This is a genomic window from Niallia taxi, assembly GCF_004005475.1.
Taxonomy (GTDB): domain Bacteria; phylum Bacillota; class Bacilli; order Bacillales; family Cytobacillaceae; genus Niallia; species Niallia taxi.
Window position 1 is genome coordinate 807401 of the sequence record NZ_RZTZ01000001.1, and the last position, 115343, is coordinate 922743.

The 115343-nt window shown below is 37.2% G+C and carries 128 protein-coding genes and 2 pseudogenes (2 of these 130 running past the window's edge); 44 read left to right on the top strand and 86 right to left on the bottom strand.

From position 1 onward, the window contains the following. From EM808_RS03900 to hemE, 4 genes are all read right to left on the bottom strand, one after another. Window positions 1–1639: the 5' portion of a YhgE/Pip domain-containing protein gene (locus EM808_RS03900; protein ID WP_127736722.1), read on the bottom strand. 569 nt of this gene lie to the left of the window's left edge; the window shows 1639 of its 2208 coding nt (coding positions 1–1639); it begins with the start codon at window positions 1637–1639; its stop codon lies off the left edge, out of view. 64 nt (window positions 1640–1703) lie between these two features. Continuing rightward, window positions 1704–2279: a TetR/AcrR family transcriptional regulator gene (locus EM808_RS03905; protein ID WP_127736115.1), complete on the bottom strand. Its 576-nt coding sequence runs from the start codon at window positions 2277–2279 to the stop codon at window positions 1704–1706. A gap of 189 nt (window positions 2280–2468) precedes the next feature. Further along, a complete protein-coding gene (gene hemH, locus EM808_RS03910; protein WP_127736118.1) occupies window positions 2469–3410 on the bottom strand; it encodes a ferrochelatase in 942 nt (313 codons plus the stop codon). 26 nt (window positions 3411–3436) lie between these two features. Then, on the bottom strand, window positions 3437–4489 hold the full coding sequence (hemE, locus tag EM808_RS03915) for a uroporphyrinogen decarboxylase (protein WP_127736121.1): 1053 nt from the start codon (window positions 4487–4489) through the stop codon (window positions 3437–3439). Between the two features lie 392 nt (window positions 4490–4881). Between hemE and EM808_RS03920 the strand changes: the two genes are divergently transcribed. The 3 genes and pseudogenes from EM808_RS03920 to EM808_RS03930 form a co-directional block, all read left to right on the top strand. Beyond that, entirely contained in the window at window positions 4882–5505 is a 624-nt protein-coding gene (locus tag EM808_RS03920; protein WP_127736124.1) for a spore coat protein, read from the top strand. Window positions 5506–5627: 122 nt separating this feature from the next. Beyond that, window positions 5628–6134 carry an antibiotic biosynthesis monooxygenase family protein gene (locus EM808_RS03925; RefSeq protein ID WP_127736127.1) on the top strand — a complete coding sequence of 169 codons (507 nt, stop codon included), beginning with the start codon at window positions 5628–5630 and terminating at the stop codon, window positions 6132–6134. Between the two features lie 421 nt (window positions 6135–6555). Next, window positions 6556–7011, top strand: a pseudogene (locus EM808_RS03930) (hypothetical protein); the annotation flags it as partial. 113 nt (window positions 7012–7124) lie between these two features. Here EM808_RS03930 and EM808_RS03935 read toward each other — a convergent pair. From EM808_RS03935 to EM808_RS03950, 4 genes are read right to left on the bottom strand one after another with little or no spacing between them, the layout of a single operon-like run. Beyond that, window positions 7125–7373, bottom strand: coding sequence for a hypothetical protein (locus tag EM808_RS03935; protein ID WP_127736130.1), 249 nt, complete (start codon window positions 7371–7373; stop codon window positions 7125–7127). Window positions 7374–7398: 25 nt separating this feature from the next. After that, window positions 7399–7827 (bottom strand): hypothetical protein, encoded by a 429-nt coding sequence (locus EM808_RS03940; RefSeq protein WP_205685834.1) that lies wholly within the window; start codon window positions 7825–7827, stop codon window positions 7399–7401. Between the two features lie 12 nt (window positions 7828–7839). Then, a complete protein-coding gene (locus EM808_RS03945; protein ID WP_235856553.1) occupies window positions 7840–8433 on the bottom strand; it encodes a replication-relaxation family protein in 594 nt (197 codons plus the stop codon). Continuing rightward, window positions 8369–9700: an FtsK/SpoIIIE domain-containing protein gene (locus EM808_RS03950; protein ID WP_127736133.1), complete on the bottom strand. Its 1332-nt coding sequence runs from the start codon at window positions 9698–9700 to the stop codon at window positions 8369–8371. Before EM808_RS03950 ends, EM808_RS03945 begins: the two co-directional genes overlap by 65 nt. 277 nt (window positions 9701–9977) lie before the next feature. Between EM808_RS03950 and EM808_RS03955 the strand changes: the two genes are divergently transcribed. Both EM808_RS03955 and EM808_RS03960 read left to right on the top strand, forming a co-directional pair. Next, entirely contained in the window at window positions 9978–10190 is a 213-nt protein-coding gene (locus EM808_RS03955) for a helix-turn-helix domain-containing protein (protein WP_127736136.1), read from the top strand. 3 nt (window positions 10191–10193) lie between these two features. Beyond that, entirely contained in the window at window positions 10194–10553 is a 360-nt protein-coding gene (locus tag EM808_RS03960) for a DUF4064 domain-containing protein (RefSeq protein WP_127736139.1), read from the top strand. Window positions 10554–10583: 30 nt separating this feature from the next. On the opposite strand, the gene EM808_RS03965 is transcribed toward EM808_RS03960, so the two are convergent. Continuing rightward, a complete protein-coding gene (locus tag EM808_RS03965; protein ID WP_235856554.1) occupies window positions 10584–10847 on the bottom strand; it encodes a YolD-like family protein in 264 nt (87 codons plus the stop codon). Continuing rightward, window positions 10847–11065, bottom strand: coding sequence for a hypothetical protein (locus EM808_RS03970; RefSeq protein WP_127736142.1), 219 nt, complete (start codon window positions 11063–11065; stop codon window positions 10847–10849). The genes EM808_RS03965 and EM808_RS03970 overlap by 1 nt, the downstream gene beginning before the upstream one ends. Window positions 11066–11168: 103 nt before the next feature. Between EM808_RS03970 and EM808_RS03975 the strand changes: the two genes are divergently transcribed. The 4 genes from EM808_RS03975 to EM808_RS03990 all read left to right on the top strand — a co-directional run bounded on the left by EM808_RS03975 (window position 11169) and on the right by EM808_RS03990 (window position 13016). Continuing rightward, window positions 11169–11507, top strand: coding sequence for a YolD-like family protein (locus EM808_RS03975; RefSeq protein ID WP_235856555.1), 339 nt, complete (start codon window positions 11169–11171; stop codon window positions 11505–11507). 4 nt (window positions 11508–11511) lie between these two features. Then, window positions 11512–11868 carry a hypothetical protein gene (locus EM808_RS03980; protein ID WP_127736148.1) on the top strand — a complete coding sequence of 119 codons (357 nt, stop codon included), beginning with the start codon at window positions 11512–11514 and terminating at the stop codon, window positions 11866–11868. 121 nt (window positions 11869–11989) lie between these two features. Then, complete coding sequence (locus tag EM808_RS03985; RefSeq protein WP_235856556.1) at window positions 11990–12463, top strand: hypothetical protein; 474 nt, start codon at window positions 11990–11992, stop codon at window positions 12461–12463. A gap of 64 nt (window positions 12464–12527) precedes the next feature. Then, the gene (locus tag EM808_RS03990) at window positions 12528–13016 is read left to right on the top strand and encodes a zinc-ribbon domain-containing protein (RefSeq protein WP_127736154.1); all 489 of its coding nucleotides are present in this window, start codon (window positions 12528–12530) and stop codon (window positions 13014–13016) included. A gap of 109 nt (window positions 13017–13125) precedes the next feature. Here EM808_RS03990 and EM808_RS03995 read toward each other — a convergent pair whose 3' ends face one another. Next, window positions 13126–13635, bottom strand: coding sequence for a hypothetical protein (locus tag EM808_RS03995; protein WP_127736157.1), 510 nt, complete (start codon window positions 13633–13635; stop codon window positions 13126–13128). A gap of 35 nt (window positions 13636–13670) precedes the next feature. Next, complete coding sequence (locus EM808_RS04000) at window positions 13671–14522, bottom strand: hypothetical protein (protein WP_127736160.1); 852 nt, start codon at window positions 14520–14522, stop codon at window positions 13671–13673. Window positions 14523–15340: 818 nt separating this feature from the next. Between EM808_RS04000 and EM808_RS04005 the strand changes: the two genes are divergently transcribed. Next, complete coding sequence (locus EM808_RS04005) at window positions 15341–15808, top strand: hypothetical protein (protein ID WP_127736163.1); 468 nt, start codon at window positions 15341–15343, stop codon at window positions 15806–15808. 244 nt (window positions 15809–16052) lie between these two features. Here the strand turns inward: EM808_RS04005 and EM808_RS29450 are convergent, their stop codons facing one another. The 25 genes from EM808_RS29450 to EM808_RS04120 form a co-directional block, all read right to left on the bottom strand. Further along, on the bottom strand, window positions 16053–16934 hold the full coding sequence (locus EM808_RS29450) for a peptidoglycan-binding protein (protein WP_127736166.1): 882 nt from the start codon (window positions 16932–16934) through the stop codon (window positions 16053–16055). Between the two features lie 134 nt (window positions 16935–17068). Then, entirely contained in the window at window positions 17069–17308 is a 240-nt protein-coding gene (locus EM808_RS04015; protein WP_127736169.1) for a phage holin, read from the bottom strand. 11 nt (window positions 17309–17319) lie between these two features. Beyond that, window positions 17320–17682: a hypothetical protein gene (locus EM808_RS04020; protein ID WP_127736171.1), complete on the bottom strand. Its 363-nt coding sequence runs from the start codon at window positions 17680–17682 to the stop codon at window positions 17320–17322. An 88-nt stretch (window positions 17683–17770) separates the two neighbouring features. Next, entirely contained in the window at window positions 17771–21535 is a 3765-nt protein-coding gene (locus EM808_RS04025) for a BppU family phage baseplate upper protein (RefSeq protein ID WP_127736174.1), read from the bottom strand. 12 nt (window positions 21536–21547) lie between these two features. Further along, complete coding sequence (locus EM808_RS04030; RefSeq protein ID WP_235856557.1) at window positions 21548–24112, bottom strand: peptidase G2 autoproteolytic cleavage domain-containing protein; 2565 nt, start codon at window positions 24110–24112, stop codon at window positions 21548–21550. Between the two features lie 14 nt (window positions 24113–24126). Next, window positions 24127–26598 (bottom strand): phage tail protein, encoded by a 2472-nt coding sequence (locus EM808_RS04035; RefSeq protein WP_127736177.1) that lies wholly within the window; start codon window positions 26596–26598, stop codon window positions 24127–24129. An 11-nt stretch (window positions 26599–26609) separates the two neighbouring features. Next, window positions 26610–27443 (bottom strand): phage tail family protein, encoded by an 834-nt coding sequence (locus EM808_RS04040; protein ID WP_164849566.1) that lies wholly within the window; start codon window positions 27441–27443, stop codon window positions 26610–26612. A gap of 2 nt (window positions 27444–27445) precedes the next feature. Further along, on the bottom strand, window positions 27446–31294 hold the full coding sequence (locus EM808_RS04045) for a phage tail tape measure protein (protein WP_127736183.1): 3849 nt from the start codon (window positions 31292–31294) through the stop codon (window positions 27446–27448). A 37-nt stretch (window positions 31295–31331) separates the two neighbouring features. Continuing rightward, window positions 31332–31478 (bottom strand): phage tail assembly chaperone GT, encoded by a 147-nt coding sequence (gene gpGT, locus EM808_RS28470; protein WP_164849567.1) that lies wholly within the window; start codon window positions 31476–31478, stop codon window positions 31332–31334. A gap of 38 nt (window positions 31479–31516) precedes the next feature. Next, window positions 31517–31867 (bottom strand): phage tail assembly chaperone G, encoded by a 351-nt coding sequence (gpG, locus tag EM808_RS04050; RefSeq protein ID WP_127736187.1) that lies wholly within the window; start codon window positions 31865–31867, stop codon window positions 31517–31519. A gap of 36 nt (window positions 31868–31903) precedes the next feature. Further along, window positions 31904–32245: a HeH/LEM domain-containing protein gene (locus EM808_RS04055; protein ID WP_127736190.1), complete on the bottom strand. Its 342-nt coding sequence runs from the start codon at window positions 32243–32245 to the stop codon at window positions 31904–31906. Between the two features lie 3 nt (window positions 32246–32248). Beyond that, entirely contained in the window at window positions 32249–32854 is a 606-nt protein-coding gene (locus tag EM808_RS04060) for a major tail protein (RefSeq protein WP_127736193.1), read from the bottom strand. Window positions 32855–32859: 5 nt separating this feature from the next. Beyond that, window positions 32860–33270 carry a hypothetical protein gene (locus tag EM808_RS04065; RefSeq protein ID WP_127736196.1) on the bottom strand — a complete coding sequence of 137 codons (411 nt, stop codon included), beginning with the start codon at window positions 33268–33270 and terminating at the stop codon, window positions 32860–32862. Further along, complete coding sequence (locus EM808_RS04070) at window positions 33270–33662, bottom strand: hypothetical protein (RefSeq protein WP_127736199.1); 393 nt, start codon at window positions 33660–33662, stop codon at window positions 33270–33272. The genes EM808_RS04065 and EM808_RS04070 overlap by 1 nt, the downstream gene beginning before the upstream one ends. Beyond that, window positions 33659–33997, bottom strand: a complete 339-nt coding sequence (locus EM808_RS04075) for a phage head closure protein (protein WP_127736202.1) — start codon at window positions 33995–33997, stop codon at window positions 33659–33661. The genes EM808_RS04070 and EM808_RS04075 overlap by 4 nt, the downstream gene beginning before the upstream one ends. After that, entirely contained in the window at window positions 33990–34274 is a 285-nt protein-coding gene (locus EM808_RS04080) for a head-tail connector protein (protein WP_127736205.1), read from the bottom strand. Before EM808_RS04080 ends, EM808_RS04075 begins: the two co-directional genes overlap by 8 nt. Continuing rightward, a complete protein-coding gene (locus EM808_RS04085) occupies window positions 34274–35482 on the bottom strand; it encodes a phage major capsid protein (RefSeq protein WP_127736208.1) in 1209 nt (402 codons plus the stop codon). Before EM808_RS04085 ends, EM808_RS04080 begins: the two co-directional genes overlap by 1 nt. After that, the gene (locus tag EM808_RS04090; RefSeq protein ID WP_127736210.1) at window positions 35479–36240 is read right to left on the bottom strand and encodes a head maturation protease, ClpP-related; all 762 of its coding nucleotides are present in this window, start codon (window positions 36238–36240) and stop codon (window positions 35479–35481) included. Before EM808_RS04090 ends, EM808_RS04085 begins: the two co-directional genes overlap by 4 nt. After that, window positions 36215–37432 (bottom strand): phage portal protein, encoded by a 1218-nt coding sequence (locus tag EM808_RS04095; protein WP_127736213.1) that lies wholly within the window; start codon window positions 37430–37432, stop codon window positions 36215–36217. Before EM808_RS04095 ends, EM808_RS04090 begins: the two co-directional genes overlap by 26 nt. 18 nt (window positions 37433–37450) lie before the next feature. Further along, entirely contained in the window at window positions 37451–39184 is a 1734-nt protein-coding gene (locus EM808_RS04100) for a terminase large subunit (protein WP_127736216.1), read from the bottom strand. Continuing rightward, a complete protein-coding gene (locus tag EM808_RS04105) occupies window positions 39165–39539 on the bottom strand; it encodes a hypothetical protein (RefSeq protein WP_127736220.1) in 375 nt (124 codons plus the stop codon). Before EM808_RS04105 ends, EM808_RS04100 begins: the two co-directional genes overlap by 20 nt. Window positions 39540–39641: 102 nt before the next feature. Continuing rightward, on the bottom strand, window positions 39642–39986 hold the full coding sequence (locus EM808_RS04110; RefSeq protein ID WP_235856558.1) for an HNH endonuclease: 345 nt from the start codon (window positions 39984–39986) through the stop codon (window positions 39642–39644). Continuing rightward, complete coding sequence (locus tag EM808_RS28475; protein ID WP_164849568.1) at window positions 39964–40122, bottom strand: hypothetical protein; 159 nt, start codon at window positions 40120–40122, stop codon at window positions 39964–39966. The genes EM808_RS04110 and EM808_RS28475 overlap by 23 nt, the downstream gene beginning before the upstream one ends. Window positions 40123–40520: 398 nt before the next feature. Continuing rightward, window positions 40521–41021 carry a hypothetical protein gene (locus tag EM808_RS04115; protein ID WP_127736226.1) on the bottom strand — a complete coding sequence of 167 codons (501 nt, stop codon included), beginning with the start codon at window positions 41019–41021 and terminating at the stop codon, window positions 40521–40523. A gap of 4 nt (window positions 41022–41025) precedes the next feature. Continuing rightward, a complete protein-coding gene (locus EM808_RS04120; RefSeq protein WP_127736229.1) occupies window positions 41026–41283 on the bottom strand; it encodes a hypothetical protein in 258 nt (85 codons plus the stop codon). A 106-nt stretch (window positions 41284–41389) separates the two neighbouring features. On the opposite strand from EM808_RS04120, the gene EM808_RS04125 reads away from it, so the two are divergent. Continuing rightward, window positions 41390–41596 (top strand): KTSC domain-containing protein, encoded by a 207-nt coding sequence (locus EM808_RS04125; RefSeq protein ID WP_127736232.1) that lies wholly within the window; start codon window positions 41390–41392, stop codon window positions 41594–41596. An 86-nt stretch (window positions 41597–41682) separates the two neighbouring features. On the opposite strand, the gene EM808_RS04130 is transcribed toward EM808_RS04125, so the two are convergent. Continuing rightward, on the bottom strand, window positions 41683–42489 hold the full coding sequence (locus EM808_RS04130; RefSeq protein ID WP_127736235.1) for a hypothetical protein: 807 nt from the start codon (window positions 42487–42489) through the stop codon (window positions 41683–41685). A 350-nt stretch (window positions 42490–42839) separates the two neighbouring features. Then, complete coding sequence (locus EM808_RS04135; RefSeq protein ID WP_127736238.1) at window positions 42840–43499, bottom strand: hypothetical protein; 660 nt, start codon at window positions 43497–43499, stop codon at window positions 42840–42842. 636 nt (window positions 43500–44135) lie between these two features. On the opposite strand from EM808_RS04135, the gene EM808_RS04140 reads away from it, so the two are divergent. Beyond that, on the top strand, window positions 44136–44399 hold the full coding sequence (locus tag EM808_RS04140; protein ID WP_127736241.1) for a hypothetical protein: 264 nt from the start codon (window positions 44136–44138) through the stop codon (window positions 44397–44399). 154 nt (window positions 44400–44553) lie between these two features. Here the strand turns inward: EM808_RS04140 and EM808_RS04145 are convergent, their stop codons facing one another. The 19 genes from EM808_RS04145 to EM808_RS04220 form a co-directional block, all read right to left on the bottom strand. Further along, window positions 44554–44826 carry a hypothetical protein gene (locus EM808_RS04145; RefSeq protein WP_127736244.1) on the bottom strand — a complete coding sequence of 91 codons (273 nt, stop codon included), beginning with the start codon at window positions 44824–44826 and terminating at the stop codon, window positions 44554–44556. Next, the gene (locus EM808_RS04150; RefSeq protein ID WP_127736247.1) at window positions 44813–45280 is read right to left on the bottom strand and encodes an ArpU family phage packaging/lysis transcriptional regulator; all 468 of its coding nucleotides are present in this window, start codon (window positions 45278–45280) and stop codon (window positions 44813–44815) included. The genes EM808_RS04145 and EM808_RS04150 overlap by 14 nt, the downstream gene beginning before the upstream one ends. Window positions 45281–45349: 69 nt before the next feature. Further along, window positions 45350–45619 (bottom strand): hypothetical protein, encoded by a 270-nt coding sequence (locus EM808_RS04155; protein ID WP_127736250.1) that lies wholly within the window; start codon window positions 45617–45619, stop codon window positions 45350–45352. A gap of 492 nt (window positions 45620–46111) precedes the next feature. Next, window positions 46112–46600: a hypothetical protein gene (locus tag EM808_RS04165; RefSeq protein WP_127736255.1), complete on the bottom strand. Its 489-nt coding sequence runs from the start codon at window positions 46598–46600 to the stop codon at window positions 46112–46114. A 1-nt stretch (window position 46601) separates the two neighbouring features. Continuing rightward, window positions 46602–47168 (bottom strand): RuvC family protein, encoded by a 567-nt coding sequence (locus tag EM808_RS04170; protein ID WP_127736257.1) that lies wholly within the window; start codon window positions 47166–47168, stop codon window positions 46602–46604. Beyond that, entirely contained in the window at window positions 47165–47482 is a 318-nt protein-coding gene (locus tag EM808_RS04175) for an IDEAL domain-containing protein (RefSeq protein ID WP_127736260.1), read from the bottom strand. The genes EM808_RS04170 and EM808_RS04175 overlap by 4 nt, the downstream gene beginning before the upstream one ends. 11 nt (window positions 47483–47493) lie before the next feature. Beyond that, window positions 47494–48798: a replicative DNA helicase gene (locus EM808_RS04180; protein WP_127736263.1), complete on the bottom strand. Its 1305-nt coding sequence runs from the start codon at window positions 48796–48798 to the stop codon at window positions 47494–47496. Further along, entirely contained in the window at window positions 48776–49618 is an 843-nt protein-coding gene (locus tag EM808_RS04185; RefSeq protein ID WP_235856559.1) for a conserved phage C-terminal domain-containing protein, read from the bottom strand. The genes EM808_RS04180 and EM808_RS04185 overlap by 23 nt, the downstream gene beginning before the upstream one ends. A 16-nt stretch (window positions 49619–49634) precedes the next feature. Then, a complete protein-coding gene (locus tag EM808_RS04190) occupies window positions 49635–49997 on the bottom strand; it encodes a hypothetical protein (RefSeq protein WP_127736266.1) in 363 nt (120 codons plus the stop codon). Further along, window positions 49998–50741 carry an MBL fold metallo-hydrolase gene (locus EM808_RS04195; protein WP_127736269.1) on the bottom strand — a complete coding sequence of 248 codons (744 nt, stop codon included), beginning with the start codon at window positions 50739–50741 and terminating at the stop codon, window positions 49998–50000. It lies immediately after the preceding gene. Between the two features lie 4 nt (window positions 50742–50745). Next, window positions 50746–51651: a RecT family recombinase gene (locus tag EM808_RS04200; protein WP_127736272.1), complete on the bottom strand. Its 906-nt coding sequence runs from the start codon at window positions 51649–51651 to the stop codon at window positions 50746–50748. Continuing rightward, complete coding sequence (locus tag EM808_RS28480; protein WP_164849569.1) at window positions 51644–51820, bottom strand: DUF6906 family protein; 177 nt, start codon at window positions 51818–51820, stop codon at window positions 51644–51646. Before EM808_RS28480 ends, EM808_RS04200 begins: the two co-directional genes overlap by 8 nt. Beyond that, on the bottom strand, window positions 51817–53334 hold the full coding sequence (locus tag EM808_RS04205; RefSeq protein ID WP_127736274.1) for an AAA family ATPase: 1518 nt from the start codon (window positions 53332–53334) through the stop codon (window positions 51817–51819). Before EM808_RS04205 ends, EM808_RS28480 begins: the two co-directional genes overlap by 4 nt. A gap of 9 nt (window positions 53335–53343) precedes the next feature. After that, window positions 53344–53535, bottom strand: a complete 192-nt coding sequence (locus EM808_RS04210; RefSeq protein ID WP_127736277.1) for a hypothetical protein — start codon at window positions 53533–53535, stop codon at window positions 53344–53346. Window positions 53536–53614: 79 nt separating this feature from the next. Beyond that, entirely contained in the window at window positions 53615–53752 is a 138-nt protein-coding gene (locus EM808_RS28485; protein ID WP_164849570.1) for a hypothetical protein, read from the bottom strand. A gap of 15 nt (window positions 53753–53767) precedes the next feature. Next, complete coding sequence (locus EM808_RS28490; protein ID WP_164849571.1) at window positions 53768–53935, bottom strand: hypothetical protein; 168 nt, start codon at window positions 53933–53935, stop codon at window positions 53768–53770. 49 nt (window positions 53936–53984) lie between these two features. After that, window positions 53985–54758, bottom strand: a complete 774-nt coding sequence (locus EM808_RS04215; protein WP_127736280.1) for a phage antirepressor KilAC domain-containing protein — start codon at window positions 54756–54758, stop codon at window positions 53985–53987. A 16-nt stretch (window positions 54759–54774) separates the two neighbouring features. After that, window positions 54775–54897: a hypothetical protein gene (locus EM808_RS29455; RefSeq protein ID WP_268926482.1), complete on the bottom strand. Its 123-nt coding sequence runs from the start codon at window positions 54895–54897 to the stop codon at window positions 54775–54777. Window positions 54898–54988: 91 nt separating this feature from the next. After that, window positions 54989–55225, bottom strand: a complete 237-nt coding sequence (locus EM808_RS04220; protein WP_127736282.1) for a helix-turn-helix transcriptional regulator — start codon at window positions 55223–55225, stop codon at window positions 54989–54991. A 164-nt stretch (window positions 55226–55389) separates the two neighbouring features. Between EM808_RS04220 and EM808_RS04225 the strand changes: the two genes are divergently transcribed. Continuing rightward, window positions 55390–55854 carry a helix-turn-helix domain-containing protein gene (locus tag EM808_RS04225; RefSeq protein ID WP_127736285.1) on the top strand — a complete coding sequence of 155 codons (465 nt, stop codon included), beginning with the start codon at window positions 55390–55392 and terminating at the stop codon, window positions 55852–55854. Window positions 55855–56040: 186 nt separating this feature from the next. Next, entirely contained in the window at window positions 56041–56163 is a 123-nt protein-coding gene (locus EM808_RS29460; protein WP_268926483.1) for a hypothetical protein, read from the top strand. Here EM808_RS29460 and EM808_RS04230 read toward each other — a convergent pair. Then, entirely contained in the window at window positions 56150–56872 is a 723-nt protein-coding gene (locus tag EM808_RS04230; protein WP_127736288.1) for a DUF6338 family protein, read from the bottom strand. The two genes, EM808_RS29460 and EM808_RS04230, sit on opposite strands and share 14 nt — an antisense overlap. Before the next feature lie 122 nt (window positions 56873–56994). Here EM808_RS04230 and EM808_RS04235 point away from each other — a divergent pair, with 122 nt between their 5' ends. The 3 genes and pseudogenes from EM808_RS04235 to EM808_RS04245 form a co-directional block, all read left to right on the top strand. After that, window positions 56995–57486 (top strand): ImmA/IrrE family metallo-endopeptidase, encoded by a 492-nt coding sequence (locus EM808_RS04235; protein WP_127736291.1) that lies wholly within the window; start codon window positions 56995–56997, stop codon window positions 57484–57486. Between the two features lie 32 nt (window positions 57487–57518). Then, on the top strand, window positions 57519–58952 hold the full coding sequence (locus EM808_RS04240) for a recombinase family protein (protein ID WP_127736294.1): 1434 nt from the start codon (window positions 57519–57521) through the stop codon (window positions 58950–58952). A gap of 9 nt (window positions 58953–58961) precedes the next feature. After that, window positions 58962–59936, top strand: a pseudogene (locus tag EM808_RS04245) (hypothetical protein); the annotation flags it as partial. A gap of 261 nt (window positions 59937–60197) precedes the next feature. Here the strand turns inward: EM808_RS04245 and EM808_RS04250 are convergent. The 4 genes from EM808_RS04250 to EM808_RS04265 all read right to left on the bottom strand — a co-directional run bounded on the left by EM808_RS04250 (window position 60198) and on the right by EM808_RS04265 (window position 63770). Continuing rightward, window positions 60198–60854, bottom strand: a complete 657-nt coding sequence (locus EM808_RS04250; protein ID WP_127736297.1) for a phosphatase PAP2 family protein — start codon at window positions 60852–60854, stop codon at window positions 60198–60200. 74 nt (window positions 60855–60928) lie between these two features. Further along, complete coding sequence (locus EM808_RS04255; RefSeq protein WP_127736300.1) at window positions 60929–61684, bottom strand: EcsC family protein; 756 nt, start codon at window positions 61682–61684, stop codon at window positions 60929–60931. Window positions 61685–61819: 135 nt separating this feature from the next. Then, window positions 61820–63037 carry an ABC transporter permease gene (locus EM808_RS04260; protein WP_127736303.1) on the bottom strand — a complete coding sequence of 406 codons (1218 nt, stop codon included), beginning with the start codon at window positions 63035–63037 and terminating at the stop codon, window positions 61820–61822. Continuing rightward, the gene (locus tag EM808_RS04265) at window positions 63030–63770 is read right to left on the bottom strand and encodes an ABC transporter ATP-binding protein (RefSeq protein WP_127736306.1); all 741 of its coding nucleotides are present in this window, start codon (window positions 63768–63770) and stop codon (window positions 63030–63032) included. Before EM808_RS04265 ends, EM808_RS04260 begins: the two co-directional genes overlap by 8 nt. A gap of 644 nt (window positions 63771–64414) precedes the next feature. On the opposite strand from EM808_RS04265, the gene EM808_RS04270 reads away from it, so the two are divergent. The 6 genes from EM808_RS04270 to EM808_RS04295 all read left to right on the top strand — a co-directional run bounded on the left by EM808_RS04270 (window position 64415) and on the right by EM808_RS04295 (window position 68799). After that, a complete protein-coding gene (locus EM808_RS04270) occupies window positions 64415–64834 on the top strand; it encodes an HIT family protein (protein WP_127736309.1) in 420 nt (139 codons plus the stop codon). A 235-nt stretch (window positions 64835–65069) separates the two neighbouring features. After that, window positions 65070–66149: a 3-phosphoserine/phosphohydroxythreonine transaminase gene (gene serC, locus EM808_RS04275; RefSeq protein WP_127736312.1), complete on the top strand. Its 1080-nt coding sequence runs from the start codon at window positions 65070–65072 to the stop codon at window positions 66147–66149. A 122-nt stretch (window positions 66150–66271) separates the two neighbouring features. Beyond that, complete coding sequence (locus EM808_RS04280; RefSeq protein ID WP_127736315.1) at window positions 66272–66631, top strand: YtxH domain-containing protein; 360 nt, start codon at window positions 66272–66274, stop codon at window positions 66629–66631. A gap of 525 nt (window positions 66632–67156) precedes the next feature. Continuing rightward, a complete protein-coding gene (locus EM808_RS04285) occupies window positions 67157–67726 on the top strand; it encodes an HTH-type transcriptional regulator Hpr (RefSeq protein WP_127736318.1) in 570 nt (189 codons plus the stop codon). 187 nt (window positions 67727–67913) lie between these two features. Continuing rightward, window positions 67914–68459, top strand: a complete 546-nt coding sequence (locus EM808_RS04290; protein ID WP_127736321.1) for a DUF3267 domain-containing protein — start codon at window positions 67914–67916, stop codon at window positions 68457–68459. Window positions 68460–68619: 160 nt separating this feature from the next. Continuing rightward, complete coding sequence (locus EM808_RS04295; protein ID WP_127736739.1) at window positions 68620–68799, top strand: hypothetical protein; 180 nt, start codon at window positions 68620–68622, stop codon at window positions 68797–68799. A 97-nt stretch (window positions 68800–68896) separates the two neighbouring features. On the opposite strand, the gene EM808_RS04300 is transcribed toward EM808_RS04295, so the two are convergent. After that, window positions 68897–68989: a YjcZ family sporulation protein gene (locus EM808_RS04300; protein ID WP_127736325.1), complete on the bottom strand. Its 93-nt coding sequence runs from the start codon at window positions 68987–68989 to the stop codon at window positions 68897–68899. Window positions 68990–69036: 47 nt separating this feature from the next. Further along, window positions 69037–69120, bottom strand: a complete 84-nt coding sequence (locus tag EM808_RS04305; protein WP_060670486.1) for a YjcZ family sporulation protein — start codon at window positions 69118–69120, stop codon at window positions 69037–69039. A 356-nt stretch (window positions 69121–69476) separates the two neighbouring features. On the opposite strand from EM808_RS04305, the gene EM808_RS04310 reads away from it, so the two are divergent. Continuing rightward, a complete protein-coding gene (locus EM808_RS04310) occupies window positions 69477–70370 on the top strand; it encodes a peptidylprolyl isomerase (RefSeq protein ID WP_127736328.1) in 894 nt (297 codons plus the stop codon). Window positions 70371–70409: 39 nt separating this feature from the next. Here EM808_RS04310 and EM808_RS04315 read toward each other — a convergent pair whose 3' ends face one another. From EM808_RS04315 to EM808_RS04360, 10 genes are all read right to left on the bottom strand, one after another. Next, window positions 70410–70610, bottom strand: coding sequence for a sporulation YhaL family protein (locus tag EM808_RS04315; RefSeq protein ID WP_127736332.1), 201 nt, complete (start codon window positions 70608–70610; stop codon window positions 70410–70412). A 453-nt stretch (window positions 70611–71063) separates the two neighbouring features. Further along, on the bottom strand, window positions 71064–72011 hold the full coding sequence (gene yhaM, locus EM808_RS04320) for a 3'-5' exoribonuclease YhaM (protein ID WP_127736335.1): 948 nt from the start codon (window positions 72009–72011) through the stop codon (window positions 71064–71066). A 58-nt stretch (window positions 72012–72069) separates the two neighbouring features. After that, entirely contained in the window at window positions 72070–75066 is a 2997-nt protein-coding gene (locus tag EM808_RS04325) for an ATP-binding protein (protein ID WP_164849572.1), read from the bottom strand. A gap of 14 nt (window positions 75067–75080) precedes the next feature. Continuing rightward, the gene (locus EM808_RS04330; RefSeq protein ID WP_127736342.1) at window positions 75081–76289 is read right to left on the bottom strand and encodes a metallophosphoesterase family protein; all 1209 of its coding nucleotides are present in this window, start codon (window positions 76287–76289) and stop codon (window positions 75081–75083) included. Between the two features lie 65 nt (window positions 76290–76354). Further along, a complete protein-coding gene (locus EM808_RS04335; RefSeq protein ID WP_127736345.1) occupies window positions 76355–77224 on the bottom strand; it encodes a S66 family peptidase in 870 nt (289 codons plus the stop codon). A 114-nt stretch (window positions 77225–77338) separates the two neighbouring features. After that, window positions 77339–78586 (bottom strand): ABC transporter permease, encoded by a 1248-nt coding sequence (locus tag EM808_RS04340; protein WP_127736348.1) that lies wholly within the window; start codon window positions 78584–78586, stop codon window positions 77339–77341. Beyond that, window positions 78579–79478, bottom strand: a complete 900-nt coding sequence (locus tag EM808_RS04345) for an ABC transporter ATP-binding protein (protein WP_127736351.1) — start codon at window positions 79476–79478, stop codon at window positions 78579–78581. Before EM808_RS04345 ends, EM808_RS04340 begins: the two co-directional genes overlap by 8 nt. A gap of 123 nt (window positions 79479–79601) precedes the next feature. Next, window positions 79602–80903 (bottom strand): NCS2 family permease, encoded by a 1302-nt coding sequence (locus EM808_RS04350; protein ID WP_127736355.1) that lies wholly within the window; start codon window positions 80901–80903, stop codon window positions 79602–79604. Between the two features lie 195 nt (window positions 80904–81098). Then, on the bottom strand, window positions 81099–82598 hold the full coding sequence (locus tag EM808_RS04355; protein ID WP_127736358.1) for a coproporphyrinogen III oxidase: 1500 nt from the start codon (window positions 82596–82598) through the stop codon (window positions 81099–81101). Window positions 82599–82760: 162 nt separating this feature from the next. Next, window positions 82761–83627, bottom strand: a complete 867-nt coding sequence (locus EM808_RS04360) for a Cof-type HAD-IIB family hydrolase (protein WP_127736361.1) — start codon at window positions 83625–83627, stop codon at window positions 82761–82763. 216 nt (window positions 83628–83843) lie between these two features. On the opposite strand from EM808_RS04360, the gene EM808_RS04365 reads away from it, so the two are divergent. Continuing rightward, entirely contained in the window at window positions 83844–84038 is a 195-nt protein-coding gene (locus EM808_RS04365; protein WP_127736364.1) for an alpha/beta-type small acid-soluble spore protein, read from the top strand. A 401-nt stretch (window positions 84039–84439) separates the two neighbouring features. Here EM808_RS04365 and EM808_RS04370 read toward each other — a convergent pair whose 3' ends face one another. Further along, entirely contained in the window at window positions 84440–84793 is a 354-nt protein-coding gene (locus EM808_RS04370) for a YlbF/YmcA family competence regulator (RefSeq protein ID WP_127736367.1), read from the bottom strand. 264 nt (window positions 84794–85057) lie between these two features. On the opposite strand from EM808_RS04370, the gene EM808_RS04375 reads away from it, so the two are divergent. From EM808_RS04375 to EM808_RS04410, 8 genes are all read left to right on the top strand, one after another. Next, window positions 85058–86455, top strand: coding sequence for a YheC/YheD family endospore coat-associated protein (locus tag EM808_RS04375; RefSeq protein WP_127736370.1), 1398 nt, complete (start codon window positions 85058–85060; stop codon window positions 86453–86455). Further along, on the top strand, window positions 86448–87542 hold the full coding sequence (locus tag EM808_RS04380) for a YheC/YheD family endospore coat-associated protein (RefSeq protein ID WP_127736373.1): 1095 nt from the start codon (window positions 86448–86450) through the stop codon (window positions 87540–87542). The genes EM808_RS04375 and EM808_RS04380 overlap by 8 nt, the downstream gene beginning before the upstream one ends. After that, window positions 87520–88884 carry a YheC/YheD family endospore coat-associated protein gene (locus tag EM808_RS04385; RefSeq protein ID WP_127736376.1) on the top strand — a complete coding sequence of 455 codons (1365 nt, stop codon included), beginning with the start codon at window positions 87520–87522 and terminating at the stop codon, window positions 88882–88884. The genes EM808_RS04380 and EM808_RS04385 overlap by 23 nt, the downstream gene beginning before the upstream one ends. Next, complete coding sequence (locus tag EM808_RS04390; protein ID WP_127736379.1) at window positions 88881–90053, top strand: YheC/YheD family endospore coat-associated protein; 1173 nt, start codon at window positions 88881–88883, stop codon at window positions 90051–90053. Before EM808_RS04385 ends, EM808_RS04390 begins: the two co-directional genes overlap by 4 nt. 52 nt (window positions 90054–90105) lie before the next feature. Next, on the top strand, window positions 90106–90285 hold the full coding sequence (locus tag EM808_RS04395) for a hypothetical protein (RefSeq protein WP_127736382.1): 180 nt from the start codon (window positions 90106–90108) through the stop codon (window positions 90283–90285). Window positions 90286–90420: 135 nt separating this feature from the next. Then, window positions 90421–91326, top strand: coding sequence for a PucR family transcriptional regulator (locus tag EM808_RS04400; RefSeq protein ID WP_164849573.1), 906 nt, complete (start codon window positions 90421–90423; stop codon window positions 91324–91326). A gap of 114 nt (window positions 91327–91440) precedes the next feature. Next, on the top strand, window positions 91441–92067 hold the full coding sequence (locus EM808_RS04405) for a metal-dependent hydrolase (RefSeq protein WP_127736388.1): 627 nt from the start codon (window positions 91441–91443) through the stop codon (window positions 92065–92067). A 160-nt stretch (window positions 92068–92227) separates the two neighbouring features. Continuing rightward, window positions 92228–93325 (top strand): ABC transporter ATP-binding protein, encoded by a 1098-nt coding sequence (locus tag EM808_RS04410; protein ID WP_127736391.1) that lies wholly within the window; start codon window positions 92228–92230, stop codon window positions 93323–93325. Between the two features lie 270 nt (window positions 93326–93595). Here the strand turns inward: EM808_RS04410 and EM808_RS04415 are convergent, their stop codons facing one another. Next, the gene (locus tag EM808_RS04415; RefSeq protein ID WP_127736394.1) at window positions 93596–93835 is read right to left on the bottom strand and encodes a hypothetical protein; all 240 of its coding nucleotides are present in this window, start codon (window positions 93833–93835) and stop codon (window positions 93596–93598) included. Window positions 93836–94098: 263 nt separating this feature from the next. On the opposite strand from EM808_RS04415, the gene EM808_RS04420 reads away from it, so the two are divergent. After that, window positions 94099–94302, top strand: coding sequence for an alpha/beta-type small acid-soluble spore protein (locus EM808_RS04420; protein ID WP_127736396.1), 204 nt, complete (start codon window positions 94099–94101; stop codon window positions 94300–94302). Window positions 94303–94373: 71 nt separating this feature from the next. Here the strand turns inward: EM808_RS04420 and EM808_RS04425 are convergent, their stop codons facing one another. Next, complete coding sequence (locus EM808_RS04425; RefSeq protein WP_127736399.1) at window positions 94374–96377, bottom strand: ABC transporter ATP-binding protein; 2004 nt, start codon at window positions 96375–96377, stop codon at window positions 94374–94376. Beyond that, window positions 96374–98140 (bottom strand): ABC transporter ATP-binding protein, encoded by a 1767-nt coding sequence (locus EM808_RS04430; protein WP_127736402.1) that lies wholly within the window; start codon window positions 98138–98140, stop codon window positions 96374–96376. Before EM808_RS04430 ends, EM808_RS04425 begins: the two co-directional genes overlap by 4 nt. A gap of 637 nt (window positions 98141–98777) precedes the next feature. Between EM808_RS04430 and EM808_RS04435 the strand changes: the two genes are divergently transcribed. Continuing rightward, window positions 98778–99062 carry a hypothetical protein gene (locus EM808_RS04435; RefSeq protein WP_127736405.1) on the top strand — a complete coding sequence of 95 codons (285 nt, stop codon included), beginning with the start codon at window positions 98778–98780 and terminating at the stop codon, window positions 99060–99062. An 85-nt stretch (window positions 99063–99147) separates the two neighbouring features. Here EM808_RS04435 and EM808_RS04440 read toward each other — a convergent pair whose 3' ends face one another. Continuing rightward, window positions 99148–99603: a helix-turn-helix transcriptional regulator gene (locus EM808_RS04440; protein ID WP_127736408.1), complete on the bottom strand. Its 456-nt coding sequence runs from the start codon at window positions 99601–99603 to the stop codon at window positions 99148–99150. Between the two features lie 152 nt (window positions 99604–99755). Continuing rightward, window positions 99756–101036, bottom strand: coding sequence for a methyl-accepting chemotaxis protein (locus EM808_RS04445; protein WP_127736411.1), 1281 nt, complete (start codon window positions 101034–101036; stop codon window positions 99756–99758). Between the two features lie 305 nt (window positions 101037–101341). Here EM808_RS04445 and EM808_RS04450 point away from each other — a divergent pair, with 305 nt between their 5' ends. From EM808_RS04450 to EM808_RS04460, 3 genes are all read left to right on the top strand, one after another. Continuing rightward, entirely contained in the window at window positions 101342–101860 is a 519-nt protein-coding gene (locus EM808_RS04450) for a GNAT family N-acetyltransferase (RefSeq protein WP_127736742.1), read from the top strand. Between the two features lie 195 nt (window positions 101861–102055). Beyond that, window positions 102056–103354, top strand: a complete 1299-nt coding sequence (locus tag EM808_RS04455; protein ID WP_127736414.1) for a hemolysin family protein — start codon at window positions 102056–102058, stop codon at window positions 103352–103354. 434 nt (window positions 103355–103788) lie between these two features. Beyond that, a complete protein-coding gene (locus EM808_RS04460) occupies window positions 103789–105165 on the top strand; it encodes a hemolysin family protein (protein WP_127736417.1) in 1377 nt (458 codons plus the stop codon). A gap of 36 nt (window positions 105166–105201) precedes the next feature. Here EM808_RS04460 and EM808_RS04465 read toward each other — a convergent pair whose 3' ends face one another. Next, entirely contained in the window at window positions 105202–105903 is a 702-nt protein-coding gene (locus EM808_RS04465; protein WP_127736420.1) for a response regulator transcription factor, read from the bottom strand. Window positions 105904–106381: 478 nt separating this feature from the next. After that, complete coding sequence (locus EM808_RS04470) at window positions 106382–107008, bottom strand: nitroreductase family protein (RefSeq protein WP_127736423.1); 627 nt, start codon at window positions 107006–107008, stop codon at window positions 106382–106384. Window positions 107009–107162: 154 nt separating this feature from the next. On the opposite strand from EM808_RS04470, the gene corA reads away from it, so the two are divergent. The 5 genes from corA (at window position 107163) to EM808_RS04495 (ending at window position 112058) form a co-directional block, all read left to right on the top strand. Beyond that, window positions 107163–108113: a magnesium/cobalt transporter CorA gene (gene corA / locus EM808_RS04475; protein WP_127736426.1), complete on the top strand. Its 951-nt coding sequence runs from the start codon at window positions 107163–107165 to the stop codon at window positions 108111–108113. A gap of 195 nt (window positions 108114–108308) precedes the next feature. Continuing rightward, window positions 108309–109211, top strand: a complete 903-nt coding sequence (locus EM808_RS04480; protein ID WP_127736429.1) for a YitT family protein — start codon at window positions 108309–108311, stop codon at window positions 109209–109211. Between the two features lie 177 nt (window positions 109212–109388). Continuing rightward, complete coding sequence (locus tag EM808_RS04485) at window positions 109389–110177, top strand: SGNH/GDSL hydrolase family protein (protein WP_225314767.1); 789 nt, start codon at window positions 109389–109391, stop codon at window positions 110175–110177. Then, window positions 110174–111085 carry an ABC transporter ATP-binding protein gene (locus EM808_RS04490; protein WP_127736432.1) on the top strand — a complete coding sequence of 304 codons (912 nt, stop codon included), beginning with the start codon at window positions 110174–110176 and terminating at the stop codon, window positions 111083–111085. Before EM808_RS04485 ends, EM808_RS04490 begins: the two co-directional genes overlap by 4 nt. After that, window positions 111078–112058: an ABC transporter permease gene (locus tag EM808_RS04495; protein ID WP_127736435.1), complete on the top strand. Its 981-nt coding sequence runs from the start codon at window positions 111078–111080 to the stop codon at window positions 112056–112058. The genes EM808_RS04490 and EM808_RS04495 overlap by 8 nt, the downstream gene beginning before the upstream one ends. A 27-nt stretch (window positions 112059–112085) precedes the next feature. Here the strand turns inward: EM808_RS04495 and EM808_RS04500 are convergent, their stop codons facing one another. Both EM808_RS04500 and EM808_RS04505 read right to left on the bottom strand, forming a co-directional pair. Further along, entirely contained in the window at window positions 112086–112415 is a 330-nt protein-coding gene (locus EM808_RS04500; RefSeq protein WP_127736439.1) for a DUF3889 domain-containing protein, read from the bottom strand. A 27-nt stretch (window positions 112416–112442) separates the two neighbouring features. Next, window positions 112443–113435 (bottom strand): M14 family zinc carboxypeptidase, encoded by a 993-nt coding sequence (locus EM808_RS04505; protein ID WP_127736442.1) that lies wholly within the window; start codon window positions 113433–113435, stop codon window positions 112443–112445. A 172-nt stretch (window positions 113436–113607) separates the two neighbouring features. On the opposite strand from EM808_RS04505, the gene EM808_RS04510 reads away from it, so the two are divergent. Next, window positions 113608–113853, top strand: coding sequence for a YhdB family protein (locus tag EM808_RS04510; RefSeq protein ID WP_127736445.1), 246 nt, complete (start codon window positions 113608–113610; stop codon window positions 113851–113853). A gap of 52 nt (window positions 113854–113905) precedes the next feature. Here the strand turns inward: EM808_RS04510 and EM808_RS04515 are convergent, their stop codons facing one another. Next, a protein-coding gene (locus tag EM808_RS04515; protein WP_127736448.1) for a bifunctional GNAT family N-acetyltransferase/carbon-nitrogen hydrolase family protein crosses the window boundary here: on the bottom strand, window positions 113906–115343 show its 3' portion. Its footprint extends 110 nt past the window's final position; 1438 of the gene's 1548 nt are visible here — the last part of the coding sequence; its start codon lies beyond the right edge, outside the window; its stop codon occupies window positions 113906–113908.

A 115343-nucleotide genomic window follows, 5' to 3' on the forward strand; every position in this document is an offset into this window, starting at 1 on the left:
GTGCTAAGCCAGTTCCATAGTTCGGCACTTCTGATACTTTCTCATCTGAAACAGTAATAGGTGCTGCCATCATATCATACGTTTTGTCATCAGAATGGATGGAGCTGGCATCATTAGCACCATCTGCAAGCTTTTCTGACAGTTCCTTGCTGCCATCTGATAATGATGACGTTCCATCCGCAAGATCCTTCGATCCAGCTTCCAGCTTACTTGTTCCGTCTGATAACGCTGCTGAACCTGTGGACAATTGATTCATACCTGATAACAGTGAATTCATTCCAGTTACAAGCTCGTTTGAACCACTTGCAGCCTTAGCAAATTCTGTTTCGTATTTACTCATACCTGCAATAAACTGCTCTTGCCCTGCAACCTGCTTCTTAGAGCCTGCCTCCAATTCGGCACTGCCATCTGCAAGCTGTTGAGCTCCTGCTTGAAGCTGCTTAGAGCCTGCACTTAAATCTGTTAAACCAGCAGATAAGCTTTGGCCACCTTGAGCCAATTGATCTGCCCCTTGTTGCAGCGCCTGTGTGTTTGCAGCAATATTGCCACTGCCATCCACCAGACTTTGAAGTGCTGCCTCTAATTCCTGCTTCTTATCATCAGGCAGTCCTTCAAGCATTGGAAGAATTGAATTAACCGTATCTTGAACTTGCTTAGCACCAGCATTCAGCTGTGATGCTCCATCAGCCAAGGCTTTAGAATTGCTGCTCCATTCTTGAAGTCCTGATGTCAGTGTAGCAGAACCAGCTTGTAATTTATCTGTTCCGTTTATCAATGCAGGGATGCTGCCCTCAAGCTTTTCCGCCCCATCTTTTGCAGAGGTAATCCCAGCTAATATGGATGAATCTCCCTCTTTCAGCTGTGATGCAGCACTGGAAAGATCCTTCTGACCATCTTGGAGCTGTCCTAATCCGCTTGAAAGACTTTCTGCACCTGTTAATACCTCTTTCGCACCAGAATTGGCAGCATTCACTCCATCTGTAAATTCAATTGATTTCCCAGCAAGTGTCTTCAAGTTTTTGTAAACTTCTTGTGAGCCTTTATTAACCTTGTCTGTTCCATCACTAAGATCCTTTGCCCCAGTACTTGCATCTTCAAGTCCTGATGCCATTTCACTTATATTTTCAAACACAGATTTCGCATATGTTTCTGTTACTTCCTTACCTACACCCTCTTTAATTTTTTCAACGGCAGAATTGCCAATTTGAGAAGAGATAAAGTTAAACCCAGGGTTAGAAACATATTTTAAATCCAATTTTTTTGGATTGTCATCAAGCAGGGTTGTCGCGTTTTCGGAGAAATCCTTAGGAATCTCAATCAGCATATAATATTTTTGATTTTCTAAATCCCTATAGCCTGCCTTCCTATCTACAAATTGGAAGTCAAACTCCTTGCTCTCTTTCAGATTGTCGACTAAGTCTTTGCCGACCTCCAACTTTTCACCATTCATTTCTGCACCACTGTCCTCATTCACGACAGCAACAGGCAGCTTTTCCAAGTGTCCATATGGATCCCAAAACGCCCAAAGGTAAATTCCTGCATATAATATCGGGATAAATATGATTGCCAGGATGGAAATGAGCTTCATCCTGTTTTTAAATATGGACGAAAGCTCTGCTTTCAATAAATTTTGTTTCATCATAACCACTCCGTTTTACTGACCATTTTGTTCATATAGTCATTTTTATTCCTAAAAAAGAGGACTATCTTATAGACAATCCCTCTAATAAGGATCTTTCAACCGTTAAGGCTATTTCCTCAGCCTGAAGAGGAGTATGATTCTTCTCCCAATCAAAAATCAATGAAATATACAGCTTAAAGATAATAAATGAAGTCAATTCAGGATCACACTGCTTTATTTCTCCTTTATTAATTGCTTCCTGCACATGCCCCTTCATATAGTTGAGTATGGCATTCTCAAGTCGGTTTATAACTTCCTTCACTTCCAATGTTCCCATTTCCTTTTGCTCTTCAAACAACTTTATTGTAAGCTGATGCTCTTTTCTGTATTCTAGCATCCTCATAATGGTGCGGTGCACATTGTCCATAAAGGTTGAATTAGGATCAAAGGAGGCATCTGCCTCTAACTTCATCTCCATAATGAGCCCTGTTATAATCTCATCAAAAAGCTGCTCCTTATTCTTAAAGAACGTATAAATTGTTCCCTTCCCAACATTTGCTATCTTAGCTACCTGATCCATTGTCGTTGCTTTATAACCAAACATGGAAAAGGATTTTGCCGCAGCCTCCAAAATAAGCTTCTTTCGATCCACAGCCAAAACTCTTCACCTCTTATCATAGGCTTTTAAAATAAGCAGATTATTAGTATTTCATCATCCAGCTAATCAAAAATGACCAAATGAGGAATTTGGTCATAAAGTTCAAATATGAATATAACATATGCACAAAACTAGTGCAATAGAAAGCAGCCAACGTTTTTATCAAACGCAGCTGCTCCCATAACTAACTTATTTAGAGTGAACGGACAAGCTGTCCAATACCACTGTTGCCAGTGCATCAATAAATTCAGGCTGAGCGTTCGGCATTTCTGGTCTGTAGTATGCTGCACCAACCTCTTTAGTGACAACAAGACATTCATAGTCATTGTCAAAAAGCACCTCTAGATGGTCTGCCACGAAACCGACAGGAGTATAGACGAATGCTTTATATCCATGCTTTTCATGAAGCTCTCTTGTCAGGTCCTGAACATCTGGTCCAAGCCATGGGTCTGGTGTGTTACCAGCACTTTGCCAGCCAATGTAGTAATTAGATACACCTGCGGCATTTGCAATTAAGTCAGCTGTTTCTTTCAATTGATCCGGATATGGATCGCCATATTGAAGGATTTTTTCTGGCAAGCTGTGTGCTGAAACGATTAAGGCTGCATTGTTTCTTTCTTCTTCTGGCATATTACGGAAAGCTTCTTGCACCTTTTTAGACCAATATGCAATAAATTTAGGCTCATTGTACCAGCTTTCAATACTATGAATGGTTAAACCGCCAAGCTCTTCTGCAGCTTGTTTCGCTCTGCCGTTGTATGATTTAATGCTGAATGTGGAGAAATGCGGTGCCAACACAATGCTGACCGCCTCTGTAATTCCGTCAGCATGCATACTTTTAACTGCATCCTCAACAAATGGCTCAATATGCTTTAAACCAATATACATTTTAAATTCAATATCCTCTTGAATAGAATTTAAATGTGCTTCAAGACTTTCTGCTTGCTGTTGCGTAATTTTTGCAAGAGGAGAAATACCTCCGATTGCTTCATAACGGCTTCGCAAATCCTCCAGCATTTCATCTGTTGGTCTTCTGCCATGTCTAATATGTGTGTAGTATCTTTCAATATCCTCTTCTTTATATGGAGTTCCGTAGGCCATAACCAATAGCCCCATTTTTTTTCTAGTCATTCCTCTTCACTCTTTTCTATATAATATTATCGTCGATTATTGATTGCTTCAGCAGAATATTCATGGATAAAGCTTGTTAATCTTTTCAGAACAGCAGGATCTACCTCTGGGAATACGCCATGGCCAAGATTGAAAATGAATCCGTCCTGTTTGATGCCCTGGTCCAATATTTCCTTCGCTCTAGCCTCAATTACATTCCATGGTGCCAAAAGTATCGCAGGATCAAGATTGCCTTGTACTGCTTTTGTAATCCCTTTTTCTCTTGCTTCCTTAATGGATAGTCTCCAATCGAGACCAACTACATCTAACGGCAGATCATTCCATTCAAGAGCAAGATGGCTTGCTCCGACCCCATGCATAATAAGCGGTGTGTTTTCTTTCTTCAATTCTGTAAAAATCTTATTCATTACAGGCTTAATGAAGTGTCGGTAATCGTCCACATTCAATGCACCGACCCATGAATCAAAAATTTGAATGGCGCTTGCACCTGCATTTATTTGGGATTTCGCATATGTAATAACCATGCTTCCCAGCTTGTCCATCAATAAAGACCAAGCCTCAGGCTGTGAATACATAAATGCTTTTGTTTTATGATAGTTTTTTGAAGGGCCTCCTTCTATCATATAGCTGGCAAGTGTAAATGGCGCCCCTGAAAATCCAATTAATGGCACATCCAGCTGCTCTTCGGTTAATAACTTAATCGTATCAAGTACATAGGCAATATCTTGTTCAGGATTTAACACACCAAGCTTCGAAACATCTTCCAATGTTTTAATTGGATTATCAATGACAGGACCTATACCTGACTTAATTTCAACATCAACCCCAATTGCAGGAAGTGGTGTCATTATATCCTTGTATAGTACTGCTGCATCGACATTGTATTGATCTACAGGCAGCTTTGTTACGTATGCACAAAGTTCTGGTTGATGGGTAATTTCAAAAAGAGAGTACTTTTCTTTTATCGCTCTGTATTCTGGTTGAGAACGTCCAGCTTGACGCATATACCAGACAGGAACAAAATCAGTTTTTTCTCCTTTTGCCGCCTTAATAAATGTATCTTTCATTTCCTTACTCATTCTTAATATGTCCACCTTTCTATTGCTTATGTTTCCATTGTAATATATAAATCATAAATTCAAAAACAAATTAACTATAATCATTATTAAATTATAATATTTATAAATAAAAAAGCAATAAAAAAGAATGCCCTTATAACAGACACTCCGTATTTCCTTTTTAAATAACAGTTCATTGCGTGTATAAACTAAATATATAACTTTTTCACTATCGTTGTATACAAAACCTACTGATTTGTCACAAAATAGACTAATTTACCTCTTTTTTTATTCCCATTTTCTAACTATAACAAACAAGAAAGAAAATCGCTGTGCATATATCCTTATCAGTTAGCCATTATAAAAAAGTATTGCATCAATACAATTCTAACGGCATAAAGGGGATCTATTAAATGAGAATTGCAGCACATGAAGCAAATGCACTAAATGAATTGACATTAAGCTGTGTCAATAGCATCACCAACATGGGATATATGATTCAGCATGTCCAAGACCCAGAGTTCAAATCCATTCTTCAAAGACACTTCCCTCTGCACATAAGGGATTATAATATGAAGGTTGAATTTTTGAACAAAAGAGAAGGTGCAACAACTGAGCTTCCATTACTCAAAGAAGAAGCAAAGCTCAATCAATTCACAGAAATGGTCGCACCTCAAGCACCTCCTGTTCAACCAAGAACAGCTGTTGAAAATATGAATGACAGGGAAATGGCTACTGCCTACTTACTGACATTAAAGCGTGCCGGCAGGGAATACGCCTGGAATGCGATGGAGATGGCTAATCCAGAAATCCGCTCTTTTTGCCAAACTGCATTTATGATGAGCTGTTCTCATGCATATGACATGTGGCAATATATGGTTAAAAAAGGCTATTATGTATTAGAGCCAGCAGATGAAATGGCTGTTCAAAAAATGGGGTCTATGTATTTGCTTGTACCAGAAGCAAATCCGCAAATGCAAGCACATATGATGAATCAAAATCCTATTGCAGGACAGAGTAACCAGCTTTATCAGTAATTTTTAAAAAGGCTGCTTGCAAAAAGGCAAGCAGTCACTTCTTTTTATTTCCTTATAACTTGCATCTATAGTATCCTTAAAAATGAAACCGCATAACACTTTACGTTTTTTAGGAGGTTGCTATGAATATCTACTTAGCAAGCGGGACATTTGATTTTTTAGTTAAGAAATATGCTAAACAAATTGATCAGCAATCCTTGATTGCCATGCAAGTTTACGGAGACGAAAACGCCGTGCTGTTACATGAAACTTCAGGTCCTTCCATTTTTGCTGCTCCAAGAAAATATGAAACTGTTTTTGACAAAGGTGATTTCAGCGACAAAAAATATGCTGTTATGAATCATATTCCCGTCACAGATGAACACAAGCCTTTGTTCGAACAAAATATCAAGCGTTCATTAGAACAAATAGACTCACAAATAAGCACATATCGTTTTATCCGTCCATTAAAAGGAGATACTTATATCATCCTGTCAGTATGGGCTGAAAGAAAAGACTTTATTATTTGGAAACAAAAAAACAGTACATTAGATTCTCCTATAACAGGAGATCCAACCAATGGCGGAATATTTCAGCATGCTATGTTTAATGGTAAAGCATATTTGCTTGAGCTTACTATTTCTTCGTAAGGAGCAGCTTGCTCCTTTTTTTATTTTAACGGGATTTTTTAATAAACAATGAAAGCCCAGCAATCGCTGCTTCAAGGGGATAAAACGACAAAAAGCTGTTTTATTTCCAAGGAAATGACACCAAGATTAACAAAAATCCGTAATATATTGACAATGGGTTCAAGGATACCACTTAGGATTTCCCAATATGACTTTATATTTAATATTCACCAAAGGACTATTCTAAAGAAACTTCCATTATTTAATGAACTTTATTTTCCAGCTAAAGTTTAAGTCCCCTTCTTTCTAATTCCATTTCCTTCCTATAAAAAAGATTATGGCACAATTATCACCCAATCCTATCCTTCTTCATAATCTGTAATAAATCCGGTCTTAGACATTTGCCTAAGCTTTATGTCGGATTAGAAGGGAGACTTCCGCAATGGGTATAGAGCTAACAGCACTTCATTGGATATACGTTTTGTTCATCCTCTTTATTATAGGCTTTATGATTATGAGAAGAGACACTACCATCGTATGTATTGTCGGGATTTTTTTGTTGGCCCTTACAGCCACAGGATCATTGAGCGGTTCTATCAGCACCATATTCAATAGTTTTATTTATGCAATAACAGAATTGCTGCCAACAATTGTAGTCATCTCCATCATTGTTGCTATGAGTAAAATCCTAACAAAAACCGGGATTAATGATGTCATGATATCCCCTTTTGCAAAATGGATTAGGTCTCCAAGTTTAGCATATTGGATCATTGGTTTATTAATGATGATCATTTCCTTTTTCTTCTGGCCATCACCAGCAGTTGCATTGATTGGTGCGGTCCTTTTGCCAGTTGCTGTCAGGGTGGGCCTTCCTGCTATTGCAGTGGCAATAGCCATCAAAAGAAACTAATCTACAGACGGAATTGAGACTGTATATTTTTGTATTTAATGTTAGCCAATTTCATTTAATGTTTTAACTTGAAATCTAAACCACTTTCCTTTTCTTATTCTTTATTGTAATGAAAAAAACTTAAACATTTCTATTGCTTCTACACAACTCAGGATTGTTATATCAGCACCAACCTCCTCGAAAAAGACATAACCATCCTTTTCGACTTTAACTATCATGCTATCTTTACCATGACTGTAATATTGCGTAACCATTAATCCTAAGGAAGGATTTACCTTACCTTGGATTGTAATGTTACGTTTTTCTTTTTTAACTTTTGAAAACACAATGATTTTTCCAGACTTTTTCATTTTACGTCCTCCTCTTGTTGAGTTATTAAACAGCATTTCCTATCTGTTTTAATACATTTAAGATTAGTGGAGAAATTTGAATTAATACATAACCTAATCCAGCATTTTGAATTGTGGACCAAGCCTTTTCACTATTCCCTAACATGAAGAAGAAACAGCCACCCACAATTATTACTGATGCAATCGGAAACGATAGCGCAACAAGAACATCGACTAATGGATCTAAGGCATGAGCTAATGCGGATATAGTCTGTTCCCCCATCCATTCTTTTGCACTGGCTGGTACTGCCTCCACATTACTCGCTGCAAAAGCTGGTTTCGCCATAACTAAAGGAATTGCAATGGAGGTTCCTATCCTTCTAACAACCTTACCTACATTTACTTTATCCTTTACTTCCTTTTTCTCCTTTTTATAACTACCTGACACGAAATCGTTAAATGCTATTGTTTGCATTCTAATCACTCCTCATTTAATGTCTTCAATCGTGTAAACAACGCAAGGTATATCCTTACACAGTTCTTTTAATTGCTTCTTTCTTAACTCTGTTGTAGTCAACCATATAAGTTTAGGGAAATATCCAAAATGCTTTTCTAAGTGGCCTGCTTTATATAAAGCAGCATAATTTTTTATTTTCACTCTGTTCTCCTTCATCTTTTGAAGAGAGTCCACTTCTAAGAAATGATACTTCCCACCAACCTTAAACCAAGTATCTGTATAAATAGTGGTGATGCCATCGCTCACTTTAACTTCGTTAGCCCATTCCGTGGGAAACTTAGCAAAGATATAGAAATCATTTCGCATGATTGTGTGATTAACAAAAGGGTTTTTCCGTCTAACCTTATTAGAATTTATATAGGCTCTACCTTCTGCATTTAAGTAATAAATCGTGGAGTATTCTTCTCTGAAGCTTTCTAAGTATGGAGACAACTCTTTTAGTATTCGGTTCGTATTCCTTACCTTTCCTAGTTTGTGGATGGTCTGTAGTTGATCCCGATTAAGAAAGTCCAGTTTTTTCAATGATAATAGGATTTGCTCTTGTCTCTTGTTCAATTGCTTCAACTGGCTTCACCTCTCTTATGTGTGGTTCTATGGTGGATTCAATAACATCTGTTTCTGTTAATGGAGTTTGAACAATAATTTTGTTATCAGCAGTTTGATATATGGCACGACCTTTTATTTGTGGCAGCTGCTCCGCACCGGGACCATCCAGGACAACATTTGAAGCTGTGGAAGACTGGACTCGGAAACACAACTTGGCATCACTGTTTTGCTTACATTGCCGTGGAATGACATCCCCTGTTGGGTATTGGGTTGCAAGTATTAAACGGAATCCTAAGCCTGCTCCTAACCTGGATATTTGGCTCATGTATTTTTGACATTCTTCTTTAATAGTCTTTTCACTTTTGTGAACGGGGACACCATTCTCTTTTATGTCTTTCTTATCAACTGCCTCTGCAGGGTTTAGCTCCCCGACTTCATCAATAATAATAAAATGCCTTTCTGGAATTCCAGCTTCCTGTACATTCTTCTTTCCAACTGCTCTTACACGTTGCTGCATTCTTCTCATTTCTTTATAAGCATTAGATAAGACTTTAAGTGCTTGCTCAGGTTCATAGGCAATGTTCACTGTTTGCTCAATGTTTTCATAATCACATAGCTCGACTCCGCCTTTTAAATCCACAAGGTGAAGTTTCACTTGCTTTGGTCGCTGCTTAATTAAAGAAACAATAATTCCATTTATTAAATTGGATTTCCCATACCTTGTTGCACCACCTAATACAAAGTGCGGAATTTTTTCAAAGTCATGTAGAACTCTTTCGTTTTTCTCTCTTGTTACACCGATTGGAACAGCCCACTTCTTACCTTCATACATGCTCACCAAAGTTGGCATGGGCTCTTCATAAACTCTAATCACTAACATGCCATCATAAGACAATTCTATTTCCTTCTTTTCAGTTAACTTTTTTTGATACAAGTTTCTTATATTGGTAGTGATTTGTTTATCTAATTTAAGTTCTTTCAAGTCGCCTAATTGTATTTTCACCTTTCGTGTGTTTAAGCCTGCTTCAATTACCTGCTGTTTATTAAGGTAGTCTTCAAAGCTCCGTCCTAAAGGAATGCGATATTTATACTCCGTTCCCCAAGAATAATTTCTTTTCTTCATCTGCTGAGCAGTTAATGTCTGAGTGCCGTCTTTTACATTTAATCCAGACAGTGCAAATATTTTATTTAATTTCTTTGAATCATTCCCTACTCCACTTTTTGAAAAGTGAGCCTGAAGCGCAAGGCTTCCCATTAATAAAGTTGTGATTGCTTCAAAAATCATAATATCCTCCTTCCACACGCCACCTCTTTATAGATTCTTAAGAATCTATCCCATCGATCTAGCATTTTAAATATAGGGGTTTAACCGTTGATGTATAGGCATCTGGCATATGCCCGGACCAGCTACTAGGGTGGCATTTCATCTGGTATAGTAAATGGTATGGAATTAGGTATAACTTTATGACAGTAATTATGAATTTTAAGTTCGCTTTTTTTGTCATTAAAGAACATAAAGGATAAAACAAGCATAGAATAGAATTACTATATCGGGTGATTATATGTTAATCTGTCATTTGGAAAGTAAAATTAAAGAAAGTGGTCTTAGGAAGAGTTTTATCGCTGATCACATAAATGTGACGGTAAGGCAGTTAAGAAAATATGAAACTATGGACAGTATAGCTCCAATAGATAAAGCCTTTATGTTGGCGGATATTTTAAACTGTAATTTTGAAGATATTTATGAATGGAAAAAGGTTAATAAGGAGGCATAATAATTGAATAGAGCTACAGAATACACATTATCGATGGTTGCAGCTATACTTTTAACTATTGCGTGGGTTATAGGAGCTATCATTGCTTTTGTTTTAGGTTTTGAACCAGTAACAGATAATACCTCCATGTTCTTTTTTTATTATTTATTTACATACTCACTACTTTCTTTACCACTGGTTATCTTAATATGGGTATCAACATTTAAAATTAAAAAGAACAGCCAAAAGTGGGGAATATTCACGCTTGTAATGGGAGTACTTTATACGTTTTCTGTATACGTTGTTCCAGGTGTACTTTTATTAATCTCAGGTATATTGATGGTAACGAAAAATAATCGTGATAAAACAACATTCCAATCATAACAAAAAGCCCTTCTCAAACGAGTTGGGCTTTTAAACTTTCTGAACATATAAAATATCCATAAATTTAACTTTAATTGTTTCAGTAAAATTTTCTATATGTATTAATTTCGTATTACCATCCATCTTAACTACTTTACCTCTTACTGGATCTTCTCTCTTCCACACAGTTAGTCTTAGTTCATTCTTTTCCTCAAATGCTTCCGTTAAGGTATTGGCGATTTCCTCTAATTCAAATTCATCTCTTGTTGGTCTTGCGGGTTTTTTAACCTTCTTAGGTTTTGTTAATGTCATCATTATGCACTTCTCCTTACTTTACGTGCTGGTCCAATTGATAAAACGCTGGTTAACTTAAAAGTGCGCTGCTGTTTACGAGTAAAGCAATATGCACTAAAGGACTCTTCATTCACTTTAATAACCTGAATCCTACGTTGACTGAATTCCCCTTTATTGTTTTGATAAATCATTTCTAAAACTTCATTACTTTCTACAGCTCTTTTAAGTAATCCATTCATCAATAAGACCTCCCTTTTGAAATACATTATATACGAACAATTGTTCTAAATCAATATTGATTACGAACAATTGTTCTGGTATGTTTTAAATATATAAAAGGAGATGGATGTTGTGATTAGGGACCGCGGGAATATTAAATGGACAGCAATAATGCTTCCAGAACATGTTGCAGCAGTAAAACAGGAAGTTCTAGATTTGGAGAAAGTAAAGCAGCCTATCTTAGATGAGGATAGGTTAACTGAAATTGAAATGCTAATACATGAAGCAATGGAGTATAACGCGCAGCTGGAGTTTAAACTATTCAAGAAAGGATACATCGAGTCCATTATCGGCCATACGCACTTTATTGATTACATAAAGAAAGAATTCAGGATTAAAGATAAGGATGAACTAATTCATAAGATTCCATTTCAAAAAATTGTAGATGTGCAGAAGGTGTAAGGCTATGAGTAAAATATTAGATGAGGACCTAAGGTTAGTTGAGCAATCCATATATTTACCCTTGGTACTTTCAGTATTGGAATACGACCGTAAGGTTACTGAAATAACGCCGTTTAAAATTAAGTTAGTATATGTGGATTTAATCGAGCACACAATGTTGAAGGTTCAAAAGGACTTGAAGAAAATCAATGATGAAATGAGAAAACTAAAGATGAAGGTTATTCGAGGAGAGAATGATGGGACTTTCACTGTATATGATATTTACTACAAGGGATATCATGAGGCACATCGTTTTTTTAATGCACATCTAAAGAATAACACACAGAAATTATTATCTTATTACTTACGTAAGGATTTTTGAATATTCTCTTCACTTTAAAAAATATATTTCTCAGCCATTAAATATAAGGTATATCCGCCGATATCAATGGAAGATAATACATAAATATATTATTTTTTATACTCAAAAGGGGATGGATGAATTGGCATTACCAAGCAACTTATCGGAATTAGACAGAATAAAAGCAGAATGTAAATCAATGGTTACAAAAAGAGCATCTGCTTCAGGTCTAGCAGCAGCTGTTCCAGTACCTGGAGTAGATATAACTGCGGATATTGGAATTATGCTTGAATTACTTCCAGCTATAAATAGAAAATTCGGCTTATCGCATGACCAAATTGATCAATTAGATGCTGAAACTAAAAAAGTATTATTAGTTTTAATTACATCAGCGGGTAGTGAATTAGTTGGAAGAGTGATAACAAAACAAGTAATCGGTAAATTACTAAAAAAGATAGGAAGCAAAATTGCTGTCAAACAAGTAGCAAAATACGTCCCATTTATAGGTACTGCTGTTTCTGCAGGCATTAGCTTTGGGGCAATGAAATATTTAGGTAATTCACATATTGATGATTGTTATAATGTTGCCAAAAGATACATAGAAAAATCCCAATAATGCGTCATAAAACTAACCATCTGAAAAATGAAGGTTAATTTCATTAATAAAAGGAGATTATGTTATGTTTTTTTGTCCCCACTGTGGAACTAAATTAATCTCAAACCCAAAATTTTGTCAAGAGTGTGGGACTAACTTAAGGTTAATGCAACCTACAGATATAAATCAATTACATAAAAAAGAGTGGTTTGTTAATGCAATAGAGTCGTTAAGTTCTCCAACCAAAGCTTTCTTACTTGCAAAGTTGGTAATATTAAAGCTGGATGACGATAATTTAGCTATCAAAAATGAAATTGAAAATGAATTATTCTTACTAAGGTCATCAAATGGGGATGAGAGATTTAACGCTCATTTAGTGTTTATTTGTAAAATAAAAGGATGGACACTTCTCTCTAACGGAACGGTATCTGGATTTGAGCATATTAATAATAAAGTTAAAAATTTAAAGTCATCAAAAAATGAATTGATTGAAAAAGCAGAGTTTCTTGTTGATATTAGCACAACTAGAGGAATTATAAAAAAAGTACTTAAATCCTTGAAAGATCCTGAATAAAAAACCTTACTCTAAAGTAAGGTCAACCACCCATTGGTGGATCATACGATAAGTCCCGGGCAAATCCGCCCGGGTCTATTTTTTATTTAACGATATAAAATTATATCTGTTATTCCTTGGGTACTAATTGTGCAATCAAAACAAATATTTTTATTGTACTTCCAATTAAACCAACAGTTCCAAAGACGGAGTATGTAAAAATAAACACTTCAAAACTCAACAAATAAAGCTCCACACTTTTACTGACAAACAATGGTACAAAATTCAGTGATATTGCAATTATTGTTGATATTGCCCAAAGCAATGTTACTAACCAAAAAGGAAATAATAATTTCTGCAGTGTTTTTCCTCTTAGTAATAAGTTTAGAATATCACCTACAGCAAGTCCAACTATAATTGCTAAACCAGCGAGAATAATCCCCATTAATGTAGCTGAAATTGAAGCAATAGTATCACTTATATACGGAAAAATATCAGCATAGGATTGTGCATCCATTTTTGAAAAGTAATAATACGAAATTACTGCTAAACATATTGATATATAAAAAATTGGGTACTTCCATGTAAGTGTACCTACTTTAGTTACACGAAGCATTTTCCAAAATGAAATATCGTCCATTCGATCACCCCGCCTAATCACATTATTCCTCCTGACTATAATAACTGCTTAATCATTTCAAGAGCAAAATCTTTTAATTTAGGTATTAATTCCTTGTCCTCACTTGTGTTCAATTTTCTCATATGGACGGAATCCTGTGAATAAAAACGTGTTCTAATTTTTTTATTCCCCTTCTTTTTATCACTTCTAGGAGCAAAGTTATGTCCATATGCTTTTACCTCACCATATGCATTAGAAACCATTTCAATTCCTTCTTCGATAAACTCTCCATCTTTATTTAACCCTTTATCATTTTCAAAAGTAGTTTTCATTCTAGTTGCATTCTCGTCTTTAATTATATCTGTTAAACCCTTGAAAGTTTTCTTTTCAATCATATTTGGAGGGATGATATCAAACTCAATCTTAGTCAATACATCTATTGAACGTATTTCCCTTAAAATTTCATTTTTCATGGGTATAAGGTTGACAATAATTTCACCGATTTTTATATTATTCCTATATATTAAATCTTGAAAAACAGGTATAAACTCTGAACGATTTATTTCTCCTTCTTCAAAGATCAATACTTCATTTTTAATTTGATAAAGGAATCTTGCCTTATTCGCAACAGGTTTTGGTATTTTATAATTTACAATCTTGTCCCCATCTACAACATCAACATTTTCATATCGAGATTTTGTCAAACGTCCATATATAAACTCGTACCCATCTGAACTAAATGTTACTACATCGGTAAATTTCCAAGTCCATGTGTTCTTTTGTAATTCTTTATTTATATATATTGCATCTGGTATAGATTTAATTAGTTCTTCCTTATTATCACTAAAAATATTTTGATTAATATTTACTTTCGCCGCTATGAATTTAGCTCTTTTTTCTCTAGGCATTTTTATTTCTCCTTAATATTTTACTATTATGTATAATATTACATTTTTTCAAGGAGACAATAAATAACTTTTTTAAACAAATAAAAATAAGCCCCACTCCAAAGAGTAAGGCAAAAACAAAAAAACGAACATGAATGATGGATAATAATGCTATCCGTTATATAAATTACTCCGAACTGTAACTTTTTATGCAAAGAACTTCAAATAAAAAAACCCTACCCAAAGGAGTAAGGCAAGTACAATTTATTAATAGATGAATGGAGATTTTAAATATATTATGTATATTTAAAATTTTTGGTACTTGGACTAGCGCCGTGCTTTATTCCCTTTAAGTTGAATAAATTATTAATGTGATGTGGAAGTCACAAACCCTCGGTCATGATACGGAGCATCCGTACTATACAAACCTCCTTATTAGTAGGGTGTACCATAAAGGTGCATCCTTTTCGTTTCAACTAAAAAGAACTCCGCTGGCATCTGCAGAGTCCAAATTTGATTCCTCATTAATTAAGGCATAACTAATTCAGAATAAAATAGTCCTTTTATTATATGCAGATTTTTTTAATTTGGAACAAAAATGACTCCACTATTGTGGAGCCACGAGGTGTTTCAAGAGTTATACCAATACCCAGTTGTATACTATTCAAATAAAAGAAATTGGTGAATATAATGAAATAGAAAAAGTCCTACTCCGAAAAGTAACGCAGTCAGCTTTTGTTTTGATTACCAGACATTCTTTTTTAGTAAAAATATTCTCTCAACATAAAATCCCACATATTGGATATCATAAGTATTACTAAAAAAAAGAAGGTTCTAATATGATTGGATTAATATCTTCCATCCTTATATTTAACTATGCTGCCATTAAATTAAATAAAAGACTGAGTAAAAACGAAGCCTTTCACATATATGTGTTTACTATAGCCTTTCAAGCTTTATTTGATACCTTTGTTGATATTAAGTACACTGGTTATTGGTATTTTACTAAAGCAGTTGATTGGGTTTCATTATTATATATGATATTTTTAGTTTCACCTGTCAATGTAATATTTATTAATTATTTCCCTGTCCATAAATCATTTTCTAAAAAAGTACTTAACTTAATTTTATGGAATTTCTTATGCTTTCTTTATGAATTAATATCCTTACTTCCCGAACCCTGGGGTTACTTTCATTATGGATGGTGGGAATGGTATTATTCTTTACTTTTAAATCCAGTACTTCTCCTCATCTTGATTACATATTATCATTTCTTTGTTAAACTTGATTTTAAAAAATCAACTTAAGCTTTTCACACTATTGTCGATAATAAATGTGTAAGTTGCGTTCAAGATTTATTTTCTTAGTAGCACCTTATCCCTGCTGCTATTGAATAATATCTTCTTTCTTTTCCAGCCTTAAAAGTCCGCGTCCAACGGTAGCTTTTAGGCTCTTTTTTGTTTCTAAATAAAAAAAAGCCCTACTCCGAAGAGTAAGGCTTTTAGTGCGAAGGAGCAATCTTCTTGATTAGATTACTCAAGTTATATTTATTTATTCAAAGAATTTAGCAAAAGTTGCAGGACCAACAACTCCATCTGCAACAAGACCATTTGCCTTCTGGAAAGCCTTCACTGCTGCTACAGTATCATTGCCGAATACTCCATCAATCCCTTGAGGATTAAAGCCATTATAGTAAAGCATTCCTTGAATAAGCCTTGTCCACTTGCTCCAAGTAGTTCCCTTTTTAACTGTTGGAGCAGCTGCCTTAGATTTCTTACCGAATACTCCATCGATTGTTACGTTAGAAAAGTACTGGAACACTCGAATAGCAGCTGTCTTTGTTTTAGGCCCTTTGTATCCATCCACAACAAGCTTAGTGAAGCTTGCTTTCTTTGTGTAACCATTTAGGAAGGTTTGCAGTTTTTTAATGTTCGCATCGCCATCAGTCTCAACTTTCACTACATCCTTTACAGCTGCAACTTCTTCCTTAATTGATTCAGTTACGGCTAAAGAAATAGTGGCACCCTTTGTTTTAAATGTGTCTGTACCATAACCTTTATAATGGAACTCCAAATGAGGCTTATCAATAAACCCTGACCAATCTCCACCCCATTTAAATCCAAGTTCCTTTGCTTTAGCGATAGCCCTTTTGATATCTGACTTACCGTATCCATCCCACAAAGTTTCTTTGCCATCCACAGGTACAAAATCCAATGCTTGGCCAACTATATGATAGGATTTTAGAGTTTGGGATTTGCCGCTTGCTAAGTATCCTTTTTGCGTTGTCAAAGTACGAATTGTTTCATGGATAAGAACGTCAATTTCATTAGCGATTAACCATGCGTACCAAGTGATTGCAGCCATCTTTGTATTGTCACCGAGTTGAGCCAAATTTTTAAGATTTCTCTCATGATAAGTTGGTATAAATGTCATTTAATCCATCTCCCTTAATATTTTTCGTTTAATAAAACGTCTTGCTCTGTTGGATCTACCTTGCTGAAAAACCATTTGATTTTCTTTAACACTGCAGTCACCTCCAAATAAAAAAGGCACCTGTGGAAGGCGCCTCATTTTGTATTTGTTAAATTGTTTGCTTTTAGAACTTCTTTTTGTCGTTTACCTTTAGCTGTCACATAGTTGTTTTTGAACCATGCAATAGCAGCAGTAGCAATGGTAAATCCATTTGTAAGGAAAATTGTCCAGTCTTCACTTGTACCTGGTATTTCATAAAGACCAAAACTCACTAAGAATTGGTTTATTAAAGCTACAAACAACACGATTGTTCTAATAATTGTTCCTTTATCCATTGGATTTCCTCCTACTTACCAGCAAAATGACTGATAATTATTTGAATGATTGTTATTAAAGCTGTACTACTACCCACGATAGCAATGACCAATTTCCAGAAGTTTTGCTTGTCCAACACTTTTAGTTCGTGTTTTCTTTCTTGGACCTTATCATTAATACCAACAAGCTTATCCATCATTTGACGATTATCTTCTCTTAGTTGTTTGTTCTCATCTGAAGAACGGATCATACCAGTTAACACTTGCTCTTTGACCTGTCCTAGCTGTTCATTAATCTTTAATCTGAATTCACTCGTATCTTTTTCCAATTGGGTTATCCTTACCTCGTGATTATCAACTCTTTCCTCCACTGTTAGTACCTCCTGTGTCGGCATTTTCCCATCCCCCTTTTTTCTCTCTATACAACTGAACTCACCTCCTTAAATGCAAAGAAAAAGAGCCCTCATAAGGGGCTCGCCAATCCTACACTTCAAGTGAAGCCATATACTTGATATAACCGTAAATCACATCGGCCATTTTTTTGTAACCAACTGTTGCTGTATGAACCATGTCCTTACATTGTTTTGTTGTAATATCTGTATTTCTCGCTGATAACGGAACAACATCGAACGGATAATCATTTTCTGGGTCCACATTGAAATAGACTGGTACCAAGAAAATGTTTTCGTTCTTTTTGTTATCAAACGTGTTAATTAAGAGTTTTGTTGCTCTTAACGCATAATCGGTATGCTGTTTGGAAGTACCTAACATACCTAATGCGCGTATAGGAGGCAACCATAACAATATCTTAACGTTAGGATTAAACGCCTTAATGCTGGCAATCATCGCATTGTAAGAATTGATGATATCCGTGTCGCTGTTATGATGATCGCGGCCAATATCGTTCGTCCCCAGGTTAATGAATACATAATCAACATTTGTATATCCTTGTTGGACCATATACCACGGGAAATCAAACGTTTGCGTATCTGGATTAAAGAATGCATTCGTAACCGGCGTTCCATATTCTCCGTTTGGCAAATTAACATATTCCCAGGCTCTCCAACCGGCTCGCCCTTCGTGTTTTCCTAATCCGCTTCCGCGTGTACCTAGCAAATTAACATGCATGACATCATCGGCAAATAATGCGGCGATTTCAGTCGGATACACGCCGGAATCTGTCAGACTGTCACCGATGAATAAAACGTCTTTTTCCGCTCCCGCTCCCGCTGTTTTATCTACAACCCTAACGGAAATATTTTTCTTTAAGTCCGACGTAATGCGGTCTTTTGTAAATAATTTAATTTCGCTTGTAGTTGTGCCGATTGCCGATTTATTAAACCTTGAAAATTTACCCGTTTCAACGTTCGCATTAGTAATATTCATTACATGCGCTTTGTCTGTATCGAAGTATCTCACGATGTTGTTAAAATGAATGTTAATTTCTTTATCTTGCGCTATGACTAATTCGATAGGCGTTAGAATTTCCACCGTGCTATTAATACCTTGCGCTGCAATCGGTTTAACGTATTCCACTTTATTTAGGTCGACAATCCCTTGTCCTAAAATGTAATTTTCTAAAATGGCATACGTGAATGCGATGCAAATTTTCGCCGGTGCTAATCCGTTCTTAGTCGGAAGTTTATCCAGGTCCAACGTGATAAAACCGTCTCCCGCCACATATGAAATTTGCGGATAAGTGTTTGTTTCGATTTCCCTAGAATAATAATTCGCGAAATATTTTTCGTCTTTATCGGCCAGCAACACCATTTGTGACGCTAATTCCGGTTTATAGGAAATCTTTAATTTCCCGGTTCCCGGGTTATCGATAACAGTGTAAAACAAGTTTTCGTTATCATTTGTCGCGATTTTAAAAGGCGTTGTATCATATCCGACTAATCGTTTACCGTGGACAATTTTATCAGATACCAACAAATTATATTTCCCGCTTAGCTTTTCGAATCCAATTCCCTGTAAACCCGTTGTATTTTCCGCTACTTTTTTCGCATACAGATAACAACTTGCTGTATCCGTTTCTAAAAAGGCAATTTCAATCGTTTCCGCTGTTGGGTATTTGCTTAATAAATAAGCTACGTTTAGAACGGCTGGATTCGTTGTGAATTGCGCGAAATTGTTGTTGCGAACCGTTTTCCCGCTCGTGTCATATAACATTACCCTTTGCGCCGACGTTACCGCTTGCGTAGCTGCTTCATTTCCCATCATTAGGAACGAATCTTTGAAATCCTTCACCTTTAATTTAACAGTGAATAAAGTTTGGCTGTATGCGTATTCCGGAAGTAATGTCGTCGTGTTATATCCTGGTATTCTAGTGTTTAACTTTACGTCATCACTTGAAGGGTCGATGAGTACATTCTTTTCAGATAATACCAGGCTGTTTCTTTTGCTTTCCTCTAACCAAGTAAATTCGTTTAGAGAAAACATGTACTCGCCCACCATGTAAAATTTATCTATGTTGCTTAAAGATACCCCAACTAGAATTTTTTGGACTTTCACATTTTGCTTTATGTGCTGACAATCTAAAATTAGTTCATTTGTTTGTGCATTGAATTTTTGGTCTTGTAGTGGCAAAACGTGAGTGTTCACCCATTGGCCAACAACTTCTGTATAAGTATTTCTATATTTAACCTTTCCGTCACTTCCAAGATACATAATAAATTGGCCAATAAACGGTTCCATTACCTTGATTGTGAGCATGCCTTTGTCTGGTACCAAAAGTTCATAATAGCCCATGTTGACATTATTATTAACTACTGGAGTAAGATCCGTATCGGAAACAGTGCCGCTCAATGCTTTTCCTCTGACAACCTTTGATGGGAAAAACAAATCAAAGGACCTCGCCAATCGATCTGGTTTCACACTAAATTGCTTGAGTTTATCTGAAGTAATAACTTCGTTTTTTATCTTCTCATACGTAACAGCCTCGTCATCGATTAAATCTGTATTAATCCTTGTTTCATCTAACCACTCGTAATCAGATAACTTTACTACCTTATGTGCATTCAAGTAAAAATTAGAGATATCTGATTTTAGATAAGAAAACATGATACTTTCACATGTTGGAAAACTCGCTTTTAAAGCAGCAATGTTAATTGTCATAAATGATGTTCCGTTTTTTGTGTACCACGTTGCAGTTTCATTAATTATTGTACTCAAAGTACGGTTATATACAACTAATCCCATTTCGTCTAGAAATAACATAAACTGACCAGTTAGACTACTTGGCAATTTGACATCTATATTACCACGAACTGGTAACTCAATTGTATAAACAAATTGGGTGGTCGATGTCACTAAAGTGGGTTGTTTTGTAGTTGTATCGTAACCCGGGATATATAACAAATCCTGTATAAGTTTTTGATTAAACATATTGAAATGGGTTGCTATATTTGTTGGGGTGACCGCATCTTTTCCAATCTCAGATGCCTGATAAACACCTCCATCTGCCCAAGCAGAACCATTCCAATAATACCAATGTCCACCTTCTATAACTAAAAATACACCTTGGGTTCCTGTTGGATAAGCCTTTTGAAGAGCCGATAAGGTTGTGTAAGTTCCTTTAGGTGCTCCACTTACAATACTAGCAAACTGTAAATCTACAAAAGCCTGATCAGCTTTCTTATCCTCGATTTCAGCGAATTTATTTCCAATAGAAATATTGTTTTCATTATACTCGGGATATCTTACGGCATTATTTTGTTTAACTAGTGAAATGACTTCTTCTGCTAATATCTGTGCTTGTTCCACGTCTTCCTGAACAGACTCAATGACTTGCATAGTCTCATCTGCCATTGAAAGGATTGATGCCTTTAATCCTTCAAAGTCGTCGATGTAATACTCTGTTAGAACAGGAATGTCCGTGTCTATTAAAGCTTGGTCAATTCTAAAACTAAACCGATGAACAGATATTTTTTGGCCATCTACATAATTAAGATACAACTCTGCTACAACCTGCCCAAAATGCTTCAATTGTTCTTGAGTTAGTTTATATTCAACAATCCCCCTTTGCTTATCTGTCAAGGTGACAGTATCCAAAAACTTGCTACTATCCGCCATCCTCATTGCAATTTTTCCTGTCACTCCATTTAAAGGTAACTCTACACCTTCCTTAAACAAAAAGAAGGTCAGCTTAGCTGAACCTCCATCTTGGGTAGAAAACCTAATTTTCGATGCTGTATATTGGCTTGCTGTAGCAGAAATATTTAATGTCAAATCCGCATTTTTATCCATAAATCCACCTTCCTACATAGGATGAACTAAACAAAGGGCCACTCCATATCCTTTGTTTGCATCATATGGAATTATCATTTCCATTACTTCATAACCTTGGTTTGGATCATCAGCTCTTGTTGCTAGCCCGCCGTTTGCAATAACATGATCTTCCTCTCCTACAGTATCATCTACTCTTATTCGAACTTGTCCTAACAGTCCAACTTTGTTCCATTCAGATCGCTCTTCTCTAGACTTATAGGATAGCTCTTCTTGATAATCAGGATTATCAATTGGCATCATTTGCATTTCTTCTCTAATGTTCCCATCATCATCTTTAATTTTTACCATTCTTTCTTCAAGAAGTACTTCTCCAAAGTCATCTCTCAAGTACCGTCCTTGCCAATGGTAAGTAGATTGTCCTAACATGATTCCGGCAGTTTTAGAAATGACACCTTTCATTCTTTCTCCCTTTTGGGCTGGTCTGATTTTCCCCTTTCCTTTTTCTAAAGTGACAATTGTTCCTGCAGGGATTGCAGTTCCATCCAATGACTCAAAGTACTCTCCAAAATCACTAAAGGATGAAGCTCCTGTTACTGGACCAGCAAACTTACCTTCACCTGTTATGGAATCTAATAACCACTTTATATTCGCTGTTGAAGGTGTCTCGCTATCGCCATACCCACCTACAACAGAGTAATTATTATCATTTTCAACGGCATTACTAGCTAAAATCCCTTTTGAGTTTTCGTCTTTCCCTTTAGTGCGTGAATTGTTAGCACCAATAACGAAATCTCGGTATCCTTCTGTTTTGGAATTTCCCGAGGCTGCTGCAACTATGCTGTTTTCTCCTGCAGCTTCAACACTAGAAGAAGCTAAAGCTACTGACTTTTCTCCAGTAGCTTTACTATCAGAAGTTGTCCCGATTAGTGCAGATGTTTCTTTAGCTGCATAACCACTTGGGCTTGCAATCCTTGTACCGCCTTTTATATTGTTAGGAACAAAATAAACATAGTCATTACCAGCAATAGAAGCAGCAAGTGCATATCCTTCTGCATGAACACCAACAATACTGTCTTGTGAATTGACACTGGATAAACCAATTTGTCCATCTTCCCCAATCATTGTTATGTTTGTAAGATTTACATGATAAATTGTTGAACCAATAGCAATACCAACCTTGGCAGATTTATAAATTTGTATATTACTAATGTTTATATTGTCAGTTTTTTGATCTCCGCCAATTAAGCGAATGTCCGCACTCGCTTTCTTAAATCCTCGAATATTGAAATTATGCATTCCAATGTTTCTAGATTTATATTGAATTGCTATAACTGGGTTATCCCCATAATCGTATGTTGGGTCACCAATAGCTGTAAATCCTGAAATATTAACATTTACATAAGCTGAAATAGCTAAGGCCCTTGGAGTTAAGCCTTCATAAAGTGAATTAAATACAGGTTCAATAGCTGTACAATTTGTTACAACTACATCATAGGCAGTAGTCGAATCTGGATCTTCCGCAGTGTGATGTCCGATATGCCTGAAATCATAACACCTTACATCTCGATAAGAAGTATGGCCGATAAGATGAACATCTTGAGCTGCTGGCCATTCCGTATGTGCCTTTACTTCTACACCTCGGATATTCCCAGTTGTGTAGTTATTGATAACCCAAATATGCTTTGAACCATCATCAATCTCAATACCATTACTGTTAGAAACGCCGTCTTCATGAGCGTCTCCGTCCGGATCACTTAAGTGATTATTGGTAATCCAAATGTATTCACTGTAATGGGTTGTAATACCGTCATCTCCATAACCTGAACCAACACAATTATCTATCCAAACGAAACGACAACCGTCTTTTGTATAATCAGTTTCTGGTAAATGGTCGTATGTTGGAGAAGTAATATCAAAGCTATGCAAGCCTGGGTTTATTCCTTCTACCTCTTTTATCCAAGCGAATTTAACTTTGGCTAAAGCTAAACAGCTTGAATGTTGTCCTCCTGTGGCGCCCACACCGCCCTGTCTTGTTTTATTCCAATCTAATGTCATCCCTTTAATAGAAATGTTTCTGTTCCCATTAACATAATCCTGGTTGGTGATTACCCATTCGCTTGCTGGTGTATCTTCATGCAATATGATAATTGTTAAACCCATTCCATCGCCCACAAGTTCAACCCAGGATGGGATTTTTAAACCTCTAACCACATATATGCCAGCAGGAACAACAACTCTTACTTTTCCAGTACCGAGCGCTTTCCTAAATGCTTCTGTGCTTTCCGTTTGACCAGTTGGGTCAGCGTCAAAATCGGTAACCCGTATTGTTTTATTAATCTTAGAAAGTAATTTGTTATATTCTTTATCTAAACGTACTTTTAATAAGGATTCAGCAACGCCTTCAGCAGTAGTTCGAGCATCAATTAGTTCTGCTAAGCTACCAGTACTCAAAATTAAATTATTGATACGAGTATTTAAATCATCGATTTTCTTAGTTGCTTCTGCATAAGCTTGTTCAATAATATCAAAGTTTTCATTTTGCTTTCTGGCAAATAAAACACCTTGAAATTTACCTATTAGTCTATTTAACTTCAAAGATTTGACCTCCTTTACTGTGTATTTTCATCAACAGGTATCATTGATGGATTTCCATTATCATCTACACTGAACCTGAATTTTGTACCATTAGGTGATGTCAGATACATATAATCCGCTGATAAATCTATGCGTTCTGTTATATCGTCAATCACTTCATCTGGAACAGAACCATATGACTTACTGAGGTCCACCCCATCTGGAGTTATAACATCAGACTCAATCCCATCTTCACCCACAACGCTTATGGATCCATTACCAATATAAACAGAACCACTTTCCTCTTCCGTTTCTTCAAAGGAATCTTCATCACCTGGAACATACTCATTAGATATTGCTGCAGCATCCCACGAAGCTAGATCATGCGCTTCAATTATGGATGTTAGCTTGCTGACGTATTCAGTATCTGTGGCATATCCAGCAGTCTTTATTGCCTGTGCTTGTGCTGTATAATCCGTTAATCCAATTACTGCAGCATACCTGCTGTTATCATGGAAAAACTGGCCATGATCTAAAAGGCTGTCTGCCCAGGAGTCGTATGCTCTAAAATAAGCTGTTACATAATAAACATTTCCATTCGAATCTTGCTCTGCTGTTCTATAAGCCTTCTTCGCACCTGTCCAATTATCGAAAGCCTTTATGCCGAATAGATTGTTGCAATCAATAGTTAGTGTGGACCTACCCCAGTTACTCTCCAATGCCCCCTGAGCAGCAGTAATACTTGGCAATATTCCATGAGTATTCCACGTTTCCATAGCACCGCTTTTAATCTTATTTAAAAAACTAGTCACATAACTCGGACTAGTACTAAGAGCGCTTATAGAGAATGTTTGAGCTGTAGTGGGTGTTGATGTTGTTGTTGTTTTGATTTTTCGTGTTGTTTTAAGCCCTTTATCAGGGTCAAATTCAATATTTCCAGAAACAGCAGCAATAGCCCTCGATGCTTCCTGCAAAGAAGGTAGGTTGCCTGATAATGTGCTATTAACGCCAGATAATTGTTTGCTTAAGTTAGAAACAGATTTTCTTAATTGGTTCTGTATTTTAAGCATGTCTTTATGAGCACTACTAAAAGTTAGCGTTTGTGGTTGCCCTGTGTATGGATGCGGTGATCTAAGACTAACTAATTTCACATCACTGGATATACCTAACGGCTCGTGTATCAGTAACCATACATCTCTTACATCCACAAGTTCTTTGCCAGTGTAAATAATGTTCAATGACATATCAGGATAGTCTTGCAATTGACTCTTAGCAAACTCTAAAAGTTCGTCCTTGTCTTTAATGGTATCGCTCGATACTGCCGGAGCCATTTTTATATCCCATTCTTTATGTGCAGGAGACAAATATGTTACAACAGCTTCATACCTGTCATCCCCCTCATTTTCAAGATAAATATTAGCCACTGGATCATTCACTTCCAAAGTGGCTGTTTCTTGTGTATACCGAGTCTTAGTTTTCCGGACAATTTTGCCTTGTTTATTTTCTTCGTTATAGGAATCTATATGTTTAATTTTCTTCGTATTAGGATTTGTAGAATCCGTACCAGTGAATTTGATATTGCATTTGTGCTTTTTATTTTCTAATCCGCGAATTGTAACAGTTAAAGTACCACTCTTTTGACTATAGGTGGTTCCGCTTTTAGAATTAGCACCATCGACATCAACATGATATTTACCACCGAATTTAGACTTAGCAAAGTAGACATCTACTCCTGTTCCCGTAAACTCGAAAGAAGCTGTACTGTCTTTTGTGGCTGTAACTCCATCTGTCCATTTGGATGAAAAGCTTACCACTGATTGTGAAATGCTTTTATCAGATTTAGTATCTTTGTTTTCTTTTTCTTTACCATACGCTTTGATAAATGTTTTTATAGGAGTAATATCCTCTACAACACTTACTTCTTTTGTGTTGTATTGATAACGGAATGTCTGTTGTACTTCTCGGTACCATTCATCTTCACTGAACAGATATAGCTTCTTATTATCGGCATAAAAAATAGCCCCGAATGTTCCGCAGGCTATGTCATTTATTAAACTTAAAGCATCGTTTGCACTAATGCTTTCAATTGTTTTCTTTTCAAAGGTTCCAATGATCTCATAGGTGAAACCTAGTTCATTTCCACCGATGGCGAGTTTCATTACATCATCCAGGCTGTATTCTGCAGAACTTTCTTTTGAGTTGTACTGGTAGTGGTCCTGCACCGTAAAACTTATATGTGCAGCCGTGATATCTTTCGTTTGTAATGAACCAACTACTTTAGGTGTACATTGTTTGATAATAAATTCCTGACCGTCATAGACAATTACTGCATCTCCAGTTAATAAGTCGAAGGAGAATTTATTATACTTTGATTGAAAAACTGTGAATGTAACCTGTCGGGAAGTATTCTTAACGTAATCATAAGAAAATCCGTTGTAATCAATATCGATTAGGATTTCTTCATAAAGACCCTCCCTATCTCTAACAAGTAAGACTCCACTTTTCACTGTTCGTCACCTCACTTATTTACATAGAGAAAAGGAAAGTCAAAGGATATTTTGCTGTTTCTCAAACCCGTCAGCTCAAACTCGTTATAAATTAAAGGAGCTAAGGTAATGATTCCGTGATTTGTATCCCTTCCACAATGTTCATCGTTTAGGAAAGGATATACTCCAGTTAAAACAAGAACATCCCCTTGCTTCATCGATTTATTGTATTGGAAAACATCATTTGTGCTTTTGTTTACCAGTTTGACTGAAGAACCTACCCCACTAATGGCAATTGATAATTCGTGTCTCAATAAAGGATTGACTGTAATGTCTGAAGCATTATACACATCGAAATTACTTTGGTTTGCAAAAGCATAATTTAAGTCTTCTGCTAAAGGTAAGTTCATACCTATTTGCCACTTTTCTTCCTCAAAAGTAAAGTCATTAAGAGTAGTGGCCCAAGACTCGCCATACCCCTTGAATACCTCAAATTCGATGGAGAAAGTAGCTGCTACAGTATTTACTCGTGTAAAGTCCATAGGTTTTGGATGGACCAGATAACGAATACCAAGCATATCCGAACTGGATATGTAATAAGCTTCCCTTGAATAAAAAAACTGCCAAACGTCACGTATTAATAACTGGTATTCTTCAAGATCAGTACCCTTTAGAAAAAAATTGGCTGTTGCTGTTTTGGGTCCATATGTCGTATATCCGTCCAATTGGCCATCAAGTCCGCTTAGTTGCTGATAGTTAGTCGATGGTTGAGGACTGGATACAACCAACTCTAAAAACCGACATCCTAATACTTCCTCCAATGACTGCCTATTGTTATTGCGATCTATATACAATTGCTTCTTCAATATCAACCACCTCCTAACTGATAATTAAGCATGCTGTATTCTGTAGCTTCATTCCGGCTTATCTGTTTGGTTAGGGCTTTATTATCTATAACCTCACTTGGTTTAAGTATCAGCCTCATGAGTAAATCGTTTTGTTTCTGTAATAAAGCTATTTGCTGGTCTTGTCTGGTAATCATTTCACTCCAATCAGTATTGCCACCGCCTGTGTTAGGCAGCTGATTAGGACGTTTGTTTCCTTGTATTTGTTTACCTGCCAAGGCTAATAGCTTCATAGCATCTGTTCTTCTGCTTGGATCCGTAGGAATAACAAATTCAGGCCAGCCACCTTCTGCAAGTTGATACATTCCAGCAGTATTGATTAAACCACCTGTCTCATATCCAACACCTCGATATGCCTTTTCTAAGCTACCATATCTTGAAACTGCATATCTAATTGAAGCGAGTATGTTCGACATAGGGTCATAAATATCTGAGTTGTATCCTGGCATTGCATAAGCTTTAAATGTAGGGTCAATAACCTGCATCAAACCTTTTGAAGGAGTTCCTCTTTTTGCGTTGATATCCCACAAGTTTATTGCTTTAGCATTACCACCTGACTCAGTTTGCATCTGATAAAGCAACCTGTCTAAATTAGTCTGGCTATATTGTTTGGTAAGCATCAAGGCTTTAGTAGCAATACCTGCCCATTGCTGGACACCAGCTCCACCACCTGAAGAACTTCCCATATCTCCAAACCAGTTATCCCAAGTATCCTTTATCCAATCCTTTGCAAAATCTGCAATCATTGATAGCGGACTTCCAGTGTGTTGATTTAACCACTCAGGAATCAAACTGTCTTTCAAACTGAATTTATCTTTTGCGAAGTCCCATACAGAACCAGCTCCATCTAGGAACAAATCAAAGTAATCTCCAATTCCATTTGCATAACCAGGAAAACCATAGCTTTTTAACATTTGTTCAGTTTGCTTATTCGGAAGAACAGAAGTACCAATTGGTAAATTCGAGTGGTATTCAGGTCCCCTTGTACCTAAAAGTGTTACTCCTTTTCCTGGAACAAAAGCCAACTCTCTTCCCTCTTCACCAACTATTGCAGGTCCACCTGGGTGTCCTGAACTTGGTGTACCGTCTGCATAGGTGGCTTCAAGTTGGGCATCTTGCCTTTGTAATTTTTGACGACCATTTTCCTTTACGGTTCCCTTTTTAGCAATAGGTTCCTTACCAAATAAATCTAATATCCAGTTCACAGCACTTAAAACACCGTTATACATACTATCCCAACCAGAAAGTATTTCACCAGTTTCCCAGTTAACTTGGTCCACATGCTCTCCAGCTTGATCTTTAGCAGCTTTAACTACTGATGTGTGTTCATCTTGTGCAGTAGCAACGGTACTATCTCTCCTGCGCTCAGCGTCTGCAATGAGTTTATCTGCTGCTTCTTTTGAAATACTACCTGTTATGTCCCGTCCATAAGTTATAGCAGCTATTTCTTCATTTGCCTTTTTATTAGCTTCCTCGACAACTTTATCCGTAGTTTCTTTAGAATCTGCTACATATTTTGCTGCCTTTTCTGCAGAAATGATACTAGCTTCATTTTTAAGGTTTTGCTGAATTGTTAAGTATTCATCTTTGGTTTTTGCTGTGTTTTCCAACATTATTTGATCATTAGTTAAGTCAATTTGCGCAATCCTCTCTCTAGCAGCTTGTCTTTCTGCCTCAGATTGACCTTGCATACCTTTGATTATTTCTAACTTCTTCGCTTCGTTATCTGTTACTTGTTGTCTTTCCTCTGAATAATGTTCATCAAAATCAGCAAGGGTTCTGGCTTTATCTTCATCACTTAATGTTTTATTTTGATTTAATTGTTCAACTAATTTTGCCCGTTCTTCTTGGTGCCTTGTATCTAACTGTTCAAGAATCAATTTTGTCATTTCTTGATACTTTGCAACCACATTAGCAATGTGTTTATCAGTTACTTCTTCATTACCAGTTGCCATTTGCCACAATAGAGAGTTTGAATCAGTTTTTAATTTGTCATATTGATTCAAAACTTTTTGAGTGGATTCTGAAATTTTACCAGCAAAGATATCACTTTTGATTATTGGCTTATCCATATCTTTATCGAGAGCTATAAACCCAGCTCCTAATCCTACTAAAGCTACGGCAGTTAAGCCTACAGGACCTGTTAACGCTCCTAAAACTCCTGTTAACCCTGCACCAGAACCAAGTAAGGGGATAAGTGGACTAACAACTTTAAATAACGCACCTACACCTGTTGTTAAACTCCCTAATACCATCAGTGTTGGTCCTGCAGCTGCACTTACTCCAGCAATGGCAAGTATTGTTTTTTGAGTTTCTGGTGACATATCCGCAAAGGCACTAGTTACTTCCCCAATTGTAGTTGCTACTTTAGGTAATACATCCTCAGCAACACCAAGAAGAACATCGCCAACAGGTTCCATATCCTCCACAAAATCACGCCAAACCTTTGTTGCACGAGTACCTAAATTATTTCGAAGGGCATCACTTGCCTTTTTGGTTGCACCCTCGACATTTTTCATACCTTTGCTCGCATCTAACATTGCATTGAAGGCTTTTTCACCTAGATCTTCGAACTGTGTTCCAAAAAGCCCTACAGATGCTGCGTTCCTATCGCCTTCATCTTTTGTTTTCTTAAGGGCTTTAATGACTTTACCGAAGGCTTTCTGGGCATCCTCGCCACCGTTATTAAATTGCTTAGTCATTTCCTTAGCATTTAATCCAAGAGCCTCATAAGCCTCTGTACTGGACTTAGAACCGTCTTTAGCACGCAAAGAAAATTCCTTCATGGCATCGCCGACTTTATCAAGTTGGAAAGCTCCACCTTCTGCTCCAGCTTTAAACTTGGCGAACATATCATCAGCTGTCATTCCAAATTCAGAAAAATAAGTGGAGTACTCAGAAACACTATCAAGAAATTCCCCGCTAAAATTCAGGTTATCTTGGAAGCCCTTTGTTAAGTAATCCATCGATTCAGTTGCAGACATACCGAACTGTTCCATCATTACCTTCACAGCTCTTAGTGCTTCTTGTTGGTCTCCCCAACCACGACCTTCAAACAGTTCTAAGCCTGCATTAACATAAGAAAGATCAACCTCACTTAATTCACCTAAACTTTTGGTAACACCAGCTATCCTAGTGGAAACATCTTCAATGCTATCTCCGAATCCATCTTCCCATAGATCTTTGGCCACTCCATGCAGTTTCTTGGCTTTTTCTTCGGACAATCCTAGTTCTGCCTGAATGACACCAGAAGCCTTATCAAACTCGTATGCGACTTCCCCTGCAGCAGCTGCTGCTCCAAGTAATGGTGTTGTTAACCCAGCAGTTAAAGTCAATCCTGCACCACTCATCTTTTTACCAACATTGGTTGCTGTTTCTCCAGCCCTGTCAATGGTTTGACTAAGTTGAGTCCATCCTGATTCAGCCCGTCTTTGCTCTTCTCTCAATTCTGCAAGTTCGCGCTGAGTATTTGTTACATTTCGTCTTAAAGTATTTAAGGAAGCTACTTCACGGTTGTATGCCGTTGCAGCCCTCTCTGCTTCTCTTGAACCTTCTCCATGTTGCTGAACCATTTTTTCATATTCTTGTCGAGCAGACTTTGTGATTTCTTCCTGGACTTGCAACTTACGGTTTAAACCATTAAGTTTAGTTTCAAATGAAGCGACAGAACGATCTCCTCTGTCAAAAGCAGAAAGATTAGCTCTCATTTCACTATTTACTGTGCGTAGTCTCTCCCTTAAACCAGTTAGCCCTCTATTCAACGCAACTGTATCTAAGTCTAACCCTATCGATAAGCCAGTTATTTGTTCCATTAGCTTTACCTCCCTTCTTTATAAAAAGTAAAAATCCTTAACCTCCGAATGCGGCAATTAAGGATTTTGTTTGTTTTGGCTTATTACGTTCTGCCATTAAATCAATCATGAACTGATATGGCATACTTAATATTTCATTGATATCCTTACCTTGCTTCATTAAATCTCGGACAAGTTCGTCCAAATACTCTTTTTGCTTGGCTACTGAAAAGTCCTCGTCCGTTAACCCTTCTTCGCCAGCAACTTTTTTACTTCATCAGTTTGTTGTCCTTGAGTTATGAAGAAAACCTGTTGCTGTAAAGTTTGAATAGCATCTGGAGCATGCAATCCGTTCTCTAATTCCTCTTTTGTAAACTGATTCTTATAGATATCGTTTGTCACAAAATCAACCATCTTATTTACCATTTCTTTTTCATTACTAGCAGTTATTTTAGTTAATTCCAGATTAAGATCAATAGCTTGATACACCACACTCATTGGTAAAAATGCAGGAGTATAGTAAGTTGCATCAACAATTTCTCCTTCTTTAACCTCTTTAACTAATACAATTGCATTCTTTTTAAGATTCGCCATCTTCTGTTCCTCCTCAAGTGATTTAAAAAGAGCAGGTTATTCCTGCTCTTGAATTAAGACACGTCCAATTTTGTTTTTTGTGGATGACAATTCCTTGACTCTTTCTTCGTCCACAACTGCATCAGCTTTTCTTGGGTAGATATCACCTTTAATATAAACAGTGCCGTCCTTTAGGTCTTTGAAATCGTGGACGACTACATATTTCTTTTTAGGTTCCACTACTGGGGCTGTTTCCTCGGATGATGTAGCATCGTTTTCATTTTGAGTCGAGTCTTCTAATAATCGAAGAAGATCTTCTTTTTTCATTTTTTCATCAAAGGAGATACCTGCAGCAGTTAACTTTTCTTTGATTTCTTCTACTTTTAATGTATTAGACATGGTTTATGCTCCCTCCGGTACTGTTGTTCCTGTTGGATAAGGCAAACCAAAAATCTTTTGGAATAATACGTTACGGTTTGTTGTTTGACCAGCTGGATCATATGCAAACAAAACTGATTTCTCTTTATCAAATCCTTCAACTACTCTATCCATGAATTGAGCTGCAATCTCTTCAGTTGAGAACTCAGTTGTTTCTCCTTTTGTATTTCCAGTTACATTTGGTCTTGTGAACAATCCTTTTGGTAAACCTACATATTCACGAGAACCATCTTCATGTGTTTTTGCAAAAACGACTGCAACATAAGGAGGGTTGTCTTCGCTACCCATAGCAGTTATTCCATCAACCACTTCAAGACCTAACAAGTTTTGTTTATCTTGTAACGGCACCTTATGAAAACCTGCAGTAACTGCAATGTCTCCACTTGAAACGGCCATTTCTGCTGTTTTATTATCTCCGCGTGCTCGAGTAATCTCTTGCGGCATTTCCACATTAATTGTTTGTAAAAACTTTACACGCTCGATATATTCGGCAACCGTTCCTTCTCCAACCTCACCGTAATAAAATTCATCTACACCAGTAGCTGACCTATATACTTTCTCTTCTGCCAAATTACTCACTCCTCTTTATTTAGTGAAATCGACTTTGCGATTGTGTCGAAATCTTCTCGGTATAACTTTCCGCGAAAACGCCTTGCATCACGGAAAATTCCAGAATCATATTCTGATAGTCCACCATTTTGTCTTAACCCAAGCTTCCACAGAACTTGATGGATTCTTTCTCCAATTTGCCTAGTGGTTATTCTGTTTTTTGTCCAGACATCGATTTGATAAAGACAATCAAATGTTAGCCAAGTATCATCAGCGAAGTCAGACGGCGCAGGAACATCCAAAGGAGCAATAATAATATAGGGTTTTTCCACTTCACCACTCTCTGGATACTCATAATACTTGATTCTATCCTCTGCTTCTTTTCCAATAAATTCATCTGCGATTAAAGCATTAAAGATAATAGCCAGGACATCCATTAGAGACCTCGCCTCATTTCTCGCTTAATTGCATTTCGATAAGCCTCTTCTGCATTACGGAGAGCCCTTGCTATAGCTCCCTTTCCTTCAGGATTAGGGTTATTAACAGTTCCCCACTCGTTTAAGTGGATAACTCTGTATCTACCCTTAGGTCCTCGCCAATGAACTTTTACTGACCTTGCTCCTCCAACTGTTGTTGGTTGAGAAATGGTTATTTCCGATATGGAAGCACCTGTGTCTTTGAAAGACTCGAATTGTCTTTTAAGCTCTTGGACAAAAACATTTGCTCCTGCCAATAAAGCTATATCAACAATTTGCTGTGTCCTATTTGAACCAAATCGCCTCATTAGTTCTCTTTCCAGTTGTCTAATTCCTGAAATACTTACACTCATGAGGAAACCTCTGCTACAATCCTAATTTCTCTCTTATTTCGAATATCAGGACTAACATGCTTAATGTTGAAATGTTGGCCAGCATACTCAGGTGATTGAATTGACACATAATGTTTATTAGATGGACGATACGTTCCTCTTGGATCTCTAATTTTGATTGTCAGATCAGATAGGGTCCCATTAGCTTTGGCCAACACTAAATCTTTTGTCCAAACTTCTTCAATACCAGCCCAGCATCCATAAAGAACACTTTTTATCTTTTCACCTGGTTCTGGTCCATCATTAGCTACATATTCATAAAAAGTAATCCTGGTATTGTACTGTCTTTTACTCATAGGAAACACCTGCCTTTAGTTGCAGCAATATACGATTAAAAGCACGTTCCAATCTTGGGATTTTCTTCTCATCATACTCATAGTCCATTTCCAGATAGAGAATAATGGCTTGTTTATATAAGGGTAAGTAATCTGAAGTTATTTTATCTTCAGGTACTCCCGCTACTTTCAATGATGCTTTGGCTGCATCTAAAAGAAGAATGAGAACATCATCGTCCTCACTCCCATCAATTCTTAATGAGTCCTTCAACTCAGGAAAGCTTTGTAAAGTAAGCATTATGCACCTTGAACAGTAGTCACTTCAGCAATACGGAATGCTGATTTCAATTTAATCTGGTGGTCTAAATAAGCAGTCAAAACAAAATCCTCAATACCTGTGCGGACGTTTTTATCGCGCTCATAAAGAACATCAAGATCATAGTTGAAATGAGAATAACTAAAATCACCAACGATTGGTTCAGAAGCAGCATCAACAAACTTTACAGATTTACCCCATACTGATTCAGGTGGTGCAGCAAAATAAGTGGAGTTACCATTATTCAAAAACTTAACAACCTTTGTATAATCAGCGTAATTCATAACAATCTTCGCATTTTCACGATAATCCTCATGTAAATCTGCAAGTGCATTCACGACAGCTTCATAAATATCAGCACCTGATACTCTTTTGATTGCCGTTGCACCAGTTTGGTAAAATGACATATGTTCTTCACCAGCTTTAGGTGTTTTAGTAAATGCCACTTTCTTTTCCTTCGCTGCTAAACCAGATTCAAGAGCACGTTCCACACCTTGTACTAAGTTAACATCCGTCCCTCGAATAACAGTTTCAGATACAGGTGCAAATACTTTAAATTTATTTCTCCCAAATTTAACAACATCACCAGTAACTTTTAATTCTTTAGCAGTTTCTGTATCATCAATAAAGTCGTCATCATCAAGTTGGAATGAAATCTTAGGCACTTCAAGATTCATCAGATTAGTGAAAACGGAAATTTCACGTAAAGGATTCTTAACTAATGGTTCCATCAACAGTTCATTGGTCATAGTCGTCGGAAGTAGTTTTTCACCACCAGTATCATTGCGATCTCCCAGTGCCGCTTTAGCTTCAAGTGGAACAGGCTGTTGACGAATAGTAGCACGAATTAATTCAGCTTTTGCTTTAACTACCTTTTGTTTTGGGTCTTTTTCATTTGCAAAGCCCAAGCTATCAGCTTTCTGCTGTGCAGCAAATTTTGCCTTTTGCTCTGCTTCCATTTGATCATGTTGCTGCTTGATAACATCAAAACGCATTTGCAAATCAGCTTTTGAGCTTTGCAAAGCCTTGAGATCGTCCATTGTGGATGTAGTATCAATTGCCTTGGCAGATAGTTCGCCTTCAATCTTTTGCAATTGTTGACCAATTGTTGCCATGTTTTGTTTTAATTCAAATAATGTGCTGCCTGCAAAAAACTGTAGATTTAATTTTAATACCATGTTTTTCTTCATGAAATAATTCCTCCTAAAATTGTGTTTAAATATGCTGAATTCGCCTTTGAATCATTGGAAATTTGTTGCCTTAATGCCATTTCTTCTGCCGAAATAGCGATATTTTGATTAGAAATAAGCTGATTTGGCACATTTTTGTACTCTTTTGCCCATTTATCATCCAAACAAGCAGCTGCATTGTTTGTTGCAATAATTTCATCACATAGACCATATCGAAGAGCTTCTTCTGCTCTTAACCAAGTCTCAGCATCAAGTAACTGTTTTAAAGTTTCAGCATCTAACTTGTCGCCAGCACGATCTAAATAAAATTGAATCATTGACTGATTAATTCTTTCGATATCATCTGCTGCTTTCCGTAATTGTTCTGCATTTCCGCTTGCATACGTCCATGCGTTATGAATCATGAGCATAGAATTGGCATACATAATGATTTTATTTGAAATCATTGGTAAAACAGATGCACAGGATGCTCCTACGCCATCAATGGTAGATATGACATTAGCTGGATGTCGTTGAAGCATTGCGATAATTGCCATTGTTTCAAAAACAGAACCACCAGGAGAATTTATATAAAGCTTTATTGTCTCAATTCCATCTCCCAATTGATCTAGTTCATTCTTAAATGAAATGGATGAAACTTCGCCATACTCTTCCCATGCCCACTTGGTTATTTCTCCGTAAATAAAAATATCAGCCGATTTTCCATCTGCTGATGCTTTCATATTGAAAAATTTATTCGTTTGTTTGTTCTTTCCCACTCTTTTCACCTCCTTTACGTAATACTGGGTCCATCTCTAACGGGTACATATCTCCTGAAATCCACAGTTCGGATGCTTTTCCACCAACAGGTGGCAAATCTTCTAGCTGTCTCACTTCATCAGGCTTCATTCCAGAGCTTCTAATCATCATCTGATAGAATTGTGTCCTCGCGGCTGTATCGCCTCTTAGAAGCCCTCCTAAGTTGAATTTAAAATAAAAACCAGCCTTTCTTTCAGCTGGTGTAAGTAATTTTCTATTAAACTCTTGCTCATATTGCCTAACAGTTGGAGTTAAACTCATTTGTACAAACTGAGTCATTAATTGTTCATTGCTTGCAAACCCCTGTCCTTCTCCATCATTCAAAAAAGAAACTGGAACGTTGAAAACGTTAGCCACACGCGATCGAGTAATTTTTTCAGATGCTAATGTATCAGATGCAAAGTATTTCCTATTAATATCTTTCACAGTAACACCTGGTTCTTGGAACAAAATGCCGCCATTTTCTTGATAAAATCGTTTGAAATCATCAATTATCCGCTGTCTTTTATCATTATCCACATTCGCTCCATACTCCAAGACAAAGCTGTCTTTTTTTTGCATTTCGGAAAGGGAAAATTCCTGAACTGCTTTGTCATACTCCAATGTATTTTTCAAAACATTTAACGGACTAATACCTGACCACCTACTTGAACCAGTTATGTGTTTAACGTGAATCATGTTCATGTTATGGATATAATGAGTACCATTGTCACCAAGTACTTGATACCACAATTCACTGTCATCTGTGTTTAAAAAAGGTGAAACATAGCTCGAGTCAATAGGTATTACCTTCTCTGGTTGCATTCGTATATCTCGAACGATAATAGCGTATCCGTTTCCTGTCTCATTTCTAGATACCTCAATCTTATTTAAAGCTTCATAACTGGTCATATTAGGATTAGGATTGTTAATAATAACATCAGCAGCTTGATTCATTTGTACATCGTATTTTTGATAAAGCTTGATTGGAAGTGAAGATAAAGTGTTAGACAAACGGCTAATGACACTAAATATCGTTTCATTTGTTGCTAATCTTCCGTTATCTACACCCCAAAATGTACGACCAAACCATTTAGAAAAGTCGTAACCTGCCCCTTTCCACGTAACCACAGCTGCCTTTACTGAAAGCTTGATTCTGTTATACCATTGCAAATTCTCACCACCTTTCAGTTAGTTTAATAAGTCGCTAACAGATACAAATTCGATATTGCCATTCCCTTGTGGACTTACCAGTTTCTTCATGACTTCTGTATGAGAATTTAAAAAAGCTGCAAAACCGTCTATTTTACGATATCTATTTTGTTTTTGAGGTAACCAACTGCCGTTTTCATGTTTCTTTAACTTCACATTGTTGATATACCAACGCAATAATTTGTCTCCGTTAAAGATGACTTTACTTTCAATGAACATGGTTTCTAAGTCTCTTAAAGCTGGAGTTAATGTTAGTGGACCTTGTCTTACAATTTCTGCTTGGAATCCATAAGCCTCTAGGTCTTTTACCAATCGAAATGCTTTGGCAGGATCGTACATAATTTTTTCAATCATGTATTTTTCAGACTGTTTAACAAACCATTCATACACTAATTCAAGATTTACATAGTCATTTTCCACAATAGTAAGCAGCCCTTTGTCCTTTAAATCCTCATAATCAATTTTTTCATTGTTAGCAATTACCTTTTTTCTCGGCAACCAGGAATGAGACAAAATAAATACTTCCCCAGTATCAAGTGGGAATTCCAAGCATGCGCTGGTAAAGTCCTCTGATTCAGACAAGTCAAATGCACCTATACATGCTCTATTTTCCAATAGGGATGGATCAATTTTCTTTTCGAAATTCCTTTTTATAACCTCATAATCTAAGAACGACTGTTCATTAGAGTTTACGAACATGTTAAAACGTTTTGTTATAAAGTCATTTCTTTCGGAAGGAGTTCGTTTAGCCTTTTCCCAATCCTCAATCATATCTTCTAACTTGATAGAAACCCCAAGATTAGGATTAGCTTTAATCCACATCTCTGGCTTATCAAACTCACTCTGATCATCTAGTTCAGCTAGATAATAAAACGTTCTTTCATCTTCAATCACACCATTGAGTACATCAATACCTTGCTCATAATAATTCACCAGCGGTCCATCTAGTTGGTATCCAGCTGTTGTGATGTAGATAAGAAGTGGTTGTTCACGAGATCCCCGTGAGTTTTTAATTACGTTGATTAATTTGTAATCCTTCATCTCGTGAATTTCATCAAATACACCAATATGAGTACTTAAGCCATCCAATTTTTCAGAATCAGATGCTTGAGGTTCTATTTTGGAAAAAGTTTTATCGAAATAAATTGCATCTCGTAATGGTCTAAAATGTTTCCGCAATAATGGGGAAGCTTTAATCATTGCTTTGGCTTCATCAAAAAGAAGCCTAGCTTGCTTCATTGAGTTTGCAAGAAGTGGTATATCCGCTCCGTTTTCCCCATCTTTACTAACCCCGTAAAGGGACGTTCCTGAAATTTTCGTGGTTTTTCCGTTTTTTCGTGCAACAAAAATAAGCCCTTCCTTGAAGCGCCTTAACTTTGACTCTTTATGAACCCATCCAAATAAACTTCCTAATGTGAAGTGCTGCCATGCTTGAAGGATAAGTTTTTTATAACTACCCTTCGATGGTTTACAGTATTTTTCAATGAATTGTATTGGCCTATGACCTAAAATTTCATCAAAAACCCATGGGAAATCCTCATTAAGTACTTTTAGATTGGCTCTTTTTAAATCATTCAAGTGTCTTTTACAAGCACGCATAACATTTTTACTCGCAATTATATGTCCTTCCACAACCTGTTCTGCGTACCATGTAGTTAAAAGAACTGGAGATGAATCTTTTAGGATACCCAAGCTAGAATTTTTCAAAGTCATCAACTTCTTCAGTAACTTCACTAGTTACGTAAACTATTTCACCATTCTCTTTTGGCAATAAATTCAGCAATTTTTCATGAGCAGTTGTAAAACGATTTATCATCGTGTTGTATGACTTTTGAGAAGGATTTTCTACTTTCATTTTTTGCGATCCGTTTTGAAAAAGATAAGTCGGTCCACGAGTTTTTATATCATCTTCTAAAATTTCAAGTGTAACTTTCATAAAAGCGACTCGTTCAATTAAATTCATCGCTACTTTTATTTTAGAATCGGGAATATCCTTAAAAATATCTAACAATCGTTTTTTTTCTTCATCAATTAATACATCTTGCTTCTTTTTACTCAATTTAGCCAATATCAGCCCCCCCCTCATATAAGGATTTTTTATCCACGTTGCAAGCGAAGGGCCCACACCGGTCCCTGGCAGGTTTTAAAAAAGCTTTAAGACCAGGGGGGCCTATATTATCTCTTCGTTCGCCTTATTCTTAATCACTTTGACGTTTCTTCGCTTTTGATTATTGTTTTTTTTGCTTCTACGATCAGGATGCTCTGCTTCATGACATGAGTTACATAAAGAAATTAGGTTGTCTAATGATAATCCTAGGTCTGGATAATCCTTTAATTCTTTTATGTGATGTACCATATCTGCAGCAACAACTCGATTCTGTTTCAAATGATGAACACATAAGTAATTGTCACGTTCTAAAGCTAACCTCCTTGCCTTAGACCAAGCAGCAGACTTATAGAACCTTCTTGTCTCTGGATCTCGCTTATACTTGTCATAGTATTGATTCCGATTCATCAGATTCTTCCCTGCTTTCATGGTCAATCGCTTCTAACTCATCAGCCAATGCTATTGCATGTTTAGCTATTACTCTTAGCTTTGCTGAAAGATTGTTTGTATCTGCTGTTACATTAATTGATAAACCTTTAGTCATAATTCATCACCCTTCTTTCTACAAAATAAAAAACATTCCATGAGGAATGCCGTCTTTTGCCTTTTAAAAGACATATATATTAATTCTTTTCTTTTCTTTTCTTTTCTTTTCTTTTGTGTACTTATTGCATACATAAACCATAGTTATTGCATACATGATGTATACATAAACCGTAGTTAATGTTAACAATAACTATAGTTAATGCACGCAGAAACAATCCAGTTATTGTAAACGACTAAAAAATAACTGAAATCGAATGTTGATAGTATCTTAAAGATATTTGAAGCATTAGTGAGTTAATCTCAAATATTGATAAACTTATTTAAAGTAAGTGATATCACTTACTAAAAGTAAATCTTTTATATAATAGGATTTCGGTTTTTATCAGCAAAAAATGTTCAGTCACATGCGTGACCTTTCACTCTACGTTCTATTCTGTTAATGATTTGACTACCTTCAACATGCTCAATCGCATACGTTAATCCACCTGGAATAATGGTATCTGTTTCCCAATGAAATAAAATATCTCGTTTACGATTAATCTCTTCACCTTTATAAAAAACTTCTGGTATTCCATTCTCATCATCTAAGATTATTTGAAGCAAAGGAGACTTCTTCTCTAACGAAATAAAAAGATCAAATAAATCTTCAAAGCGTGTGCTAAATAAATTCACACCAATTTCTTTTTGTTGCTGCTTCTCTTTCTTTGATAAATCGCTAAATATATACTGAACGACCTCAATAAATGCGCTAGTACTTGCATTCTCTTTGTATCTGTTAATTAGTTCAAGAGTATCTTCAGATAAAAAAGGTAAAGCCTTATCTGATAAGTTACTGTTGACTCTGAGGCTGAACTCACGAATACAATCCATTAATACATCTAAAGCTTGGAAATTCATAACATCACCCTTTCTCATTCCCTATTCTCGGTGTGCCTGCAGGTCCTTCATTAGCCTTCATTGCATCCAATACAATGTATGATGAACGCTGTAATGCTTCAGCTGCACCAAGATGTTCAATGATAGCCAAGTTATTTCTAACAACCAACTGTGCTTGTGGTGATGGATCGTTAATAATCTTATTAATCTTTTCAGATACTTCTTGTTTCACTTGAGCCAATAGTTCTTCAAGCTTCCATCCATTATGATTCTCGCTTCCCATTAATACTGTTTTTGTTCCCCATATTCCTCACCCATCTTTCTCCAAATTTTTCAAAGGAAATAAAAGTTAAATGTCGAATTTAATAAATTAATAGGAGGTGATAAGTATGATAATGCAACCTGTAGCATCAAGTAACCTGGTCTCTGTTGGATATGATGATTCTGTTAACACACTTTACATTCAATTCCGTAATGGAACTTATAAGTACTACAATGTTCCTAACAATGTTTATAGAGGTTTATTGAATGCACCTTCAAAAGGTAGATACCATGATGCTTTTATAAAGAATAGATATCAATATTCAAGAGCTTAATCGCTTTACTGACTCGGTTGTTAGCCCCAATCGAGTCTATTAATAAAATAAAAAGCACTCCACAAAGGAATGCCTTAAAAACTTATTTAATACTGCTCAAGTAAGACCTCATTTTCATCACCATCATGATTCCAAGTAATTGAATATGGTTTTTCACCTTTTGAGACAGTGAAAAATAGGTACCCTTCATATACAGAATTACTAGGAATAGACCCCGAGGTAGGTACAACTTCCATTCTTTTATAAAATTCATTATGAGCATCATCGCTAATCAAACCAATATTCTCTCCGTTTACATCTTTCAAGCTAAAGTTATGTCGTCTAAGATTAAGTGAAGAAGAAGTATTATTATTAATTATTAATGCTACCGAATATAAATCTTGAGATGAAAAATTAACATCAATCGAATCCAATGGTGCAGTTATCGGTACTAAACCTGCAGTAATGTCATATATATCATCCTCGCTTTGAGTTTCATTACTCGGTTCGACTTGAGAATTTTCTTCATCTTCATTTACAATATTAGTTTCGTCAGAGGTATCATTTTCATTACTTGTGGTTTCATAAGTTTTAACTTGATTAGTTGTTTCGTTAGTACTAACTGGTTCTTCTTGTATACCAAACTTTTCGTTTAGATCACTAATCTGCTCATTTAAATCGTCGATTTCATCTTTATTCTTATCAATTTCAGATTTTTTGGTACCTAATTGATTTTTCAGTTGGCTAATTTCTTTTTCCTTTTCTTTGATTGTTTGTAAGTTTGCATTCCACTTCTTTGCTTGTTCCCAAGTCCCTTTATCCACTAATTTGTAATTACTAAATGTCCAAGTTAACACACTACTCACTAATACTAAAATAATAATAAGAAAAACTAATCCGTATTTTCTTTTCATCCCCGCTGTCCACATCCAGTTCTATATTATTCTATAATTATATTTTACCTGAACAGGAAGTAAAACCATTTATTACCTTAATTATTAGATTTTATTAAATCTTTTACTCAAGAGATAAATGTTTTCCATGTTAGTCACCCTTCTTTAATTTCTTATTTATAAACATCACGCATATATTCTTTATAAACTGGACAAGTTATTTTTATAGAGAAATTCAATAATGATGAAGATTGATCTCTATCACCTACGTTGCTCACCGTAAACATCCTCCAGTAATGTTGGTGAGCAACTTCCGTTTTAATTCCTCGACTTATTTTCTCCAAAATAAAAAGCACCCATTTTTGAGTGCTTTAATCATTGATTTTTAATTGAATTTTTTCTAAGTTGATTGAAACTGATGACTCATCTGAGCTCACAGGAATTAATATGTACTTATACTCAATACTATTATCTTTATTATTGATTTTTGTAGCAATATAATTGTTGTTATAAGAACCTAACAATAAATACTTTTCATTATTCTTTTCTATAATATACTGTTCTTCAGCTTCATGAAGGTCAACATATGCTGTTACATAACCCATTCCATATGAACCAATTAGACAAAAAAAGGCTATTGTTATTAGGTACATAAACTTTCTCTTAAATATATTTCTGCTAAAAATAATTATCACAATTCCCAACACCAGAGTTGTGTTAACTAAAAGAAAGTATTCTTGAGTATAATACAAAAATGCAATAGCTAATAACAAAATAATAATTAGTACTATTTTATGAGGTTTATCTCTTGCATCCAAAGATTGAATAGTTATTGGGCTAAATATAAATACAAAAAGACCCAAAAAAAATAAACCACTAGATAAACTATTGATGTTTAGTTCAATGAACATACTAGGTATCTCTCTTTGTGCAAATCCTCCAAGATTAAAAGCATATACAACCCCATATGCTAAAACAGTTAGTAATAATACCCCATCTAAATTAGATAATAATCGCTTTATATAATCCATTTATTCTTACCTCCTCCTCCTAATTATGAGGAAAAGGAAATAAGTGGACAATCTTTATATTTCGTCAAATAACGACAAGTAGCACCCATCTTAAAAAATGGATGCTCACTGGTCTAACCGCCTAAATGTATTCATATATTTAATTGATTGTGTTACAAAAATACGGAAAGCGGTGAAGATAATGATTTTGTTAACTTCTGTATCGATTGGTTTGAGTGCTGTTATCTTAGCAAAGCAAATTACAATAATAATTATTTACGTTAGAGTCCAACATTAACTCGTCAAAAGAAGGAACAGTTCCCAGGCTGTTCTTTCTCTTTACTAATTTATGTTCCATCATGGAATATATAACTTAAAATAAATTAATTAAAGGATTATGACACTTATTTTCTTTTTATCGCTCCACCACGACCACGACCATATCTATCCCTATCCATTCCCATGATGTTAATCCAGTCTACTTTTTCCTTCTTTCGGTTTCTTTTTCTTTTTCTTCTTATTTCTCATCTTTCCAAGCTGCTTTAATTGTTCTGTTTTAAGATGATCTTTAACTTTCATATCATCACCTTCATGAATAAAGTTATCTTTCAATGAAATAATATTAATTAAAATAAATTAATTGAAAGGAGAAGCTTCATGACTCAATACGTCCAAACCAATAGAGAATGCACAGTGACTGACATCTTAAAACTAGGGACAGACCTTTCAACTTTCCAACTTAAAGGTTTTAAAATTAAAGGTACAATGGCTATTCATCCTATCGAAGGAACTTTTATTCCTATTCACGATATGTACGATAAAATTAGAAATGTGCGTGATGACAAAGAAGAAATTATCGCTAAAAGAAGAAGTCCAAAAGGACCTTTGCTTTTCGTGAAGAAGAAGCAAAATAGTAAATAAAAAAGCGCACCTGATAATCAGGAACGCTTCTCTTTGATAATTTTCTATAATATAAATTTAACACATAAAAAACCTAATGCTCATCTTACATTCGTTTTAAAAACAGTATAGTTTCGTTTCTAAATCGTTTTAATCAATTTGTATTTTGAAAAAGTCAGTTCGTTTTACTGTGCAAGGCTAATCCGTTTAATCGAAGTTTTTCTTTCGTTTCTTCTGATATTATTCTTTCTTTTTTCATTGATACTTGTTTTTCCTTTAAAACACCTTGGATAGCTATTGGTCTGTCATTCTCTGTTTCTATAACCTTCATTTCTCCAAGTGTCATTAATTTACGGATATGCTTAGGGACAGTTGAGTATACGTTCCATTCACCTGTTTCATTATCGAATACTAAGCTTGTCTCCTGCTCTGCCTTAGTGTACGCCATTTCCTTCCTCCTTCGGCTTAAAGACCTCCAGTTTCAAAGCCAATGCCAATTTATAAAAAATACGTGGTTTGAACTTCTGATGATAATAAGACTCGCTCATTCCCAAGATGTTATACACTTCATAGTCAAAGCGCTCGTCTTCTTCCAAATATCTAAGTATCAAGGCTTCTCTTTCTCTAGGAGATAACCGGTTTACAGCTTTCCTAAAAAACTCTACATATTTCATTCTTCTACGTTCTTCGTCCACACGATCTACGGCTATTTCTTCTGTTGATGAATGGAACTGGTTTGTGAATGTCGGCAGTTCCAATGAAAATCTTGCTGTTACCTGCGGCAGCCTTTCTTCTGGGACTGTCAATAAGCATAGTCGATACTGCTCAATGGCTTCTTCTACAGCCTGTTGTGTAGCTTTTCTATCTATCTCAGGAAGCACAAAGGACAATTGTTTCAACATGACTCCCCCCATTTATGATATGATTGACTTACTCGAATTCAGCTGGGAGAAATCCTGGCTTTTCTTTTTTTATAATAAGGAGCCATCAATAACCAGCAAATCTGCTTTATTGTTGTTGAATGTCTCGATAATCTCAATTATAGGAATGAGCTGACCGCCTTCACCTGGAGACCTATCGAATTTTACTAAAGCATAATCCCTCTTCACTTCCATCATTTCTTCTTTCAAAGTGCCTTCGTTATCTTCTGATACCTTCTTTGTATAGATCTCCATTGCTTGCTTTTTAGAAGTAGCTTTAATCAATGCATAATACGGTTCGTTCACTTCAAAATATTTCATTTACCTTCACCCTTTCTCATTCATTTGTAGGACAGACTGTATAGTGTTCTAACAATCCGTTTTCACCATTTTCTATACCTTTTTGTCCACAAACTGGACACTCAATTAATTTTTCCATAGAACCTATCCCCCAATAAACTTTTAAACTTCTTTTGCCCTAGATTAATCCTTTTCAAAAAAACGAAACCAATCGTTACTATAGACGTAGTTATATATATCTAAATAATTGTATAAAGGAGTAATTCATGTACTATCTTATTTTTCCAATGCTGATTCTATTGTTAACTTGTGTCCTAGTGGGAGGCGTTTATTTTGCTTTATTTAGATGGCTTCCTAAGAAACTATACAATGGGCTGACAGGGTTAGTTGCACTAGCTGCAATTTATATTTGGGCGGTTCCATTAAAACTTGGCTTTTATGAATTTTTCAGGTCAACATTTTAAATATATCTCTAGTTTAGTCTCTCCCTCCTGAAGGAAGGAGAGACTTTTATTAATCCAGCTGGTCTTCATCATTTACAGGAGAGGCAAAAGGGTCTCCATCTAATGCATCTTCTTTTTCTTCTTTGACATCATCCAATGTTAATTGGTCTGCATTAATTGCAGCTGTTCCATCCTTACCAACTGAGTACTGTAAGCCTTCGTGCTGCTCTGCTTGGAAATCTTCAAGACTCATTTGAGACTCGACAATCTTCAAAGTAACATCAGAACCTGCCATCTTATAGAAATTAAAGGATTGTTCTGCAGAAGTATCTCCTTTGACAATAAACTCAAGCACGGTCTTTTTACTGTCTTTCGATGTCTTATTGAATTCACAAGTAAGCTTCTGATCTACACCGTCAATCTCTAGCTCAACCACTTCCCTTGTCAAACGGCTGATTTCCGGCTTTTTCTCATCTTCACCTTTCACATAAAACTGGATAAGCTCCTTTTTGCTGTCCTTTGTTTGTTTATTGAAATGTGCTTTAACTGTTAATTGCATGTTATATCGCTCCTTTTAAAATAGTGTTCAGTACTTCATTTTGATATTCAGGCATAACGCGATCATTTAACGGAAGTAAATCTTCGTTTATTAACTCCCATGCGTCTTTCGCTATTTGAGATAGAACAAAGGCATCTATAACGTTGTCGCTCTTATGTGTATAGCCATAGTGACTATATACGCCTTCTTTCACAGCTTTTTTCTTTTGTGGACCGGTTAAACGCTTCTTGTTACCTTTTTCCCCTGTCCATCCAGTAACGCCAACGTATTTCTTTAATGCATTCGGCGCAACTTCTATATAAGGGATTTTCCTTGCATCTAAAGCCATCCGAATACCCCAGCCAATGCCGCCGTTTTGCACAGCCTGTTGAGACTTAAATCCGAATCCTTCAATGGCAATAACATCACCTTTTTGAATATGTGCCATTAAATCAACTATCATTGTTCTCATGCGTTTAGGATCTACAGAGCCAATACCAGTTATCTCTTTTTCCCTCAGAACTTGACCATGTTCATCAATTACAACAAATCCTGTTTTGGTGGAAGGATCTACTCCTAGAAATCTCATAAACTTACACCCTCACTTTTTGACAGCATGCTCTGAAGTTCTAAGAACCATTCTCTATCTTTAGTATCAAGAGCCATATCAATTAACTGATGCAAGTTATCTTCACTCAATCGATTATCCATTAGTTCTGCATCTTCAAAATCTATCCATCCGATTTTATTGATTATAAAGTCAGGATTACTAGCTCTTCTAACAATATTCACCTCATATTCCCTTAAGGAATGAGATATTGCTGTTATAAAACCAATCCATTTATGAAAGGTACCAACGATAACCCATTCACCTTTTTTGAAAATCACATCACTTTGAGCCAACTCGTCTCCTCCTATCCCTTACTTGGCAATTCTGTAAAGTGCTGCTTCCATCCTTGAAATAAAAGACGGAAATCATTAAGACCTGTATCTCGTCCTTTTGCAATGGTTTGTTGAATAACCTTTCCTCCCATTTCTGTATCCATTGGGTCATGCCATAAGAATTCAACAACATCGGCGTCCTGCTCGATAGATCCACTCTCTTTTAGGTGAGACAGCTGCGGCTTTAATGCTTTTTCAAAGTCCCTGGACATTTGGGATAACATCATGAAACAACAATCCATTTCCCTTGCTATTTGCTTTGCAGCACCAGTGACAGTTCCGATTGCTTGAGCTCTTGTCTCTCCCTTTTTTTGTGGAATGTTCATAATCTGTAAATAATCCACTGCTATACAAGCTATTTGGCCGTATTTCTTTTTAAACTGCCGCGCTATTGCTCTTACCTCATCAATAGACACATATGGCTTGTCCTGTATGAATATTGGCAGGAATTCGAATCCTTCATACGCATTCTTCAGCAAATCTAATTCTTTCTCATCAAGTTTTTTACTTTTGATTTTCCCATAATTTAAGCCAGTTACAGCAGCCAGCATTCTGTCTTTCAACTCGTTCTCGCCCATCTCTTGGGAAAATATTAGAACGACTCCTTTATGCTGTTTAGCCACTCCATATAAACGTTGAAGCATCATTGCTGTTTTACCTACTGAAGGTCTTCCTGCACTTACAAAAAGCCAACCACGCCACAATCCTTTTGCCCAGACATCAAAGTGTTTGAAGTCTGTCTTAATATAAGAAGCATGTTTGGACAAGTGCTCAAAGTAAGTTTCCTTCGACTCAGAAAAGCTTCTCATCTTCACGTTGTCCTGCGGTCTCATCTCAGCAACTAACGCCTCAATCATGGAGAAATAATCTTCGTCTGAGTCATAATCACTTCTATCAAGCCCCTTGATTATTTCACCCATGTTTTTGGTTCTACGTTCAAGCGCTTTGGATCTAACAGACCTGGCATAATATTCAGCGTTTGCGGTAGTGGGACAAGATTCTACTAAGTTAGTAAGATATGTAACACCGCCCATTTCTTCAATCCGTCCGAACCTAACATAGGTCTCTGTAACGGTCATGATATCCACTGGAGCATTCCTTTTTTCTAGGAATCTCATTACCTTGTATATTTGCTGATGACGTGCTACAGAGAAATCTCTGGCTTCTAGGAACGTCACTTCATCCAGAACGTTAGAATCCATGAGAATAGCACCTAATACTGATTGTTCCGTACTTATTTCATTTACTTCTTGCTCAGCCACTCCAATCGAATGCATCTGGGTCACCTCCATTCGCTATCCATTTAGAGAATTTTATCTCCTTATCTCTTGGATCTGCAGGCATCATCTGCTTTTTTATTGAGCCTTGATTTACATAGTTCTCAAAGTTTTTTTGAGCGAATAGAGTTGCTGGTCTTAGATATTCACACATCTTTTCATCTTTCAGCCATTGTTCGCATTTAAGATCTATTACACGCTTGAAGTCCTCAACTGTGCGTCCTTCGCTCATTCTGCCGTTAATTAGCTTTTTATTTGCAGCAGACTTATAGCTATAATTCTTACCTGCCTTTTCATTCAAGTAAGAAAGGATTTCTTGATACACATTAATATCTTTATTTCCTTTACTTTCTTTTACTTTCTTTTCTTTTGTGGGGTTAATGTCTTCAATTTCTTCGTTAATGTCATCATTAACTGGGTTATTGTCTACATTAACTTCATCTGTTAAGTTATATTCTGTTTTAATGATCACTCCTTTACGTCTATTGACGGCAAGAAGAAATCTCTTTTGGAATCCCTTTGAAGTAAGGATTCCATAATTATCGTATAGTTCTGAGTCGAAGAATCCCCACTTCAAACATTCCTGAACGACCTCATTGACAAACTCTGCTGTCTCCACAATTTTCATGGAGAAAACATATTGTTCCTTCTCTGTCCAATGATAGAAATAACCATTTCGGTATACTTCCATCATGAGACGAACAATGACTCCAAAACCACGCATTCCAAACTTCGCGACTACTACAATGATTTTTTCATCTTGGTCAATATCAGTGTCCAAAGGAAAGTATTCAAGTCCTTCTTTTGTAGGTCTTGCCATCTGTTTCACCTTCCAATCACTGTGTAGCTAATTGTTCTTTTATATATCCTGTTAACTCTTTTGCGAATTCCATACGGTCCTCAGATTCATCACATTCATATGATTTATCCAGCCATTTTTGAAGACGATCATGAACCTGAATTACTAAATCACTTTCTTCCGAAGCAATATATCCATTTGCAATTGCTTTGATGTACTTTGTTGAGTTTTTCTGAGAATATCTTCTTAATATTTCTGCATCTCCAACGGTTTTTCCGATGCTGTTGATATTTAGCAAGATGGTGTTGAACTCATCCTCTGAAATCATACTTGTCCATGCTGCCTTTAAATTCTCAAATGCTTTATATACATCAAGTGGTAACGTTACTTTCTCTGCCACTTATATCACCTCAAGTTTGTAATGTTTATTTGCTTTAAAACCCTTCTTCATAAGAGCCCTCATCGTTGTCATTTCTGCCAGTGCAGGAAGGTTATTCTTGTTGGATAGATGTGTAAGGTATATTTGTTCTCCAAGCCCCTGAACTAGGCTAGAAAGAGCTGTAGCGGTCTGCTCATTAGATAGATGACCGATATGAGAAAGTATCCTTGCTTTCACGCTGTTTGGATAATCTGATGCCTCAACCATGTTTGGCTCATGGTTAGATTCAATAATATATATCTGAGAAAACTCCATTTTCTCTAACATTTGATTATCTACATGACCAGTATCTAAGCAGACAGAACATTTATTACCTTGAAAATCACTAATGGCATATCCAACAGGCTCATAAGCATCATGATGTGTCTTAAAGGATTCTAAGTAAAAATCTTGCAACCCTATCCCCTCACCTGCTTTGAATGTCCTTTGTAAGTCTTGCTCTACTCCAGCAACGGACTTCCACTCATTCTCAGCAGCATAGACAGGGATTTTGTATTTGTTAGCTAGTGACAATCCCTGTATATGGTCCTTATGGGCATGTGTAATGAAGATTGCAACAATCGATGTGGGGTTAATCCCTTTCTCGAGCAACCTTTTTTCTATTTTCGTTTTGGCTATTCCAACATCAACAAGAATGGTGGATTGATTGGACCGAATAGCAATTACATTGCCACTCGATCCAGATGCTAAAATATCTACTCTCATAAGATTAATCCAATGAATCTGCTTCAGCTACCTGAGCTGCTTGCATCTCTATGTGCATATCCAACAATTCATTGAAACCAGTTAATTGTGCCAATGTAGGTGTTTTGCCAGCAAGGTCAGGAGCGTTTTTAGCAATATAATCAGCCTTAGCGTCTGTTCCTTTAATACCTAGGATGTCAAATTTACGATTCATTTCAGCACGGGCCTTTTCAGTAGGTGTTAAAGGCTTGTCTTCTTTTTTTGCTTGTTTTGGTGCATCAATGATTTCTTGATTAGGTGTGACATCTTTACGGTCCTGGGGTTTGTACTCTGGAATACTACTTTCAGGTTCTCCATGAGTAATTGTTTCATCTTCAAATTCAAGACCGTACTGTTTCTTAAGCGCACGCTGCTGCACATGCTTTCCAAACATATCCGCAGTCCATTTATTCCAGTTGTCCTTGTTTTGCCCTGTGAACATATGGCTAATTTCTTCAATATCCATAATCACAGTTACTGGTCTATGTCCATCACGGTAAGCAATGGAATAAGCACCAATGATTTTCCCTCGCGGAAAGCCAATTTCATGTTGCACAACTTCCATTTCTCTTGTTTCTTTATTCATAGCAATTTTGAATTCATCATTTTCATGTACCATTTGAGTATCCGGCGGTTGGAATCCTTCTTGTGTTCTTGCTTTTGAAAGATAAGCTTCTGCAGCGAATTGGATACGGGCAGTGTTGCCATATTTGATAAAGAAAATTTCATTCTTAAATGGATCTAACCCATAAGAAGCAGCTTTATGAGCGAATAATAAGAACTCCTGGTCATTAGCAGTTGGTGCAATGGAATTACGAATTACTTCAAGTACCTCCGGTTTGAATGCCTCTGTGATTTCTGGTGTGTATTGCTTAATTGAATTATTAGCCATTTTTTATCCTCCTGTTATCTTTAAGAATTTGTCTTGTAGTGCCTGTGTTTCTATGAACCAATGAAACTCTTTCTCCATCATTCTTATAAATTAGCCAGTTTTCAGGATTGAGTCCGGCTCCGCGAATATTTTCTTTCTGTTTACGGGTAGGATTCTTTCCTTGCTTCATTCGCCCACCGCCTTAACATTAAGCTCTTGCCCAGCAACCACCCTGCAGGTAATCAACTGTCCAATTGGTTCCTTAAATCTTGTTATAGACTCAGCATTATCAATAAATACTGGAGTGATTAGTTCACTTTGCTCTGAAAGAACGTCACTTAGTTCAAGCCCAGCTCTGATTGTTTCAGATAGTGATAGCTTGCTATAAGGCTTACCATCCATCTCAATTTCAAAGTCTGGTTTAATCTCTCCATCACCTTTGTTTTGCTTAAAGAGTCGGACAGATAATGTAGTGAATAGGGCTTGTACTTTTTCACCCTGTAGTTCTGCTTCCTTGGCTTTGTAATCTTTAATGCTGTCCAGGATAAAGATGGATTCATTCAAGGACTCTAGGCATTCTTTTTCTTCAGTCTTAGCCTGCTCCACTTGTTTAAGGTAATACTCGTACTCTTCGTGTTTAGCAATCTCTTTTTCTATTGGTTCAATTTGAGACTGTAGGTCAGAAAGCTTTGCTCTTTGCTCAGAAACATCTATGTATTCCAATGTTTTGAGCTCTTCCTGCAGCTTTGTTCTTTGAGCAATGACATCATTGAATGCTGATTTAAAATTGTCAGTCCGCTGTTTTATGTCATCCCTTGCAGCTTCTAGTGCTTCATCCTGCAAAGGTTGTTTGCAGACACGGCAATTGCCTTCCGGCTGTTCATTTTTCAAAACAGCCCAATCATCTTTCATGCTGTCTCTCTCTTTATTCAAGTTATTTATCTGGTTATTCAATACATTTATTCTTCCGTTAACACTACTAGCGGAATCGTGGATTTCATCTAGCTCTTTACGCTGCTTTAATAATGGCTTAAGCTCTGCATTCAAGGATTCTAATGGAACTGTAGGAGCATGGTGTTCCAATTGTTCTTGCAGTGTCTTAGTCTTGCTTTGTGCAGCAATATATTTCTTATCCAAGGTTTTCTTTTTATCTTTATGAAGCTCCTTAAGATCCTCGATAGAATGTTTCTTCAACAAAGGCTCTAAATGCTTAGCCTGCTCTTCTGCCACATGCTTTAATACTTCTTTCTTCAAAGGTGCTGAAATGTATTGGAGCAACATTGCACGCTGCTTTTCCCAATGCAAAGTGAAGAAGTAATTAGGATTGTATAATGATAAAAACAAATCCTTATCAAAAAGATCACTTACCAATTCACTAAATTTTGTTGCAGAAGTTGGTACCTCATTCACATAGCATTGAGACTTCCCTTTCTTCAAAGAACGTGATAGCAGCAACTGTTTTCCATCCACTTCAAGAAGTAAAGATGCTTTAGTAATATCTGCATCATAATTAATTGGTGTCGGATCTAGCTTGCTTCCAAATGCATCCATGTTGTACAATGCAAATGGAATTGATTGTGGAATGGTTGATTTACCTTTCCCGTTGTCCCCTGTGATTTGTGTTTCCTCTCCAAAGTTAACGGTCAAATCACGGTGGGACTTAATATTTTCTAGAGTTAATTGTAGAAACTTTATTACCTTCATAATGTCCTCCTATTCGGATTTTCTTTTTTGCCACAGTTCCTTCATGCTTTTCGCACCATTTTTCGATGATATTTTACGTTTTTCTTCATTTTTCTTAAATACTGGACCAGATGGCTGTTCAGATGGAACAATTGGATGCTTTGCTATATAAGCCAACCGTTCTTCTTCAGTCATGTACCAAACAGTAACTTTCCCGACCACTATGTATCACCTCCTTCAAGTAGAACTAAAACCTTTCAACAATTTGTGCAATACGGGTAAAAAGGAAAGCCTTTTAGGCTTAATTACTTTCTTGCATTTGCAATTTGTAATACTTATGACTTTGCTTTGTAGCCCAGTTAGCAACATGTGGACGATTCTTTATAAGCATTTCTCCAGCGAATTGAAGTAACATTTCAGCTTTTTGAAAGTTTGACATTTAAGTCACCTCCTATTATGAAATTTCCTTTAAGGGTTTTTCGTTGCATTGGATAGTGATATCACCGATTGTCAAATTCAAAAATTTTATTTCTTTCCCATATTTTCTAGATAAAATTTGTTCAACAATCGGCTTAAGGTTTCTTACCTTTTCTTCTGTAAGTAAGTCTTTATTTAAACCCATAATAATTACCTCCTTAGGATTTTATCTTGTCCTCCGCCCTGCAAATTCATTAGATTACATCCTTGCTATTAAACTCTCTTTCTATCATTGGAAGGATGCCGACATTTTTAAGTAAATCGTAAATGAACAATCTTCCTTTTTGAGTCCACTTCGTATGAACTTTTGATTTCTCATCGTCAATAATATGGGTAGTTGTTTGTGTATATCCCTTATCTTGAAGCTTGGAATAAAGCAACCACACCCCACCTTGCTTATACTGAATGCCTAACTCATTCAATTTTTTGTTCAGGGTTGGTGCTCCCATTCCGTAGTCCTTGGCAATTTGTGATACGGAAAGCAACGATTTACTTTGGAGAACGAGATCGTAGTAAGATGCTTTAGGTTGAAACTCATTTACTTGCTGTTCGAGTACCAGATTCTTAGTTTCCAGTAGCTCATTCTTTTCGACTTGGTCCACTAGTTGCAATAATGCTTCTTTGTATGTAGACGGTAATTTGAATGGTCGTTTTAACTGGTTTTCCATTTCTTCAAACTTTGTTACATAGGCTGCGGTAAATAATACTCCTTTTTCTCCTGTGAGCTTATTCGCTACCATGTCGCAGCCTTTTTTGGTTAAAAGATAACAAACTCTTTTCTTTCCTTGTGCATCGTTATAGTTAGTTTCAATAAAAAATTCCGTCAATCCAAAATTGGATTTACCTAATACTTCTAGGTAATTTCTGATATCTCTTAGGAGATGCGAATGTTCTTTCCCAACCATTTCTGCAACTTCACGACTTTCAACTAATAATTGATTATTTGCTTGGATAATTGTTAGATTCATTGTTTTAGTTTCTCCTTTATGAAGTTCTCTGATCGGAATCCTTTTTTAATACATTCTCCTTAGAAAGATTACGAATTACTCCAGGTAAAAGGTGTTTGTTTACTGCTGCAGCTAATTTATCTGCAGGAACCTTTATCATAAGATCGCCTCCTAATACAATTTATGAATTACTGATTGTCTGTTATGTTTTAGCAAACAATAATTCAGGAGATTTTTTTTCAGTAAATAATTTACGCTGAATCTACTTCACCCACTTGTACACTACAGGCACCATCTTCAGTAAAAAAAATTTCCCTTGGATCTTTATTAAAGAATTTACCGATTTTTAACATTAGAGAACCAGAAGGTTCTCTTCCGTTTTCAATAGCAACAATAGTTTGCCTGGATACCTTTAAAGCTGTCGCTAACTCATCTTGAGTTAAATCAAAATCTTCACTACGACGTAGAAATTTAATTTTATTTTTCATTTTCTCACCACCTAACCTGGTGTCTATTGTTTACAAAACTTATTGTAATCTAAAGGCACCAATCCGTCAACTATGATTTACAACTTATTTTATGTTAATTACTTTTTAATATGTAAAACCTATCTTACAATGTGTAATATATAATTTACTAAAGGAGTTTTTATATGAGTGAATTAGGTGAACTCCTCAGAGAATTAAGGGGTAAACGCTCATTACGTGAAATAGCTAAGATTACTGAAATAAGCCATACCTATATCTCTGATTTAGAAAAAGGTTTTAGGAGAGATACTAAGGCACCTATTAATCCTTCGCCTGATACTTTAAAAAGGTTGGCAAATGCTTATGATTTCTCGTATGAAGAATTAATGAAATCAGCAGGTTATTTACCTGACTTAATTGTTAATGATGGAAATAATGAATATCATGTTGAAGTTAAATCAGCTGATAAAGATGATAAATACGACTCTTTATCTGAAATAAATAAGTTAATAAAAGAATACGGAATAGAACAAATGGGTTTCTTTGATATTGAACAGTGGAAAAACCTCTCTCCTCAAGATGTAAAAATTGTGGAAGAGCATTTTAAAATGATTGTGAAACTTGCAAAGGAAAGAAATCAAGAAAAATAAAAAAGCACCTAAACCACTTCTGGTGGTTAGGTGCTTTTTAAGGAGGTGATGTTATGGAAAAATCCACACAAGCCACACAAAATACAGGACAAGTTAACGTAAGAATTAATTCATATGAAGAAAGATCTGTCGACAAGGAATCAGCACGAATCATTATACCTGAAAAAAAATAAGGAGAAGATAACTATGTCAAATAAAAAAAATCCGAACCCAATTCCTAAGAAACCAACATCTAATCCTTGGAAAAAAATTCAACATTCTGTAGACAAAGATACAGCTAGGTTAATTCCACCAACTAAGAAGAAGTAGTATCTTCGCCTTTATTTAGTTGTTCAATATCCTTTAATTGAGCATTTTTTATTTCCTCGGCATCAAAGATTTTTACATACATTCCTGACTTAGTGTCAAAAAAGATATTAACAACTGGTATACTATGTTTTTCCACAAGTTCTGTAAAAAATTGAATTTCATTTAAATATATATTGCGTTCTGGCTCAAAAGTACGGGACGCTTTTTTTATTTCTCCAATATAGCCAGGTTCAGAAGATTTATCTATTTTCCCTATTTCAACCACTTGAACATCATTATTTAGAAATACCTCATCCCAAACAGATGGGGTCCTCGATAATGGTGCGATTCCTCTTGATTTTCGGACTTTATTGATAATCCTCATAAATAATTGCTGATGGATCCATTTAGCCCATACTAAACCAAAGAGAAAACTTATAACCAAACTGCTTCCTAAAAAGAGGATTAAGAATAAAAAATCTCCTGAAGCAGTTTTTAAACCCTCTGTTGTCCAAATAGGCTCAAAAGAACTAATTGCATTCGCTACTGTCACAAACAAGTTAAAAACTAAAATTGCAGATAATGAAACAGGAAACCATAAAAGGACAGCAACGGCCGAAAACTCTGCTGGATTATGCTTTACAACTGGATTTATCCCAAATGATTGTAACCAAAAATATAACATCAAACCAGGTAAAAGAAATACCAGGGTTCCTAAAAAAGTATCCATACATTAACACTCCTTGTCTTTACAGCTATCATAGCATAAAAAATATCTATTACTATTTAAATTTACTCCATTGTAAAAAGGAACATTCGTTCTTATAATAAAACATAAAGAAGGGGGATTTTATGTTCTTACATCATGAATCTTATCAAACAACAGCTTTGGAAGACTGGGTAACAAATTTTTATTTTAGATTAAATATTATAAAACCATCTGATATTGATGAAAATTATATAGCAAGAGAATATCGTATCTTTATCCATAGGAAAACTATGCCCCCTTCTTATCAAGTTATTGGAAGATATCAAGGAATAATAATTGATACTAGGGTTTCTAAAGAAGAACAGCGCGAAATGTTTTTTCATGAGCTATGTCATATCTTGAGGCATTACGGTATCCAGAGCATGATGCCAGCTGCTTTTCGTGAGCTACAAGAATGGGATACAAGGCATTTTACAAGATACGCTGCGATACCACATCATATGTTATCATATATTGATTTTAATGATCCTGATGTAATTAGTCAGATGGTTAGTCTTTTTAACGTAACGCCAAAATTATGTGAAGAACGATTAATGCAAATAAAAAGGAGAACCGAATTATTAGTAATAAATTAAATAATACTAAGTGGAGCAAGGAGGGTTATATTTTGAAAGCGGCAATTTATAATCGAGTTTCCAAAGACGAACAATTCCGAGAAGGCTATAGTATAGAGTCTCAAAAAGAACATTGCATAAGTTTTACTAAGTCTCAGAAATGGCTTGTATACGATACTTATGTGGAAGAAGGAGTAAGTGCAAAAAATTTAAATAGACCTGCCATACAAGCGCTTATAGCCGATGCAAAAGAACATAAATTTGAAGTTGTTGTTTTCTATAAGCTGGATCGTTTGGTTCGGTCTGTACGAGACCTGGATGATCTCCTAAAACTCTTTGACGAAAATAACATCGCAATTAGGTCTGTCACAGAACCATTCGATACTACAACTGCTATAGGCCGTTTCCTTATAACATTAGTTGCAGCTATAGCACAATGGGAACGCGAAACAATTTCAGAACGTGTAGTGGTTAATATGACTAAAAAAGCTATGTTGGGTGAACGTAATGGAGGGAAACCGCCATTCGGATATGAGTATATAAATGGAGAGCTTGTTATTAAGGAGGAAGAAGCACGTTTTGTAAGGGACATATTTAGACTCTATAATAACGGAAAAGGAATGCGTACTATTGCATTATTTCTAAATCAGTTTGGGATTAAGAAGGATATCCGTACAATTGGTAAGATGTTAGATAATCCTGTTTATACTGGTAAATTAAGATGGGGAAACAATTCAAAATTAGATGTAATTGTCTCTGAAGATATTAAACATCCAACCATTATTGATGAAGATATTTTCAACCTTACTCAACAGTATAGAAAACTAAGAACCGTAGAAGGAAAAAAGGCGACTTCTCCCTTCCATTTTTCTGGCGTCTTACGGTGCGCACGGTGTGGAAGTGCGTTATCTGGATACACTAAGAAGTCCCGGGGAAGCAAGCATTATATATGTATTGCTAAAAAGAATAGTGGTACATGTGACCTCCCGATGTTCACTGAAAAAGCACTAACAACTGAGTTCTTTTTAAACCTATCAGCAGATGATCCAGAACGGTTTTTCCAACTATCACAAGAAGACTTAAAGGCACACCCAATTGAACAACAAGACCAATCGCTAAAAATTGACGAGTTAAAAAAGGAATTGGCAGCTATAAAGACTCGAAAGAAAACTTGGTTAATGGCACTCGGTAATCAAGTTATTTCGCAAGAAGAGTATCTAGAAATGACTCAAGAAGATACAAAGAAAGAAACAATCCTGTCTGAGGAATTAAACAATGTCGTAGAAGATTATTCACCTTTAGACTATGAATCCGTAATATCCCTTTTGAATAATATTTCAGATATGTGGGAAAGTGCAAATGACTTTGAAAAGAAAAGTTTTATTAATGAATTGTTCGAGACTATTACAGTTGACATACCTTCTGAATATAAAAGGGCTCCTGGGAAATCTCCATCTGTAATTATCGAACGATTTAAACTCAAATAAAAGTTTCTTTTGATGGCTATACCAGTGGCAATGGCAATGAACCTTTTCGGTCACGGCATTGCCCTTTCCGGTGACTATGTCATTCAAGCAGCACCGAAGCTGACAGCAGATGCAGCAGGGATTTCCGTTGAATCTGTTATGCAGGCCAGCATACCACTTGTAATTGTTATGGGGGTTGTCACTACACTAACAGCCTTTTATTTAATTAAAAGAGATATAAAAAGTGGTAAGCTCACACACACAACAGGTCTAACGAGCACCGACACCTCCATCCTTCCGAAAAAGGAAAATCATTTACTAAGTAAAAATCAAAAGCGCTTTTTCGCCATTCTAATTCCCATTCTCTTTGTGCTAGATGTTGTAGCAATGTATCTATTGAACCTTCAAGGCGGGGATGCAACAGCACTAGTTGGCGGAACCTCCATTTTTATCCTTATCCTTATCACACTTATCAGCTATAAGAACAAAGGCCTCGAAAAAACCACAAGCTACTTAATTGATGGTTTCCAATTTGGCTTTAAAGTGTTTGGTCCAGTTATCCCAATTGCAGCGTTCTTCTATCTTGGAGATTCTGGATTCACCACCATCGTTGGCGACTATCTTCCAAAGGCTTCACACGGACTCGTCAATGATCTTGGTGTCGCACTGGCCTCAACTGTTCCACTCACAAAAGAAGTAGGCGCCATCACCTTAACAGCAGTCGGTGTTATCACAGGCTTGGACGGCTCCGGCTTTTCAGGAATTTCACTTGCTGGCTCCATCGCCGGCCTATTCGCCCATGCGATTGGCACAGGGATAAGTACTTTGACTGCTCTTGGACAGATTGCAGCAATTTGGGTTGGGGGCGGTACTCTAGTACCTTGGGCACTAATCCCCGCAGCAGCCATCTGTAATGTTGACCCATTTGAGCTTGCCAGACGAAACCTTATTCCTGTTGTCGTCGGCTTAGCTGTTACTACATTTGTAGCGATATTAATAATCTAAAAAAAGAGGCTGGGACAAAACTAAAGATAACCTTTTTAAACACGAATAATAAAATTACATCAATATTTAAAAAATGAAAAATAAAGCTTGTGACTAAATTGAATTTGGAGTAAAAATTAGTTCGTTTCATTACGCTACACTAAGATTTCTAATTATTGTATTAAAACTAAAAAACCGAACTATTAAATCGATATGATTAAATGGTTCGGTTTTTACAATAATTCACATACTTTTGTCCCAGCCTCTTCGTCTTTTCTTCCCTTATTGCCCTGCTTTGCCTCTTTTGTTCAGCCTTACCTTTACTATTTCATAAAGGGTAATCCATAAGAATAGCCAGATAAGTCCTAATGTATAGCCGCCAATTATATCTGATGGATAATGGGCGCCAAGGACAATTCTGCTTATGCCAATAAGTAACACAAATAAGAATGCTACTGCAGCAACAATCCATCTCTGTGCTTTATTTTTCAAGCCGCTTGCGATTAAATAGGCAATAAACATATACAGGATAAAACCTACCATTGCATGCCCGCTTGGGAAGCTCATGCTGTCTGCATCGGTAATTTCATGAAAGGATGGTCTTGGGCGGGCGACAGCTTCTTTAATAATTTTATTAAATTCATTGCCAAGTCCGACACTAAGCACAAATGCTGCCATTCCTGCATAGTCTCTTCTTCTAATCCAAAGCCAGGCAATCACAACAATGGCGATTGCCCCAATGCCTATTTTGTCGCCAAATTCAGAAATAAATTTGAAAAAACCGTGGGAATTGTCTGGAAACAAATTAATGAGAGCATTTTGTACACCCTCATCAAAAAATAGGTTTTTTCCATTTTTCACAATCGAAATAGTATAAATTAAAATTACAAATGATAATACCACTAACGCCAATGCTGTTTTTGAGTTCTTGATTCTCATTTCTTCCTCCACCTGCTAATATGCTTTTTAATGCCTATTTTATCAAAAGCTGCGTTTAATGAGAATATGCATCATTACAGGAATTTTGGGCTTTCTCCCTCTATAAGCAGATTATCGCTAGTGTTATTGAAATGTCTGATACGATAGCAATTTTTTGCCGTTTCCCCAAGCTGTTCTAAAAGATTATAATTAGCCACTGCACCAACTGCTGCACCAATGATTGGAACAAGCTGCAATAGCTTCACAAAATCGATATAATCCCTGTATTCTTGCTGAAGCTCCTGCCAATCGAGCTTGAGCACCTCTGCTTTCTTTTCTTCCCAGTTTTCAATAATGTCGAGTAAGTATGGCTTTCTTCCTTCGCTGGAGAATGCAAGCTGAAAAACATACAGAAGAAATACCCTCTCTTCATATTCTTCTGGATCATGGCCATACAATGCTGCAGACTCCATTAAAAACTTCATTTTAATTGCGAGAAGCAATGGGAAATCTGCCAATCCGACGAGGATTCCGCCTGCACCAGTTCCAGCACCCTCAACGGCTGCAGCTTTTTGGAACTGAGCGATTTTCTTATCCATTTCTTTGTCCATTTCGATAATGGATCTGTTTGTGTTAACAGGCCTTTTGGTTATTTTATTTGTGCCAGCAAGTGTTGCTGTTATCATTTGTTTAATCGCTTCTGTTATAACTTGGTGGACTTTAGCAGGAATATAGCCATTCATTTTATTCTGTGCCTTTTTGGACACCCGATTTAGCATGGACGGCCGCTTCAAGATTCGGCGCTTCCAGTCCTTTACCTCCATCATGGCAATGCTCTCATTTTCCTTCATGTATTTCGCCCCTTTAAATATGCCTTACATTTGTCTCTTATCCTATACATACGTATTATTCCTCTATTTGTTCCCTTTCTTTATCACTTTCACCATAAAAAAACTCCCAAAAGGGAGTTTTTCGAAAAGCCGGCATTAAGCCTGCAGTTTTTTGCTCATATAAAGGGCCACAAATAAATAAGTGAAAATGATGCTAGCAACCAGCGTCATAAGTCCCATTGTCCAATCTCCTTTTATTGCTATTACAGCAGACAAAATAATTCCTTGTACAGAAAGTACGGCAGAGATTGTCTTTTTAAAGGACACTTTACGAAGATCAATCGACAATGGGTACAGATTAATCCATAGCTTGTCCTGGTAAGCATTCCATAGCGGCATAAGCTGAAGACCTGTCAAATATAAAAATAGAACAGCAAGCAATACCTGCCCCACTCCAAAGGAAAGGAAAAATAATGCTATTCCTCCTATTACGGTAAGCCTCACAGAAAGACCTAAATAATCTCCTGAGCGGAAGTAGGTTCTCCAATAAAGATTAGAAAAAACAAGTTGCTGACTATAGCCAATTCGATTTACGAATATATCCAACAGCTTTCTTCTTTTTATACGGTTTCGTAAATGAGGAACGTCTGTGAACATATTTGCTAATTGGTAAAAGCCTGCCATACGCTTTTCATCCTGTGCAATCAAAAACTCCCATTTGATCCCCAGCTTGTTTGTCGCCTTCTTGTAATAGAAGAATAGAAGCGCCAAAATAACTAGGACAGCTACTACAAACAACAGTGACGCATTCGAAAACAGTAAAAAAAGAATGACAAAGTTTATGCAAAATCGAATAAGTGAATCTGCTATATGGTGACTAGTATTAACATAATGCTGAACATGCCAGCGTATCAGTATGTTTATTCCCTTAGCGATACTTAATAAAAGGAAGAAATACCAAAACGATTCGAATTGTCCATCATTCACTCGTGCGTAAAGCGGCATTAATAAACCAAGCCCCATAAGTAGCAGGTAGACTTGAAATATAAAGCTTAAAAGCAAACAATTAAGAAAGTACTTTTTCATCCTGGTCTCTACAGGAATCAAAAATATTCTGTCAGCATCCTTTAAGAACGTATATATCGGGCTTTTCGTTACGAGTAATGAAAGTAATATTGCCATAATCCAAGCAACAGGGAACCCTGAAGGAATGCTTTTCAGCCATTCCTGATAATAATAAGCACCAGCTCCTAGCAGAAATACGAGCACAAGAACTAAATGTCCATTAAGGATATATCGTAAATATTGGGTATATTCCTTCACCGTGGAGTTTATCCTGTCCCTCCACAGCTGCTTTTCACTGAATTCAATCATGGCTCTCTTCCTTTGTAAGCCTAATGTAAATATCATCAAGTGTTGCATCAGGCATTTGGAATTCCCTCTTCAGCTCATCCATTGTCCCAGCACATTTGATTTTTCCTTCATGAAGGATGATAATTCTGTCGCAATATCTCTCTGCTGTTGCGAGAATATGTGTCGACATTAAAATACCTGCTCCCTCTTCCTTCATTTTCTTCATCATATCTAAAAGTGATTGAATCCCAAGTGGATCTAATCCAACGAAAGGCTCATCAACTATGTAAAGAGATGGCTGAACTAAAAAAGCACACATAATCATGACCTTTTGCTTCATCCCCTTAGAAAAATGGGCAGGAAACCATTTAAGTCTTTTTTCCATTCTAAATTCCTTCAAAAGCTTGGGCATTCTTGTTTTGTATTGCTCCTCTGAAATCCCGTATGCCATCGCAGTCATTTTTAAATGTTCCTCTAATGTAAGTTCATCATATAAAATAGGAGTTTCTGGTACAAAAGTAAATTGCTTACGGTATCCATCCTTGTCTTTTTCAAAGGTGCTCCCATTTATTTGTATTTCCCCTTTATGTGGTTCCATCAGCCCAATAATGTGGCGGATTGTCGTACTCTTCCCAGCTCCATTCAATCCAATTAAACCGACTATTTCATTTGAATCAATGGAAAAGGAGATATCCTTTAAAACCGGGTTCCGAGTATAGCCTCCCGTTAAATTCTTCACTTCTAAAAGTGCCATTGAATACGTACCTCCAAGTTTGTATTATCTATATTTTATCAACAATTAACGCTAAATTGAAATTTTTCAACAGCTTTTATTTTTTTTGTGTATATATATCCTTCAAAGCGGACATTCTATTTATTGAAGGGGAGCACCACTTAAATATTGTTGAAAACATTCAATAATAAAAATGAGGTGTTTGCAAAAGATTATTTTCTGAAATAATCCAACTGAAACTTCCATTCGTTCACAACAAGGGGATGGTTAGCTTGCATTATTTGTTAAGTATGCCAGAAGATCAATACACCGGTAGTTGCTTATCCAAGTAGTTATTATTTCCATTACGGAATGAGGTGTGGTGTCGCAGACTGTCATCTATTCTTTATACGTTAACTAACATATAAAGACCTAAATTAAGGGGATGGTTCGTTTGAACAATGATCGATTTTTCTCATAGAAAACAAATCATTATTAAATGAGGTGTTTATCAAAGAGAATGACCTTTAACAGAACGCAATAAGAAGTTCCTCTTCAACGAGGCAGGATCTCTTGATCCTGTCTCTGTTTTTTTGTTTAATAAAAGCTGTTAGAACAATCTCCTCTGCTTTTTCTATCGGCTATGATAAAATATATAGAAAACAATTGGAAAAGGAGAATTTTTAATGAGCGATTGTATTTTCTGTAAGATTGTCGCAGGAGAAATTCCTGCAAAAAAAGTATTTGAAAATGAGCATGTTGTTGCTTTTTTAGATATTAGCCAAGTGACTAAAGGCCATACTTTAGTCATTCCAAAAACACATGTTAAGGACATTTATGAATTGACACCGGAAATTGCAAAAAATCTGTTTGAAGTTGTTCCTTCCATCGCAAATGGAATTAAGGAAGCTTTTGAACCAGTCGGCCTTAATATACTGAACAATAACGGCGAAAAAGCAGGCCAATCTGTTTTCCATTACCATATGCATCTTATCCCACGCTACGGGAAAGGCGATGGCTTTGGGGCAGTCTGGAAAACAAACTTTGATGCTTATTCAGACGAGCAGCTTATCCAAATCGCTGCAGACATTAAGGAAAAGCTGTAAAGAAAAATACAAAAAAATTTTCTACATAAAAAAGCTATTGGATAATAGCTTCACGAAATCGCAATTCATGATTTTTACAAGAGGTTTTATGATGTAACCGCACTTAAATTATTTTTTTAGTGTAACAAAGACAGCCCTTACCCCAAGTATGGCTGTCTTTTTTCATCTGTACAAATCATCACAATTTGTTAGTATAAGGGTAAACTTCGTCTACAGAGCACAAGGGGGAAAAAATATGAAACGCGCATATAATTTTAACGCTGGTCCTGCAGCACTGCCAGAATGGGTATTGCAGGAGGCACAAAAAAGCTGGATGGATTTCAACAATACTGGCATGTCTGTAATGGAGCTTAGCCATCGCAGCAAGGATTATGAAGGAGTCCATAATGAGGCTAAGGCTTTGCTTGCATCCCTGCTTTCTATCCCGGAAGATTACGAAATTCTTTTCCTCCAAGGCGGTGCAAGTCTGCAATTTACAATGGTGCCAATGAACCTTTTGGATAACGGCCAAACTGGCTATTACGCACTTACTGGTGTGTGGGCAGAAAAGGCACTTAAGGAAGCAGCTAAAATTGGAAAAACAGAAATTGCTGCTTCAAGTAAGGAAGATAACTATACGTATATTCCTGAAGCAGGTGATATTCAAGTTCCAGAAAATGCTGCTTATCTTCATATTACAAGCAATAACACTATTTATGGAACACAATGGCAAACCTTCCCGACTGGACTTAAGGTTCCAGTGGTTGCAGATATGTCCAGTGATATCTTAAGCACACCTATAGATGTCAAAAACTTTGACATCATCTATGCAGGCGCCCAAAAAAATCTTGGACCATCTGGTGTTACTGTCGTCATTATAAAGAAGGATCTTATTAAAAAGAATCCAGCATTGCCTACAATGTTAAGCTATGAAACACATGCTAGCAGTAACTCCTTATTTAATACACCGCCAACCTTAGCCATTTATTTATTGTCCCTTGTGCTTAAGTGGGCAGAAAATCAAGGCGGTCTTGAAGCTATTGCGACGATTAATAATAAAAAAGCAGAAACTTTATATAACGTCATCGACAACAGCAACGGTTTTTATAACGGACATGCAGCTAAAAACAGCCGCTCTAAAATGAATGTAACATTCACATTGCAATCAGACGAATTAACAAAAAGATTTTTGGAAGAAGCAAAACAAGCTGGTTTTGTTGGACTGAACGGACATCGATCTATCGGTGGATGCAGAGCGTCCATCTATAATGCAGTGCCATTAGAACATGTGGAAGCCCTCGCTGAATTTATGAAAACTTTTCAGCAAAACGCTTAATAATAAGTATCTTTAGCAGATAGATCCTCTATCTGCTTTTGTTGTTTGGACCTATAAATCCATATATATGCAAAACACTAGTAAAATAAGCTATAATGAGAAAAAAAGACGAGGTGAACAAGATGAGTGGAAAAACATTTTTATCAGGATTTATCATAGGCGGTCTTGCAGCAGCAGCAGCAACTATATTCACAACACCTGTATCTGGCAAGGAAGCAAGAAAGGTGTGTGTGGATAATAGTAAAGCCTTCTTAAAGGAGTTTAAGGATTTAAAAGAAGACCTTATTGAAATTAAAGACAGCATTGCTACTGCCAGCAAAGAAGGAAAAAATGTCATCGGCACTTTCGTTGACGATATAAAGGTTGCCTTGGAGCAATGGAAAATAGAAATTAAACCACACCAAGAACAACTAAAAATCGAGTTAAACGAAATTGAAAAAACAGTATCTGAATTAGAAAACGACTTAAAACAGCAGCAATAACATAAAAAGAGAGGAAACTTAACACAGCTTCCTCTCTTTTTATTATCTTCCGAAAAATCCATTTATCCATGTTAAATATCCTAACATAAAAACCACTATTTTTCAGAAAAATAAATATACGCATATAGTAAATACGATAACTCATGTTAGAAAAAAAATTTCAAATCAAGATTCTGATTTTTCTTACAACTTATTTCTTATTCATTTCTAAAATCAGTATTTTTAGAGTATAAAAATATTCAATGACATAACTATTCTATTTCGTAATTAATCTCTCGCTAAAAACCTTTAATTCAAGGTGTTCGCTCCACTTAATAAGTCACCCACTTTAGAACGTTAATGTGTAGAATCCATGTATAAAAAGGGTGAATTTTTATTTGAAATGAGAAATATTTATGCGATAAAACGTTTTCTTTCAAAAAATATGCTTATTTCTAAAAATTTCGCTTATTTTTTCTTTATTAATTTTTGTTTTATTGGCATAATGATTATAGATAATAGAAAAGTAGGTGAATAGATTTGGGGATGAATGAAAAAGAATGCTCAATGAAGGAAGCTTTAATGTTTACTCAAAGAGTAGGACAACTCAGTAAAGCACTATGGAAATCGATTGAAAAGGACTGGCAGAATTGGATTAAGCCGTATGACCTTAATATTAACGAACATCATATTTTATGGATAGCCTATCAATTAAATGGCGCCTCCATATCAGATGTGGCGAACTTCGGGGTAATGCATGTCTCAACAGCCTTTAACTTCTCCAAAAAGCTGGAGGAAAGGGGTTTGCTCCAGTTCTCAAAAAAAGAAAATGATAAACGGAACACATATGTGTGTCTGACAGAAAAAGGCGAGCAAATGTTTTTAAGCATTATGGAAGAGTATAACCCAGAAAACAGTTCTGCTTACTCTGCTGCTTTGCCGATTAAAAACTTATATGGAAAATTTCCTGAATTGCTGGAAATGATGACAATTGTTAAGAATATTTATGGAGAAAACTTCATGGAAATATTCGAAAAATCCTTCAGCAATATTGAAGACACATTTGTTGAACAAAACGGGCAGCTTAAACATAAAGAACCGGCGCCTATGAAGTAATAAACCGATACTCGTAAATGGGATAAAAGAAACAAAAAAAGATGAGACGCTGTCTTGTCTTTTTTTGTTTTAACAGACCAGTAAATTATTCAAAAACAACTATTGATTTTTTACCCTTTTCGTCGTAAAGTAGCATGGTGAGTTTTATTAAATTAGAAAATTTCTCCTAACGGAGGGTGATTAGAATATGAATTGCTGGAAGACAATCAATTTTCATAAACAGTACGGCTTTCAACGCATACTATTTATGTCTTCCTTGACAATGGTTTTTACTTTTTTGTTCCTTTATACTCCGACAATTGCACTTTTTGGGCATAACGGCTTAAACGATAACTACTTTTTTACATTTGTAGCAGCATTCCTGCTCGTTTATCCTGTTCATAAACTGCTTCACTTTTTACCGGTTGTACACTTAGGCAAAAAAATTAAAAAGTCCATTGATGTTCACGGCCGTATTTTCCCGTTAATTTGCATACGGGCAATCGACCCAATTGGAAAAGTTAATTTTATCTTTGCTTTAATTATGCCAATGCTTGTTATTAACAGTGTATTGATCATTTGCTGCTTTCTTTTTTCCCATTATGTTCATTATTTCTTGATTATTTTCGCTTATCATTTTGGCATGTGTGTACCTGACTTTATTCGCATTAAAAGCCTATGGAAGTCACCTAAGTCTTGTTATGTGGAAGAAAATGAGGACGGTATTGAAATTTTGGTGAGTAATGTCAGCTAATGCTTGATGCAAATAAACTAATTGGACATACGTTAATAAAGGAATGAAAAGGATGCATGTATTTAACTGACAAATCATAGGATATAATACTATCTTTTTATTCCTTAATTTGATATTGTAAGTATCATATAACAATTCTGTCTAAAGGAGGGAATCAATGATGATCTCCATTTTTATTATCCTAGCCATATTAATATTATATAATATTAATAGAATGACAAATGCATTATGTACCCAAAAGGAAATACCGGAAGATAAACAACCAAAGGTTTTCCGCACAATTAATGTCCTTATCACGATTCTTTTGATTTCTTCCTATGTTGATTTATTATTTAGTTAACATAAACGGAAATAAGTTTCTTAGTAAAGGCAATTGATACCTTTAATGAAAGGAAAGCAGCGATTTTCATCGCTGCTTTTTTTTCAATTAGAGGATATTAGTATACCCAGCTTGCTCCGATGATGATAAGCAAAATGAAAAGCACCACTAATAACGCAAATCCTCCGCCGTATGCACCTGTACCTGACATGAAGACTCCTCCTTTCTAAGTTCAATTCATGCTGTTTAACTTAGCTCTTATAGCCAAGCAGCGCCAACAATAATTAAAAGAATGAAAAGTACTACGATTAACGCAAATCCTCCGCCATATGCATGACCCATAGTAACACCTCCTTCTAAAGCTGCTACCATATTATTTGGTTAACTGTTAAGACTGCACGACTTGCTCGCTAACAAAAGTCAGTTTCATGCAGTGAAACATTCACTGCCCCCTTATCCTGACTCCTGCACAACCTAGCACGAATAAGCCTTAGGCAAATTCTTAAGCTGTTTTTCAAGCTCAATGTATCATATGTCTAGGACCAAAAAACGGAACAGAATATTTACCCAATTTTTTTTATTAACTGTAAATCTAATGAGCATTATGCTTTATAAAAAGCGGATTTTTGTTCTTTTCAAAATTTATGATATAGTAATCATTGGATGTTACAGACTAAACTAACTTAGGAGTGTTTAACTTGAAAAAATGGCTACTATCCATCTCTCTAGCTGCTGGTGTCCTTGCACTTGGTGCATGTAGCAATGATAGCTCTGATGCAGTTGTGAAATCAGATGCAGGTAATATCACTAAGGATGAACTTTATGATGCAATGAAGGAAAAGTATGGTGCTACTGTACTGCAATCCCTTCTATATGAAAAGGTACTCGAAGATAAATATAAAGTTTCAGACGATGAGTTAAATGAGCGGGTCGATAGCATTAAAGCACAGCTGGGAGACAATTTTGAATTGGCACTCCAACAATACGGCTATAAGGATGAAGATGAGCTGCGTTCTATGATAAAAACAGGAATGCTTCAAGAAAAAGCCGCAGTTAAAGAAGTGAAGGTAACGGATGATGAAATTAAAGCATATTACGATGATTATAAACCAGAAATAGAAGCGCGCCATATTCTTGTTGCAGATAAAAAAACAGCTGAAGAAGTGAAGAAAAAGCTGGATGATGGCGAGAAATTTGAAGATTTAGCGAAGAAATATTCAACAGATACAGCAACTAAAGATAAAGGCGGAGATTTAGGCTGGTTCGGAGCAGGTACGATGGTTGCTGAATTTGAAGATGCTGCTTATAAGCTGAAGGTAGACCAAATAAGTGATCCTGTTAAGACAGAAAATGGCTACCACATTATTCAAGTCACAGACAAAAAGGAAAAAGGGAAATACGAAGATGTTAAGGATGATATGGAATATGAATTGAAAGTGTCCAAGCTAACATCTGATATCATTAACAGTGCGATGGCTAAAGAATTAGAAGATGCTGATGTTAAGGTTGAAGATAAAGATTTGAAATCCGTTCTTGATTCGACATCTGCTGATTCTACAAGCGGGTCAACAGGTACATCTACAAGCAAGTAACATAAAAAGGGAAACTAGAGATAATCTCTAGCTTCCCTTTTAATTTTCATACACTCTTTCTTTATCACTGCCTATTTTCTTATGCTTTTCCTCCTCCATCCTTCTTATATAAACTTCGCCTTCTCTTTCGATAATCTCCTGCTCTTGCTGCCTGTCCTCTTTTCCAGACTTAACAGCCATAAATGCACTTACAACAATGCCCCCCAATACAAACAGCACCCACATTGGTATCTCAAACATAGTGTTAGCTCCCTTCTTGCGAATTGTTTTCTCTTAATTACTACATCATATGCTAGAAAAGAAAGGATATTCATCTTTTATAGCAAGACATATAAACGAGGCTGGGACAAAAAAAGATAACCTTTCTAAACACGAATAATAAAATTACATCCATATTTAAATAATGAAGCTTGTGACAAAATAGAATATGGAGTTAAAATTAGTTCGTTTCATTGCGCTACACCCACTCGCTTTCCGCGGGGAGGAAGCTGAGCTCGTCTTCGCCTGCGGGGTCACAGCCTTTCCTCTATTTCCCGCAGGAGTCGAGTGGCCTCCGCTCCATTCCACTAAAATTTCTAATTATTGTATTTTTAAAAAAACAAAAAAACCGAACTACCCAATCGAAATTAGAATGGATAGTTCGGTTTTTATACTGATTCATATACTTATGTCCCAGCCTCGTTGTGTAATCTATTATTTATGGAAGGAAGGCTTGTAAAAGGATCTGTTTTCCAACGGGAAAATTCTTTCGGAGAACTCACCTGGTTTTACCCTTTCTAGTGCTCTGTCTAGCATATTCATCTTCGCATCCAAATTATCAATATAGTGAAGAATTTCTGCTTCTTTAATAAGAGGTGCTTTTGGGCTGCCCCATTCTGCTTTTCCATGATGAGATAGCACTAAATGCTGAAGGATCATTACTTCCTCTCCTTTGATGCCAAGCTCATCTGCTGCTTTTCCTATTTCATTTACCATAATTGTAATATGCCCCAATAGATTTCCCTCTACAGTATACGTGGTTGAAATTGGTCCTGACAGCTCTTGTACTTTCCCTAGGTCATGAAGGATAATGCCGCCGTACAGCAGGTCTGTATCAAGACTCGGATAAAGCCCTGCAATCGCTTTGGCTAAATCAAGCATGCTGACAACATGGTAGGCCAAGCCTGAGACGAACTCATGATGGTTCTTCGTTGCCGCCGGGTACTCAAAAAACGCTTTCTGATGCTTTTTAACAAGATGTCTTGTTATGCGCTGTATGTTAGGGTTTTTCATATCAAAAATATATTGGTTAATTTTTGCTTGCATTTCTTCACTTTCAAGTGGCGCTGTTTCAATAAAATCTGACAGTCGCACACTCTCCTCTTGGGAAACAAGCTTTATTTGACGGATTCTAAGCTGCATTCTGCCTCTGTAGTTTTGGATATCCCCATTTATTTTTACAATTGTTTCAGGCTGATATATTTGCTCATCTGCATCTGTAGCATCCCATAGCTTTGCTTCTATTTCTCCACTTTTATCTTGGAAAATCAATGTTAAGAAAGGCTTGCCATTGCTGGCCATCGCCCTTGCTGAACTTTTTATCAGTAAGTGGGAATCAAACTGATCTCCAACGTCATAGTGTAGGACTCCTTTTTTATCCAAGGTACTTTCGCTCCTTTTTCATCTATCTTTATTCGTTCCTAGTATAACATTATTACTTCTACCGGTCTCTCTCTAAAGAGGGCTGCATAAGAGAATGAATTTGCCCTTTAGGAAAATGTTCTAGTAAATGGCTGTGGCACGTAAAGAAAAGCAACTGATTATCCCTGCATGTTTTCAAGAGCTCAAGCACCTTCTTTGTCCTTTTGCTGTCAAAGTTAACAAAGCTATCATCAATAATAATTGGCAACGGATATTTCTGATAAAATGTTTGAGTAAGTGCGAGCCTGATTGCCACATAAAGCTGCTCAGCTGTCCCTCTGCTTAGTTCCTTCGCTTCGAAAAAGGTATTGTTCGCACTTTCCAGTAAAAATCCAATTCCTTCTTCCTTCGGCAATATCCTAACATATTGACCATCTGTTAAAATAGCAAAATACTCCTCTGCCTTTTGCAGCATGACAGGCAGCTGTTTATCTTTATAGGCATTGACCGTTTTTGTCAGGAAATGCTTTGCGGCAGCATATTTCCCCCATTCCTTGACTTCCTCCTGAAACTCATCCTTCAATTGTTTAAATAAATGCAATTTCTCTGTATACGTTCCACCGCTTTCCAGTTCGGAAATTGTAACTCCAGTTGTGGCGCTATCTTTCATAATCTGCTTGATTCTGTCATTTTTTTGTGCAAGCTTTTCTGTTAAGCGCGACTTTTCTGCTTCTGGATTTTCCAAACTGCATAGCACGTCTATCTCTTCTTGTGAAAAACGAAAATGAGCTAATTTTTCCTGTAATGCGAAAAGCTTTGCATCCAAGCTGAGTTTTTCTGTATAAAGCTCGCCCTTTTTACGGTATTCCTCTTCTGTTTCTACTTCAGCAAGCGCAAGCAATTCAGCAGCCTCTGACGAAAAGATAGAGAGCTCTCCTTCTAAACCGTTTAACTCCTGGATATATTCCTCTATTGCCCTTTGATTCTCCTGCCAGTAGATTTTCTTTTCCTTCTCGTCTCTGACACTATTTACCAGCTGAATGGACATAAAGGTGAGTGATTCTGCTCCAGCAGAAAAAAACTGCTCATAATAGCTGGATATTCTCGCAGCTATTTGTTCTGATTCTTTCTCTATTTCTGAAATATCCTCTAAAATTGCCCATTTATCCTTTAGCTTCATTTTCCATTCATCCAAAAGCAAATAGGCATCATAAATAAAATCACGTGCAAGCTGCTCTGGGATTTTCAAAGCAATGCTAAGCTCCTTAAGAACTTGCTGGTGCTCTCTGTATTGATGCTCCCATGACTCAAATCCATGGAGAATTCTATCATATTCCCGTGTTTGCTGCTCCAGCTTCACTAGATTCAAGCTATAATTTTCTCTTGCTTGATTATCCCTTTCAAGTGCCTCTTTAAGCGCAAATACGTCAGACACTTCGCTCGTGCCTGTTCCCTCATTAGTGGCTGCATTTTCTCGCTTCAGCCTTTTTGCCTTGCCTTGGAGATTTGATCGTTCCTTTTGGGCAGATTTTATCCTTGTCATGTAATAAATGATAGCTGCAACGCCACCTATCACAGCTGCAAGCACTAAATACGTCAGTTTTTCAGCCGCTCCTGCTAGTCCAATGACAATCAGCATAATCAAAATGAATAGGAACTGCATATTTGCAGCAAAATGGCTTTTTCGATTTGCTTCCAGCTGATTTTGGACATTATCCAAGTCCCGTGCAAGCATAGCGACCTTTTCTTTATGCCAGCTGATATTTTCTGCTGCTTTAAGCTGTCTTTCTAATTCCTTCCTGTTTTCATCAGAAAGCAGCCTCGCTTCCATTTCAGCTGTCGAATGTTCAAGCGCTTCAAGCTGTAGCTGCTCTTCCTTAAGCCTTGAATCAAGCTCCAATCGTGAAGACTTAAGGCTTTTCTGCTTTGCATCTGCATTAGCACATTGCTCTTTCATGAAAATGCTTGTATTAATTTCAGAAATATCATCTGTTGTTAATGGAATATGCAATTTTTCTTGAAGAACTTTGATATCCTTTTCAAGCATGGAAAGCTGACTTATCAGCTGATTTTTTCGCTTTTGCAGCTCTTCATAAACAGGCATTTTACCGCTTGCTTCTTCTATTTCTCCAGCAGCCTTCAGCAGCTTTTCATTTGGCTGAAGCTGTGTCTGCTTCTCTGTTAACACCTTCATTTTGTTTTGCACATGCTGAATTTGACTTTGCACTGTCAGCATTCTGTCCTTAATACGTTCCCATCTTTCTAACCCAGCATTCGGAAAGGCAAGATTCTCATAATTCTTCCTATTGCCTTCCGTTACTTCTATTTCTAACGCGATTGGAGCAGCCTGCACCCATTTTTCGAGCTTTGTGATGTTCGATGCAAGACTAGCTGTATCTGCTTCTGCTGCTTCCAATTCTTCAGCAAGCTGGTCTCTTCTCTCCAACAGCTCCCGATATTGACCATTTGTTCTCTCAGCACTTTTCAGCTGCTGATGGGCATCCTTTAAATCTAGCAACAGCTCATTCAGAACTGGCTTCTTGCCATTAGGTCTAAAGCGTGAATCCAGCTCCTTCTGCAGTTCATTGTCTGCTTTTGAAATGCTGTCTGATCCAATCACACCTGTCGAAAATAAGAATCTGCCAATTTCCTCACTTTTTAAACCATGGATGTTTTGCAAGCCATCAAGATTAAAGGAAAAGATAGATTGATAAAGTCCTTTATCAACACCTTGCAGCAATTCTCCAAGCAATTGCTCTTGTCCTTTTTGACCATTCTCCAATACGACTGTAACATCACCAGCTGCTTTCCCTTTAACACGCTCAATTGTTGCCAGCCCATGCTCCGGAAACCATACTGTTAGCTTCCCGCCATATTTATGCTGCAGTTTCGGTTCATATCTTAGCTCTGTTTGAACCTTTGTAGGAAATCCGAACAGAATGCTGTGGATGAAGCTCATAATTGTTGACTTGCCTGCTTCATTTTCTCCAAAAAAAACTTGGATATCTGCATCTAAATCAATGGTAGTATTCTCCAGCTTCCCATATCCATAAATTGTAATTGTTTTAATTCGCACTATTTTTTCACTCCCTAAGAGACACCATTCAGCATGGTGAGCAGCAGCCGTTCTGCTTCTTCTGCCAGCTCCTCTTTCTCTCGTTCAGTTAAGTCCGAAAGATAGCGGTAAACACCTGGATGACGATAAATTGGTGCCACAGCCTCATCAATGGAATCAGCTTCTTTCACAGCTTGAAAAAGCTCTGTAAAAAACGCCGATTCTGACTCGAGCTTTGCCTTATTCCAACTGATATTTTCTGTTATAGACAGACTCGAAATCCATGCAAAATTTGTTTCATCGATTTCATCCTCCTGAAGGATCTCCAATAATTCTCCTGCTTGAAGACTGCCGATACCCTCTGCATTTATAATAGAAATGGCCAAAATAGAAGGCAAGCCCTGATCTCTTTCCTTCTCTTGAGCAATATGGCAAAGCGACAAAAGCTCATCGGCATTTTTGGCACCTGCAGCATCTATTTGCACAGATTTCCATAAACATGCTGCTGTTGGAATAAATTCCAGCTCAGCATCCCCGTTGTTCAATTTAACATAATAACAGCCCTTCTCTCCTGTTTCCTTTTTATGTCTTCCTTGAATATTTCCTGGATACACAACAGGAGGGTCTGCCTGCAGTACTGCTCGTTTATGTATATGGCCCAATGCCCAGTAATTCATCCCTTTTGAAGCTAACTCCTGTAGGTTAAAGGGAGCATACGGACTATGATCACTGTTTCCTTCCATGCTGCCATGTAATAGACCTATATGGTAATCTGCAGTGTCTGTTTTTTCGTATGTATTTATTCTTCTATCATATAAATGCCTTGTTTCATAGCTGAAGCCGTATAAATGGATTTTCGTGTTCCGTTTTTTGTGCTCGAAAACAGTCACATCTGAAGGGAAAATATGAACATTATCAGGAAAGCTTACTTCCAGCCAGCTACCACTTAAATGGTCATGATTCCCATGGATGATATATACGTCTATCTCCTGAATTTTAAGTCTTTCCATCTCTTTTTTGAAAAGGATTTGTGCCCGCAGACTCCTGTCTTCCCCATCATAAATATCTCCTGCGATAAGAACGAAATCGACTTGTCTTGCAATCGCCGTATCAACTATTTTCCTGAAGGAGGCGAAAGTACTTTCGCGGAGCTGTGCCCGAATAGGAGCAGGCAGATTTTTCAGTCCAAGCATCGGGCTGTCCAAATGAAGGTCTGCGCAGTGTATAAATGTAATCTCTTCCATACAACTTCCTCCTTTCTTCTATTTTATATTACCATCATTAAAATACGAATGCACGTTCCTATCCACTATAATTCAAGATGCATTCCAATTGGTATACAATGAGAGTCTGGTCCATGTCCTAACTGTTCTGTTTTTGCAATTGGCGTTCTGTATTTTTTAGTATACTGGAGCAAAAGCTCCTCTACTGAAGGACTGCAAGCATTCTTCTCCATATAAGTGAACGTGCCTAACAGAATGCCAGTACATTTTTCAAAAATCCCGAGCTGATCCAGCTGAGCAAAATACGAGGCAATAGCCGCAGGGCCTCCTCCTAGACTTTCAAGAAAAAGAAGCTTTCCTTCCGGATCAGGCATATATCGAGTGCCTGTTAGCTTCAAAAAGCATCTTGCATTCCCCCCGATCACACATCCGCTCATACTGTCGCCGCAAATCCATCTATAGGAAAAGGTTACACTGTCATTTGGAGATGCCCAGCTTTCAAGAAACACTTGAGCAAATAAGTCTTTTTGAAAATCGGCATCCGGTCCTGTAAGATTCATTGCCTGGTAATGAAGATTAGCTACACCAGTTAAAGCAAACAATGCATTATTGAGGACGGACAAATCGCTAATGCCTATAAAGGGCTTCGGATTTTCCTTAATAACAGTACTATCTATAAAGGAAAGCACCTCATTGGCAGAGTTACCGCCTGACAGGTCGAAAATAGCTTTAATTTCTTTGTCTGCATATAACTTCATTAGCTCTGCTGCTCTCTGTTTGGGTGTACCGCTGAATGGAGTATTTTCCTTTGCATAAAAGGTTTTTGCATAAACGGAATAAATTCCAAACTGTTCAAGCTGCTTTTCTAAAAACGAATAGACGCTTGCTTTCGACTCGTCTCTTCCATCAGAGCAAGCAATAAAGGCAACTTTGTCCCCCTTTTGTAATATACTCATAAAACACCTTCTTTCATCCTCATAGGTTCATTGTACAAGTATGGACGAGACTAGCAATAATTTTTCTTCAATAATAAAAAAGATTCACGAATTGAATCGTGAATCTTTTAAGCATTATTCCTTTTTCGTTAACTGGAGTGCTTTCTTAATATCCTTGAACGAATTAGATTTCCCGTACATCAGCACTCCGCCTTTATAAACTCTTCCGCCAAAGACAGCCAGAATGATGATGGAAGCAGCCAATACGCCCATACCTAAAATCGGCTCCCACACTGGAAGGCTCAGCATACCTGCCCGCATGAACATCAGCATTGGTGTAAAGAACGGAATATAAGAGGTAATAGTAATGAATGTCGTATCTGGGTTATTCAAACCAAACATCGCAATCATAAAGCCTGCCACTACCATTAATGTCATTGGAGTAATCATTTGCTGTACATCCTCAATGCGGCTGACAAGCGATCCGAGGAATGCTGCAAGCGTTGCATATAAGAAATAACCGAGAACAAAAAATACAACAGCATAGACGATGGTTGCAGCAGGAATGCCGCTAAAACCAAGAAAGCCATCAAGTGTGCTCATATTATCATTATTTGTAACAGAAAAATACCCTGCTACAAGCAGAACCGCCAGCTGGGTTATACTCACAAGCCCGATACCTAGAATCTTTGCAAACATATGTTTAATCGGCGACACACTGGAAATCAGAATTTCCATAACCCGTGATGATTTTTCCGTCGCTACCTCCATTGCTATCATGTTAGCATATAGGATAACTGCAAAATAAATGAGGAATAACAGCACATAGACAAGTCCTCTTGCCTGGTTTAATTCTTCCTCTGTTTTCGCATTCTTTTCAAGGGCAAAATGCTCAAATGGCACTGGTTCGTTTAATTTCTCCAGCTGTTCACCAGAAAGATTCAATTGTGCTGCTGCCAGCTGACTCTTAACTGCTTGAACGATAGTTTCTATGCTAGTTGCTGTAGCTGAATCCGTTATATCCATACTATAATAGGATGCTTCAGGTAAATTTTCACTATCATAGTCAAGAATCAGCAACCCTTGATAGGAATCATCCTCTACCTTTTTCTTTGCTTCTGACTCACTGTCTACATAGTGCTCCAGTTCCATTCCTTCTTGAATCGATTCTGACATGGCTGCAACAGATGGATACAGTTCGTTCGTTTTGTCGATGACCGCAATTTTATCAGCTCCATCCTCATCATTGAACATGTCGATGATAGATTGGAGATTTGTTAAGCCAAGGATAAGCAGTAATGTAATAATCGTTGTAATAATGAATGATTTCGTTTTTACCTTTGTCCAGTAAGTATGGAATAAGATAATCCAAAAGCTATTCAAGTGAAGCACCTACCTTTTCGATAAAGATATCATTTAAAGTCGGCTCCTCAAGCGCAAATTTTCGGATGAAGCCCCTTCCAACAATATCCTTCAGAATATTCTCTGCAATTTCCTCTCCTTCAATTTGCAGTGCCGCGCCTTCTGTCGTCTGTTTCAGCTTAACAACACCAGGAAACTTAATTAAATAAGTCAAATCAAAATCAGCATGGATCGTGACATTTTTCTTCCCGAAGCTTCGTTTGATTTCCTTCAAGCCGCCATGTACTACCGGCTTTCCTTTATGCATGATACAAAGGTTCTCACACATCTCTTCAACATGCTCCATCCGGTGACTAGAAAAAACAATGGTCGTGCCTGAATTCTTCAAGTCGATAACAGCACTTTTCAACTGCTCCACATTAACTGGATCTAAACCGCTGAATGGCTCATCTAAAATAAGCAGCTTCGGCTTATGTAGAACCGCACTGATAAATTGAATTTTTTGCTGATTTCCCTTTGAAAGCTCCTCCACTTTTTTCTCAAGATATTCAGGTACTTTAAAACGCTCCAGCCAATACTTCAGCTCCGTTAGTGCTTCCTTTTTGTCCATGCCGCGCAGTCTTGCTAAGTAAACAAGCTGGTCCTTTACCTTTAGTTTCGGGTAAAGTCCCCTTTCTTCAGGTAAATAGCCAATTTCTGGACTTGTCGAATAGTTAATTCCCTGACCGTTCCAAGTTATGGCCCCTTCACTTATATCCAATATTCCGAGCAGCATGCGAAAGGTTGTCGTTTTACCTGCACCGTTTCCGCCCAGAAATCCAAACATTTCATTTTCGGGAATTGATAAAGATACATTATCTACCGCAACAAATGAACCAAATCTTTTTGTTACATTTTTTATTTCTAATGCCATTTCCGATCTCCTCCTTCACCTTTCATACGAAAAGATATGCAGAAAGTTTCACAAATAACTGTAAAATTGGACAAAACAAAAAAAAATCCCATGAAGCAAAAACTTCACGGGATTTTTCAAGCTCTAATGAGATAAAAAGACGAGCTGATACAAAAATAATACGGCAAATATATAAACGAGCGGGTGAACAGATTTACCCTTGCCTGTAACTAATTTCAACAACGGGTGAGAAATAAATCCTAGCGCAATCCCTGTTGCAATACTTGAAGTAAGCGGCATGCTTAAGATAACAAGGAACGCTGGGAAAGCTTCATCAAATTCAGACCAACGCACTTTTGCAATAGCTCCCATCATTAAGCTTCCGACAATGATAAGTGCTGGTGATGTGATTGCGGATAATCCTGATACAGCACTAACAAGCGGTGCAAAGAATGCAGAAAGTATAAATAAAGCTGAAACAGTAACGCCTGTTAAGCCTGTTCTTCCTCCAGCTGCAACTCCTGAAGTTGATTCAATAAATGCTGTTGTCGGGCTTGTTCCAAACATTGCTCCAATGGAAGTACCAACAGAGTCTGCAAGCAGTGCTTGTCTTGCTTTAGGCAGACGATTATTCTTCATTAAGCCTGCTTGCTCTGCAACACCGACCATTGTTCCAGTCGTATCAAAAATCGTTACAAGTAAGAAGGAGAACACGACTGCATATAAGCTATGCTGAAACACATCTCCGATTGCCGCAAAAGGATTTGTGATAATTAATCCTTCTGGCAGATGTGGAACACCAGCAATTCCTTCCGCAAACGAAAGCTGTCCAGTAAAGAATGCAATAATACCTGTTGCAATCATGCCTAAGAATAAAGCGCCTTTGACATTCATCGCAAATAAAATAATTGTAATAGCAAGACCAACTAATGCAAGCACAACAGCTGGTGACTGTAAATCGCCAAGACCAACTAGATTTTCTTTATTATCAACAATGATACCTGTCTGTCTTAAGCCGATAAAAGCAATAAACAAACCGATACCTGCCGTAATTCCATGCTTCAGGTTTTCCGGAATCGCTTCAATCAGCCTTTCCCTGAATGTTGTTAAAGATAGAATTAAAAAGATAATTCCTGCCACGAAAACAGCAGATAAAGCAATAGTGTAATCAATACCGCCATGACTGCCTACAACTGAATAAGCAAAATAAGCATTCAAGCCCATACCAGGTGCAATTGCAATCGGATAATTAGCAAATAAAGCCATCCAAAGTGTACCGATTACTGCTGCAATAATTGTTGCCATAAACACTTGGTCAAAAGGAATTCCTGCACTTGATAGGATAACAGGGTTTACAATAACGATATAGACCATTGTCAAAAAAGTGGTGAAGCCGGCCGTTATCTCCGTTTTCACATTTGTATTGTTCTCTTTAAGTTTAAACATGTATACCTCCAAAAAAACGAACATTTTAACACAACTCTTATATATTATTCGCTTTCTAACAATAATGCAATCTTTTTCTTACGCTTCCAATAGAATAAACGGTCCATTTCTTTGTGCACAAACAAAAAGGAAGATAGTAATAGCAGTTGCCTCTGCTCTTTCTATCTTCCTTCAACTTAGCGATTTTTATTTGTTTTACAGCGATTTTTCTGCAGAAAAATGCTCTTCTAACAATGCCAATTTTTTGTCTGTATACTCCTCAAAGCTGTCATTATACGTTTTAGGATCTTTTGGATTAGAGAACTGCGTAATTTTTCCTGTAACTGGGTGTATAAATTTACTTGATGCCCCACATCCAAGGCCAATTACCGTTTGAAGCTCCTCCATCATCATAATATTATAGATGCTTTCCTGACCGATTTTTGAGTAGCCGACATTCTCCAAATTCCCAAGAATGTTCTTTTGTCTATACAGATAATATGGTACATACTCATACTTCTCTGTCCAATCTTCAGCCATTCTCATCATCTCTTGTATTTCATCTCTGTCTGCAACCTTGTATCGCGCCTTGTTTCGTGTCATTTCAGAGGCACGTTTAAAGGAAAGGGTATGAACTGTCAGTGATTCTGGCATCAGTTCCTCTGTTTGGTCAAGGCTGTGCTGGAACTCTTCAACACCTTCTCCTGGAAGACCGATAATTAAGTCCATATTGATATTATTCATTCCATGCTGTCTAGCCAGATGGTACTTATCAATTGTTTCTTCAACTGTGTGATGTCTTCCGATGGCCTTTAATGTTTGCTGAGTATACGATTGTGGATTGATGCTGATTCTGTCAATATTCCACTTATTCAGTACTTCTAGTTTTTCTGGCGAGATTGTGTCTGGTCGGCCTGCTTCTACCGTTATTTCTCTTATACTTTGCACATCAGGGAAGGATTGATTCATTTGCTCATAAAGCATGTCCATTTCCTCAGCTGTTATGCTTGTAGGTGTTCCTCCACCATAATAAACTGTTGTGATTTTAATATTTTTAGATTTAAGCCATTCCCCTGTCTTCTGTATTTCATAATGAAGACCGCCTAAGAAGGAAAATACAGACCCTTGTCTTCCGTTTATTGCATATGCCGGGAATGTGCAATAAGCACATTTTGTTGGACAAAATGGAATTCCTATATAAATGCTTACTTCCTTCTTCAAGTCATATAAATCAGGAATGACAGCAAGCTGCCTGTCGATAATGCGCTGCATAAGATCGATTTTTTCGTCTGACATTAAATACTCTTCCTTTAATGCCTGATGCGCCTCAACTTTTGGTGTATTATTTTGCATATGCTTATGAAGCAGCTTTGTCGGGCGAATCCCTGTCAGGATCCCCCATTTTTGAATCATGCCTGTCAAATCTTGCAGTACCTTTAAATACACTTGAGAAATCGCATTTTTTTGTTCTTTAAATCTTTCCTTCTCATCAAGGTTTGCTAAATCCTTTTCACAATTGAATGGCTGTCTGCCATCCAAACTTCCTTCCACAAAATACCTGTCTTCGTCTTCAGAAACATTAAAATAAATGATAATTTCCGCTTCATCTTCCGGAGTGAAAGTCACCTTTGTATCTTCAAAAAACAAGTTGCCGATATGCTCTAATGGTCTGATTAACCTGTCATCTTGCAACCCGCTTATCGTAATTGATTTCATCTTTATAGTCACCTTATCTATCATAGTTATTATTTATTCTAAAAGCCATTATACTTCAGTCTACAAAAAGTGACCAGCCAGGTCAAAGTATTGTTAATAAAACCAAAAAATCCCTATGCATTTGCAAGGGATTTTTTTTGGTTATATATAAATTAATAAATGCTATTTAATAATATTCATCTTGCGGAGAAACTCAATCGGCTGTTGTTTGCGGAAATGCTCCTTCACCATATAAGCAACCCCGTCCTGATTGTTGGACCTTGTTACCCAATCTGCCGAAAACTTTAGTTCACTTGGTGCATTGCCCATGGCAACACCTAGGCCGACTGCTTCTATCATTTCCTTATCGTCAAGACTATCACCAATAACGACTATTTCTCTTCGATTAATCCCAAGATGCTCAGCCAAATAAAGCAGGCCATTCAACTTGTTAACGCCCTCAGGCAAAATTTCAAGGCGCAAATCATTCATTTGAACAATATTGACTTCCTCAAACATTTTGTCTAGAACCTCTTTTGCATCTAAACAATCCTTCTTCTCTTCGAAATACACTTCTATCTTAGGGGCACTGACTGGCTCCTCCAGCAAAACCTCACTGAGGACGTCGACAAACTGATGGGAGTAGAACACAGGATCACCTGAGTTAAACACAGTTTTGGCGAGCATATTATGATTAAGCCTTGACTTGTTAGCAAGGGAAAACTTCTCATGCACAAGTCTGATTTGGCAAATAAACCCTTCAAGGAAACGGACAATTTCATATGTAAGCTCTTCTGTCAGTCTGTTTACGTATAATGTTTGATCCGCATTGTCCGAAATAAGTGCACCTTGATGTGTCACAATATAATTCTCCAGCTTTAAAGCTTTTGCAACCTTTCGTGCTGAAGGCAGGCTTCTTGATGTGACTAATGTTACATAAATGCCTTTTTGCTGGACGTACTCTATTGCCTCTTTAGAGGATTTACTCAGACGCCCATTTGATTGGATAAGAGTCCCATCAATATTTAAAGCCAATAAGCGATAAATCATCTTGTTCCCCCCAATTTCAGTTTCTAATGTCTTTATATATCATGTATGAAAAAACTCCCTACATTAGAACCCGCGGTCTTTAATTCCCCCGGCTAACTGCAACAAAGACAATCAATATTTTTTGGAAACATTTACAAATCATCTATGCGAATATATCAGCAAACTTTTAGCAAACTATTGAATGTAACATCCAATTCACTTAAGGAGGAAACAACAATGTCTAACAATTCTAATCAACTTTTAGTACCTGGAGTATCTCAAGCTTTGGATCAAATGAAATATGAAATTGCGACTGAGTTTGGAGTAAACCTTGGTGCTGAAACTACTGCACGTGCCAATGGTTCTGTTGGTGGAGAAATCACGAAGCGTTTAGTACAAATGGCTCAACAACAGTTACAAGGCTCTAAATAAGAGTCTGCTGCTATTAGCTAAACAACTGTATACTTGGAATTGTGCCCAAAGCTTAGGCTGTGGGCACTTTTTTCATTTGAAAGAGCTGTCCAAAATTTGCTTTAAGCTTAGACTAAACTATTGAGGTAGAATCATTTATATTTTTTTCTCAGTAAAGGGGAAATAATGATAGCTCTATTGTGTTAGCCGCGCTAAGCTGCATCGGTGGTGAACTGGGCTGTCTTGCTAATCCTTAAGGATTCACTCAAATTGTCATATAAAAAGAGGATGAGATGAGACAGGAATTTTTATTATTGTTTTTGAACAAAAACACAAAAAACCAAACTATTAATCAATAATGAAAAAATAGTTCGGTTTTTAAATGAGACTTACATACTAATGTCTCAGCCTATTTGCATAAATTATTGTTGTGGTGCACCGTATAATTCTTCAAGCGGCTTCATGATAATTTGGTTAAGCTCAGCAATTACCATGCTCATGCGTTGTTCTGCTTCCATCAATTTAGAGATGGACTCATGCTGTTGCACCAATGCCACTGTCTTTTGGGCTTGTTCTACTTCTTCTTGTGTAATTTCAATCCCTGACATTTGCTTTTGCTGCAGCTGCATTTGGATGTTGCGGAAGTTTTCAAACATTGCCTTTGCAGATGGATCACCATTTACTAAGTCATACATTTTTTTTAAGTTTGTATATTCATCACTTTGACGAATAGCTTTTTCCAGCTCATAACCTGCATCATGAAGGTTTACTGCCATATTAAACAACTCCTTTTTAACAATTGTCTCCACTATAACAAACTATGCTCTATATTGCCAGAAAGACCCTTTATTTCCTAGTGGTAAGATAACATGTACCTCTAACAACGTGATTATGTTTATATGTTATCAACTCGAAACGACTTAGATAACTTCCCTTTTCACCCATCCCTTCATGCACAAATTATTTGCTTTAACATACGATAATATCAGCTTTAGCCTATGTATTTTAAATAACTATCACCTTATAAATGAGGAATTGCGATGAGAATAAATTTGCTTCCGCTGTTCATAAAAGAAAATTCATCCTTTCCTGCAAACAAGGAGCCAATACTGCGTATTAGCACTTCCTTATTCCATTTCTGGGAAATAGAAAATAATAATCCTGTTATGCTCCAGTTAGGCAGCATGGCAGTTCCTGTATTAGTTGAAGCTGTTCATGATGATAAACAAGTTATCTCTTTCAGTGACAGCTTGACCCAAACGTTAATGCTTCCAAATCAGGAATTAACACTGCTCAGCTTTTTTGAAAAGCAGAGCCGTACACTTACACTTGGTCCTGTAATAGCAATATTGACTGATGCTCCTGTATTTGATTTGGATAGCGGTGCTTCCTTCCGCTCCATTCATCAATTTTGCCAAGAATTCCAGCAAGAGATTGCGCGCATTGGCGGAATTCTGTATGTTGTATGCCTCGATGATTGGATGGAGGGCTATGTTGACGGCTATTCCTATCAACAGGATAAATGGATAAAAGCATCTCTCCCATATCCTAATGTTGTTTATAACCGCCTTCATCTCCGAAAGGCAGAAGCAAGCAATAAGTTCAATGAGCTAAAAAAGGATTTAGCTCAGCAAAATATTCCGATTTTTAACACACAATTTTTTTCTAAATATGATATATCCGAAATGCTTCAAAGTGACAATATATTAAGAAATCATGTCCCAGAGACAAACTTGCTCTCAAAAGAAACGCTTGAACTAATGGTAAAAAAACACCATACACTTTATATTAAACCGATTCACGGCAGTCAAGGCCGGCAAATTATCCAATTGCGCAAAGAAGAAAATGCTTGGAAAACGAGCATTTCTTCCGGGAAAGAAAAAGGAAAAATTCACTTCTTTTCCACAATTGAAAAGCTCTGGAAATGGCTGCAACGGTTCACACAAAAACGCGCCTATATTTGTCAGCAAGGAATTAATTTTCAGCAATACCATAACCGCTCCCTTGATTTTAGAATTCTTTGCCATAAGGATATTCGGCAGAACTGGAAAATCACCTCCATTGTCGCCAGATGCGCTCAACCTGACTCGTTTGTCGCCAACTTGTTTCAAGGAGCAGAAATGATTCCTGCAAAATCAGTTCTCCAAACATTATTTGGCGAACATTTAGGAAAAAGTGTTGAGGTTCAATTCAAGGACATTTCCCTGCAAACAGCCGCTGCTCTCACCTCTCAAATAGATGGAGACATAGGTGAGCTTGGCATTGATATGGGCATTGACGTACATGGTGATCTATGGATTATAGAAGTTAATTCTAAGCCTTCAAAAAACCTTGATTCTGCCATAAACAAAGTCAGACCCTCTACAAAGGCATTACTGGAATATTGTCTAAGTCTTTCTTTTCCACATATAAATAAAGGAGAAAAACAAGATGTCTAGTTTCGGTATTATGACACTTTCATTAGAAAATGAAAAAAGCTATATCACAGAGATTGCTAAATTCGGTGAGGCTACAGGCTTTAATGTTTATCAATTTGTCCCTTCCAGCTATAATCCCCTTACTGAAAAGGTATCTGGCAAGGTTTTTGACAAGGATAAAAACGCTTGGTATAAACAAGACTTTCCTATTCCGGACTTTTTATATGACCGCTGTTATTATCAGGATGACGCTCATTCTAGACAGTGCAAAAACATTGTCGAGTGGCTGAAGCAAAAGGAAGATACAGTCTTTATCGGCAATGGGTTGCCAAACAAGCTGAAGCTTTACGATGTCTTAAAGGCTTCCAAACTGAATGCCTATATACCAAAATCGAAGCCGGTACTTTCAGCTGAAGAGCTATTGGAGGAACTTAGCTTTGTTAATCCTATAATGATAAAACCGATAAACGGCTCACAAGGTAACGGCATTTATTTCATAAAAGAACAAAATAGCTGTATACATGTAAGAACAGACAAAAAGGCAAAGCATGTAGAGCATATTTTTTCCGATAAAGAAAAATTCTCCCGCTGGCTGGCACAGCTGCTGCAAAAGAATGACTACTTCAGCCAAGTTTATCTTCCTTTATGCACTGCTCAAAAACAGCCCTTTGACATTCGAGCCTTACTCCAAAAAAATGAACAAAATACATGGGAGATTGTTGAAAAAGGAATCCGACTCGGTACAGAGGGCAGAATTATTTCTAACCTTAGCGCTGGAGCAGCCGTAATACCATTTAAAGAATGGCTGGAGAATGCTCCATACACAATGAAGAGTTTTATTGAAACTGAAATAGATGATATTTTGACAACCCTCCCTCCCATTTTGGAGCAAACATTTCCTGCTCTTTTTGAGTTAGGTGTCGATATTGGCATAACAGAGAATGGCTCGCTGTGGATACTTGACGTTAACAGTAAGCCTGGCAGAAAGGTCATCCTGCAAGCATATCCAGATTTAAGTGGAAAGCTGTACAGAGCACCATTAGCCTATGCAGCCATGCTGAGAGATGGACAGAGGAGGAACAGCAATGAAAAAACTTTATTCTATTGAAGTGATAGATGATTGTGAAAATACAATCCTGCTTCCTGCAGATGCCTCCATTCCTGCAAATCTCAAGCGAGTCGCCTTTGGAACAATAAAGGTAGAATGCTCCATTGCCTTGCAAAAATTCGGCGGCAATGTTGTCAGGATCAGCGAAGACTTATTGCAAACATTAAAAATCCCACCTGTTTCTCCTGTCTTACATGTTTTTTTTGAGGGAGACATTCTCTATCTCGGCCCTCTTGTTGGAATATTCACCTCTGGGTTCGGTTCTGGTGAGGTCAAACCCATTGGCGACCGCTCCATCATTTTCTCCAAGCTTTTAGCCGTGCAAAATACTGCTGGTGTTACTGCCTTTTTATTTGGAGCCCAGCATATTAACTGGGATGCAGGCACAATAAACGGATTATTTTATCATGATGGCTGGAAACGGTTTGAGGTGCCATTTCCCGATGTCATATATGACCGTATCCCAAACCGGCGCACAGAGAATATGCCGAAAATAAAAAGGGTGAAGGAGCGGCTCCAAAAGGATTACTTGATTCCATGGTACAATCCAGGTTTTTTTAACAAGCTCGACATTTATGAACGACTTCTTCAGGAGAACAGTATTGCAGACTTTTTGCCAGAAACCCATCCATTTACCTCCTTTTCCATCGTGGAACGAATGCTAGGAAACTATGGGCATATTTACATTAAACCGAAGAACGGCAGCCTTGGAAAAGGTATCCACCAAGTCATCTTTGATAAAAAGGATCAAAATTACTATATGCGCTTTAAAGAACAAAGCGGTGAGAAGCGGCTGTTGAAATTCGATACACTCGAAAAGCTCGTACAGCATATTACCGCAAAGCAAAACATTTCGAATTTGCTTGTTCAACAAGGCATACATCTAATGCGCTCTGAACAAAAACCAGTCGATTTCCGTGTTCATACCAATAAGAATAAACAAGGGATTTGGGAAGTTACGGCCATCGCTGCAAAGATTGCCGGCGCAGGCAGTGCTACTACACATATGAACAGCGGCGGTATTGTCAAAGCAATCGACGAGCTAACAGATCTTGATAAGAATCATGAATTGCTTAAGGAAAAACTGATCAGCTCAGCATTAAAAATCAGCAAATCATTGGAAAAGCATACGGAGGGTACAATCGCCGAAATCGGCTTTGATATTGGTATTGACCGTAAAGGGAGAGTATGGCTGTTTGAAGCAAATTCAAAACCAGGGCGAAGCATCTTTAAGCATAGCTCCTTAAAGAAGGATGATTTGCTTACAAGAAGATTGTCATTAGAATATGCCGTCTTCCTGCATGAACAAAGCATCAAAAAGCCTGAGGACATATACAGATGATAATCTATTATGATGGTAATGCAAAGACATGGCATTCCAATCATTCTGGTATCACATTAGGAAGCAATAACCAGCCGCTGTTGCCCTCATCCCCTTTTCCAATTGAACTTCTGCCATTTAAAATGATGACAAAGGGAAATAATATTGGGCCAATTGTCGGTGTGTTAACTTCCTATAATTCTAAAAACAAGCTTATTGGCAATCGTCCCCTTTTCGAGAAGCTGCAAAGAGAATTAGATGTGTTCGGGGGGATGATTGTCATCTTTCCTCCCGAACAACTAACAAACATGAAAGTGGATGGATTTACGTACATCCCCTCTCAAGATAAATGGTTGCCCATTACAACCCCTCTTCCACATGTAATCTATAATCGTGTTCCATTCCGCAAGACTGAGGAAGGCTATTCTTTTGCAGCAGCCATTGAGCTTATTAAAAATAATGACCTTCCTTTTTTTAATCCGCACTTCATTAATAAGTACGAATTAAGTCAACTTCTTAAACAGGATAAAATGCTAAAAAACTGCCTTCCTGACACTGAATTGCTTCACTCAGAACAAACATTAACAGATTTCATAACAAAATATGGCTCTATTTATGTTAAGCCAGCAGCAGGATCTAAAGGCAAGAATATTTACAGACTCAGCAAAAAAAAGGATTACACCTTACTCCTGCAAAGTATTCAAGGAGAACAGCATTTTTCCTCACTACACGAAGTAGTTAATGAGTATTTGCCGATATGGATTACAAAAGAACATATTATCCAAGAGGAAATAAATGTGGACGTTTTTAATGGGCATCGCTATGACTTTCGGATACTTGCAACATTTCTTGATGGCAATTATGTAATGACTGGAGTTGGCATAAGGCAATCCTCTCTTCAGGATGTCACTACACATGTGCCTGCAGGCGGAAAAATCATTCCATATGAGCTTGTACAAAATCAGGAGCATGACCGTTTTTTTCAGCTTGCTGTTGAACATTGTGGTGCATTGCTAACAAACAGGTTTGGCTTTTTCGGCGAATTTTCAATCGATGCCTGCATAGATAAAAACGGTAATTATTATATTTTTGAAGTAAATTCGAAACCAATGCTGTTTGATGAGCCTGAAATTGAAACAAACCGCTGCAGACAGCTTGCCAAACTTTTCTATGAGCTATCCGGCTTTTAAGCAGCCCGAATGAAATATATCTTCCTGACACATTCTAACAGCAGGAGGGATAATGATGGACAAAAAATACGAAGACACTGGCTTTGAAGGCAGAGAAAAAGCTTATGTAGACATCGACAGAATGATAAATGAAGGCTTATCTGGCGGAAAAGTATTTCGACACGACAGCACCACGAATATAGAAGAAGCAAGAGAACTGGCAGAAGAAGACCCCCCACATGTTTCAGAGTGAATAAGCAGCTAAGGTGAAACACAGCTATATCCGGCTGTGTTTTTCATTGCCGTTTTTCCGCAACTATTATAAGATTAATGGTAGCGATTTCACATTACTAAGATAATGCAATTCACCCTTATAGGAGGGATAATGATGAAGCAAAAATTATTAACCTATTTTCATGGTGCAGTAGAGCAAACAACACCTCCTTCCGATTTCCAGCTTGATAGCTACCATTGGTTTCACATTGATGGGGAAAACGGGTGGTTTGGGTTTCAAAAAAGCGAAATGGACCTTTCCCAATTCGATTTATTAAAAACCTTATTTAATCATTATTTGCCAGAAGGAATAAAGGAAAATCGTGAAGAAACTATGTGGAGCGAATATTTGTATTTTGGCGGCATGCTTCCAGATAATCCGTGTGAAAACTTCCGAATCATCCAATTTCAAATAAATGATCCACATGTCGACAAAGACGCAATTGAAACTGTATTTAAAGGGTTTACTCATAGCAGCAGTATGGTAATCTGGAATGGTGCTAACAGAGGAATTATCGTAGAACGTAACGGAAATTTCCTAGAAGACGAGGAATATTCCTCTTTTGCAGAGGCTATTCAGTCTGATTTTTATTTTACAATAACCTTTTATATAGGAAAAGTTATGGCGTTTCTTACAGAAAGTGCAGCAATATTCTCGCAAGAAAAAAGTTTTTTCACAGCAGGCTTGGCTATAAATCCTGGAGACAGAACTCTTTCTTTTGAGACAATTCTGCCCCACTTACTCATAAGCAGACTTGGTGACCAAGAACTGGAGCCCTTTAAAAAATGGTTCTCCATCCTGGAGGAAGATAAGGAATTGCTTCTCACGATAAAAACATTTATTGAAAACAATGGACATAATACTAATACAGCAAAAAAACTGTTTATCCACCGCAATACATTACAATATCGACTTGATAAGTTCACTGAAAGAACAGGGCTGCCATTAAAAAACTATCATAACTTTTTTACAGCCTATCTTGCTTGTTTATACTTTAGCAATAATAAGCCTAGAAGTTAACAATCGACAAGAACGTATGTTTCCATTTATTTACTGGTCAACTCTAACTTCCTATCATATAATAGAGCATTAGAATAATAACTTTTATGTTAGAAAGAAATGAGGATCAATAGTTTGAAAGGTACAGCACATTCTTGTATTGGCGCAGGGGTTGGATTTGCAGTTGCCAATTATGTTGATGCCGCTCCATCCACTACTCTTCTTTTAGTTGGAATTGGCGGTATTGCGGCACTTATGCCTGATATGGACATTGACGGTAAGCTGAGTAATAAAATAACCATATCCCATAAGGTATTTCGAGCAATTGCTCAAGCGGTTGGCGCGCTGATGATTTTATACAGTATTTATGCTGGAAACGAAACAGAGCTTTTATTCAGTATAGGAGCAGGGCTTGCCATTATCCTGATTTCTTGTCTGATCAAGCAACGGCATATGCTAACGATAACGGGGGCTGGTGTCCTGTTTGGCGGGATTTCTCTTCAGGAAACCTGGCTAATACTTTTGGCGATTTTCATTATTATTGCCTCCTTCACCCCACATAGAAGCTATACCCACTCCATTATCGGAACCATTTATTTTGCTTATATTTCGTTCCAATTTGCACAATCACTGCAAATGGATGGTGTTTATTTAACATGTTTGCTTGCCTACATAAGTCATCTTGTCGCAGACATGTCTATTTTCCCCTTCAACAAAAGGGGCGTCAAATTATTTCTGCCCTTGTCATCAAAGGATTTCTAAACGAAGAGAGGACAAATGTCCCTCTCTTTTTTCATTCCAAAGAAAGCGCTTTATGCAAATTGTTCAAAACAAGCTGTTATTTTTCATGCAAACCGCCGATGGTGAAAACGTTATCAATCATGTTACATTATATATATCAAATTGCAGGGGGTATGGAACGATGGCAGAATTAGTATTGAAGAATATCTATAAAATATATGATGAAAAGGTAGAAGCTGTACGCGACTTTAATTTACATATTGAAGATAAGGAATTTATCGTGTTTGTCGGACCTTCAGGCTGTGGTAAATCTACAACACTTCGAATGATTGCAGGATTAGAGGATATTTCCAAAGGAGATTTCTTTATTGATGAACAGCGTGTCAATGACGTCGCTCCAAAGGATCGCGATATTGCAATGGTATTCCAAAACTATGCTTTGTATCCGCATATGACTGTTTACGATAATATGGCATTTGGATTAAAGCTTCGAAAATTCCCAAAAGCTGAAATTGATGAAAGAGTTAAAAACGCAGCAAGAATCCTTGGCTTAGAAGAGTATTTAAAGAGAAAACCAAAAGCTTTATCAGGTGGTCAGCGTCAAAGGGTTGCACTTGGCCGTGCGATTGTCCGTGATGCAAAAGTATTCCTTATGGATGAGCCGCTTTCCAACCTTGATGCTAAGCTTCGTGTACAGATGCGTGCAGAAATTTCAAAGCTTCACCAAAGACTGCAAACAACTACAATTTATGTAACACATGACCAAACAGAAGCAATGACAATGGCTTCAAGACTTGTTGTTATGAAGGATGGCGTAATCCAACAGGTCGGCGCTCCAAAAGAAGTATATGAAAAGCCTGAAAATGTTTTTGTAGGCGGATTTATCGGATCACCTGCAATGAACTTCTTTACAGGAAAAATCACTGACAATAAATTAGAGATTGGCAATGCATCATTCGTTATCCCTGAAGGAAAGCTGAAAATTCTTCGTGAGCAAAACTACATCGGCAAAGAAGTTGTTTTCGGAATTAGACCAGAGGATATCCATGATGAGCTTTTATTCTTAAGCAGCTCTGAAAATACGAGCTTTGATGCAAGAGTAGATGTGTTTGAATTGACTGGTGCAGAAAGCTTAGTCTACTCTACACTTGCTGGTAAAGAGTTTGTTGCACGCCTTGATTCAAGAGCTAATTTAGCAGCAGGAGCTACTGTACAATTAGGTTTTGATATGAACAAAGGCCATTTCTTTGACAAAGATTCAGAAAGCCGTATCCGCTAATACTGGAAAGAGGCTGGGACATCATAAGTAGTTAGGCTAGATTAAAACTGAACTATATTATCGAATGTCTATAATTCGATTAATAGTTCAGTTTTTTTAGTTTGTGTTTTCAATTTTAAATACAATAAATGAAAAATCTTAGTGGAATGGAGCGAAATGAACCATACTAATTTTAAAGCCAAAATTCATTAGAATCATAAGGTCCAATGTTTCAAAGTTAACTGGTATTATATTTTTTAGTATGAAATATTTTTGTCCTATCCCCCTTTTCTATTCCTGAATAAACACCAAGTCCTCCATCCCGCATGATTCGCATAATACAAGATGCGGGCATAAATGCTTCTCTAAATCTGGATAGCCGTTCTCTAGCTTCATTTGATCAATTGGCATATAAGCGCTGTAGTCATCATAATAATCCATGATTCTTCCCTTATCCTCTACCTGCTGTCCGCAATCCGTACAGACTTTATTAAGCTGTTCCAAGCCATTGCATAAAGGGCAAATATTCATTTCTACACCTCATTAATAAAAAAGTTTCCGTTTATTTTCTGTTTGATCAGAAAAAACTATTCGAGATCGATAATTCTACACACAATTAATTGGAAGATATTTCATCAAAAAATAAATGCATAGAAAAGCTCCTGTCAACCATAATAAGAGTACAAGCAGCGCATCAATGGACCATATCAAGCGATAGTAAGATTCTCTTACTTGCTGGTGCAACTCCAGCTGGTCCAACCAAAAAACTAATTATACAAGGAGCTGGAAACAAAATGGCAAACAACAATTCATCTAACAACCTATTAGTACCAGGAGTATCTGAAGCTCTAGACCAAATGAAATACGAAATCGCATCAGAGTTCGGTGTTAACTTAGGTGCAGAAACAACTGCTCGCGCTAACGGATCTGTTGGTGGAGAAATCACAAAACGCTTAGTACAAATGGCTGAACGTCAACTTGGCGGTTCTCAATTCTAATTTGCAAAACTTAATATAAAATGGCAAGAAGCCCCCATATATATGGGGGCTTCAGCAATTTATGCTCCTCTTTAACCTGCTTTCGAACCTTGTTGAAGCTGGTACATTTGATAATATCTGCCTTTAAGCTCCATCAATTCCTCATGATTTCCTTTTTCCACTATTTCACCGTGATCAAGAACGATTATTTGGTCGGCATTACGGATTGTAGAAAGACGATGAGCAATAATAAACGTCGTTCTTCCCTTTTTAAGAACCTCCATTGCCTGCTGGATAATCTGCTCTGTTTCCGTATCAATACTGCTTGTCGCTTCATCCAAGATAAGGATAGCAGGATCAAAGGCGAGTGCACGTGCAAAGGAAATGAGCTGGCGCTGTCCACTCGACAACGTGCTTCCCTTTTCGATAACCGGTTCATCATAGCCTTTCTCAAGATTTTTGAGAACTCTGTCTGCTCCAACATCCTTTAATGCTTTTTCAACCATCTCTCTTGTAATGGCAGGATTGTTGAGCGTCACATTAGAGGCAATCGTTCCTTTAAAGAGAAACGGGTCTTGCAAAACAATGCCCATATGCTTCCTTAAATCTTGTCTCGACATTTCGGAAATATCCATACCATCAATCGTTATTTTCCCTGACTGAATATCATAAAAACGGAACAATAAATTCATAATAGAACTTTTACCTGAACCGGTATGCCCAACAAGTGCAACCGTATCCCCGTGCTGCGCTTCAAATGAAATATCTTTTAAAACATATTCATCCTCCTTGTAAGCGAAGTTAACATGCTCAAATGCAACATTGCCTTTATATCTCGTAATGCTAGGCTTAGCTACGTCAATACCGTCCTCACGAAGCAATTCAAACACTCTGTCACCTGCGACTAGTGCCTGCTCTAAATTCGCCAATTGGTTGACGATGCCCTGAACTGGCTGAAACAAGCGGTTAATATAATCGACAAACGCGTAAAGAACACCTAATGAAATGGCAGAGGATACACTCAATGTCTGTCCTGCAACAAACCAGATAAATGCTACAAAAATAAGATTTCTGAGTACAGCGACTAAATTATGTGAAGTCAAGCTGTTCAAGTTCAGCATCTTGTTCTGGTACTTGAAATGCTCTTCGTTTAAAGTCTCAAATTCACTAGAGGTTTGTTTTTCCTTGCCAAATGCCTGAATGATATTCATCCCTTGAATGGATTCATTCACCATTCCATTAATATCACTAATTCTAGCTCTAATAACATGGTTATACTTTGCTGCAAAACGTCTGTATCCGATCATCCATAAATAAAGGATCGGCAGAAGAACAAGACAGATCGCCGCAAGCTTCGCATTAAGGATAAATAATGCAACGTATATGCCAATAATATAAATACCACTTGAAAAGAAGTTAGAAAGAACTGTCACATACAGCTCTCTGATTGCTTCTGTATCATTTGTTACCCTTGCAACAACCTTGCCTGCTGGCAGGTTATCGAAATATTTAATTGGCATCCGCTGAATTTGGGCAAAGACGTCCTCCCTCATCTTCTGGATTATTCTGTTTGCTGATTTCTGCAAGTATAGATGCTGTCCATATTGAAATACGGAAGCAATCATAACAAGCCCGAAATAAAAGGCCAGCAGTTTAATGATCGAGGGTACTTCTAGTTTAAAGAACGCAAAGACATCCTCCATACTGAGACGCTCTGCTTCATACTTGGCAACATCACCGCCTGAGGAAATCGTCAGAACCCCATCTTTATAGCTTCTTTCTCCATCAAAGCTGATATCTTCTTGGATAAACAAGAAGTTCCTTCCGACTTGAAAAATTCTCGCATCTGCTGTATCACTTTCTCCTGTCGGCTTAACTTTCGTGTACAAATTGCCACCATACTCGACTGCTCCTGCAGTTGAGGTAGTTTCGTACCATTTATTTTCAATCCCCATAATATGGTCATCGATAATTTTTTTGGCTATAAATGGGCCAGCTAAATCTGCAACAACCGCTATCGTCAGCATGATGAGAGCAAATATTATTATTTTTTTAAATTGTAATGCATATTGAAGCAATCTTCTTCCAGTGCTCATGCTTGCACCTCAATCCCTGTAGACTGTGCCGTTTTCGTTTGCTGAATTTCAAACTGCTCTTTATACCAGCCGTTTTTCTGCAGCAGCTGTTCATGTGACCCACGCTCCATAATTTTCCCGTCCTCTAGGACGATGATTTGGTCTGCATGCTGAACCGCTGTCATTCTATGTGTTGTAATAATGGTCGTTTTACCTGTACGTTCTTTTTTAATATTTTGGATAATATTCTGTTCTGTTTTGGCATCAACTGCAGATAAGGAATCGTCCAAAATTAAAATTTCAGGATTTCTTATTAAAGCTCTCGCGATAGAAATTCTTTGTTTTTGCCCGCCAGATAACGCAACACCCTTTTCTCCAACTAGCGTTTCCAGCCCTTCTGGAAGCATCTCAATATCCTGGTTAAATGAGGCTAAGCGAATTGCTTCCTCCAGCTGCTCCTCTGTTGCACTCTCCAAATTTCCAAATAGAATATTTTCTTTCACTGATTTTGAAAACAGAACATGATCTTGCGGCACATAGCCAATCCAGCTACGAAGCTTTTGCAAATTTATTTCGTCAATGCTCGTTCCATTGATGGATAGTTCTCCTTGTCCTTTTGGGTACTCTCTCAGCAGCTGCTTTACTAGTGTCGTTTTACCGCTACCGGTTTTCCCGACAACCCCAATAGTTTCGCCTCTGTTAACCCGCAAATTAATATCATTAAGGTTAGTTACGGCAGAAGACGGATATTGGAATTGTACGGAATCAAATAAAATAACATCAGGAACAACTAATTCTTTACTTGCACTAGGATTTAAGACATCTGGCTTATAATCTAATGTTTCCTGCACCCTGTCTAATGAAGCGTTGCCTCTTTGCATGACATTCATTAATTCACCAATTGCAAACATCGGCCATACAATCATTCCAAGGTAGACGTTAAAGCTAACAAGCTGGCCAATGGTTATTTGCTGCTGAAAAACAAGATAGGACCCGTAACCCAAGCCAATAATATAGCTTAACCCGACAAGTATACGAATCGTCGGTTCAAATAAAGAATCAATCTTCGCAACCTGAATATTTTTGTTATAAACGTCCTCTGTCATTTGATGAAATTCTTTTTCATCATCCTTCTCCAATACATATGCCCGAATAACACGGACACCACCGATTGACTGAAGGACACGATCATTTAAATCTCCAAAAGCATCCTGAGCCTCTGTAAATCGTTTATGAATTCGATCACCGTATATTTTCATGATGATAGCCATAATCGGTAGTGGCAATATCGCTGCAAGCGTCAGCTTCCAGCTTACTAAAAGACACATCGTAATAAGAATGGTAATCATAAACGCTGTAGAATCAATCAATGTTAATATTCCGAATCCTGCTGTAATACTGATTGCCTTCAAGTCATTTGTCGCCCTTGCCATTAAATCACCAGTACGGTTCTTTTGAAAAAATGTCGGTGTCATTTTAAGCAAATGTCCCATGAAATTGCTCCGCAGCTTTCTCTCTAACACAAAAGCGCCACCAAACAGCTTATACATCCAAAAATAGGTTATTGCGTATGAGCTAATTGTGATTATTGCCACCGCAGCAATATATTGCATTGTCTTTACGCTTGTCAACGAACCTACATTTATTTCGTCAATGAACATTCCGAGAATTTGCGGCGGCAAAATATCGATAACCCCCACAAGGATGAGTAAAGTGATGGCTATCGTATACCTTTTCCAGTGTTCTTTAAAAAACCATTTTAATTTAAATAAAATCGAAAACATATTTTTCTCCCCTCATCTCACAAAACTTAACTAGCCGCTTTCCAGATCCATTCTGCTTGCTCCAAAACTTCTGCTACCTACAATCATTAACATCTTCCTCCTTAAATTTGCAGTAATATATATAGAAAAGAGGCAAAATATATTTCCCTCTATTTCTCAAACACAAAAAAAGAGACAGACCGCCCCATGCGATCTGTCTCTTTTGATGCTTGTCATTTACATAATAGCCTTAAAATCGGCAATTATCCTTTGTGCATCAATTATCCAGAGAGAAGCAAAGGCCACTGATATATAAAATTCCCAGGTTGATATCCATCATTTTGTTGTTCCACATATCAGTCGCCTCCCTTCTTTTCATTAATTTTCCAATATAATATAATTGAAGATTAACATGCTCAAATATTAAAGTCAATTGCTAATATTTCGACAAATAATGCTTATAATTGGAAACCTACTAAATCCCCCCCTATTTCAGTATATTTATTCCTCCTTAAGTCGGAATTACTTTAGTATTTAAGTCACAATTTATCTAAATAACGTTTAAGCAACTGCCATTCGGGTACTTGATTGTTACATACAAAAAAAAATAATGGACGATTATCTTTAAAATAACATGCAGAAAAAAGGAGCGATAATAATGGAGACATTTTTGAAAAGGGTAACTCTTCATGAAAATATGACGGTAAAGGATATTCTTTCCTTTTACGAGGCAACAAAAAAATTCAATGTGAAATGTCAGCTTTTATGCAGCAAACACGTCGTGGAAACAACTAGCCTTCCGAAGCTTGTTTCTTTTTTCTTAACAGCAGGCTCAAAGCAGGATATTCAAATTAAATTAGAGGGAACACAGGCAAGCTCTTTCTGGAAGAGCCTTAAGGAAAACTCCTTTGTAAAGGCCTATAACCAAAATGGCATAGCTTAAATAAGAAAAAGCTTGAAATGCAACCATTTCAAGCTTTTTCTTATTTGCATTAGATACTAATTAACCATCATGAATGCAAGGCTATTTACTGTGCTGTCGACAACTCCTGGAATCGCTCCATCGACTCTTTTTCATCAAAGCTTGAAAAGATGCGGAAATGATCTTCATCAATAATTCTGAAATGCTGGCTGATGATGTTCTGCTGAAGAATAAATCCGTTTTTCCTATCTGCTTCACGCCACCATACTTTACCGCCAAGTGTTTTTTCTTTTCTGTAATCCATGCCGTCACGTGCTACTGTTTCTAACACTTCTAACGGCTCATTCCCAAACAGAAAACGCACTGTTTCTGTTTCTCTGAATAAAGCGCAAACTGCCACAACGGTTGACCAGCCTGCATACAATCTGCCTTTTTCAATTTGAACGAGAGTTTTTTTTGAAAGGCCAATAACCTCAGCCATCTTGTCCTGAGTGTAGCCTGCCTCCGTCCGTATTAAGCGCATTTTTTCCGATACATTAAAAATAATCTCTTCTCTTGTCAAAATGCATTCATTCCCTTATAAGTTATGTGTAATTTTACACTGTTATTTTTATTATAAGCCTATAAAAGACAAAATTCAATTTTTAGCTTGGTGAATTTAAGTGTCATTGTTATGGGAAGAAAAAATGCCTGCTAAATAGCAGACATATTTCTTTAATGCTGTTTGTAATTTTTCAATATATCCTGCAGCTTTTCTCCATGTTTAACCATTTCTTCGGCAGCATTTGTTACATTTGCAATTGCTGTAATTTGTTCGTCTGTTGAAGAGGCTACTTCCTCGACAGATGCTGCGTTTGATTCAGATACAGCCGAAATAGCTGTAATAGATTGGAGAATATGACTATTCTGCTCTACTACTGTCTTAAGCTCTGCACCAAGATCTTGAACTGCATGAATCGTTTCATTAACAGCTGAGGATATGTTTGTGAATTCATTTTCAGTGCCATTAACCGCGTTATTTAATTCCTCTGATTGTGTAGTAGTTTCAAATAATGCCTGGACTGTTTTTTCCGTTTCCTTTTCAATCGACTGAATCATTTCCTGGATTTGCTTTGTCGCAAGGTTTGTTCCTTCTGCAAGCTTTCTGACCTCACTTGCTACAACAGAGAATCCTTTGCCATGCTCACCTGCTCTGGCTGCTTCAATACTGGCATTCAATGCAAGCAGGTTCGTTTGATCTGAAATTCGGTCAATTGTAACAGTAATATTGGATATATCGAGAATCTTTGTATAAAGGCTCGATATTCCAACACTCACTTCGTCTGTAGCCCTTTTTGCAAGCTCATTCGATTTTTTCAGCTGATTGATCATTTCTTGCCCTTTTTTGGTTGCCGACTCTGAAACTTGAGCAGCATCCTTAATTTGATCATTTTTTTCATTCATTTTATTAATAGAATTATTTAATCTACCCATTTCCTTGTTTACGTCTTCTAATTCAGCCGCCTGCTCTCCAGCACCATGAGCCATATCTCCCATTGCTCTGCTTATTTCCTCTGAGCTTGCAGACGTTTGCTCTGCAACTGCTGACAGTTCTGCAGACGATTCAAGAATCAAATTACTGATATCACTGCTTTGACCAAGCAAATACTCAAGCTGGCCTTTTAAGCTTTCTATACTCAAAGCTAGCTTGCCAACCTCATCCTTAGAAGTATGAGAGAGCTCCTGTACGTTCAGATTCCCCTCCGATAGCCTCATGAAGGATTCGCTTACATTTGCTAATATCATAAATTTCCTTCTCCACGCTATGTAGAATACTATCGAAAGTACCACTGCTGAAATTATTACTGCTGCTCCAATCAATGCAAGAGGCTGTGTTAAGCCATTCTGAAACGCGTAATATCCAGCCATACCAGAAGCGGCTGCACCAACAAGGATAACTATAAATACAAGTGCCACCATTTTCGCCAATAAGCTTTCCCTCTTTTTCACTACCATCTATCTCCCTTCTAGCATACTTTTACTATCGAGGCACACCTCAATAATAAAGCGTTATCAAATTAACTTACTATTAAAAAACAACTACTTATTTACTAAGTCTATCGGCTTATAAAAACAAATATTAAGCTGTTTTTAAATTTTTTTTCTTCCTTTGAAGCATTTGCGCCCATTATGTTCAAACGGCGGCTTTTTTTATATCACCTACTGTTAAGGTCGCATAAGCTAAAGGGAAAATGATCATTTAAGGAAGGGAGTGAACTCCCATTTTGCATATACCTGTAGATCAAGAAACCCATATTCGTATGCTGCTTTTACAGGACAGCAATGAACTGTTTCAACTTATTGACCAAAACCGTACTTATTTAAAGGAATGGCTTCCATGGATCGATCATATTATCTCTCCTTACCAATATCAGTCAATCATTCCAGATTGGCATAAGCAGCTTTCGGACAATAATGGCTTTCAAGCAGGAATTTTTTACAGAGACAAACTTGTTGGCATGATTTCTCTTCAGCAGCTTGATTGGATGAGCCGGCAAGCGAGCATAGGCTACTATTTAGGAGAATCTGTGCAAGGAAAAGGAATTATGACTAAATGTGTCGCCGCTGTCTTAAATCACGCTTTTTATTACTTAAACCTTAATCGCATTGAAATCCGGTGTGGTATCAACAATGTCAAAAGCCAAGCAATTCCTAAAAAGCTCCATTTTAGAAAAGAGGGTATTATTCGAGATGGAGAATGGCTTTATGACCATTACCATGATTTATATTTATACAGCATGCTTGAACGAGAATGGACAGCATTGCACCATCGTAAATAATTCTCCTTTTTCCCCCTTTTCTATTAACTTTAAAAAGAAAAATGTTTAAAAAAACCAAAAATGCGCTAATAGTTTAATGATGCGATAAACCTTAGGCTAATTCATACTAGGAATGATTCATTTGGTGTACACTAATACAAAATTACGTATATGTAGTATTAGCAGAAAAGATAATAACGAATGGTGTTGAGCGCAATGATAGTATCAAATCTTCTGCTTATTTTTGTATTAATAGCCTTCTCAGCCTTTTTTGTTGCAATTGAATTTGCCATTGTTAGGGTAAGACCAAGCAGGCTCAACCAGCTGGTGGCTGCAGGACATAAAAACGCTGCTTCAGCCAAAACGATTACAACCCATTTAGACAGCTACCTGTCTGCATGCCAGCTTGGTATAACTATTACCTCGCTCGGCCTTGGCTGGTTAGGTGAGCCAACTGTACTACAGTTAATGGCGCCTGTTGTGGAAAAGCTGCAGCTTCCTGATTCAGCCGCACACATTATTTCATTTGTGCTGGCATTTTCAATTGTAACTTATATTAATGTTGTGATTGGTGAGCTTTTTCCGAAGTCGATTGCCATCGGATATGCAGAAAAAGTGACATTGGTTTTGTCTAAACCGCTGATCATATTCTACAAGGTGACCTTCCCTTTCATATGGGTATTGAATAATGCGGCAAGGTTAGTAGCACGCCTATATGGTGTCAAAAGCACCGACGCAAACGAAAATGCCCTATCAGAGGAAGAGCTTCAGCTCATTTTGAAGGAAAGCTACCAAACTGGGGAAATAAACAGGACAGAGTACCGCTATGTCCAGCGAATTTTTGAATTTGATAACAGGAATGCAAATGAAGTGATGGTACCACGGACAGAAATGGCCGTCTTGTCTGAGGATATGCCACTTAAGGATGCGATTAGTTCCATCAGCTCCCAACGTTACACAAGATACCCGATCACAAAGGATGGGGATAAGGATACTATCGTCGGGTTTATTCATGCAAAACAAATTTTAACTGATTGTATAAGACAGAATTGTTTGGAAGAAACTCCATTAAAAGAATATATACAACCGATTATTCATGTAATGGAAACAATTCCCATCCAACTGCTTTTATTAAGAATGCAGAAGGAGCGAATCTCCATTGCGATTCTCCATGATGAGTTTGGAGGCACAGCTGGTCTTGTTACTGTTGAGGATATATTGGAAGAAATAGTTGGTGACATTATGGATGAGTTTGATGTAGATGAATTACCATCCATTCAAAAAATTGGTGATGGCCATTACAGGTTTGATTCCAAACTCCTTCTAAATGAAGCAAGTAACCTTCTTGGCATTTCGATAGAAAATGACGGAGTTCATACAATTGGCGGGTGGCTTCTTTATAAAAAGCCTGATATAAGTCTAGGTGATTCAATCGAATATGAAGGCTATTATTTTAAAGCAATTGATTTTCAAAACGGACACATATCTACTATTGAAGTAACAAAAGAGGCATAGCATTACATAAAATCGGCAGCCTCTAATATGGCTGCCCTTTAAACGTGACATTTGTCTTCTTTACCTTAAACATATTTTAGCATCGCTCACATAAAGTATTATATAAGAGCCATTACTATTCAAAAAACTGAAAATTGAGAAATTGCACCGTTTGACTGACCAGTTTGGCTTAAAGTATAATTATTAATACATCTAACGGAAAGATTGAGGTGGTAAGATGGGATCGTAAACCTAAAAAGAACCTCTGATTCTTTTCCTATAATTGATCATATCCTAAAACCTACAATCAGCATTCTAACAAACTGGAATAGATCGGTATATTAAAAGAAATCAGAATATCAGCAGACCTATATACGTACAGCCATAAAAAAACTTAATACATGTATTAATCAGGAGGTGACTCCTTACTCGCATCCGCGGGATAGGGAAACTTATTGGACATATTTAACTTGGTTATAATAGCCATTTTGATTGCTTTTACTGCATTTTTTGTAGCTTCAGAGTTTGCTATTATCAGAGTGCGCAGTTCTAAAATCGACCAGTTAGTGGAGGAAGGCAACAAAAATGCCATTGCTGCAAAAAAAATCATCACACATCTTGATGAATATTTATCAGCATGCCAGTTAGGCATTACTATCACTGCACTTGGCATCGGCTGGCTTGGGGAGGAAACGATACATGAAATTCTTTCTCCATTATTCCAGCTGATCCACATTCCAGAAACAGCTGTGACCATTATATCCTTTTCTTTATCATTTGCCATTATTACATTTCTTCATGTAGTAGTGGGAGAATTGGCTCCGAAAACATTTGCTATTCATAAAGCTGAGGCAATTACCTTATTATCAGCAAGACCATTAATTGCTTTTTATAAGGTTCTCTTCCCATTTATATGGGTCTTGAACGGATCTGCCAGAGTTATTACACGCATGTTTGGACTTAAGCCCGTTTCTGAAAATGATTTAGCTCATTCGGAGGAAGAACTTCGCATCATTGTCTCTGAAAGTTTTAAAAGCGGCGAAATAAACCAATCAGAGTTTAAGTATGTAAACAAAATTTTCGATTTTGATGATCGAATTGCGAAGGAAATTATGGTTCCACGCACGGAAATCATCTCATTGGAACAAGCAAGCTCCCTTGATAACTTAATGGAAGTCATTCAAGGTGAACAGTTTACAAGATATCCAATTACAGATGGTGACAAGGATCATATTATTGGCATGATTAACGTCAAGGAAATCATGACTGCATTGATTCGCTCAAAAGACTTGAGTGCCAAAAAGCTAGATTCGTATATTCGCCCTGTCATCCGTGTTATTGAAACCATTCCAATTCATGATCTGCTTGTTAAAATGCAGAAGGAACGAATTCATATGGCGATATTGATGGATGAATACGGCGGTACATCAGGCTTAGTCACTGTTGAAGACATTATTGAAGAGATTGTCGGCGATATCCGTGATGAGTTTGACATGGATGAAATTCCAAGCATTCAAAAGGTAAAGGAAAATCACTTTATCCTTGATGCAAAGCTGTTGATTACCCAAGTTAACTCCCTTCTTTCCATCGAATTGGATGATGAAGACATTGACACATTGGGAGGTTGGATTCTTACTTCCAACTATGATGCAACAGAAGGAGACATTCTTACATTTGATTCCTATAGCTTTAAAATAATCGAAATGGAAGACCATCATATCAGATATGTGGAAGTAATGAAGATGCGTGAAGTGGAAGAACTTCCCGAAACCGCAGGTCAAAGGCAACTTGCCCAATCTGCTGTGTCCACATCTGAAGCCGAAATAGTATAAAAAAAGGAGGGACAAATCCCTCCTTTTTTTCATTGCTTATTCTCCATTTCCAACCATTTCGTCAAATTTATAGCCTACTCCCCAGATTGTATGGATAAACGGCTGCTCCTTTGTGCCAATCTTGTTGCGGAGCCTTTTTATATGCACATCTACCGTTCTTTCGTCTCCATAAAATTGATAACCCCATACTCGGTCCAACAGCTGCTCTCTTGTAAATACCTGCTTAGGATTGCTGATTAAATAATATAAGAGATCAAATTCCTTTGGAGTTAGGTTGGAAAGCACCTTGCCATTGTAAATGACTTCTCGTGTTTCCTTGCTGATTTTGAAATGCTCGCTTGTCAGGAAGTTTGAATCCACTTTACTAACAGAATCCTTTTGATAACGGCGGGTAACTGCCTTAATTCTTGCCATCAGCGTCAAAGGGCTGAAAGGCTTCGTTACATAATCATCAGCACCCATTTCGAGACCTAACACTTGATCTGACTCACTGTCTTTGGCTGTCAACATAATAATAGGTACAGAGCTGACCTCTCTTATCTTTCTACAGATAGTGACTCCTTCCATTCCAGGCAGCATCCAATCAACAATGATGATATCCCAATCCTGGTTCTCCAGAAAAAAATCAAGCGCTTCTTTACCATTATGTATAAACTTTCCATCATAATTTTCCTTTAGAAAAAACATCTCCAGCATGGAGCATACACTTTCATTATCCTCTATAACTAATATCTTCATATTCATTCATCCTCACGGCATTGACATGCTTTTTACTATTATCTATTATAGCAAAAAAAGACTATAAGCATTACTTACATAGAAAAAATCCCTTTAGGACGGACCTTAAGTGTCAAACATAAAAAGAGGCTGGGACAAAACAAAAGATAACCTTTCTAAACACACGAATAATAAAATTACAACTAAATTTGAAAAATGAAGGTTGTGTCTAAATAGAATGTTGAGTTAAAGTTAGTTCGTTTCATTGCGCGCTCGGCCTCGCGCTTTCCGCGGGGAGGAATGGAGCCTCCTCGTCTTCGCCTGCGGGGTTTCATCCTTTCCTCTATTTCCCTTAGTAGTCGAGTGGCCACCGCTCCATACCACTAAAATTTCTATTTTTTTGTATTTAAACAAAAAACCGAACTATTTAATCGATAGTTGATTAAGTAGTTCGGTCTTTACGCTGGTTCACATACTTATGTCCCAGCCTCTATTATCTTTATATCCAAGTTGTTGTCTTTTCTAATGGAAGTCGATCTGTTTCTCTTCCAGGTGCAGCTGCTTTACCAACAGTAATTAGCATTAGCGGCAAGTAGCGTTCTGAGATTTGGAACTCCTCAACAAACTTTCCACGGTTAAATCCGCCGATAGCACATGTATCCAGTCCTTTTCCTTTCGCTGCAAGCATCAATTGCATAGCTGCCAAGGAAGCATTGGAGTTTGCCGCATCCCTAGGATATACATCGTTTGTATAAGCACCATTAATTTGTCCTTTAATGACTTCTGCAAGCTCTTCTTTTATTCTGCCTTTTTCAATATCCTGATTGAAAACTTCTTCTGCGTTTTTATCTGCTTCTAAATCACCAAGTATTGCGATAACACAGGATGATTGTGTTATTTGCTGTTGATTAAAAGCGATTGGAAGAAGTCTTTCCTGAGCTTCTGTTCCGTGAAAAACAACAAAATGCCAATGCTGCAGATTCCAAGCAGACGGCGCTCTTCCTGCCAGCTCGAGTAGCTCCTCAATTTCTTGCTTCGATAATTGATGGCTCTCGTCATAAACCTTCACTGCTCTTCGTGCTTTTAAAATATCCAAAAATTGCCCACTGCTAATCTCTGTAGTCATTGGTTCCCTCCGTAAATACTTACTTTTTGTAACTAACTTATTAATGAAATAATAACCTTGAAAACTTTTTTCGTCAAGAATAGAATATGATATACATACACTGTTGTTTATATGGAATAAGACCTTCCATACTTTACTTATACAAGGAGAAATCATGATTGAGATTATTGCACTAACAAAGAACAAAACAATTGAAACTGGTCTGACAATGGAGGATTGGAAGAAAGGGACATATGAATGGTATTGGATTGATTTTAATGCGCCTGATGATAAGGAAGTCGATTATTTAAGGAATCCCCTTCAATTCCATCCCCTTTCAATTGAAGATTGCCTCCATAATTTGCAGCGACCTAAAATAGACTATTTTGATGAATACACTTTTTTTGTAACACATAGCCTCGAAGCGAAAACATATGCGAAAGAAGAGCTTAATCTTTTTGTTGGTGATAATTATATCGTCAGCTTTCATAAAAAGCCTTCCATCGAGGTTCAGTATGTTGCTAAAAAGCTTTTAGGTGATAAATCTCCAGCTAAGTGGAGCCAATTTACGGTGCTGTATGAATTACTAGACCATCTTGTCGATAACTATATCCCAATTATCTATGAAATTGAGGATTTTTTGAATGAAATCGATGAAAACACTGACAACAAATCAATGGAAGTATTGCTAGACGACCTTTATGAAACAAGACACCGCTTATTATCAGTTCGCCACACTGTTGTGCCGATGCGTGATCTCCTTTATACATTGCTGAATACGAAAAAGCTGACAGCCGTGTCCAATAAGCGGGAATATTACTCCGATATTTATGACCACCTGCTAAAGCTGACAGAGGTAATCGAGTCAAACAGAGAAATGACAGCCGATATTAGGGACAGTTATCTATCTTATAATGCCCACCAATCTAATCGCATTATGCAAATCCTAACCGTGATTACGACCATTTTCATGCCTTTGAGTTTTCTTGTTGGCCTTTATGGGATGAACTTTCAATATATGCCTGAGCTGGCTTGGAAATATGGCTATTTCACCTTATTAGGCATTATGGCTACAATCGCAGTTTGTATGTTTTTATTTTTCAAAAGAAAAGGCTGGTTTAAATAAGCTATGCAAATCAACTTCCGAATTGAAGGTTGTTGATTTGCTTTTTTCTCTTTTTGCAGTTCAGAACAATGCCAAACATAACATTCGTATGGTAAAATAATGATATCCCCTCTATTTTGAGTATCCCCTTGACTCATTGCCTTTTCTATATTTTTAAAATTCATAAAATTCTACATAAAGATTGGAGGAAACTAAATGGAAGCACCGCAACTCGAAACGTCTATTGGCGATCAAAAACCTCAGCATAAAGTGCTGCCAAAAAGTGTGTTATTAAAAAGAGGGCTTTTTATCATTTTAGGAAGTGTCATGATGGGTATTGGCATTGAGGAATTCCTCGTTCCTAACCAAATCCTTGATGGAGGAATTGTCGGCATTTCCATTATCCTTTCCCACTTGTTTTCCATTAAGCTCGGTTTCTTCATTTTCCTGCTTAATATTCCGTTTTTCTATATTGGCTATAAACAAATCGGAAAGACTTTCGCCCTCTCTACTTTGTTAGGAATCACCGTATTATCCATAACCACCATTCTGCTTCATGATGTTCCAGTATTTACGGAGGATCTGCTCTTAGCAACCGTCTTTGGGGGAATTATATTAGGTGTCGGTGTGGGAATTGTTCTCCGCTTTGGAGGGTCTTTAGACGGCACCGAGATCCTGGCACTTCTTTTTAGCAAAAAGCTTCCCTTTTCAGTCGGAGAAATCATTATGTTTTTTAACTTTTTTATTTTCATTACAGCAGGCTTTGTTTTCACATGGGACAGAGCAATGTATTCCATTATTGCTTACTTTATCGCCTTTAAGGTTATTGATATTGTAATAGCAGGTCTTGATGAGTCGAAATCCGCCTGGATTATCAGTGACCATGCTGAAGTTATTGGCGAAACCATTATCGCTAGATTAGGACGAGGGGTTACTTATCTTAAGGGAGAAGGTGCTTATACTGGTGATAATAAGAAGGTCATTTTCTGTGTCATTAACAGGCTTGAGGAAGCAAAGCTGAAATTGATTGTAGAAGAACTAGATCCGACGGCCTTTCTTGCTGTAGCTAATATCGCAGAAGTCCGAGGCGGCCGCTTTAAGAAAAAAGATATCCATTAATAACCTTCAAAAGAAGAGCTTCGCCTAAGCTCTTCTTCTTTTGTTTCACTTTCCTGCATGCAAATCGTCTATTTAACTTTATATTTGTCAACACTTGAAACAGGCTATTATTTGATTCCGTTTACAAGCATCGTTAGAATATGACTAAAGAAAATAAATATATAAGGGGGATAAAATTTGAAAAAGAATGCAACCATCTACATCCTTTTGCTTTCGTCACTCGTTTGCTTGATGTGGATGCTTGGTCTCGGCTGGGTACTTGTCGATTATGCAAAAGGCTCTAAAAAGGAACTGAACACGCCTAATACACTTACAGAAAAAGCACCTTCTGGCGGCGTCCAGCTTCTTGCATTAGGAGATTCACTAACAAGAGGAACAGGTGATCAGGCTGGAAAAGGTTATATCGGCTACCTGAAGGACGAGCTTGCAGAGAAAACAGATGAGAAAATTACGCTAACCAATTATGGTGTTAAAGGCGCGACCTCTAAGGATCTTGCTGCACAAATCAAGCAGCAGGAAATCCAAAGACAGGCCAAAAATGCTGATATTATTTTTATTACCATCGGCGGGAATGATTTGTTCCAAGGCGGGGAAACCCTTTCCCATATAAACGACAACACCATTGCTGATCTATCTGCAGCTTATAATCAAAACTTGAAGGAAATATTAACTACCATCAGATCTACTAACAAGGAAGCACCAATTTACTTGATCGGTCTTTACAACCCATTCAGCGATTTGGAAAACAGTGAAGCTACATCTAAGATTGTCCGTGATTGGAATTATGCAAGTGCTGAAACAAGCTCTGCCTTCGCAAAGACAATTTTTGTTCCTACATATGATATTTTCCAGCAAAATGTACAGACTTATCTTTATTCAGACCACTTCCATCCTAACAAACAGGGGTATGAATTAATGGCAGATAGAGTTGCTTCCTTAATTTCATGGGAGGTGGAGGAAAATTGAGTGAGACTACCTTATCAGTTAGAAATTTAACCAAAACAATCGGTAAAAGACAGATTATTAAAGATATCAGCTTTGATCTGAAAAGCGGTGAGGTGTTTGGCTTTCTCGGACCGAACGGTGCCGGAAAGACAACAACAATACGGATGCTCGTCGGTTTAATTAAACCTACATCAGGTTCCATTCAAATATGTGGCTATGATGTTAAAAAGGATTTCTCTAAAGCGATGGAAAGACTCGGATGTATTGTAGAAAACCCAGAGCTTTATCCCTATTTAACAGGCTGGGAAAACCTGCAATTTTTTGCCCGTATGCTAAAGGGCGTTGATGACAAAAGAATTCAAGAAATTGTGAAACTTGTTGGGCTGAAGGAAAGAATTCATGACAAGGTTAAAACATACTCCCTCGGAATGAGACAAAGGCTGGGAATAGGTCAAGCCCTGTTAAGCAGACCTAAGGTTTTAATCCTGGATGAGCCTACAAACGGCTTAGACCCGTCTGGCATAAGGGAAATGCGGCAGTTTATTCGCTTTCTGGCAAAGGAAGAAGGATTGAGCGTTTTAGTTTCAAGCCATCTCCTTAGTGAAATCCAATTGCTGTGTGACAGGGTGTCCATTATATTGAGCGGGAAAATCATTCATACAGAAACCGTTCATTCCTTGCTGACAGCCCAGGAAAAGATCTTTTGGCGTTTTACTCCAATGGATGCTGGTGTGGAAATATTAAGAAGCGTCTCACCATCTGTCACAATTGATGGAGATACAGTAATTACTCCATTTATTGAAGAAGAAGCGGGTCAGTGGAGCAGGCTGTTATTCGAGGCAAATGTACAGGTAAAGGAAATGAACAGGCAAATACCTTCCTTAGAGCATCTCTTCCTTGAACTGACAGGAGGTGAGTCTATTGAGTAAACTTGTCTACAATGAAATGCTTAAGCTCGTTAAAAGCAAGCGGCTGTTTGTTGTTACATTGATTATCGGCATCATGATTGCTATGTTCACATATGCACAGTTTAGAGAAATGGAAAACGTGAAGAAACGCTTAGGAGATGTTGACTGGCGCACCACCTTGCAGCAATCAATCATCGATACTCAAAACAGGATTGGCTCAAGCGGTATTTCAGATGAATGGCGAAACCAACTAAAGGTCCGCATCAGTCAATCTCAATATTATCTTGATCATGATATCAATCCGCAAGAACCAGGTGCTCCAACATTCCTTCGTGTTTTCCTGGATAACTCGATGCAGCTGCTACTGCCATTAATGGTGATGATTGTCGCTGCTGACCTTGTTTCATCTGAGCGAAGTATCGGCACCATTAAGCTGCTCTTAACACGGCCAGTCCGCCGTTGGCGGGTTTTGCTCAGCAAATACATTACATTGGTTTTGTCCATTTCGTTCATTCTCTTTATGTTCGGATTATTCGCTTATATAATCAGTGGACTATTCTTCGGATATGTAGGCTGGACCGCTCCTATTCTTACCGGATTTACAGTTGAAGCAGGCGAGCTCAATACTGCCGGAGTCCATCTTGTACCACAATGGCAATATATCATGATGGTATTTGGACTAGCCTGGTTTGTTTCCCTCGTTGTCGGGACTCTTTCCTTTATGCTGTCAATCCTAATTAGAAGCACTGCTGCTGGGATGGGAGTCATGCTTGCCTTCTTAATATCAGGAACAATTATCAGCAATATTGCTTCCTCTTGGGAGTCTGCAAAGTATTTGTTCATGGTTAACCTGAGGCTCACAGACTACCTGCAAGGAAATATTCCGCCTATTGAAGGAATGTCCTTGCCCTTTTCCTTGACAGTACTGGCAATATGGGGGGCAGCAGCATTAGTCATTTCCTTTTTCACCTTTACTAAAAAAGATATATATTAAAAAAATCTGGGATTCCCCAGATTTTTTTTATGGCTGCTCAGGCTCACTCACAGTCAAAGAGATGAACTTATCGTTTTCCAAATCATGCTTTATTATTACTTCTACTGTTTTTTCTTTGTTGTTTTCTTTAACAACGAACTGAAAGCTGTCTTCCACTTCCATTGTTGTGATTTTCTTTCTGCCCATATACTTATAGTCAGTAACTGCTTGATCTGGATAATCTGCTTTGACTACAGCAATAGCAATGCTACCGTATTTTTCATAATCTGATTTTTGAACCGCAATATTATGGGATGGAAATAAGAATGCCATAATTAGGATGGATGCAACTAATATAGGAAAAGCTCGATTCTTCATGTTAACCTCCTGAAACCTTTTTTCCTATTATCTGTAATCCAAGTTCTTTTTATGTACATTCTCTAATTGTTTTGCTTCTTGAAGCAAAACCTCTGTCACATTCCTATTTCGTTGCCATTCCTCTGCAAATGTACTAAGAGGAGGACTGGTTTCTTCAACAGTAGGACATATTTCAATTGTAAAAGCAGGCAAATGATAGGTGGTAATAAACCAGTCTGTGTATCCTGCTCCAATGGCATCTGGGTCTGGTTTACCAAGCTCATACCCTGTTGTTTCTGCTAGTTTAGAGGCAATTGACATGTCCCTTTCACTGTTCTCCTTATTGTTGTACTGCCAGAAAATTTCCTGTCCTGATGAATGATAAGCTACAGCTAAAGTTGGCTTTATTTTGTCTGTTAAACTGACAATTGCTTGTACCTCTTTGGCCTCAAGCGGTTTTTCTCCTTTATAGTTTTTAAAGGAAGGTTTTGAACTTTCCCCTTCCAGCTCCTCCCAGCCTGCAGGGTATTGACGGTTCAAATCGACTCCCCTTCCATTGCTCTTCCAATGGGTAAAGTCTTTAGAACCTTCATTCATTTTTTTTATAGCCATACGTGAAAACAATGGAAATTTCCGCACTTCCCCCTGCTGAATGGTAACCCCGTCTGGATTAAGCATTGGAACAAACCAGATTGAATAATCTCCCATCCTATTGTAAAGATCCTCTTCCTTTACTTGGTTCTCGACCATTTTCATCACCATGAGTGCTGTAATCCATTCCCTGCCATGATGTGTTCCACTTATCAAAATGGATTTTTCCCCTGTCCCTACTTTTATTCCATACAGCTTTCTGCCGTATTCAGAATAGCCAATCGTATGTACTTCTAGCTTCTTTTTGTATTTGCTTTTCATTTTCCATATATCGCGCTGATACTCTTCATATGTGTATTGCTCCTGCCTGCTTAACTCCTTCGCCAGAATATTCCCTGGAAATGGGAGAACAAATACAAGGCAAAGCATCATTATAGTTATTTTTTTCATAGTGCCTCCTTTTCCTTTTTATAATTTGATAATAGAAGATTTTTATTCAGCTTTTTATACAGGTAAAATAAGAAAAGCCTTTCAAATCAGGATAGCCAAGTTTTAGAATGAAATATTATCGTGATCAATCGCATACTAAAATCATCTCCTTAAAACAAAGGAGGCGGACAGCTTGAATAAAGTTGATTATGATCGTGCACTGTACTACACCCACCGTTCTGAGTGGGATAATCTTTTAATACTGATGGTGCGCACGAAGGATCATTTTCTTTCAAAAAAAATAGAACATTTCCTGCACGCCTACAATTTTGAACATGATTATACTGTAATCGAAAATAACTTGTATTCATTACTGCGCTACATTGACCACGCCAACGACAATGTATGCGAAACTGACATTCACACAACCATAATGTAATAAAGAATTCCACCAAAAAAACCGCGGTCAGGGTTCCGCGGTTTTTTACAGGTTAAAACTTCTTATGTTTATAATCAATTTCGTAAAGGTCTGTTCTTCTGTCCTTTAGTTGCCTAACAGTACCATTTTGGCGTTTTCTGCGAAGCACCTCTAAATCCACATCACCAATCAATACCATTTCAATATTCGGGTTCGTCTCCCCGACAATTCCATCTCTTGCAAATTCAAAATCAGACGGCGCAAAGATTGCTGACTGAGCATATTGAATGTCCATGTTTTCCGTTTGTGGAAGATTACCGACAGTACCTGCAATCACTGTATAAATCTGATTTTCAACAGCTCGTGCCTGTGCACAGTAGCGGACACGCAAATACCCTTGACGGTCTTCCGTACAGAATGGAGTAAAGATAATTTTAGCACCCATATCTGTAGCAATTCTTGCAAGCTCTGGAAATTCGATGTCATAACAAATAAGGATTGCAATCTTTCCGCAATCTGTATCAAACACACGAACTTGATCTCCTCTGCTTATTCCCCACCATTTTTGTTCATTTGGCGTAATATGCAGCTTATATTGCTTTTCAATGCTGCCATCTCTTCTAAATAAATAGGAGATATTGTAGATTTCCTCATCATCCTCTTGTACAAAGTGAGAGCCGCCGATAATGTTGATATTGTATCTGATCGCAAGGTTTGAGAACAGCTCCATATATTGCTCCGTATATTCTGTCACCTTACGAATTGCATTAATGGGGATTTTCTCATCTAGAAACGACATAAGCTGTGTCGTAAATATTTCTGGAAAAACAACAAAATCAGATGAAGCATCTGATGCGACGTCCGTATAATATTCAACCTGATTAGCAAAATCTTCAAAGCTGTCAATTTGCCTCATCATGTACTGAACAACACAAATTCTAACAGGATAGCTGCTTTTAAAGAACCGTTTTGACTGAGGAAGATATTCGACATTATTCCATTCCATCAATGTTGCATACTTACTTGATTGTCTATCGTCTGGAAGATAATTCGGATTTATCCGCATTAAGGTGAACCCGTTAATTAACTGAAAGGAAAGAACAGGATCATAAATGCGGTGATGAATTACCTCCTCGACATATTCTCGCGCAGACATTTCACTTTCGTATTTATAATAATTAGGTATCCTGCCGCCAATAATAATGCTTTTTAAATTAAGTCTGCGAACTAGTTCTTTTCTCGCTTCATATAAGCGGTGCCCTATTTTCATCCTTCTATATTGCGGATCAACCATCACTTCAATACCGTATAAATTATATCCATCTGGATTATGATTCGTTATGTAACCTTTGTCTGTCACATCATCCCAGGAATGTCTGTCATCATACTCATCAAAGTTGATGATAAGACTTGAACAGGATCCGATGATTTCTCCATTATATTCTGCGACAAATTGTCCTTCCTGAAACAAATCTAAATGGCTTTTAAGCTGTGCCTTCGTCCATGGCTCC

Excerpts from the sequence above, each read along its gene's own strand:
- EM808_RS04140 (WP_127736241.1), top strand. The coding sequence starts at position 44,136 with ATGACTCAATACGTCCAAACCAATAGAGAATGCACAGTGACTGACATC.
- EM808_RS04180 (WP_127736263.1), bottom strand. The coding sequence starts at position 48,798 with ATGCATTCGATTGGAGTGGCTGAGCAAGAAGTAAATGAAATAAGTACG.
- EM808_RS04120 (WP_127736229.1), bottom strand. The coding sequence starts at position 41,283 with ATGGGAAGCGAGAATCATAATGGATGGAAGCTTGAAGAACTATTGGCT.
- EM808_RS04150 (WP_127736247.1), bottom strand. The coding sequence starts at position 45,280 with ATGTTGAAACAATTGTCCTTTGTGCTTCCTGAGATAGATAGAAAAGCT.
- EM808_RS04365 (WP_127736364.1), top strand. The coding sequence starts at position 83,844 with ATGTCTAACAATTCTAATCAACTTTTAGTACCTGGAGTATCTCAAGCT.
- EM808_RS04470 (WP_127736423.1), bottom strand. The coding sequence starts at position 107,008 with ATGACTACAGAGATTAGCAGTGGGCAATTTTTGGATATTTTAAAAGCA.
- EM808_RS04395 (WP_127736382.1), top strand. The coding sequence starts at position 90,106 with ATGATGGACAAAAAATACGAAGACACTGGCTTTGAAGGCAGAGAAAAA.
- EM808_RS04025 (WP_127736174.1), bottom strand. The coding sequence starts at position 21,535 with ATGGATAAAAATGCGGATTTGACATTAAATATTTCTGCTACAGCAAGC.
- EM808_RS04465 (WP_127736420.1), bottom strand. The coding sequence starts at position 105,903 with ATGAAGATATTAGTTATAGAGGATAATGAAAGTGTATGCTCCATGCTG.
- EM808_RS04020 (WP_127736171.1), bottom strand. The coding sequence starts at position 17,682 with ATGCCGACACAGGAGGTACTAACAGTGGAGGAAAGAGTTGATAATCAC.
- corA (WP_127736426.1), top strand. The coding sequence starts at position 107,163 with ATGATTGAGATTATTGCACTAACAAAGAACAAAACAATTGAAACTGGT.
- gpG (WP_127736187.1), bottom strand. The coding sequence starts at position 31,867 with ATGGCGAATCTTAAAAAGAATGCAATTGTATTAGTTAAAGAGGTTAAA.
- EM808_RS03970 (WP_127736142.1), bottom strand. The coding sequence starts at position 11,065 with ATGAATGGATTACTTAAAAGAGCTGTAGAAAGTAATGAAGTTTTAGAA.
- EM808_RS04075 (WP_127736202.1), bottom strand. The coding sequence starts at position 33,997 with ATGAGTAAAAGACAGTACAATACCAGGATTACTTTTTATGAATATGTA.
- EM808_RS03940 (WP_205685834.1), bottom strand. The coding sequence starts at position 7,827 with ATGCAAACAATAGCATTTAACGATTTCGTGTCAGGTAGTTATAAAAAG.
- EM808_RS04375 (WP_127736370.1), top strand. The coding sequence starts at position 85,058 with ATGAGAATAAATTTGCTTCCGCTGTTCATAAAAGAAAATTCATCCTTT.
- EM808_RS28485 (WP_164849570.1), bottom strand. The coding sequence starts at position 53,752 with ATGTCAAACTTTCAAAAAGCTGAAATGTTACTTCAATTCGCTGGAGAA.
- EM808_RS04130 (WP_127736235.1), bottom strand. The coding sequence starts at position 42,489 with ATGAAAAGAAAATACGGATTAGTTTTTCTTATTATTATTTTAGTATTA.
- EM808_RS04335 (WP_127736345.1), bottom strand. The coding sequence starts at position 77,224 with ATGAGTATATTACAAAAGGGGGACAAAGTTGCCTTTATTGCTTGCTCT.
- EM808_RS04330 (WP_127736342.1), bottom strand. The coding sequence starts at position 76,289 with ATGGAAGAGATTACATTTATACACTGCGCAGACCTTCATTTGGACAGC.
- EM808_RS04145 (WP_127736244.1), bottom strand. The coding sequence starts at position 44,826 with ATGGCGTACACTAAGGCAGAGCAGGAGACAAGCTTAGTATTCGATAAT.
- EM808_RS03920 (WP_127736124.1), top strand. The coding sequence starts at position 4,882 with ATGAGAATTGCAGCACATGAAGCAAATGCACTAAATGAATTGACATTA.
- EM808_RS04200 (WP_127736272.1), bottom strand. The coding sequence starts at position 51,651 with ATGGCTAATAATTCAATTAAGCAATACACACCAGAAATCACAGAGGCA.
- EM808_RS04220 (WP_127736282.1), bottom strand. The coding sequence starts at position 55,225 with ATGAAAAATAAAATTAAATTTCTACGTCGTAGTGAAGATTTTGATTTA.
- EM808_RS04505 (WP_127736442.1), bottom strand. The coding sequence starts at position 113,435 with ATGAAAAAAATAACTATAATGATGCTTTGCCTTGTATTTGTTCTCCCA.
- EM808_RS29460 (WP_268926483.1), top strand. The coding sequence starts at position 56,041 with ATGTCAAATAAAAAAAATCCGAACCCAATTCCTAAGAAACCAACATCT.
- hemE (WP_127736121.1), bottom strand. The coding sequence starts at position 4,489 with ATGAGTAAGGAAATGAAAGATACATTTATTAAGGCGGCAAAAGGAGAA.
- EM808_RS03975 (WP_235856555.1), top strand. The coding sequence starts at position 11,169 with ATGGATGTTGTGATTAGGGACCGCGGGAATATTAAATGGACAGCAATA.
- EM808_RS29450 (WP_127736166.1), bottom strand. The coding sequence starts at position 16,934 with ATGACATTTATACCAACTTATCATGAGAGAAATCTTAAAAATTTGGCT.
- EM808_RS04005 (WP_127736163.1), top strand. The coding sequence starts at position 15,341 with ATGATTGGATTAATATCTTCCATCCTTATATTTAACTATGCTGCCATT.
- EM808_RS04045 (WP_127736183.1), bottom strand. The coding sequence starts at position 31,294 with ATGGAACAAATAACTGGCTTATCGATAGGGTTAGACTTAGATACAGTT.
- EM808_RS04445 (WP_127736411.1), bottom strand. The coding sequence starts at position 101,036 with ATGGTAGTGAAAAAGAGGGAAAGCTTATTGGCGAAAATGGTGGCACTT.
- EM808_RS04350 (WP_127736355.1), bottom strand. The coding sequence starts at position 80,903 with ATGTTTAAACTTAAAGAGAACAATACAAATGTGAAAACGGAGATAACG.
- EM808_RS04360 (WP_127736361.1), bottom strand. The coding sequence starts at position 83,627 with ATGATTTATCGCTTATTGGCTTTAAATATTGATGGGACTCTTATCCAA.
- EM808_RS04165 (WP_127736255.1), bottom strand. The coding sequence starts at position 46,600 with ATGCAATTAACAGTTAAAGCACATTTCAATAAACAAACAAAGGACAGC.
- EM808_RS04110 (WP_235856558.1), bottom strand. The coding sequence starts at position 39,986 with ATGAATCGGAATCAATACTATGACAAGTATAAGCGAGATCCAGAGACA.
- EM808_RS29455 (WP_268926482.1), bottom strand. The coding sequence starts at position 54,897 with ATGATAAAGGTTCCTGCAGATAAATTAGCTGCAGCAGTAAACAAACAC.
- EM808_RS03980 (WP_127736148.1), top strand. The coding sequence starts at position 11,512 with ATGAGTAAAATATTAGATGAGGACCTAAGGTTAGTTGAGCAATCCATA.
- EM808_RS04260 (WP_127736303.1), bottom strand. The coding sequence starts at position 63,037 with ATGATTGAATTCAGTGAAAAGCAGCTGTGGAGGGACAGGATAAACTCC.
- EM808_RS04305 (WP_060670486.1), bottom strand. The coding sequence starts at position 69,120 with ATGGGTCATGCATATGGCGGAGGATTTGCGTTAATCGTAGTACTTTTC.
- EM808_RS03965 (WP_235856554.1), bottom strand. The coding sequence starts at position 10,847 with ATGATGACATTAACAAAACCTAAGAAGGTTAAAAAACCCGCAAGACCA.
- EM808_RS04290 (WP_127736321.1), top strand. The coding sequence starts at position 67,914 with ATGAATTGCTGGAAGACAATCAATTTTCATAAACAGTACGGCTTTCAA.
- EM808_RS04205 (WP_127736274.1), bottom strand. The coding sequence starts at position 53,334 with ATGAAGGTAATAAAGTTTCTACAATTAACTCTAGAAAATATTAAGTCC.
- EM808_RS03990 (WP_127736154.1), top strand. The coding sequence starts at position 12,528 with ATGTTTTTTTGTCCCCACTGTGGAACTAAATTAATCTCAAACCCAAAA.
- EM808_RS28475 (WP_164849568.1), bottom strand. The coding sequence starts at position 40,122 with ATGACTAAAGGTTTATCAATTAATGTAACAGCAGATACAAACAATCTT.
- EM808_RS04135 (WP_127736238.1), bottom strand. The coding sequence starts at position 43,499 with ATGGATTATATAAAGCGATTATTATCTAATTTAGATGGGGTATTATTA.
- EM808_RS04500 (WP_127736439.1), bottom strand. The coding sequence starts at position 112,415 with ATGAAGAATCGAGCTTTTCCTATATTAGTTGCATCCATCCTAATTATG.
- EM808_RS04085 (WP_127736208.1), bottom strand. The coding sequence starts at position 35,482 with ATGAAGAAAAACATGGTATTAAAATTAAATCTACAGTTTTTTGCAGGC.
- EM808_RS04080 (WP_127736205.1), bottom strand. The coding sequence starts at position 34,274 with ATGCTTACTTTACAAAGCTTTCCTGAGTTGAAGGACTCATTAAGAATT.
- EM808_RS04415 (WP_127736394.1), bottom strand. The coding sequence starts at position 93,835 with ATGAATATTTGCCCTTTATGCAATGGCTTGGAACAGCTTAATAAAGTC.
- EM808_RS04425 (WP_127736399.1), bottom strand. The coding sequence starts at position 96,377 with ATGAGCACTGGAAGAAGATTGCTTCAATATGCATTACAATTTAAAAAA.
- EM808_RS04270 (WP_127736309.1), top strand. The coding sequence starts at position 64,415 with ATGAGCGATTGTATTTTCTGTAAGATTGTCGCAGGAGAAATTCCTGCA.
- EM808_RS04280 (WP_127736315.1), top strand. The coding sequence starts at position 66,272 with ATGAGTGGAAAAACATTTTTATCAGGATTTATCATAGGCGGTCTTGCA.
- EM808_RS04115 (WP_127736226.1), bottom strand. The coding sequence starts at position 41,021 with ATGAATTTCCAAGCTTTAGATGTATTAATGGATTGTATTCGTGAGTTC.
- EM808_RS04015 (WP_127736169.1), bottom strand. The coding sequence starts at position 17,308 with ATGGATAAAGGAACAATTATTAGAACAATCGTGTTGTTTGTAGCTTTA.
- EM808_RS04430 (WP_127736402.1), bottom strand. The coding sequence starts at position 98,140 with ATGTTTTCGATTTTATTTAAATTAAAATGGTTTTTTAAAGAACACTGG.
- EM808_RS04125 (WP_127736232.1), top strand. The coding sequence starts at position 41,390 with ATGATAATGCAACCTGTAGCATCAAGTAACCTGGTCTCTGTTGGATAT.
- EM808_RS04455 (WP_127736414.1), top strand. The coding sequence starts at position 102,056 with ATGATAGTATCAAATCTTCTGCTTATTTTTGTATTAATAGCCTTCTCA.
- EM808_RS04480 (WP_127736429.1), top strand. The coding sequence starts at position 108,309 with ATGGAAGCACCGCAACTCGAAACGTCTATTGGCGATCAAAAACCTCAG.
- EM808_RS04000 (WP_127736160.1), bottom strand. The coding sequence starts at position 14,522 with ATGCCTAGAGAAAAAAGAGCTAAATTCATAGCGGCGAAAGTAAATATT.
- EM808_RS04155 (WP_127736250.1), bottom strand. The coding sequence starts at position 45,619 with ATGAAATATTTTGAAGTGAACGAACCGTATTATGCATTGATTAAAGCT.
- EM808_RS04185 (WP_235856559.1), bottom strand. The coding sequence starts at position 49,618 with ATGGCAAGACCTACAAAAGAAGGACTTGAATACTTTCCTTTGGACACT.
- EM808_RS04435 (WP_127736405.1), top strand. The coding sequence starts at position 98,778 with ATGGAGACATTTTTGAAAAGGGTAACTCTTCATGAAAATATGACGGTA.
- EM808_RS04385 (WP_127736376.1), top strand. The coding sequence starts at position 87,520 with ATGAAAAAACTTTATTCTATTGAAGTGATAGATGATTGTGAAAATACA.
- EM808_RS04170 (WP_127736257.1), bottom strand. The coding sequence starts at position 47,168 with ATGAGATTTCTAGGAGTAGATCCTTCCACCAAAACAGGATTTGTTGTA.
- EM808_RS04300 (WP_127736325.1), bottom strand. The coding sequence starts at position 68,989 with ATGTCAGGTACAGGTGCATACGGCGGAGGATTTGCGTTATTAGTGGTG.
- EM808_RS04295 (WP_127736739.1), top strand. The coding sequence starts at position 68,620 with ATGATCTCCATTTTTATTATCCTAGCCATATTAATATTATATAATATT.
- EM808_RS04410 (WP_127736391.1), top strand. The coding sequence starts at position 92,228 with ATGGCAGAATTAGTATTGAAGAATATCTATAAAATATATGATGAAAAG.
- EM808_RS03950 (WP_127736133.1), bottom strand. The coding sequence starts at position 9,700 with ATGATTTTTGAAGCAATCACAACTTTATTAATGGGAAGCCTTGCGCTT.
- EM808_RS04355 (WP_127736358.1), bottom strand. The coding sequence starts at position 82,598 with ATGAAATCAATTACGATAAGCGGGTTGCAAGATGACAGGTTAATCAGA.
- EM808_RS04215 (WP_127736280.1), bottom strand. The coding sequence starts at position 54,758 with ATGAATCTAACAATTATCCAAGCAAATAATCAATTATTAGTTGAAAGT.
- EM808_RS04235 (WP_127736291.1), top strand. The coding sequence starts at position 56,995 with ATGTTCTTACATCATGAATCTTATCAAACAACAGCTTTGGAAGACTGG.
- EM808_RS04380 (WP_127736373.1), top strand. The coding sequence starts at position 86,448 with ATGTCTAGTTTCGGTATTATGACACTTTCATTAGAAAATGAAAAAAGC.
- EM808_RS04065 (WP_127736196.1), bottom strand. The coding sequence starts at position 33,270 with ATGGATGTCCTGGCTATTATCTTTAATGCTTTAATCGCAGATGAATTT.
- EM808_RS03935 (WP_127736130.1), bottom strand. The coding sequence starts at position 7,373 with ATGAAAAAGTCTGGAAAAATCATTGTGTTTTCAAAAGTTAAAAAAGAA.
- EM808_RS04315 (WP_127736332.1), bottom strand. The coding sequence starts at position 70,610 with ATGTTTGAGATACCAATGTGGGTGCTGTTTGTATTGGGGGGCATTGTT.
- EM808_RS03995 (WP_127736157.1), bottom strand. The coding sequence starts at position 13,635 with ATGGACGATATTTCATTTTGGAAAATGCTTCGTGTAACTAAAGTAGGT.
- EM808_RS04225 (WP_127736285.1), top strand. The coding sequence starts at position 55,390 with ATGAGTGAATTAGGTGAACTCCTCAGAGAATTAAGGGGTAAACGCTCA.
- EM808_RS03955 (WP_127736136.1), top strand. The coding sequence starts at position 9,978 with ATGTTAATCTGTCATTTGGAAAGTAAAATTAAAGAAAGTGGTCTTAGG.
- EM808_RS04255 (WP_127736300.1), bottom strand. The coding sequence starts at position 61,684 with ATGAAGGAAAATGAGAGCATTGCCATGATGGAGGTAAAGGACTGGAAG.
- EM808_RS04345 (WP_127736351.1), bottom strand. The coding sequence starts at position 79,478 with ATGGCATTAGAAATAAAAAATGTAACAAAAAGATTTGGTTCATTTGTT.
- EM808_RS28480 (WP_164849569.1), bottom strand. The coding sequence starts at position 51,820 with ATGAAGCAAGGAAAGAATCCTACCCGTAAACAGAAAGAAAATATTCGC.
- EM808_RS04195 (WP_127736269.1), bottom strand. The coding sequence starts at position 50,741 with ATGAGAGTAGATATTTTAGCATCTGGATCGAGTGGCAATGTAATTGCT.
- EM808_RS04400 (WP_164849573.1), top strand. The coding sequence starts at position 90,421 with ATGAAGCAAAAATTATTAACCTATTTTCATGGTGCAGTAGAGCAAACA.
- serC (WP_127736312.1), top strand. The coding sequence starts at position 65,070 with ATGAAACGCGCATATAATTTTAACGCTGGTCCTGCAGCACTGCCAGAA.
- EM808_RS04450 (WP_127736742.1), top strand. The coding sequence starts at position 101,342 with ATGCTGCTTTTACAGGACAGCAATGAACTGTTTCAACTTATTGACCAA.
- EM808_RS04420 (WP_127736396.1), top strand. The coding sequence starts at position 94,099 with ATGGCAAACAACAATTCATCTAACAACCTATTAGTACCAGGAGTATCT.
- EM808_RS04100 (WP_127736216.1), bottom strand. The coding sequence starts at position 39,184 with ATGACTTTGAAAAATTCTAGCTTGGGTATCCTAAAAGATTCATCTCCA.
- EM808_RS04070 (WP_127736199.1), bottom strand. The coding sequence starts at position 33,662 with ATGAGTGTAAGTATTTCAGGAATTAGACAACTGGAAAGAGAACTAATG.
- hemH (WP_127736118.1), bottom strand. The coding sequence starts at position 3,410 with ATGACTAGAAAAAAAATGGGGCTATTGGTTATGGCCTACGGAACTCCA.
- EM808_RS04265 (WP_127736306.1), bottom strand. The coding sequence starts at position 63,770 with ATGGCACTTTTAGAAGTGAAGAATTTAACGGGAGGCTATACTCGGAAC.
- EM808_RS04370 (WP_127736367.1), bottom strand. The coding sequence starts at position 84,793 with ATGGCAGTAAACCTTCATGATGCAGGTTATGAGCTGGAAAAAGCTATT.
- EM808_RS04285 (WP_127736318.1), top strand. The coding sequence starts at position 67,157 with ATGAATGAAAAAGAATGCTCAATGAAGGAAGCTTTAATGTTTACTCAA.
- EM808_RS04230 (WP_127736288.1), bottom strand. The coding sequence starts at position 56,872 with ATGGATACTTTTTTAGGAACCCTGGTATTTCTTTTACCTGGTTTGATG.
- EM808_RS28490 (WP_164849571.1), bottom strand. The coding sequence starts at position 53,935 with ATGGGTTTAAATAAAGACTTACTTACAGAAGAAAAGGTAAGAAACCTT.
- EM808_RS04390 (WP_127736379.1), top strand. The coding sequence starts at position 88,881 with ATGATAATCTATTATGATGGTAATGCAAAGACATGGCATTCCAATCAT.
- EM808_RS04055 (WP_127736190.1), bottom strand. The coding sequence starts at position 32,245 with ATGTCTAATACATTAAAAGTAGAAGAAATCAAAGAAAAGTTAACTGCT.
- EM808_RS04250 (WP_127736297.1), bottom strand. The coding sequence starts at position 60,854 with ATGAGAATCAAGAACTCAAAAACAGCATTGGCGTTAGTGGTATTATCA.
- EM808_RS03925 (WP_127736127.1), top strand. The coding sequence starts at position 5,628 with ATGAATATCTACTTAGCAAGCGGGACATTTGATTTTTTAGTTAAGAAA.